Genomic DNA, 95,671 nt, shown 5'->3' with positions numbered 1-95,671 from the left:
CCACCGCCGGGTGCAGACGGCGCCGGCCGCCGCCGCGGCGGCAGCGCCCGCGGGCACCGCAGCGGCGCCCGGCACGGCCGGCGCGGCGCCGCGCGCGCTGGGGCGGCTGTCCACGGAGAAGCTGATCTTCATCGGCGCCTCCACCGGCGGCACCGAGGCCACGCGCGAGGTGCTGATGAGCCTGCCGCCGGACTCGCCGGCGGTGCTGATCACGCAGCACATGCCCCCGGGCTTCACGCGCAGCTATGCCGCGCGGCTGGACTCGCTGAGCCGGCTGACGGTGCGCGAGGCCACCGACGGCGAGCGGCTGCTGCCCGGCCATGCCTACCTGGCCCCGGGCGGGCTGCACCTGAGCGTGGAGCGCAGCGGCGCCAACTACATCGCGCGGGTGCGCGACGGCGAGCCGGTCAACCGCCACAAGCCCTCGGTGGAAGTGCTGTTCGAGTCGGCCGCGCGCGTGGCCGGGCCGAATGCCTTCGGCGTGATGCTCACCGGCATGGGCGGCGACGGCGCGCGCGCCATGAAGCTCATGCGCGACGCCGGCGCCTACAACATCTGCCAGGACGAGGCCACCTGCGTCGTCTTCGGCATGCCGCGCGAGGCCATCGCGCAGGGCGCGGCGCACGAGGTGCTGCCGCTGCAGCGCATCGGGCCGCACCTGATGGAGCGGCTGCACGCGACTTCCGGCGGCACGACGCACCGGGTCTGAGCCCGGTGGCCGGCCGCCTGTTTCAGGCCGCCGGCAGGAACAGCCCTTGTAAATCGCTGAGGAAGTCGAAGCCGCGCGCGGTCGGGCGCACCACGTCACCGTCGCGCTCGAGCAGGCCACGGCGTTCGCCTTCCGACAGTGCACGCTGGATCGCCTGCAGCGGCTGCCCGGTGCGCTCGCTGAAGCGCGCGAGCTCGAAGCCGTCGCGCAGGCGCAGCGCATTGAGCATGTACTCGAAGGGCAATTCCTTGGGCGTCACGGCCTGCTCGTTGGACACCGCCTCGCCGGCCAGCGCCTTGGCCATGTAGGTCGCCGGCTCGCGCCAGCGCTGCTGGCGCAGGATGCGGTCGGGAAAGCTGATCTTGCCGTGCGCGCCGGCGCCCAGCCCGAGGTAGTCGCCGAACTCCCAGTAATTGCGGTTGTGCACGCACTGGTGCCCCGCGCGCGCGAAGGCTGAGACCTCGTAGCGCCGCAACCCGGCCTCGGCGGTGCGCACCGCCAGCAGGTCCAGCATGTCGGAGGCCAGGTCGTCATCCGGCAGCCCCTCGGGCGGCCGCGTGGCGAAACGCGTGTTGGGCTCCATGGTCAGGTGGTAGATGGACAGGTGCGGCGGCTGGAAAACCAGCGCCTGCTCCAGGTCGCGCGCGAGCATCTCCAGGCTCTGGCCGGGCAGCGCGTACATCAGGTCGATGTTGAAGGTGTCGAAGGCGGCCGCCGCCTCGGCCACCGCGGCGCGGGCCTGATCGGCGTCGTGCACGCGGCCCACGGCCCGCAGCATGGCGTCGTCGAAGCTCTGCACCCCCACCGACAGCCGCGTCACGCCGGCGGCGCGGTAGCCGCGGAAGCGGTCCTTCTCGAAGGTGCCGGGATTGGCCTCCAGCGTGACCTCGCAGCCCGGCTCCAGCGGCAGCCGCGCGCGGATGTCGGCCAGCAGCCGGTCGATGGACGCGGGCTCGAACAGGCTGGGCGTGCCGCCGCCGATGAAGATGCTGTGCACGCGCCGGCCCCAGATCAGCGGCAGCGACGCCTCCAGGTCGGCCACGAGCGCGTCGAGGTAGGCGTGCTGCGTCTGCAGCGCCAGGCCCTCGCCGCTGCGCACCTCGTGCGAGTTGAAGTCGCAGTAGGGGCACTTGCGCAGGCACCACGGCAGGTGCAGGTACAGCGACAGCGGCGGCAGCGCCTGCAGCGCGACGGCGCCGGGGCGCAGCAGCCGGATGGGTACAGCGTCAGCCAAGGTGCCAGGCCTCCCGCAGCATCGCCGCCATCTGGCGCGCGGCCAGCGCGCGGTGGCTGTGCGCGTTCTTCACCGCGGCGTCGAGCTGCGCCACGGCCTTGCCGAGTGAAGGGATGAACAGCAGCGGGTCGTAGCCGAAGCCGCCCTCGCCCGCGGGCTGCTGCAGGATTTCGCCCTCCCAGCGCCCGAAGGCGATCAGCGGCTCTGGGTCCTGCGCATGGCGCAGCGCCACCAGCGTGCAGACAAAGCGCGCGCGGCGGTCCGGCTGGCCGGCCAGGCGCTGCAGCAGCAGCGCGTTGTTGGCGGCGTCCTGGCGCTCGCGGTGGGACTCGCGCGGCAGCCACGACGGCAGTTCCACAGGGGCGTAGTGCGCCGAGATCACGCCGGGCGCGCCGCCCAGGGCCTCGACGCACAGGCCGGAGTCGTCGGCGATGGCCGGCCCGCCGGCGGCCTGCGCCGCGTGGCGCGCCTTGGCCAGCGCGTTCTCGACGAAGGTGCCGTGCGGCTCCTCGGCCTCGGCGATGCCCAGCGACCCTTGCGTCACCAGCGCCACCGGCAGGCCGCCGAAGAGGCTGCCCAGCTCGCCCAGCTTCTTGGCGTTGTTGGAGGCCAGCACCAGGCGCAGCGGCGTGGCCGTCACGGCAGCACCTCGGCCAGCGCCCGGCGCTGCAGCTCGACCAGCTCGGCGATGCCCTTGGCGCCCAGCGCCAGCAGCGCGTCGAGCTGGGCGCGGCTGAAGGGCGCGCCCTCGGCCGTGCCCTGCACCTCGACGATGCCGCCGCTGCCGGTCATGACGATGTTCATGTCGGTGTCGCAGGCCGAGTCCTCGACGTATTCCAGGTCCAGCAGCGGCGTGCCCTCGACGATGCCCACCGACACGGCGGCCACCGCGTCGCGCAGCGGCGAGCGCTGGATCAGCCCCTGTGCCAGCAGGAAGCCCACGGCGTCGTGCGCCGCCACGTAGGCGCCGGTGATGGCCGCGGTGCGGGTGCCGCCGTCGGCCTGCAGCACGTCGCAGTCGATGAGGATGCTGCGCTCGCCCAGGGCGGCGAGGTCGAAGACGCAGCGCAGCGAGCGGCCGATGAGGCGCTGGATCTCCTGCGTGCGCCCGCTTTGCTTGCCCTTGGCGGCCTCGCGCGCGCCGCGGGTGTGGGTGGCGCGCGGCAGCATGCCGTACTCGGCCGTGACCCAGCCCTCGCCGCTGCCCTTCTTGTGCGGCGGCACGCGCTCCTCGACGGAGGCGGTGCACAGCACCTGCGTGTCGCCGAAGGCCACGAGCACGGAGCCCTCGGCGTGGCGGGTGAAGCGGCGGACGATGCGCACCGGGCGCAGGGCGTCCGCGGCACGGTCTTGCGTGCGTTGGAAAACGGTCATGGGACTCCAGGGGAAAGTTGTCAGGGGGTTCACTTGCCGCCGCGGCGCTGGGCGGAGCGGCGGATGGCTTCGTTGATCTCGCGGATGGAGCGCTCGATCTCCGCGTCGTCGAAATCGTCGTCGGCGCCGGCCGGGCCTTCGGCCGACTGGATGGTGGAGGCAAAGGAGACGGTGGACACCGGCTGCGCCGCCTGGTGCGCATCCTCCACCGCATCCCATTGCAGCGCCAGCGCCGTGACGTTGTCGCTGCGCGCGCCGGCCGTGGCCAGCGCCTGCTCCACCAGCGCCGGCACGGCCTCGGACAGCACCTGGTGCGGCGCCAGCGCCAGCGCGATGGCCTCGTCGGCCACGCTGCTCCACAGCCCGTCGGAGCACAGCAGCAGCCGGTCGCCCTGCTGCAGCCGCTGCGGCCCGCCGCCGTCGACCACCGGCTTGCCCGGGCTGCCCAGGCAGGTGAAGAGCACGTTGCGGTTGCGCCGCGCGCCGGCGCTGGGGTCGAGCGCGCGTGCCAGCTCGGCATAGGAATGGTCACGCGTGCGCGCCAGCAGCCGGCCGTCGCGCAGCAGGTACAGCCGCGAGTCGCCGCAATGCGCCCAGTAGGCATGGCGGCCCTGCAGCACGCAGGCTACGACGGTGGTGCGCGGCGTGTCGGGCAGCGCGCGCTCGCCGGCGTAGCGCAGCAGCGCCTGGTGCGCGGCCACCAGGGCGTCCTGCAGGAAACGCTGCGGATCGGGCAGCCGCGGCTGGGCGTCACGCTGGAACAGCCCGGCCAGGGTCTGCAGCGCCAGCTGCGCCGCGACCTCGCCCTCGGGGTGGCCGCCCATGCCGTCGGCCAGGGCGAAGAGGCCCGCGTCGCGCGTGTAGCAGTAGCCCATGCGGTCCTCGTTGCGGGCGCGGCCGCCCTTGCGGCTGAGCTGGTAGACGCTGAACCTCATGGCCGCGCCGCCCGCCGGTGGTGGCCTTCGGAGGCGGCCATCGTCAGACCTTGCTCCCGGTCTTGAGGTTCTCGATCTGCAGCTTGAGCCGCTCGCTGAAGGAGAGCTTGGTGTAGCGGCGCTCGGTCTCGCGGCCCAGCTCCTTCTGCAGCGCGAACACGCTTTGCGGGCGCGACAGCGGGTCGAGTGACATGCACCACTCGGTGACCTCGATGAGGTTGTCGGAGTAGATGTTGCGCAGCCGCGAGAGCGAGAGCGCGAGACGGTCCTTCTCGATGCGCTGCGGCGCGTCGTTGGGCGGATAGCCCTGCATGCAGGCGTAGATGCACGCGCCGATGGCGTAGATGTCGGTCCAGGGGCCGAGCGTGCCGTCGCGGCGGTACATCTCCGGGGCGGCGAAGCCGGGGGTGTACATCGGGCGGATGAAGTCGCCCTCCTTGGCCAGCACCTCGCGCGCGGCGCCGAAGTCCAGCAGCACGGCGCGGTTGTCGTCGGTGATGAAGACGTTGGCCGGCTTGATGTCGAGGTGCAGCATCTTGTGCTGGTGCACGATGCGCAGGCCGCGCAGCACCTCGTCGAAGAGGCTGCGGATGGTGGACTCGCGGAACACCTTGTCGCGCTTGAGGTCGCGCGCGGTGACGATGAAGTCCTGCAGCGTGTCGCCCTGCAGGTAGTTCATCACCATGTAGACGGTCTCGTTCTCGCGGAAGAAGTTGAGCACCGAGACCACGCTGGGGTGGCAGATCTGCGCCAGCGAGCGCCCTTCCTCGAAGAAGCTCTTGAGGCCGAGACGGTAGAGGGCCTGCTTGTCCTGGCGCACGCGCGGGGCGAGCTCGCCGGGTGCGCGCTCGGCCAGGGAGGAAGGCAGGTACTCCTTGAGCGCGACCAGGTGGCGCTGCGCATCCTCGGCCAGGTACACCACCCCGAAGCCCCCGGCGGCCAGCCGCTTGACGATCTGGTAGCCGCCCACCACGGTGCCGGCTGGCAACGGGGCCGGCTTGGGCTTTGACATAATCGGATTTTGCAATGCGATAAACGCGATGCCAGTTTACAGCATGACCGGTTACGCCAGCGCCAGCGCCGGCGGCACCACGAACCCGGAATCGGGCGCGGTCGGCGGCAGTGCCAGCGTCGAGCTGCGCTCGGTCAACGGCCGGTTCCTCGACCTGAGCCTGCGCCTGCCCGACGAGATGCGCGCGCTGGAGCCGGCGCTGCGCGAGCTGGTCAGCGCGGCATTCAAGCGCGGCAAGATCGAGCTGCGCGTCTCCACCGGGCGCGAGGCCGACGGCGGCTGGCCGCGGCCCACGCCGGAGCAGCTCTCGACGCTGTCACGGCTGGAGAGCACCGTGCAGGGCTGGCTGTCCAAGGCGGCGCCGCTGTCGGTGCACGAGATCCTGCAGTGGTGCCGCAGCGGCGGCAGCAGCCAGCAACCCGACGAGGCCGTGCTGGAAGCGGCGCGCGCCGCGGTCGAGGGATTGCGCGAGGCGCGCGAGCGCGAGGGCGCGCGGCTGGTGGCGATCCTGATGGAGCGCGTGCAGCGGCTGCGCGAGCTCGCCGCGCAGGCCGAGCCGCTGGTGCCCCAGGTGGTGCAACGCCAGCAGCAGCGCTTCCTGGAGCGCTGGCGCGAGGCGCTGGCCTCGGCCGGCGCGAACGCGTCGGTCAGCGCCGAGGCGCAGGCCGAGCGCGCGCTGGCCGAGGCCGCGGCCTACGCCATCCGCATCGACGTGGCCGAGGAGCTGTCGCGGCTCAAGGCGCATCTCGACGAGATCGAGCGCCTGCTGGCCAAGGGCGGCGAGCTGGGCAAGCGGCTGGACTTCCTGATCCAGGAGCTGCACCGCGAGGCCAACACGCTGGGCTCGAAGTCCGCGGCACTGGAGCTCACCGCGGTATCGGTGGAGATGAAGGTCGCCATCGAGCAGATGCGCGAGCAGGTTCAGAACATCGAGTGAGTCATTAGCCGGCCCGCCACGGCGCGCGGGCGGCACAGCAGCACAGGAAGCCACAGGCATGGAAACCCCGGGCAATCTTTTCGTCGTCGCCGCGCCCAGCGGCGCGGGCAAGTCCAGCCTCGTCAAGGCCTTGCTGGAGCTCGACTCGCACCTGGCGGTGTCGGTGTCGCACACCACGCGCGCGCCGCGCGGCCAGGAGCAGGACGGGCGCGAGTACCACTTCATCAGCAACGCCGAGTTCGACGCCATGATCGAGCACGGCGACTTCTTCGAGTGGGCCGAGGTGCACGGCAACCGCTACGGCACCTCGCGCAACGCCATCGAGCGTCGGCTGCAGGCCGGCGAGGACGTGGTGCTGGAGATCGACTACCAGGGCGCGCTGCAGATCAAGCAGATCTTCAGCCACGCGGTACTGATCTTCATCCTGCCGCCGAGCTGGGAGGAGCTGCGCCAGCGGCTGCAGCGCCGCGGCGAGGACCACCCGGAAGTGATCGCGCAGCGCATGGTCAACGCCCGGCACGAAGTCGCCCAGGCCCGCCATTTCGACTACGTTATAATCAACGCCCTCTTCGAGACGGCGCTGTTTGATTTGAAAACCGTCGTCCACTCCCAGCGCCTGAAGTACGCGTCGCAGCGGCGCAGCAAGTCGCAGGTGTTCGCCGCGCTGGACCTGATCTGAACTCCACACACGTCATCCTCTGAAGGGAAAGCCGCATGGCCCGCATCACCGTCGAAGACTGCCTCCAGAAGATCCCGAACCGCTTCCAGCTGGTGCTGGCGGCCACGTACCGCGCGCGCATGCTCAGCCAGGGCCACGCCGCCAAGATCGAGAGCAAGAACAAGCCCGGCGTGACGGCGCTGCGCGAGATTGCCGCCGGCGAAGTCGGCCTGGAGATGCTGCGCAAGGTGCCGGTCTGAGCGGCTGAAGCACCCTTCCCGTGACGGGCGCCTTCGGGCGCCCGTTCTCATTTGGGCCTGCCGCGAATGCGGGGGGCGATGACAGGCTAAATTCGCTCCATGGGCATCCGATCCTTCGCCGCCGACCTCCTGCCTTCGGCCCTCCAACTCGGCCCGCGCCAGCCGTCGCTGCCGCCGGCCGCCGCCGCGCGCGCCGCCGACGTCGCATCCTTCGCCGAGCTCACCGACAAGCTGGGCTACCTGGGCAAGGCCGACATCAAGAAGGTGCGCGAGGCCTACAAGTTCGCCGACGAGGCGCACCTGGGCCAGTTCCGCGCCAGCGGCGAGCCCTACATCACGCACCCCATCGCCGTGGCCGGGCTGTGCGCCGACTGGCGGCTCGACGCGCAAGCCATCATGGCCGCGCTCATGCACGACGCGATGGAGGACTGCGGCATCACCAAGCCCGAGCTCATCGAACGCTTCGGCCCCGCCACGGCCGACCTCGTGGACGGGCTGACCAAGCTCGACAAGCTGCAGTTCAACACGCGCGAGGAGTCGCAGGCCGAGTCGTTCCGCAAGATGCTGCTGGCCATGGCGCGCGACGTGCGCGTCATCCTCATCAAGCTCGCCGACCGGCTGCACAACATGCGCACCATGGCGGCGATGGCGGCGCACAAGCGCGGGCGCATCGCGCGCGAGACGCTCGACATCTACGCCCCGATCGCGCACCGCCTGGGCCTGAACCAGGCCTACCGCGAGCTGCAGGAACTCAGCTTCCAGTACCTGCACCCGTGGCGCCACGCGGCGCTGTCCAAGGCCGTGCAGCGCGCGCGCGGCTACCGGCGCGACATCGTGGACCGCATTCGCGGCGACGTGGAAAAGGCCTTCGGCCACGCCAAGCTCAAGGTGCAGATCACCGGGCGCGAGAAGACCGTCTACTCGATCTACATGAAGATGCGCGAGAAGCACACCGGCTTCGCGCAGGTCAACGACATCTTCGGCTTCCGGGTCGTGGTGCCCGAGCTCTTCGACTGCTACCAGGCGCTGGGCGTGCTGCACCAGCTCTACAAGCCGGTGCCCGGGCGCTTCAAGGACTACATCGCCATTCCGAAGGCCAACGGCTACCAGTCGCTGCACACCACGCTGGTGAACCCGCTGGGCACGGCGGTGGAGTTCCAGATCCGCACCGAGCCCATGCACGCCGTGGCCGAGGCCGGCATTGCCGCGCACTGGATGTACAAGGTCAAGGACGCCAACGGACTGGGCGAAGCGCAGCGCCTGGGCTCGATGTGGCTGCAGTCGCTGGTGGACATCCAGGACGAGACGCGCGACGCCGGCGAGTTCCTGGAGCACGTCAAGATCGACCTGTTCCCCGACGCGGTCTACGTCTTCACGCCCAAGAGCAAGATCCTGGCGCTGCCGCGCGGGGCCACGCCGGTGGACTTCGCCTACACCATCCACACCAACGTCGGCGATCACACGGTGGCCGCCACCGTCAACGGCGAGCCCGTGGCGCTGCGCACCGAGCTCAAGAGCGGCGACGTGGTGGAGATCGTCACGGCACCCGGCGCGCGACCCAACCCGGCGTGGCTGAACTTCGTGCGCACCGGCCGGGCGCGCTCCAAGATCCGCCACTACCTCAAGAACATGGAGCTGGAGGAGTCGCGCGCGCTGGGCGAGAAGCTGCTGGCGCAGGCGCTGCGTGCCGAAGGGCTGCAGCTGCCGCCGGTGGAGGAGCCCGACGCGCCAGCCGCGGCGCTGTGGCAGTCGCTCACGCGCTGGAGCGGCAACCGCGGCCCGGCCGAGCTGCTCACCGACATCGGCCTGGGCAAGAAGATCGCCACCATCGTGGCCAAGCGGCTGGCGCAGCTCATGGCCGAGCAGGGCCAGCGCCCGGACGCGGTCACGCTGACCATGGGCCGTTTCGCCGCGCGCGAGGAGGCCGGTGTCCAGGGCATGGTGACCATCGACGGCAACGAGGGCACCTCGGTACAGCTGGCGCGCTGCTGCCGGCCGATCCCGGGTGACTCCATCGTCGGCTACCTGGGCCGCGGCGAAGGCCTGACGGTGCACACCGCCGAATGCGCCGTGGCGCGGCGCCTGCACGAGCGTGACACCGAGCACTGGATTCCCGTGGAATGGGCCGAGGACATCGCCCGCCCCTTCGAGGCCGCGGTGCTGGTGCTGGTGCAGAACGGCAAGGGCGTGCTCGCGCGCGTGGCCTCGGCCGTGAGCGCCGCCGAGGCCGACATCACCCACATCGACATGGGCGACGAGCATGCCGGCGAGAGCGTGGAGATGCGGCTGCTGTTGAGCGTGCGCGACCGGCTGCACCTGGCCGACGTGCTGCGCACGCTCAAGCGCGCGCCCTCGGTGCTGCGCGCGCAGCGGGTCAAGCCCTGAGAAAAGCCTGGCTGCGCCCGGTGCTCAGTGCGCCGGGCCCGGCTGCGGGTAGCGCACCTCCAGCACTTCCAGCACCTGCAGCCCCCCCGGGGACATGAACTGCACCTCGTCGCCCTCGCGCGCCTTGAGCAGCGCGCGGGCGATGGGCGCGATCCAGCTGACCTCGCCCTGGAGGTTGTCGGCCTCGTCGATGCCCTTGATGGTGATGGTGTGCTCCTGCCCCTGCGCGTCGGCGTAGGTGACGGTGGCACCGAAGAATACCTGGTCGGAGCCGTGGTGCGCCGACGGGTCGGCGACCTCGGCGATGTCGAGCCGCTTGGTCAGGAAGCGGATGCGGCGGTCGATCTCGCGCAGCCGTTTCTTGCCGTAGAGGTAGTCGCCGTTCTCGGAGCGGTCGCCGTTCTTGGCCGCCCAGGACACAACCTCCACCGTCTTGGGCCGCTCCTCGTCGATGAGCCGCATCAACTCCGCGCGCAGTCGCGCGTAGCCTTGCGGCGTCATGTAGTTGCGTCCGCCCGGGGGCAGCGGCGGCAGCGCCAGGTCGTCGTCCTCGTCGCTGTCGCTTTCCTTCGTGAAAGCCTTGCTCATGGCTCGATTGTGCGGCGGCCGCGGCGGGCTTTCACCGCCGCTGGCCCCGCGCCGTCCAGGCCCCGGCGCGCGGGGCGGCAAATGCGCTCAATGCTTGACGTGCGTCTTGTTGAAGCCGGGATTGGGCGCCAGGTGGTGCAGCCCGCCGGCGCTGGCATCCGGAGCAACACCGCAAGGCGCCTGCCACTCGCGCAGCTCCTGTTCCAGGATCTGCTCGCCGTCGCGCGCAGCCAACTCGATGAGCGCACCGACGTTGTCGTCATTGACCAACTCGCGGCCCAGTCCCTTCTTGAGCTGGCGGTAAATGCCCTGGATCTGGTCCTGGCCGCCGTTGTCCTGAATCTCTTTCATGAGGCTCTCTCCATAGGTTGAGCAGATGCCTCTGGGCAGCAAGGCCAGTGCCCGAGCGGATCAAGCCCGGCGGCCCCGGGGCCAGGCCCGGAAGGTTCATGAAGAAATTTGGAGCGCCCTGGCGCTGCGATGGCCAGGCCCAAAAAGCAAAAGGGCCAGCACTTTCGTGCTGGCCCTGAGCTGTTTGGTGCGGCTGGCAGGATTCGAACCCACGACCCCTTGGTTCGTAGCCAAGTACTCTATCCAACTGAGCTACAGCCGCTGAAGCTTGCCAGTATAACCTGCTTTTTAGTATTTAAAACACCTAAAGCCGATCATTTTTGTCAGATTGCTGCGCTTCAGAAGAAGCTTTGGCACTGACACGACACCCGGCGGGGCATCTTCAAAAGCGTCGCCCCTCGCAGGACTCCACTGGTTCACGCTTTGCGTGTGTCCCATTGCTCTTTCTCCTTGCGGATTCAGGCAACGGGCTTCTTATTGTTGGTGCGGCTGGCAGGATTCGAACCCACGACCCCTTGGTTCGTAGCCAAGTACTCTATCCAACTGAGCTACAGCCGCGAAGCCTTGAATTCTATACCAAGTTTTGCGGGTCAATCAAGGGCTGCCGCCAATTCATTGCATTGATGCGCACGCGGCTCGTCGCCCTCCTCGCGCGCGAGCTGCGCCAGCGTGCGCCAGGCACGGCGCCGGGCGGCCGGCGCCAGCCGCGCGTCGCGCGCCGACTGCTCCAGCGGCCGCCGCGCCTTGCCCCAGAGCTGGCGCTCGGCAAAGGCCGCGCCGGCGGCGGCCACCACGGCCGGCTCCTGCGCATAGGCCTGCAGCGCCGACTCCAGCCGTGGCAGCCAGTCCGCGCCCAGCCCGGGCAGGGCATGCAGCAGCGCCAGCGCGATCTGCTCGCGCTCGTCGGCCGACAGCTCGCTCATCTGCTCCCACAGCGGACGCAGCCAGCCGCGGGCGTCGCCGTGCGCACCCAGTGCCGCGGCATGCTGCGCCGCGCGCGCGGCCACGAAGGGGTCGCGCCGGTCGGCCGGGTCGAAGCTCTGCCAGACCTGCTCCAGCTGGTCCATGTCATGCGCCTGTTCCAGCGCCTGGAAGGCCAGCGAGCGCAGCAGCCCCTGCGCCGCGAGCTTGGAAAAGCCCTGGTGCTTGGCCAGCAGCCGCGCCGTGGGCAGCGCCTGCAGCGGTTGATTCGCCAGGCGCTGGGCCTGCAGCCGCAAGCGCAGCGCCTGCGTGCGCCGCGCCGTGCCCGGCGGCAGCTCCGACAGCAGCGCCAGCGCCTGCGCCGCGTCGCGGTCGTCCAGCGCCCATTCCGCGGACAGCAGCAGCGCGGCGTCGTCGCCCGGGCGCGGCACGCCGGTGCCGCGGCGCAGCGCCAGCGCCTGGCGCAGCTGCTCGTCGCGCTCGGCGCGGTTCTGCAGCCGGTGCGCGCTGGCCGCGGCCAGCAGGTGCGACAGCTGCGCCAGCTCCAGCTCGCCACCTTCGGGCGTGGAGTCGCGCAGCGCCAGCGCGCGCTGCGCGGCCTTCTGCGCGCGGGTGTAGCGCGCGGCCAGGAACTCGGCCAGCGCCTGGCGCAGCGCCGCCTGCACGGCGCGCTCGCGGCGCAGCGCGCGCCACTCGCGCGCGCGCTGCGGCAGCCGGGTGAGCGCGCGCAGCGCCTGCAGCGCCGACACCACCACCGCGCCGCCGGCCAACAGCGCCAGCAGGAACAGGTTGAGCGACAGGTCCATGCGCCAGCCGCGCCAGTACAGTGAAACCAGCCCGTCGTTGGCGCCCAGCGTGATGGCGGCCACCACCGCCGCCACGAACAGCAGCACCAGCCAGATGACGGCGCGCATCGTCAGCGACCCGCCGCCGCCGCGGCCAGCGCCGCCAGCGTCTCGTCCGGCCGCGGCAGCGATACCTGGCGCGCCTGCGCCGTCACCTGCTTGAGCAGGTCGGACGCCACCTGCACGCGCCGCGAGCCCGGATCGAAGTAGCGCTCCAGCGCGCCCTGCGCGTCGCGCAGGTCCGACTGCGCCGTGGCGTACTGGCGCGACAGCAGCGCCAGCCGCGCATTGAGCAGCCGCAGCTTGAGGTTCTCGCGCAGGAAGTACATCTGCTCCGGCGCCAGCAGCAGCGCCTCGGGCTGCTGCACGCGCGCCACCCGCACCAGCGAGCGCACTTCTTCCCACACCCGCACCGGCCAGGCCTGCCACCAGGCGTGGAGATGGTCGTTCCAGGACGCGCCCGAGGCGCTGGGCGCCGCGGCCACGGCGCCGGCCGGCGCGGCCGACGGCGCGCGGCGCGACTCGGTGGCCGCCATCAGCGGCAGCTCGTCGACCAGGCGCACCATTTCGTCGAGCTTGAGCGTGAGCGTGGACAGGTCGCTCACGCCCACGGCCTTGACGCGGTCCAGGTCGCGCGCCAGCGCCCGGCGCACGCGCTCCAGGCGCGGCTGGTTGTAGCGCGCCAGCCGCTCGTCGGCCTGCTGCAGCGCCTGCAGCAGCGGTTCGGTGCTGCCGGTGATGGCGCTTTGCTGCAGCGCCACGCGCAGCCCGGCGTCCACGTCGGCGACCACGTTCTCGTCGCGCGAGCGCGCCAGCGACTGGATCAGCTCCTCGATCTGCGAGCGCTGCATCGAGGCCTCGGACACGCGCGCGTCCAGCAGCGCGGCACGCGCTCCGGCCTCGCGCGCCGCGTCCTGCGCCTGCTTGGCCAGCAGCAGCGCCTGCGCGGCCTCGCCCTGGCTGCTTTCCTGGCGCTTGACCAGCTCCTTCTCCAGCGCGCGCAGGCGCTGCTGGGTGCTCCAGGCGAGGCCCAGCGCGGCCACGGCCACGACGCTGGCCACGATCAGCGGCGCATGGCGCAGCGCGGCGGAGCGGCGGGAAGTCAGGGGTGCCGGATTCGGCGGCACGTCGGCGGAAGGAGCAGTGGAATTCACGATCGCGGGGATTGTAGGCAGCGGTTTCAGGCTTCCCGGGCCCGGGTCTCGAGCGCGGCGCAGACGGCGTCGAAAGCCGGCGACACCGCCTCGACCCGCGCAAAGCCGATGTCGCGCGCCGCCTGTGCGATGCGCGGATGCGAGGCCAGCGCGCGAGCGCGCGACCAGTCCGCGCCCGCGCCGGCGAGTCCCGGCAGATGACCCACGGCCTCCGAGCTGCTGAACAGCCACACGAAGTGCTCAGGTTGCGCCACCGCCTCGCGCAGCAGCGCCGCTTCGGCCGGGCCGGGCCGCGGCGCGCCGCGGCCGTAGGCCTGCACGAACTCGACCCGGGCGCCCTGCTCCTGCAGCCGCTGCGCCAGCCAGTCGCGCCCGCCCTCGCCGCGCAGCACCAGCACGCGGGCGCCCGCCCAGGGCAGCGCGCCCATGCGCTCCCACAGCGACTCGGAATCGAAGCGCTCGGCATCCGCCGCCGGCTGCAGCACGCTTTCGGCCGGCACGCCCGCCTCGATGAGCGCCTGGGCCGTGCCCGGCCCCGGCGCGGCGGCCAGCACGCGCGCCGGCCAGGCGCTGCCTTCGGGCCGCGCCGCGAAGAAGTGCGTCACGGCATTGGGGCTGACGAAGACCAGCGCATCGGCCGCCGCGCGCGCCACGTCTTCCCACGCGGCGTGCAGCGGCGCGGGGTCAGCCACCGCGGCGATGTGCAGCAGCGGCAGCGCTTCGGCCGCGAAGCCCGCGCCGCGCAGCCGCGCCACCCACTCGTCGGCCTGCGGCTGCGGGCGCGTCACCAGCACGCGCGGCGCGGACGCGGCGGCGCTCAGTGCGCCGCTCCCAGGTAGCCATCCGCGCCCTGCTGGCGCAGTGCCTGCGCGGCCTGCGCGCCCAGCGCCTCGGCCTGCGCCTCGTCGGTCACGGCGGCCTGCAGTTGCGCGCGCAGCGGCTGGCGCGCGCCGCCGTCGGCCACGTCCTCGCCGATGAGCACGTCGATGTGCAGCTCCGCCCCTTGCCAGCTCGCGTGCGCGGCCAGCGGCATGCTGCAGCTGCCGCCCAGCGCGCGCGAGACGGCGCGCTCGGCGATGGTGGCCAGCCACGTCGGCCGATCGATGAAGCCCGCGAGCTGCCCGATCAGCGCCGCGTTGTCGCTGCGCACCTCGATGCCCAGCGCGCCCTGGCCGGCGGCCGGGATCATCTGCTTCTCGTCGAAGACCGAGCGGATGCGCTGACCCAGCCCCAGGCGCTTCAGGCCCGCGGCGGCCAGCACGATGGCGTCGAACTGGCCCTCGTCGAGCTTGCGCAGCCGCGTGTCGAGGTTGCCGCGCAGCGGCTCGATGCGCAGGTCCGGGCGCAGCGCGCGCAGCTGCACCACGCGGCGCAGGCTGGAGGTGCCCACGAGCGCGCCCTGCGGCAGCGTGTCGAGGTTGTCGTATTGATTGGAGACGAAGGCGTCGCGCGGGTCCTCGCGCTCCAGGATCGCGGCCAGCGTGAAGCCTTCGGGCAGGACCATCGGCACGTCCTTGAGCGAGTGCACCGCCAGGTGGGCGCGGCCCTCTTCCAGTGCCGTTTCCAATTCCTTGACAAACAGCCCCTTGCCGCCGACCTTGGACAGCGTGCGGTCCAGGATCTGGTCGCCGCGCGTGGTCATGCCCAGCAGGTGCACCTCGGCGCCCAGGCGCTGCTGCAGCAGCGTGCGCACGTGCTCGGCCTGCCACAGGGCCAGGCGGCTCTCGCGCGTGGCGATGATCAGTGAATTGCTCATGGGGCGGGATTATCGGCGCCCTGCCGGGCCCCTTTTGCCGGCCCGGGCGCCGCCGTGAAAAGGTCACGGCCTTCGCAACCCTTAGAGTCGATGCTTTTGTTCACTGCGAGCCACTGCCCATGCCCCGCCGCCCTGCACCCGCTGACGACGCCGCTGAAAAGAACCGCCCGCTGGTCGAAGACATTCGCCTGCTGGGCCGGCTGCTGGGAGACGTGATTCGCGAACACGAGGGCTCGGCAGCCTACGAGCTGGTCGAGCGCGTGCGCCAGCTCTCCGTGGCCTACCGCCTCAAGAACGACGCCAGCGCCGGCAAGAGCCTGGACAGGCTGCTCAAGAACCTGTCGTCGGACCAGACGGTGAGCGTCATCCGCGCCTTCAGCTACTTCTCGCACCTGGCCAACATCGCCGAGGACCGGCACCACGTGCGCCGGCGCGAGTTCCACGAGCGCCAGGCCGCGCACGACGGCCACCCGGCGCACGAAGGCTCGCTGGCCGCGAGCTTCGAGAAGCTCTCCGGCGCCGACGTGCGCGCCGGCGACATCGCCCGCATGCTGCAGAGCGCCTACGTCTCGCCTGTGCTCACCGCGCACCCGACCGAGGTGCAGCGCAAGAGCATCCTCGACGCCGAGCGCGCCATCGCCGACCTCGTGGCCGCGCGCGACCACCTGCACACCCCGCGCGAGCTCGCCGAGAACGAGGCGCTGCTGCGCGGGCGCATCACGCAGCTGTGGCAGACGCGCATGCTGCGCTACACCAAGCTCACGGTGGCCGACGAGATCGACAACGCGCTGTCCTACTACCGCACCACGTTCCTGCGCCAGATCCCGCGCCTCTACGGCGAGATCGAGCACATGCTGCCCGGCCACCCGGTGGGCAACTTCCTGCGCATGGGCAACTGGATCGGCGGCGACCGCGACGGCAACCCCAACGTCACGGCCGAGACGCTGAAGCTCGCGCTGGCGCGCCAGTCCGAGGTGGCGCTGCGCCACTATCTCACCGAGGTGCACGAGCTCGGCGCCGAACTCTCCATCTCGCAGATGCTCGCGCCCGTGACGCCGGAGATGCGCTCGCTGGCCGAGCGCTCGCCCGACCACAACCCGCACCGCGAGGACGAGCCCTACCGCCGCGCCCTCACCGGCATGTACGCGCGGCTGGCCGCCACGCTGCACGAGCTCACCGGCACCGAGGCGCTGCGCCACGCCGTGGCGCCGCAGAACGCCTACGCCAGCGCGCAGGAATTCCTGCTCGACCTGCGCGTGATCGAGGCCTCGCTGAAAAGCCACCACGCCGACGCGCTGATCGCCCCGCGCCTGGCGCCGCTGATGCGCGCGGTGCAGGTCTTCGGCTTCCACCTGGCCACCGTGGACCTGCGGCAAAGCTCGGATCAGCACGAAGCCGTCATTGCCGAGCTGCTGCAGGTGGCACGGCTGGAGCAGAACTACTCCGGGCTCGACGAGGCCGCGCGCCGCGACCTGCTGCTCAAGCTGCTCAACGACGCGCGCCCGCTGCGCGTCATGGGCCATGCCTACTCGGCCTGGGCGCAGAGCGAGCTGGGGGTGTTCGAGACGGCGCGCGCCATGCGCCAGGCCTTCGGCCCGCAGGCGCTGCGCCACTACATCATCAGCCACACCGAGGAAGTCAGCGACCTGCTGGAGGTGCTGCTGCTGCAGAAGGAAACGGGCCTGCTGCGCGGGCTGCTCGCGGAGGACGCGGTGGCCGACCTGATCGTCAGCCCCCTCTTCGAGACCATCGGCGACCTGCGCCGCGCCGCGCCCATCATGGGCGAGTACCTGGGCCTGCCCGGCGTGCTGGACATGATCAAGCGCTCCGGCGCCGAGCAGGACGTGATGCTCGGCTACAGCGACTCCAACAAGGACGGCGGCTTCTTCACCAGCAACTGGGAGCTCTACCAGGCCGAGACGGCGCTGGTCGAGCTGTTCGAGCCGCTGCGGGAGAAGCACGGCCTGACGCTGCGCCTCTTCCACGGCCGCGGCGGCACGGTGGGCCGCGGCGGCGGCCCAAGCTACCAGGCCATCCTGGCGCAGCCCCCGGGCACGGTGAACGGGCAGATCCGCCTGACCGAGCAGGGCGAGGTCATCGCCTCCAAGTACGCCAACCCCGAGATCGGCCGGCGCAACCTGGAGACGCTCGTCGCCGCCACGCTGGAAGCCACGCTGCTGCACCCGACCAAAGGGGCAAGCAAAGCCTTCCTTCAGGCCGCCGGCGAGCTCAGCCAGGCCAGCTTCGAGGCCTACCGGCGCCTGGTCTATGACACCCCGGGCTTCGTCGATTACTTCTTCTCGGCCACGCCGATCCGCGAGATCGCCGAGCTCAACATCGGCTCGCGCCCGGCTTCGCGCAAGGCCACGCGCGCCATCGAGGATTTACGGGCCATTCCCTGGGGCTTCAGCTGGGGCCAGTGCCGCGTGGCGCTGCCCGGCTGGGCCGGCTTCGGCTCCGCCGTCGAAACCTTCCTCGGCAGCGACGAGGCCGAGCGAAACAAACGCCTGGCGCTGCTGCGGCGCATGCACAAGCAGTGGCCCTTCTTCAGCACGCTGCTGTCCAACCTGGACATGGTGCTGGCCAAGACCGACCTGGGCATCGCGCGGCGCTACGTGGACCTGGTGGAGGACAAGCGCCTGGGCAAGAAGATCTTCGCCGCCATCGAGGCCGAGTGGCAGCGCACCTACGACGCCTTGAACCTGATCACCGGGCAGCAGCAGCGCCTGGCCTCCAACCCGGCGCTGGCGCGCTCCATCGAGCATCGCTTCCCGTACCTGGACCCGCTCAACCACCTGCAGGTCGAGCTGATGCGGCGCTGGCGCAGCGAGAAGGAGCACAACGACGAGAAACTCAAGCGCGGCATCCACATCTCGATCAACGGGGTGGCGGCGGGCTTGCGCAACACCGGCTGACCGGGCCGGCAGCGGGTCCGCGCCGGGAGGTCACGGACCCGCTCGCTAAAATCTCGGGTTCGCCTCACGCACCCCGAAGGTTGTTTTCCATGTCCTCGAACCAACTCGACAAGAAGGCGCAAGCCTGGTCCGCCCTCTTCTCCGAGCCGATGAGCGAGCTGGTCAAGCGCTACACGGCCAGCGTCGATTTCGACAAGCGGCTGTGGCAGGCCGACATCGAGGGCAGCCTCGCGCACGCGGCCATGCTGCAGGCCGTGGGCATCATCTCCGCGCAGGACCTGGCCGACATCCAGCGCGGCATGGCGCAGATCCGCGCCGAGATCGAGTCCGGCGCCTTCGAGTGGAAGCTCGACCTGGAGGACGTGCACCTCAACGTCGAGGCGCGGCTGACGCAGCTCGTGGGCGACGCCGGCAAGCGGCTGCACACCGGTCGCAGCCGCAACGACCAGGTCGCCACCGACGTGCGGCTGTGGCTGCGCGGCGAGATCGACCAGCTCCAGCCGCTGCTGGCCGCCATGCAGCGCGCGCTGGTGAGCGTGGCCGAGAAGAACGTGGACACCATCCTGCCCGGCTTCACGCACATGCAGGTGGCGCAGCCGGTGAGCTTTGCGCACCACATGCTGGCCTACGTCGAGATGTTCGCGCGCGACGCCGAGCGCCTGGCCGACCTGCGCAAGCGCGTCAACCGCCTGCCGCTGGGCTCGGCCGCGCTGGCCGGCACCAGCTACCCGCTGGACCGCGAGATGGTGGCGCGCCTCCTGGGCTTCGACGCCGTGACGCAGAACAGCCTGGACGCCGTGAGCGACCGCGACTTCGCCATCGAGTTCACGGCCTTCGCCTCCATCACGATGATGCACGTCTCGCGCATGGCCGAGGAAATCGTGCTGTGGATGAGCCAGAACTTCGCGTTCATCGACCTGGCCGACCGCTACTGCACGGGCAGTTCGATCATGCCGCAGAAGCGCAACCCGGACGTGGCGGAACTGGCCCGGGGCAAGACGGGACGGGTGTACGGCCACCTCACTGCGCTGCTGACGCTGATGAAGGGCCAGCCGCTTACCTACAACAAGGACAACCAGGAAGACAAGGAGCCCCTGTTCGACGCCGTGGACACGCTGCGCGACACGCTGCGCATCATGGCCGAGATGGTCGAGGGCATCATCGTCAAGCCCGAGGCGATGGAGAGCGCCGCGCGCCGCGGCTACGCCACCGCCACCGACCTGGCCGACTACCTGGTCAAGAAGGGCCTGCCCTTCCGCGACGCGCACGAGGTCGTTGCGCACGCAGTCAAGGTGGGCCTGCAGCGCGGCGTCGATCTCTCCGAGCTGCCGCTGGACGTGCTGCAGCAGTTCAACCCCGCCATTGGCGAGGACGTGTACGAGGTGCTGACGCTGCGCGGCTCGCTGCAGGCGCGCCAGGTGCTCGGCGGCACGGCGCCGGTGCAGGTGCGCGCGCAGATTGAGCGGCACAGGCAGCGGCTGGGCTGAAGCCAGCCCTGCTCCGGCTCCTCTTAACGAAGCCCGGCACCCTGCTGGGCTTTTTCATGCACCGCCGCACGAGCACGCAGCGCCACGCGTCGTACCCTTGTCCGCAACAACCGACGGAGGCATCCATGCCCGTGCAGCGGATCGAGACGGTGGTCATCGGCGCCGGCCAGGCCGGCCTGGCCATGAGCTGGCACCTGGCACGGCGCGGCATCGAGCACGTCGTGCTGGAGCGCGGCCAGGTCGCGCAGCGCTGGCGCAGCGAGCGCTGGGACTCGCTGCACTTCCAGTCGCCGAACTGGAACATGAACCTTCCCGGCTGGGGCCGCATGGAGGCCGACCCGCATGCCGACCCCGACGCCTTCTCGCCGCTGCGCGAAGTCGTCGGCTACCTGGAGCGCTACGCGGCGCATGCGCAGGTGCCGCTGCGCACCGGCACCCCGGTGCTGTCGCTGCGGCGCTGGCCCGGCGCCGCGGACTTCCTCGTGCAAACCCCGGACATCGCGTACGCGGCGCGCCACGTCGTCGTCGCCACCGGCCCCTATCAGGCGCCCGCGCCCACGCCGGCGCTGGGCTGGGACGGGCTGGAGCTGCATTCCACGCAGTACCGCAACCCGGCGCAGCTGCCCGATGGCGCGGTGCTGGTGGTGGGCTCGGGCAACTCCGGCGTGCAGATCGCCGAGGAGCTGAACCAGGCCGGGCGGCGCGTGTTCCTGTCGGTGAGCGCGCACGAGCGCGTGCGCCGTCGCTATCGCGGCCGCGACTGCATCTGGTGGCTGATCGCCACCGGCTCCGCCGACTCGACGCTGGCGACCTGGCGCGGCGCGCGGCTGTCGCGCCTGATGACGGGCGTGGACGGTGGTCGCGACATCGACCTGCGCCGCCTCGCCGCCGACGGCGTGACGCTGCTGGGCCACCTCGACGCCGCCCGCGATGGCCAACTGCACTTCGGCGACGGCCTGATCCGCCACCTGGCGCACGGCGACGCCGCGCTGGCCGAGTTCGACCGCCGCTGCGATGAAACCGCCCTGGCGCAGGGGCTGGAGTTGCCGCCGGCCGAAGACGCCGCGCCGCCGTTGCCCGACGCGGCCTGCGTGTCAGCACCGCTGGAGACGCTGGACCTGGCGCGCGAGGGCATCGCCACCGTGATCTGGGCCAACGGCGCGCGGCCCGACTTCGCCTGGGTGGACCTGCCCGTGTTCGGCGACACGCCGGGGCCGAAGCGGATGCCGCAGCACCAGCGCGGCGTCACGGCCGAGCCGGGGCTCTACTTCCTCGGCTTGCCGTGGCTGCACAAGTGGAAGTCGGCGTTCCTGTTTGGCGCGGATGAGGATGCGGGGTATCTGGCGAAGTGGATCAAGGCGGCGCGTGCTTCTACGCAGCGCTGACGCCAGTAGGAGGTCCGGCCAACTGCCCGTTGTTTCACCGGCGGGCGCGAATTGGAATAGGACGCCTGATTCACGGCCGCAACGAAAAAGCCCGGCATGCCGGGCTTTCCTGTTCATGTCGTGCCAAACCCTTCAGCTCGACCTCACCACCCGCGCCACCGGCGCCGCCGGCTCCGGCTCGGCGTCAAACCGCTCGAAGCCCGAGTAGCACAGGAAGTGCCGGTTGGCCGCGCGCCCGAACAGCGTCATGCCCAGCTTCACCGCCAGCTCGTGCCCCATCTGCGTCACGCCGTTGCGGCTGACCACGATGGGCACGCCCATCTGCGCCGCCTTCATCACCATCTCGCTGGTGAGCCGGCCCGTCGTGTAGAAGCATTTGTCTGCCCCGTCCACGCCGTGCATCCACATCCAGCCGGCGATGGCGTCGATGGCGTTGTGGCGGCCCACGTCCTCCACGAACCACAGCAGCTCGGCGCCGCGGAACAGCGCGCAGCCGTGCACCGAGCCCGCCTTGCGATGAATGCTCTCGGTCTGCAGCTGGCGCATGCGCTCCAGCTGCGCCGCCAGCGTGGACTGGCGGATGCGGGCCTGCGCCGCCGAGGGCAGTCGCACGTCGTCGAGCTGCGTGAGCACGTCGCCGAAGAGCGTGCCCTGCCCGCAGCCGGTGGTGACCACGCGCTTGGCCGTCTTGCGCTCGAAGTCGGCCACGCCGCGGCGCGTCTTCACGGCCGCGGCGTTGACCTCCCAGTCCACCGTGATCGACTCGATCTCCTCCACCGAGGCCACCAGGCGCTGGTTGCGCAGATAGCCCAGCACCAGCAGCTCCGGCGCCGCGCCCAGCGTCATGAGCGTGACGAGCTCGCGCTTGTCCACGAACACGGTCAGCGGCCGCTCATTGGGCATGTGAAGCACGCGGCGCTGGCCGTATTCGTCCAGCACTTCGACTTCACGCGTGAGCGCCGCGCCCGTGTCGGTCAGGCGCGGCAGCAGGGGCAGGTTGGAGACGGGTTGCACGGCAGCCATGCTACGGGCCTTCGTGCCTCAGGGCTTCTTCGTGGCGGCAGCGGCAGGCGCGGCGGCGGTGGCCGTGGCCGGCGCGGCAGGTGCCGCGGCCGTCGCAGCCGCCTCGGGCAGCGGATAGACGAAGGGCCCCGGGTCGGCGCAGGCCGGCGTGGCCACGACCTCGCCCACCGGCTTGCCGGCCTTCTTCTGCTCGGCCAGCGTGCGCGCGGCCACGCGGTCGGACGCCTTGCACAGCTGGTAGGCGGCGACCTTGTCGTTCCAGGCCGTCTTGGCCTTGGCCTCGTCGGCCTTGGCCTTGGCCTCGTCGGACAGCGGCGGCAGCTTCGCCAGCGCCGCGCCGGCGGCCAGGCTCAGCACCAGGGCGGGAATGAATGCTTTCTTCATGCTCGGGATTCCTGAACTTTGCGGATGCGGCCTCACGCGCGCGGCGTGGCGACGGAAGGGGCCGCGGGCGGCACGCCCTCGGCCGAGCGCTGCGCCGGGATCTTGCCGGCCTTGACGTCGTTGAACCACAGCTCGTGGTGCTCGCGCGCCCACTCCTCGGTGACGTAGCCGGTGCGCATGGCGCGGTACGCGCCCTTCACGCCGATCGAGCCCATGTAGATGTGGCCCATGAACAGGCACATGATCAGGATGGTCGAGACGGCGTGCACCAGGTGCGCCCACTGCATCAGGCCGCGGGTGTACTCCAGGTTCGGGATGAGCTTGTCCAGCACCAGCCCCGAGCCCACCACCATCGTGCCCAGCCAGAACATGCCGACCCAGAACAGCGTCTTCTCGCCGGCATTGAAGCGGTGCGAGGCCACGTGCTTGCCGGTGAAGAGGCCGCCGCCCTTGAGCGCCCACTCCCAGTCCCAGGACTTGGGCCAGTTGTCGCGGGCGAACATGACCAGCATCACCACCATCGACACGGCGAAGGCCGGGCCGGCGAAGTTGTGCGCGGTCTTGAGCGCGTAGGTCAGCCAGCCGAAGAGCTGCGTGCCGATGATGGGCAGCAGGAAGAACTTGCCGAAGGCGATCACGATGCCCGAGACCGCCAGCAGCAGGAACGCCCCGGCGTTGACCCAGTGCGTGGCGCGCTCCAGCGGCGTGAAGCGCTCGATGGTGGCGGGCCGGTGGTCGTCGTGGCCCATGGGGCCGCGCTTCCAGTAGAACAAGCCGATGGCCAGCCCCACGATCAGCAGCAGCGAGCCGCCCATGGGGATGATCCAGCGGTTGCGCACCTGGCGCCAGGCCTCGCCGGCAGTGGTCAGGCTCGATCCCGGGTACTGCGTGAAGCGCTGGATCAGCACCCCCTGCTCCGCGCCGGGCAGCGAGGAATAGCCCTCGACCACGCCGCTGTCGCGCACGCTGCGCCACAGCGGCGCGTTGTTGCCCGGCTGGCTCTTGCCGCGCTCGGCATTGGTCTCGTCGGCGCGCGGCTCGGCCGGCGCGGTGAAGCCCGCCGGCGCCTGGACCGCGGGCACGGGGGCCGCCGGCTGCGCCAGCGCCGGGGCGGCGGCAGCGCCGCCCAGCAGCGCCGCGGCCAGCAGCAGTCGTTGCATCAAGGCTTGCATGGCCTCTCCTTGGTGAACCGCGTCACTGCTGCGGCGCCGCGGCCGGCGAACGCGCGTACTCGTTCTGGCCCTGGCCGCGGGTGCGGATCTGCTGTTCCCAGCTGGCGCGGTCGCCGGCGTTCCAGCCCGGGGCGCTGTAGGCCGCCTGGGCGCCGCTGTGGGCCGGCTTGTCGGACTTCACGTGCTTGACGCCCACTTCCTGCGGGCTCTCGCCGCAGGCCGCCAGGCCGCAGAGCGCCGCCGCGGCGGCCACGATCATGATCAGGCGCGCGTTCTTCACGACTTCACCTCCGCCTTCACCGGCTCGGCCTTGACGCCGCCGTTGCCCTGCTGCGGCTGGCTGGGCTTGCCGTAGGCCGTGCCCCAGCCCCAGACCTCGCTGCCCTTGCCGCGCTGCACCACGCGCTGGCGGAAGATGTCCGCCACCACGTCGCCGTCGCCGCCCAGCAGCGCCTTGGTCGAGCACATCTCGGCGCAGATCGGCAGCTTCCCCTCGGCCAGGCGGTTGCGCCCGTACTTCTCGAACTCCGCTTCCGAGCCGTTGGCCTCGGGGCCGCCGGCGCAGAAGGTGCACTTGTCCATCTTGCCGCGCAGGCCGAAGGTGCCGTTGGTCGGGAACTGCGGCGCGCCGAACGGGCAGGCGTACGAGCAGTAGCCGCAGCCGATGCACACGTCCTTGTCGTGCAGCACCACGCCCTCGTCGGTGCGGTAGAAGCAGTCGACCGGGCACACCGCCATGCAGGGCGCGTCGGAGCAGTGCATGCACGCCACGGAGATGCTCTTCTCGCCGGGCACGCCGTCGTTGAGCGTGACCACGCGGCGGCGGTTCACGCCCCAGGGCACTTCATTCTCGGCCTTGCAGGCGGTGGCGCAGCTGTTGCACTCGATGCAACGCTCGGCGTCGCACAAAAACTTCATTCGGGCCATGTCAGGTCCTCAATGTCTGGTCTCTTGATGCCGGGAAACTCAGGCGCGCTCGATCTGGCAGAGCGTCGTCTTGGTCTCCTGCATCATGGTCACGCTGTCGTAGCCGTAGGTCGTTGCGGTGTTGACGGCCTCGCCGCGCACGATGGGCATCGCGCCCTGCGGGTAGTGCGCCGCCATGTCGATGCCGCCCCAGCGCCCGGAGAAGTGGAAGGGCAGGAACACCGTCTCGGCGTTCACGCGCTCCGTCACCAGCGCCTTGACCTTGATGCCCTTGAAGCCCGGCACCGCCTCCATCGGCGGCGTCTTCACCCACACGTACTCGCCGTTGCGGATGCCGCGGTCGTTGGCGGCCTTGGGGTTGAGCTCGACGAACATCTCCTGCTGCAGCTCGGCCAGGTACGGGTTGGAGCGCGTCTCCTCGCCGCCGCCCTCGTACTCGACCAGGCGGCCGCTGGTCATGATCAGCGGGTAGCGCTGGCCGATGTCCTTGTTCTTCTCCTGCACGCTCTTGTAGAGCGTGGGCAGGCGCCAGAACGCCTTCTTGTCGTCGTGCGTCGGGTACTTGGCGATCAGGTCCGGACGGTTCGAGTAGATCGGCTCGCGGTGCTGCGGGATCGGGTCCGGGAAGTTCCAGACCACGGCGCGCGCCTTGGCGTTGCCGAAGGGGTGGCAGCCGTGGTTCTTCATGACCACGCGCTGGATGCCGCCGGAGAGGTCGGTCTTCCAGTTCTTGCCCTCGGCCGCCTTCTGCTCGGCCTCGGTCAGCTCGCCCCACCAGCCCAGCTTCTTGAGCAGCACGTGGTCGAACTCGGGGTAGCCGGTGGTGATGTCGGCGCCCTTCGAGTGCGAGCCGTCCTCGGCCAGCAGGCTCGTGCCCTCGCGCTCCACGCCGAAGTTGGCGCGGAAGTTGCCGCCGCCGTCCATGACGTGCTTGCTCGTGTCATAGAGGTTGGGCGAGCCCGGGTGCTTGAGCTCGGGCGTGCCGTAGCAGGGCCAGGGCAGGCCGAAGTAGTCGCCGTCGAGGCTGTAGCCGGATTCCTTGTCGATGCCGCCCTTGGCGCGCAGCGTCTTCACGTCGAAGACGTGCATGTTGCGCATGTGGGCCTTCAGCCGCTCGGGGCTCTGGCCGGTGTAGCCGATGGTCCACAGCGCCTTGTTGATCTCGCGCAGCACCGACTCGGTCTCGATCTCGGCCATGCCGCCCTTGCCCGGGACCATCTTGTAGCCCTGGACGAACTCCTTGCCGAAGCCGAGCTTGTCGGCCATCTGCGCCATGATCATGTGGTCGGTGCGGCTCTCCCACAGCGGCTCGATGACCTTCTCGCGCCACTGGATGGAGCGGTTCGACGCGGTGCAGGAGCCGCTGGTCTCGAACTGCGTGCACGCGGGCAGCAGGTACACGGCGCGGTTGGGGTTGGCGTCCTCGGCCTGGCCGGGCATGGCCGCCATGGCCGCGGTGGCGCTGGGGAAGGGATCGATCACGACCAGCAGGTCGAGCTTGTCCATCGCCTTCTTCATCTCCAGGCCGCGGGTCTGGGAGTTCGGGGCATGGCCCCAGAACAGCAGGCCGCGCAGGTTGGAGTCCTGGTCGATGAGCTCGTTCTTCTCCAGCACGCCGTCGATCCAGCGCGACACGGTCATGCCGGGCTTGGTCATCATGCCCGGGGCATAGCGCTTCTTGAGGTCCTCGAAGTCCAGGCCCCAGACCTTGGCGAAGTGCTTCCACGAGCCTTCGGCCAGGCCGTAGTAGCCGGGCAGCGAGTCGGGGTTGGGGCCGACGTCGGTGGCGCCCTGCACGTTGTCGTGGCCACGGAAGATGTTGGTGCCGCCGCCGCTCTTGCCCACGTTGCCCAGCGAGAGCTGCAGCAGGCACGAGGCGCGCACGATGGCGTTGCCGATGCTGTGCTGGGTCTGGCCCATGCACCACACGATGGTGCCGGGGCGGTTCTCGGCCAGGATCTTGGCGACCTTGAAGGTGGTCTCGCCGTTGACGCCGCAGACCTCCTCGACCTTGTCGGGCGTCCACTTCAAGAGGACTTCCTCGCGCACCTTGTCCATGCCCCAGACGCGGTCGGCGAGGTACTGCTTGTCCTCCCAGCCGTTCTTGAAGATGTGGTGCATCACGCCGAACAGGAACGCGATGTCGGTGCCGGAGCGGATGCGCACGTACTCGTCGGCCCGGGCCGCGGTGCGGGTGAAGCGCGGGTCCACCACGATGACCTTGCAACCGTTCTCCTTGGCATGCAGCAGGTGCAGCATCGACACCGGGTGCGCTTCCGCCGCGTTGGAGCCGATGTAGATCGCCGCCTTGGCGTTCTGCATGTCGTTGTAGGAGTTCGTCATCGCGCCGTAGCCCCACGTGTTCGCGACGCCGGCGACGGTGGTGGAGTGGCAGATGCGGGCCTGGTGGTCGCAGTTGTTGCTGCCCCACAGGCTCATCCACTTGCGCAGCAGGTAGGCCTGCTCGTTGTTGTGCTTGGAGGAGCCGACCACGAAGATCGAGTCCGGGCCGCTTTGCTTGCGCAGCTCCAGCATCTTCGCGCTGATCTCGTTGAGGGCCTGGTCCCAGCCGATGCGCTGGTACTTGCCGTCCACGAGCTTCATCGGGTACTTCAGCCGGTACTCGCCGTGGCCGTGCTCGCGCAGCGCCGCACCCTTGGCGCAGTGGGCGCCGAGGTTGATGGGCGAGTCGAACACCGGCTCCTGGCGCACCCACACGCCGTTCTCGACGACGGCGTCCACGGCGCAGCCCACCGAGCAGTGGCCGCACACGGTGCGCTTGACTTCCACCTTGCGGCTGCCGTCGGCCGCGGCGGCAGTGGGCTTGTCGGCGGCCTGCGCGCGCTGCACCAGGCTGAGCTGCGAGGCGGCGATGCCCACGCCCACGCCCAGGCCCGAGCGGCGCAGGAAGGCGCGGCGGTCCAGCGTGCCGATGGCGCGGCGGTTGAAGGTGTCGATGCCGCGGGTCAGGCTGGAAACCAGCCCGGCGGACGGGGTGCCGGCGGCGGCGGCCGGCGCAGCGCTCTTGCGCGTGAGCAACATGGGAAGTCCTCGTCGTGAGGTCCGCGAATTGCCGCCGCCCGTGGGCCCCGGGCCGGGCTCAAGGCTCGGCCCGAAGCGGGCTTTCGGCGTTGCGGAACCTGGTGTTTCCGCGTCTTAGATGCGCGTGGTCTGGTAGTAGCGCAGCACGTGCGGCGTGACCTGGTAGCCGTCGCCCTTGGACGGCTCGGCCGCGGGCTGCGGCGTGGCGGCCACGGGCGCCGGGGCGCTCTGGCCCTTGTGCAGCACGACCGCGGCGGCGGCCAGCGCGCCGGCGGTGCCGGCGCCTGCCAGCGCACGGCGGCGCGACAGTTTGGATGGGGACTCGCTCATGACTTCTCCTCGGCGGGGTCTCGTTCCGGGCGCGGCCGGCAGCGCAAGGCCTGGGCCGTCTGGTGGGGTGTGGGCGCCTTGCGGACATTCACGCAAGGCGCGGCAGGATACGGGGGCTGTGCAGGGCCCGGCATACCGCGCCGGACCCGCGCCGCGACCTATTGCACGGCCCGTACCAATTGATGCGGGGCAAGGCAAGCCCTTGCGCATCAAGCACTTGCGGCAGGTCAAGATGACGGCCGCATGACAAGCGCGACAGCCTGTCGCGACAGGCCACGACAACTTGTCGCGATGGCCGGCGTGACGCGCCGGGACGGGGCGCGGCGGGCCGCTTCCTACAATCGACGCGCCGCCGCCCGGCCCTCCCGGCACGGCCCGCCCCCTCCTCCTTCCTTGCTGCTGCCCACCGTGACGCCTGACGCCCCTTCTCCCACCCCCGCCGAGCGCTGGCCGCTGGCCAGCGTGCTGGTGGTGGACGACGAGGAAGGCATGCGCAACTTCCTGACCAAGACGCTGGCCGCGCGCTGCGGCCAAGTGCTGGCCGCAGGCAGCGCCGAGGAGGCGGCCGCGCTGTGCGCGCAGCACCGGTTCGATTTGCTGATCCTGGACATCGCGCTGCCGGGCAAGAGCGGGCTGGAGCTGCTGCGCGAGCTGCGCGACCAGGGCCATTCCGGCGAGGTCATCCTCATCACCGCCTTCGCCGACCTGGACACGGCGATTGAAGCCCTGCGTGCCGGCGCGTCGGACTTCATCCTCAAGCCGTTTCGCATCGCGCAGATCCTCAACGCCATGGCGCAGTGCCTGGAGCGCTCGCGGCTGGCTCGCGAGAATTTCATATTGCGCCGCACCCTGTCGGAGCGGCGGCCCGCCTCGCCGCTGGACGGCTTCATCGGCGGCTCCGCGGCCATGGCCGAGCTGCAGCACGCGCTGCGCCGCGCCGCGGCCGTGCCCAGCACGGTGCTGCTGTCGGGCGAGTCCGGCACCGGCAAGGAGCTGGCGGCGCTGGCGCTGCACGCGCGCAGCCCGCGCGCAGCCGGCCCCTTCGTGCCGGTGAACTGCGCCACGCTGTCGCCCGAGCTGATCGACAGCGAGCTCTTCGGCCACGCGCGCGGCGCCTTCACCGGCGCGGCCAAGGCGCGCGACGGCCTCTTCTATTACGCGCAGGGCGGCACCCTGTTCCTCGACGAGATCGGCGAGCTGCCGCTGGCGCAGCAGGCCGCGCTGCTGCGGGTGCTGGAGGAGCGGCGCATCCGCCCCGTGGGCAGCGAGCAGCAGATCCCCATCGACGTGCGCATCGTCGCCGCCACCAACCGCGCGCTGGCCGAGGAAGCGCGCGCCGGGCGCTTCCGCAAGGACCTGTACTACCGGCTGCAGGTCATGGAGATCACGCTGCCGCCGCTGCGCGCGCACAAGGAGGACTTGCCGGCGCTGGTGTCGCACTTCATCGCCACGCTGGCGCCGCAGCTGGGGCTCGACCCGATCAGCGTCAGCGACGACCAGATGGCCTACCTGCTGCAGTACGACTGGCCGGGCAACGTGCGCGAGCTGCGCAACCTGGTCGAGCGCTCGCTGATCCTGGGCGCGCTCAACGTGCAGGCGCTCTACCCCGGGCTGGAGCCCGCGCCGCAGCCGCGCGCCGCGGCGGTTGAGCCGGCAAGCGCGGCCGCGGCGACCGACCTGCAGACGCTGGAGAAGCGCCACATCCTGTCGGTGCTGGAGAGCGTGGGCGGCGACAAGACGCGCGCCGCGGCGCTGCTGGGCATCTCGCGGCGCACGCTGGAGCGGCGCTGCGCGGAGTGGCAGTCCGGCGGCGGCGCGCCGTCCGCCTGAGCCGATGCGCCGCCCCGGCTCCATCCGCCGCCAGCTGCTGACCCTGGCGCTGCTGCCCGCGGGCGTGGCGCTGCCGCTGCTGGGCGTGGCGCTGGCGCTGGGCGGCGGCGGCGCGCTGGACGTGCTGCTCAAGACCAAGGTGCGCGCCGACCTGGCCGTGGCGCACGGCTACTTCGAGCGCGTGCGCGCCGAGATGGGCGCCAGCGCCGCGGCGCTGGCCGACTCGCAGGCGCTGCAGTCGGCCCTGGCGCGCAGCGCCTCGCCGGCCGAGCTCAGCGCGCTGCTGCAGCGCTTCAAGGCGCGCGAGCGGCTCGATTTCGTCAACCTGCGCGACGCCGACGGGCGGCTGCTGGTGACCGACTTCAGCGCCGCGCCCGTGGACAGCCACGCCGGCTGGTTCGAGGGCCCGCAGGCGCGCTCGGCCGTGGAGGTGCTGGCGCCGCAGGATTTCGCGCTGCTCGCCCCGGCGCTGCAGTCGCGCGTGACGGTACCGCTGCTGCCCACGCCGCATGCCGCGCCCACCACGCGCGCCACCGAGGACCGCGCCCTGGTGCTGGTGGCGCGCGCCCCGGTGCCCGGCGCCGCCGGCCGGCCCCAGGCCTACCTGCAGGCCGGGCTGCTGCTCAACCGCAACCTGGACTTCATCGACCACCTCAACGGCATCGTCTATCCCGAGGGCACATTGCCCTTCGGCAGCCGCGGCACGGCCACGCTGTTCCTGGACGACCTGCGCATCACGACCAACGTGCGGCTCTTCGACGCCGAAGGCGCGCGCCGCGCCATCGGCACGCGCGTGTCGCAGCAGGTGCGCGAGGCGGTGCTGGGCCGCGGCGGCACCTGGCTGGACCGCGCCTTCGTGGTGGACGACTGGTACGTCTCGGCCTACGAGCCGCTCACCGACGGCAGCGGCCGGCGCGTGGGCATGCTCTACGTCGGCTTCCTGGAGCGGCCCTTCACGCTGCTGAAGTACGGCGTGCTGGCGGGCATCGGCGTGCTGTCCTTCGCCGTGATGGGCCTGGCGGCGTGGCTGTCGCTGCGCCGGGCGCGCGCGCTGTACCAGCCCCTGGAGCGCATGACGCACACCATGGACGAGGTGCGATCCGGGCGCCGCGCGCGCGTCGGCCCCATTCAAGGCAGCGCCGAGCTCGACGCCCTGGGCGCGCACCTCGATCAGCTGCTCGACACCGAGGAGGCGCAGACGCGCGCGCTGCGCGCCGCCAACGCCGAGCTCGACGCCAAGGTGGAAGCGCGCACGCAGGAACTGCGCGCCGCGCAGCAGCAGCTCCTGCGCAGCGAGAAGATGGCCGCCATCGGCCAGCTCACGGCCAGCATCGCGCACGAGGTCAACAACCCCATTGCCGTGCTGCAGGGCAACCTGGACCTGATGCGCGAGCTGCTGGGCGAGCACGTCGATAGCGTGCGCGACGAGCTGAAGCTGGCCGACGAGCAGGTTGAGCGCATGCGGCTGATCGTGGCGCAGCTGCTGCAGTTCTCGCGCCCGACCGAGTACGCCGGCTACGTGCAGGCGGTGGACCCGGCGCAGGCGCTGCAGGACTGCCTGCGGCTGGTCGGCCCGCAGCTCGCGCGCAGCGGCGTGCGGGTGTCGAAGAACTTCACCCACACCCGCACCGCTGCCATCAACCGCCAGGAGTTGCAGCAGGTGCTGGTGAACCTGCTGCTCAACGCGCTGCAGGCGATGTCCCAGGGCGGCGAGCTGGGGCTCTCGACCCGCGACGAGCGCGGCGGCGTGCTCATCGCCGTCACGGACAGCGGCCCCGGGCTGGCGCCGGAGGTGCTGTGCGACCTCTTCAAACCCTTCATGACCACCAAGCACGACGGCACGGGTTTAGGACTGTGGATCAGCCACGGACTGATCGAGCGCTATGGCGGGGCGCTGCGGGCAAGGAACCGGGAGGATGGGGTCAGCGGGGCGATGTTCGAGGTTTGGGTGCCGGGGGAAACCAATGCCTGAAGCTTGATTCCTTAAATCCATAAGCCGAAGGCCGGCACACCGCACCGAATACCCTCGTCATTCCCGCGAAGGCGGGAACCCAGGCGGTCCCCAAGCAGCCGGAGGCTGATCAGTCGGAATGCCGTGGTCTGAAAGAACGCATGAAACGGCGGCGTTCGCCACCCTGCAGCCCGAAGAAACAGACATCGTCATGCCCGCGCACGCGGGCATCCATTTTCGTGCCGGCCGGCAGGCCGGCTTTCAGTGCGCGGCAGTATCCAGCGGCGATTTGAAACGTCGCGTCAGCTCAATGCCGATGACGCGAATATCATCAACATTAGGGAATTGAGGCGAAATCGTTTCCCAATAATCCTGCAACGCTTGCACCAGGTTTCAAGGCTTCAACGCGCCATCAAATCCAGTACGCAAACAGCCAGCAGCATTGATTCCCGTCCCGCGCCCAAAATCAATTCATCGTCAGGCCGGCGCCGTTTGAATGGGCATACCCGAAAAATCCGCCATCCTGTCGGACGGCCAAAAATGGATACCCGCGTACGCGGGCATGACGACTACTTTTCTCTGAAATATTTCCATTTGCACGGCAGGCGCCGTGCGCCCGCCGATTCCGCCCCTCGATACTTCAGGGCGAAGGGAATTTCATTGCCAGCGGAGTGGAAGCGATATCACTTCATCCCATAAAACACGTAATCCGCCTGGTACGACACCATCTGCTCCGCCCCCGCGCGGCGGGCGTCGCAGGGCGCGCTGGGCGCCACGCCGCCCATGGTGTTGACGCGCTGGATGTAGCTCACGCCCTTCATGGCGCCCTCGCCCATCGCCGGGGCCGCCTCCACCAGCTGCAGCGGGATGCTGCCGGCCGCCGCCGGCGCCACCGCCAGTTGCTTGCCCGTGACCTTCGAGCCGTCGGCCGCCTCCCAGACCGGGCCGCCGTAGTACTTGCCGATGGCCTTCATGTCCTTGTCGTAGAGCGTGGCCATCGGCGCCACGAAGGTCCAGGCATAGCTGCCGGCCTGGTCGGCCTTCTCGCGGCAGGCGTACTTGATCTCGCCCTTGCCTACCGTCCACAGCTTCATGGCGTGCCCGGCAGGGACCTGCACCGGCGCGGGCAGCGCGGCGTTGTCCACGTTGGCGAGCACCGGGCCGGCGGCCGCGGTGGCGACGAGCAGGCAGGACAGGGCGAAGTGGCGGGCAATGGCGGTCATGGCGTGGCTCCTGGGACAGAGGTTGCGCGGGTGCGTCACGTGCGGCGGCGCTTCGGCCGCCGGCACGCCCCTCCATACGCAGCCGCTCACCGCCTGGATGCACGCCCCGCGTCGCGCCCTCACCTCGGCCCGTAGAACACGTAGTCCGCCTCGTACGCCACCGCCATCTCCCGCCCGGCGCGCCGGGCGTCGCAGCGCTCGGCCGGCGCCGCGCCGCCGCGGGTGTTCAGGCGCTGGATGTAGCTCACGCCGCGCATCATCCCGCGCCCGCTGGCGCCGGCGGCGCGCAGCAGCTGCAGCGGCAGCTGCCCTTCGCCGGCCGGTGCCGGGGCCACGGCCAGCGAGCGGCCAATGACGCGCGAGCCGTCCACCGACTTCCAAGTCGGCCCCTCGAAGGACCAGCCGATCTCGCGCCGGTACAGGTCGTAGAGCCGCGCCACCGGCGTGCCCGGCACCCAGGCGAAGCCGCCCGCGGCCGTGGCCTGCTTGCGGCAGGCCCAGCGCACCTCGCCCTGGGCCAGCGACCACAGCCGCAGGTCGTGCCCCGGCGGCACCCGCACCGAGGCGGGCAGCGCGGCGTTGTCGATGGTGGCGCCGGCGGCGGCGCACAGGCCGGCCAGGCCGGCGGCAGCGAGAAGGGCTGAGCGGAACGAGGGCACGGCGTGTCTCCCGGGCAATGTCCGGCAGCGGACACCGCCGGCAGCCGCCCCGGGCAGGACTTGCGCCCACGGGCTCGGCCCTCCACCGCGGTGCGGTGGGTCCGCGATCCCCAATCCGACCCCGGGAAAACACCACCAGTGCGGCTGCGTAGTTTCCACAAGCCCCCATGCATGGGGGGCCGGATACTCCAGTCCTCTATAGGACTAGATCAATCCACGCATGAGCCGCCCGCACGGCGTACAGGCCGAACCCGGACAAAGCCGCTATGCCGCGCTGGCCGCGGCGCTGCGCACGCGCATCGTGGCCGGCGACTGGCCGCCGGGCACGGCGCTGCCGGCGGAGCAGCAGCTGGCCGCCGAGCAAGGCGTGGCGCTGGGCACGATGCGCCGCGCGCTGGAGTTGCTCACCGGCCAGGGCTTCATCGAGCGCGTCCACGGCCGCGGCACCTTCGTGAAGCCGGGCCTGAGCGGCGCCTCGCCGCTGCGCTTCTTCCGCTTCGGCGACGGCGCCGCGGCGCCGGCCTCACGCATCCTGGCGCGCGACACGCTGCCCGTGCCGGCCGGTGCCGCGCAGCAGCTCGGCATCGCGCCCGGCACCCCGGCGCTGCGGCTGCACCGGCTGCGGCTGCTGGCGCAGCAGCCCCGGCTGTTCGAGGAGATCTGGCTGCCGCTGCCGCTCTTCTCCACGCTGGCGAGCGGCGACCCGGCCGATTGGGGCGACCTGCTCTACCCGCTCTTCGCCAGCCGCTGCGGCGTGCACGTGCACCGCGCGCAGGACGTCATCGGCTTCTGCACCCTGGACGGCGCGCCCGCGCAAGCCCTGGCCCTGCCCCCCGGGCACCCCTGCGCCCGCGTGCAGCGCCAGGCCTTCGACTTGGCCGGGCGCTGCATCGAGGCGCGCACCACGCTGGGCGACGCCCACGCCTTTCACTACACCGTCTCCATCACCTGAAGGACCGCCCATGACTTCCGACGGCCTCCTGACTCGCCGGCGCCTGCTGGCGTCCTCCGCGCTGCTGGCCGCGCCGGCCCTGGCGCGCGCCGCGCCCGCGGCCGAGCCCATTGCCGGCGGCAAGCCGATCACGCTGGTCGTGAGCTACCCGCCCGGCGGTGGCGCCGACGTGATGGCGCGCCTGGTCGGCCCGCGCCTGGCGCAGGCGCTGGGCCAGCCGGTGGTGGTCGAGAACAAGCCCGGCGCCAGCGGCACGCTCGCGGCGCAGCAGGTGGCGCGCGCCGCGCCCGACGGCACCACGCTGCTGCTCGACGCCTCCAGCTACGCCGTCAACCCGGCGCTCTTCGACGGCAAGCTGCCGTACGACCCGGCCACGGCCTTCGCGCCGCTGGCGGTGCTGGCCACCTTCCCGAACGTGCTGGTGTGCACGCCGGGCTTCGAGGCGCAGTCGGTGGCCGACGTCATCCGCCTGGCCCGCGCCAGGCCCGGCCGCCTCGCCTACGCCTCCTCGGGCAACGGTTCCGCGCAACACCTGGCCGGCGCGCTGTTCGAGCAGCGGGCGCAGGTCGAGCTGACGCACGTGCCCTACCGCGGCGGCGGCCCGGCCATGACCGACGTGATGGGCGGCCAGGTGCCCCTCTTCTTCGCCAACGTGGCCTCGGCGCTGGGACACATCCAGTCCAAGCGGCTGCGCCCGCTGGCCGTGACCTCGAAGCTGCGCACGCGCTCCCTGCCCGACATTCCGACGCTGGAGGAGTCCGGGCTCCAGGGCTACGAGGTGCTGGAGTGGAACCCGGTGCTCGCCCCCGCCGCCACGCCGGCCGCGGTGCGCGCGAAGCTCGCCGCGGCGCTGCGCGGCGCCATGGCCGACCCCGAGGTGCTGGGCCGCATCCGCGCCCTGGGCGGCGAGGTGTTCGGTGGCGACGAGAAGGCGGCCGCCGCCTTCCTGCAGCAGCAGCAGGCGCTGTGGGGCCGGGTGGTGCGCGAGCGCCGCATCTCGCGGGATTGACGCGGTGAGCGAAGCCCTCTCCCCCACGCCCGGCATGCCCGGCGCGACCGGCTGGGACTGCCACGTCCACGTCTTCGACGCCGCCGCGCCGGTGCAGCCCGGCCACTACCGGCCCGCGCACCGGCCGCTGGCCGACATCGAGGCGCTGGCCGGCGCCCACGGCGTGCGCCACCTGGTGCTGGTGCAGCCCAGCGTCTACGGCTGCGACAACGGCGTGATGCTGCGCGCGCTGCGCGAGGCATCCGGCCGGCACCGCGGCGTGGCGGTGGTCGAGGCCGATGTCGGCGACGCGGCGCTGGACGAGCTGCATGCCGCCGGCGTGCGCGGCATCCGCTTCAACCTGGTGTCGCCCGTGGGCCACCAGGGTGACGCCGGCGACGCGCTGCGCGCGCTGGCGCCGCGGCTGCGCGTGCGCGGCTGGCACGTGCAGTGGTACGCCCGAGCCGCTGACCTGGCGCGGCTGGCCGTGCTGCAGGACGAGGCCGGCGTGCCCTTCGTGCTGGACCACCTCGCCGGCCTGCACGCCGCGCTGCCCGCGACCGACCCGGCCTGGCGCGCGGCGGCCGCGCTGGCCGCGGGCGGGGCCTGGATCAAGCTCTCGGGCTGGTACCGGCTGCAGGCCGTGGCGCCCTACGCGGCGCTGGAGCCCGCCATCGCGCGTGCCGCCGAGCTCTTCGGCACGCGCACGCTGTGGGGCTCGGACTGGCCGCACACCAGCTTTTCCCCGGAGGCCCTGCCGGCCTACGAATCGACCCTGGCGCCCGTGCGCCGGGCGCTGGGCGACGCCGCTGCGGCGCGCCTCCTGCGGGACCACGCGCCCGCGCGCTACATGCAGGACTGCTTGCCATGAACAACGACCTTTCCCTGACCCGCCGCCGCTGGCTGGCCCTGTCCGGCGCCGCCGGCACGGCCGCGCTGTGGCCCGGACTCGCCGCCGCGCAGGCCTGGCCGAGCAAGGCGATCCGCTTCGTCGTGCCCTTCGCGCCGGGCGGCAGCTCGGAGATCGTGGCGCGCTCCAGCGCCGTGGAGATGAGCCGGCTGCTGGGCCAGTCGGTGTTCGTGGACAACAAGCCCGGCGCTGCGGGCAACGTCGCCATGGGCGAGGTCGCCCGCGCGGACGACCAGCACACGCTCATCCTCGGCCACATCGGCACGCTGGCCGTGAACCCCTACATCTTCCCGAAGCTGCCTTACGACCCGACCAGGGACTTCAAGCCCGTGAGCCTGCTGGCCAAGGTGCCCAGCCTGTACGTGGTGCACCCGGACCTGCCGGTGAAGAACCTCAAGGAGCTCATCGCGCTGGCCAAGAGCAAGCCGGGCCGCCTGAACTACGGCAGCGCCGGCAACGGCAGCGCCGGCCACCTGGCCATGGAGTACCTCAAGATGGCCAGTGACAGCTTCATGCTGCACGTGCCCTACCGCGGCACCGGCCCGATGCTCACCGACCTGATGGCGGGCCGGCTCGACGCCGCGTCGGTGGGCGCGCCGGCGATCCTGCAGTTCATCAAGGCCGGCAAGCTGCGCTGCATCGCCACCGGCACCGCGCAGCGCATCCCGCAGCTGCCCGACGTGCCCACCGTGGCCGAGCAGGGTTTCCCGGGCTTCGAGATGACGCAGTGGTACGGCCTGCTGGCGCCGGCGAACCTGTCCCAGGCGGCGGTGGAGCGGCTGGCCCCGGCCGCGGCGGCCTCCGTCAAGACGGCCACGGCGCAGGAGCATTTCAAGACCGAGGCCGCCCTCAGCGTGGGCAGCACCCCGGCCGAGTTCGCCGCCTTCATCGCCGCGGAGCAGAAGCGCTGGAAGCCGGTGATCGAGCGGGCGAAGATCAAGCCGGACTGAGCCGGCGCTTTCGCGAGGCTGAACGATTTGCGTCATGCCCGCGCAGGCGCATTGCTGTCCGGGGAAAGTGGAAAGCGATCAGCATCCCGACAGCACGGGCATGGCGCCTACTGCTTCGTCATTCCGGCGAAAGCCGGAATCCACGAATGCCGGGGTGCCTCGCTGGCCGGCGCCGGCACGTGCCCACGTCAGCCGTTCCGCCGCCACGGTGCGCGTGGATTCCGGCTTTCGCCGGAATGACGGATCAGGGTGCGAAGCGTCGTGGCTGCCGGGATGCCATGGGTCGAAGTTCCCCGGACCGCAGTGCGCGAAGGCGGCGTGGCTCAATCCATCGAAATCCCCACCCGCTTGCCCAGCGCCGCGTAGGCCGCCGTCTCGGCCTGCACCTTGGCGGCGAAGGCGGCGGCGTCGGAGAACTGCGGCTCCAGGCCGGCCGCCAGCAGCTTCTCCTTCACTTCGGGCAGCACCAGCACGGCGGCCAGCTCGCGTGCGAGCGCCTGCTGCACCGCCGCGGGCGTGGCGCCGGGCGCGGCCACGCCGTACCAGGCCTCGAAAGTCGCCTTGGGGTATTTCAGCTCCGCCAGCGTGGGCACGTCGGGCAGCAGGCTGGAGCGGGCCGAGTCCACCACCGCCAGCGCGCGCAGCTTGCCCGCCTTGATGTGCGGCGCCGCCGAGGCGATGGTGTCGAAGGCCATGGCGATCTCGCCGCCCACCACCGCCAGCGCCGCCGCGGCGCTGCCCTTGTAGGGAATGGGCAGCAGCTTCACCCCCGCCTCGGCCGAGAAGCGCTCGCCGGCCAGGTGCGGCGCCGAGCCCGGGCCGAAGGTCGGATAGGTCACCTCGCCCGGCTTCGCCTTTGCCAGCGCGATCAGCTCGGCCAGCGACTTCACCGGCGTGGCCGGCCCGGCCACCAGCACCAGCGGCGCGCGCGCCACCATGGCCACCAGCGCCAGGTCCTTCTTCGGGTCGTAGGGCAGCTGGCTCTTGAGCGCCGGCACCACGCTGTAGGTGCTCGAGCCGGACAGCAGCAGCACGTGGCCGTCGCCCGGCGCCTTGGCCACGGCGTCGGCGCCGATGAGCGTGCTGGCGCCGGGCTTGTTGTCGATCACCACCGGCTGGCCCAGCCGCGCGTGCAGCCGCTCTCCCAGGGCACGCGCCACCACGTCGGTGGCGCCCCCGGGCGGGAACGGCACCACCAGCCGGATCGGCTTCGAGGGCCAGGACTGCGCCCGCGCGGGCAGCGCGCCCAGCACGCCGAGCGCGAAGGCACCCGGCAGGCCCAGGCTCAGGGCACGGCGCGCGCGGGAGAAGGAGTCGTCGTGGGACATGGGAAGGCAGGCTTGACCAGGGACAATTCCCGGATTGTCGGCTCTGCCAGGGCCCTGCCTCGCCGCCACGGCGGCCCGCCCGGCGCCCGGCCCGCACCGCCACGCCGCCGCGTCGTGTGAAAATACGTAACCTCAAGTTACACACTTCCTGAAGTCCGAGGCGGCGCGCCCTGCCGCCTTCGGCCCGGCGCGACGATGAACAAGGTTTACTTCCTGGTGCTGCCGCAGGCGCACCTGCTCGACCTGGCGGGCCCGCTGCAGGTCATGGGCACGCTGGCCGAGCTGGGCATCGCGGGCGTGGACATCGAGTGCATCGGACCCGAGCCGCGCCTGCGCAGCTTCCAGGGCGTCGTGCTGGAACGCATTGCGCCCCTGCCCGCGCGGCTGGACGCGCAGGACGTGGTGTTCGTCATCGGCGCCAAGCTCAGCCCCGAGGCCATGGCCGCACCGGCCTGGCAGGCCGCTGCGGCGTGGCTGCGCGAGCGGGCCGCGCCGCCGCACCCGCTGCCCACGGTGGCGGGCGTGTGCACCGGCGCCTTCCTGCTGGGCGACGCCGGGCTGCTCGACGGCCGCGCCTGCACCACGCACCACGAGTTCGTGGCGCAGCTGCGCCGCCGCCATCCGGCGGCGCAGGTGCTGGAGAACCGGCTGTGCGTGCAGGACGGCCGGCTCTGGACCTCGGCCGGCGTGGCCGCGGGCATCGACCTGGCGCTGAGGCTGATCGCGCAGCACTTCGGCGACCACGTCGCGCTGCGCGTGGCGCGCGAGAACGTGGTGCCGCTGCGCCGCTTCAGCGGCGACCCGGCGCTGAGCCCGCGCTTTCGCTGGCGCGAGCACGGCAACCCGCTCGTCCACGCCATGCAGGACGAGATCGCCAACGACCTCTCCCGCCCCTGGACCGGCGAGGCGCTGGCGCGCAGGGCCGGCTTCAGCACCCGGCACCTGGCGCGGCTGTTCAAGACCGAGACCGGCGTGACCATGAAGCGCTACCAGACCGAGCTGCGCATGGACCTGGCGCGCCGGCTGGTCCAGGGCTCGGCGCTGTCGCTGGAGCACATCGCCGAGCGCTGCGGCTTCGGCAGCATGCAGGCCTTCCGCGCCACCTGGAACAAGTTCGAAGGCGAGCCGCCGTCACGCCGGCGCCGCTTGGCGGCGCGGGAAGACGGCGAGGACTGACGCGGCCGCGCCGCGGCGCCGGCTTTGACGGTCACGTAACAACCGCGCGGCGGCCCGGCCGAACAATCGCGGCGCTTTCGAGAACAACCGCACGCCGCCGCCATGTCCGCCTCCACCGACTTCGCCAGCCACGTCCAGTCGGGCGTCGCCGCGCGCCGCCATCCGCGCGCGCGCTTCGCCAGCACGGTGCACCTGCGCCTGCCCGGCGGTCGGCTGGTGGAGGCGCGCACCCAGGACATCAGCCTGGGCGGGCTGCAGCTGGTCGTGCCCGGCAGCATCGCGCCCGGCACGCCGTGCGACGTGCGGCTGCTCGTTCCCGCCATTCCTTTCGGCGTGCGCACCGTCACGGCGCAAGTCGAGGTCGTGAGCCTGGTGTTCAGCGGCAAGGCCGGCGGCTTCGTCATCGGGCTGCGCTTCACCTCGATCCCGGAGGCCTCGACCGCCGCCCTCCAGGCCTATCTGCAGGAGCGCAGCGCCCACAAGGCCTTCGGTGGCGGCAGCGGCGCGGCCGTCCGGCCGCCGGCCCCGGCGCTGCAGCCGGCGCAGCCCGCGGCCGAGCCCCCGTCCGGGGTCGAAACCGGGTCCGGCGACGAAAGCGTCAACGAGACCAGCCACGACAGCGGCCCCGGGACGGCGCCCGCGGCCCAGGCTGCCGCCTGAGCCGGGTGACGGCCCGCCGCGGTGGCCGGCGCGTCGTGCCAACCGGCCCGGAAGCCAACTGCGTCACGGACCACAAAACCTTGACGGGAAACTGAAAGTAACGGGCGGTATAAACACGCCCTCCTGGTTTCCTTTGGCCGGGTGCCGCGCGATGCGGTATCCAGCGGCCGCCCTCCCCTGCCGCCGACATGCCCGCCTCACGTCCCTTCACCGACGTCCGGAACTCGTCCAGCGAGTGCCGGGCGCATGAGCGTGGGCTGATCGCCAGCACGACCCACCTGCTGCTGCACGGGCACCGCATCGTCGAGGCGCGCACGCTGGACCTGAGCGCCGGCGGGCTGCGGGTGGTGGCGCCGGTCAACCTGCCGCTGTACCTGGTGTGCGGCGTGCGGCTGGTGGTGCCGGCCATCCCGAGCGGCGCGCACACCGTCATGGCGCGCACGCAGGTCATGAACATCGTGTTCAGCGGCAAGCAGAACGGCTTCGTGATGGGGCTGCGCTTCACCAGCATCCCGCGCCAGGCACTGGCGGCCATCGAGGCCTACCTGCACGAGAAGTTCACCTACACCAGCTACCTGGCGCGCCGGCGCCGCCCGGCCGGCGCGCCGCCTTCGGCCGCCGACGCCGTGCCGGCGCTGGCGGCGGCTACTCGATCAGGTCAAAGCCCTGTGTTTCCACCTGCATGAAGGCGGCCGTGAAGCTGGCCAGCGCGGCGTAGAGCCGCGCGCGCGGCTGCGCCAGCACGGCGTCGCACAGCTTCTCGACCCAGGGCTGCACGTGGGCGCGGAAAAAGCGGCGCTGCTGCTCCAGGTTGCACACGGCCACGTCGTCGCCGGCGATGAGGAAGCGCATGACCTCGAACACGCAGGCGACGTGGTCCTCGGTCTCGCCGCGCGCGGGGTCGCGCTCCAGGCCCAGGCGCGCCAGGTCGTCGCGCAGCGCCACCAGCGGGCGCTCGTTGAGGAAGCCCGCCACATGGTACGAGCCGTAGGGGAAGACCTCGGGCTTGCCCGTGCCCTCGAACAGCGCCGCGAACTCCTGCGCCGCGCCTTCGGCGCTGCTGGCGCGCATGGCCGCCACCAGCGCCTGCCACGGCGCCTCCAGGAAGCTGCCCGGCTGCGGTGCCTCGGTCACCGCGACGGCGAACTGCTTGAGCAGCGCCTCGTCCGGCGGCGCCCACCACAGCCGCGCCAGCAGCCCGTAAACCTCGGCCCGCGCCAGCTCCTCGGCGTCGTCCATGGTGGCCAGGCTCAGGGCCTGGAGGTCGTCTTGCTTGTTCACAGGTCCGTGATCCGCGTTTCGTTGGGATTGCTGTAGATGTCGATGACGCGGCAGTCGCCGCACATCCTCAGCCGCTGCAGCGCGTCGCCCTGGAACATCGGGTGGCCGGCGAGGCGGCCGAGCATGGCCTCCACCGCCTGCAGCGTGCCGAAGGGTTTCCCGCAGCGGATGCAGCCGTAGGGCTGCGCCTCGTTCAACACGCGCGCCTGCTTGCGCGCCTTGCCCTCGTCGGCCAGCCACAGCCGCGGCTGCAGCGTGATGGCGTCTTCCGGGCAGGTGGTGGCGCACAGCCCGCACTGCACGCAGTTCTTCTCGATGAAGCGCAGCTGCGGCTTGTCGGGGTTGTCGGCCAGTGCCGCCGCCGGGCAGGCGCCCACGCAGCTCAGGCACAGCGTGCAGCGGCCGGTGTCCACCTCGATCGTGCCCAGCGGGCTGGCCGCGGGCAGCGCGATGGCTTCGGGCAGCGCCTGCGGCGCCTGCGCCAGCAGGTGCTCCAGCGCCAGCTCCAGCGTCGCGCGCTTGTCGCTTTGCGCCGCAAACGTCGCGGCCAAGCGCACGCCGGCCGCCGGCGGCGCGCTGCGCAGCGCGGCGTCGAGAGCGGCCAGGTCGCGCGCGTCGCGGGCTTCGAGCAGCTGCACGTGCAACCCGGCATAGCCCAGGCCCTGCAGCAGCGTGTTGGCGATCTCGGCCTGCTCGGCCAAAGCGGTGCGGTACTCGGGCGCCTCCTCGTCGGTGAGCAGCACGAACACCTGCGACGCGCCCTGCGCCTTGGCCGCGAGCCACAGCTCCAGCCCGACGCTGGCCGTGTGCCACAGCTCCACCGGCAGCACGCGCGCCGGCAGGCCGTGAATGCTGGCGTCGGTGCGCGCCGCGCGCCCCAGCTCGCCCAGCAGCTTCGAGCCCGCCCCCTGGCTGTGCAGCAGCAGCGCCGCGTCGCGCCCGCCCGCGCGGGCATAGGTGGTCAGCAGCGTGCGCAGCCGCTTGGCGGTGGTGGGCGCGTCCGGGTAGCTGTAGGCCAGCGCGCCGGTGGGGCAGACCGTGGTGCAGGCGCCGCAGCCCACGCACAGGTGCGGCTCGACGCGGATGCCGCCCGTGGTGCCCAGCTCGCTGGAGACGGCGCGCGCCGAGCAGATCTGCACGCAGGCGTCGCAGCCCACGCGCTCGTTGCGGCTGTGGGCGCAGAGCTTCTGCTTGTACTGGAAGAACTTGGGCTTCTCGAACTCGCCGGTGAGCTCGCGCAGCTTCAGCACGGCGTCGAACAGCTTGGCCGTGTCGGCGCCGGCGTGGAAATAGCCCTGCGGCAAGGCGTGCTGCGTGAAAGCCGGGCTGCTGCGCAGGTCCAGCACCAAATCAAAAGTGTCCGACAGGCTTTCCGGCTGGCGGCTGAAGTCGATCGCGCCGGCCACGGCGCAGGCCTTCACGCAGGCGCGGTGCGAGGTGCAGCGCGACAGGTCCACCTGGTAGTCGAAGCCGATGGCGCCTTCCGGGCACGCATCGACGCAGGCATTGCAGCGCGTGCACAGGTCCAGGTCGATCGGGTTGCCCGCCTCCCAGCGCACCTGGAACGCGCCGAGCCAGCCGCTGAGCTGCGTCACGCGCCCGGCGTGCACCAGGCGCTCGCGCGCCTGCGGCAGCGCGCTGCCCGGCTCGCTCAGCAGCAGGCTCACGTCGAGCTTGTCCGAGAGCATCGCCGCGGCGCGCTCGGCCGCCTCGCCCGCGCCGATGACCAGCAGCCGCCCAGCGCTGCGGTAGCTCACGGTGGGCACCGGGTCGGGGTCGGGCAGCTGCGCGGCGGCGATGAGCGCAGCCATCTTCGGCGTGGCCGCGCGCGCGTCCCTGGACCAGCCGCCGCTCTCGCGCAGGTTGACGAAGCGGATGGGCTGCTCGTCGGCAGGCAGCGCGCCCTCGGTCTGGGCATTGAGCTCCAGGAACAGCCGCTTCTCCTGGGTGCAGGCCACGAGCAGCTGCTCGCCGGCGGACGCGGCCGACTTGGCCGCGCGCTGGAACTGCACCGCCTCGTGGCGGCACAGCAGGTTGTGGACGGTCTGCAGCCCCTCAGCCTGCGGCAGGGCCCGGGCCAGGGCCGGGCCGTCCAGCGGCATGGTGCGGTTGCAGTTGCAGATCAGCGTCTTCATCGGGTGCGGTGGTGTTCAGCAAGGGCGGCTCGGCCGCCGGGTCGGGCCGTGCCGGCGCGGCGGCATCCGCGGCCGCGCCTGGAGGCGGCTCGGACGCGGCGGCAGCGTCGGCCGGCTCGGTCGCGGCGGGCGCGGCCGCCGCGGGGTCGTCGTTCGGTTTCTTGTCCTTGTCCTCTTCGTCGTCGAAGAGGCCCAGCATCTTCGACTGCGCCAGCTGGCGCAGCATCGAAGGCGGGATGGGGTCGGGCTTGCCGTAGTCGTCGATGTAGATGTCGAGACCATCCATCACGTTGAAGTGTGGATCGGAAAACAGCTTGCGCAGCGCGGCGTTCTTCACGTCCGGCGCCACGTCGCGCGCGACGAAGCGTGAGTAATCCGACTCCCGGCCGAGTTCGGCCACGTCGGCCAGCGTAGGCGGGGGTTCCGTATTCCGTTCGCCCTGAGGTATCGAAGGGTGAACGGCCCCTGCCGGAGCGCTGCCATCGCTGCCTGGCGGATTCGCACTTCGGTACCTCAGTGCGAACGGGTCAGGTGCGGCGCCGTCACCCGGGCGGCGCACCAGCCTGTCGGATTCGTCCTTCGATCCGGCCTCAGGCCGGACCCTGCCCTGAGGTATCGAAGGGTCAGGACGAACGGACTGATCTACAGCCGGCGCCGGCTCGGCCGGCTCCACGCCGCGCGCCACCTGCGTCTTGCGCCGCGACCAGCGCGAGAAGAAGCCGTCTTCGGCCATGCGCGTTACTCCTGCTGCGAAGGACGGAAAAAGGGTCCGGAAAGGTCCGGGTGATTCCGGGCAAGGGGCCCGAATGAAGGCGCGTGCGCCGGCTCAGCCGTGACCGCCGCCGCGCCCGCGGTCCTCGGGCCGCTGGAACGAGGCCGGGCGCTGGCGCTTCTTGGGCTCGGGGCGGTAGTGCTCGTCCACCCAGGCCTGCAGCCAGTCGCGCAGTTCGGCCGGCAGCGGCACGTTGTCCACGCGCTCCTGCGCGTCGAGCCAGCGGCCGGCCTCGTTGTAGGACACGCTTACGATCTCGGGCCGCGCCTTCGACGGGTCCTCGTCATCGACGCGCCACATCACGAACCACACCGGCGCGCCGGAGCTGAGGTTGAGGTAGTAGCCCTCGCACTCGTCCTTGAACAGCTCCAGCTCGAAGCCGGGAAAGAGGAAGCGCGCCGTCTTGCCGTCGTCGCGCAGCAGGCGCGGCTCCGGGCCGAAGGCGCCCTCGTCGGGCACGACCTCGGCGATGCGGTGCCGCCAGTCCTCCCAGCGGTTGGGCTGGTGCTCGCGCTCCATCAGGACCGCGACCCGGACCGACGGCCTGTCGCTCATGGCGCCCTCGCCTCAGCTGTTCTTCGAGATGGTGATGGTGGGGAACTTGCTGCTGAAGTCCTTGGCCTTGGCGGCGATCTTGATCGCCACTTGGCGCGCCACGGCCTTGTAGATGCCGGCGATCTCGCCGTCGGGGTCGTTCACCACCGTCGGGCGGCCGCTGTCGGCCTGCTCGCGGATGCCCATGGACAGCGGCAGCGCGCCCAGGTAGTCCACGTTGTACTCGGCGGCCATCTTCTTGCCCCCTTCGGCGCCGAAGATGTGCTCGGCATGGCCGCAGTTGGAGCACACGTGCACGGCCATGTTCTCCACCACGCCCAGGATGGGCACGCCCACCTTCTCGAACATCTTCAGGCCCTTGCGCGCGTCCAGCAGCGCGATGTCCTGCGGCGTGGTCACGATCACGGCGCCGGTCAGCGGCACTTTCTGGCTCAGCGTGAGCTGGATGTCGCCGGTGCCCGGGGGCATGTCCACGATCAGGTAGTCGAGGTCGGTCCAGTTGGTCTGGCGCAGCAGCTGCTCCAGCGCCTGCGTGGCCATCGGGCCGCGCCAGATCATGGGGTTGTCGGCATCGACCAGGAAGCCGATCGACATGACCTGCACGCCGTAGTTCTCCAGCGGCTCCATGGTCTGGCCGTCGGCGCTCTCGGGGCGGCCCTCGATGCCCATCATCATCGGCTGGCTGGGGCCGTAGATGTCGGCGTCCAGGATGCCCACGCGGGCCCCTTCCGCGGCCAGCGCCAGCGCCAGGTTCACGGTGGTGGTGCTCTTGCCCACGCCGCCCTTGCCGGAGGCCACGGCCACGATGTTCTTGACCTTGGGCAGCAGCTGCACGCCGCGCTGCACCGCGTGCGCCGTGATCTCGACGCTGAGGTTGGCACTGACGTTGTCCACGCCGGGCACCGTGCGCGCGGCATTGATCAGCGCGCGGCGCAGCGCCTGCAGCTGGCTCTTGGCCGGGTAGCCCAGCACCACGTCGAAGCTGACGTCGCCGTCTTCCACGCGCAGGTTCTTGAGCTGGCGGGTGGTGACGAAGTCACGGCCCGTGTTGGGGTCGGTGACGGTCTTGAGCGCGTCCAGCAGCGCGGCTTCGGTTACGGCCATGAAAGTGAGTCTCGGGCAGGGGGTTTTTGGAACGGCGCGCAGTCTAGCCCAGGGGGGGTGACCTTGACGGGCGGCCTAGAATCTGGATTTGCCACGCGCGCGAGCCAGAGACCCTGATGACACGCCCCCGCCAGCTCTTCGTCACCACCGCCCTGCCCTACGCCAACGGCGCCTTCCACATCGGCCACATCATGGAGTACATCCAGGCCGACATCTGGGTGCGCTATCAGCGCATGCGCGGCCAGCAGGTGCATTTCGTGGGCGCCGACGACGCCCACGGCGCGCCGATCATGATCGCCGCCGAGAAGGTCGGCAAAACCCCGCAGCAGTTCGTCGCCGAGATCGCCGCCGGGCGCAAGCAGTACCTCGACGGCTTCCACATCGCCTTCGACCACTGGCACTCCACCGACGCGCCGGAGAACCACGAGCTCGCGCAGGACATCTACCGCGCGCTGCGCCGCGAGGGCCTGATCGCCATCCGCAACATCGAGCAGTTCTTCGACCCCGTGAAGTCGATGTTCCTGCCCGACCGCTACATCAAGGGCGAGTGTCCGCGCTGCGCTGCCAAGGACCAGTACGGCGACTCCTGCGAGGTCTGCGGCGCGGTCTACGCCCCCACCGAGCTCAAGAACCCGTACTCCACGCTCACCGGCGCCACGCCGGTGATGAAAAGCTCCGAGCACCACTTCTTCCAGCTCTCCTCGCCGCGCTGCCTGGACTTCCTGCAGCAGTGGACGCAGGCCTCGGGACGGCTGCAACCCGAGGTGCTCAACAAGATCAAGGAATGGTTCGCGGCCGACGACGAGGGCCACGTGGGCCTGTCGGACTGGGACATCAGCCGCGACGCGCCCTACTTCGGCATCGAGATCCCCGACGCCCCGGGCAAGTATTTCTACGTCTGGCTCGACGCTCCTGTCGGCTACCTGGCCTCGCTCAAGGCCTGGTTCGACCGCGGCGGGCCGAAGGCGCGCTACGGCGAGGAGCGCAGCTTCGAGGAGTTCATGACCGACCCGGCGGTGGAGCAGTACCACTTCATCGGCAAGGACATCACGTACTTCCACACCCTGTTCTGGCCGGCGATGCTGCATTTCAGCGGCCGCAAGGTGCCGGACAACGTGTTCGTGCACGGCTTCATCACCGTCAGCGGCGAGAAGATGAGCAAGTCGCGCGGCACCGGCATCAGCCCGCTGAAGTACCTCGAGATCGGCATGAATGCCGAGTGGCTGCGCTACTACATCGCCGCCAAGCTCAACGCCAGGGTCGAGGACGTGGACTTCAACCCCGAGGACTTCGTCGCCCGGGTGAACTCCGACCTGGTGGGCAAGTACGTCAACATCGCCAGCCGCGCCGCGGGCTTCATCGCCAAGCGCTTCGACGGGCTGCTCAGCGCCGACCTGGGCGTCGAAGGCAGCGCGCTGCTGGAGGGCCTGCGCGCCGGCTGCGCCGACATCGAGCGCCTCTACGAGGAGCGCGAGTTCGGCAAGGCGGTGCGCGAGATCATGGCGCTGGCCGACCGCGTCAACGCCTACGTGGACCAGCACAAGCCCTGGGACCTGGCCAAGAAGCCCGAGATGGCCGCCGCGCTGCACGACGTGTGCAGCACCTGCATCGAGGCGTTCCGGCTGCTGACCATCTACCTCAAGCCCGTGCTGCCGGCGCTCGCCGCCCAGGTGGAAGAGTTCCTGCAGGTCGAGCCGCTGACCTTCGCCGACGCGCAGCGCGCCCTGGGCGCACACCGCATCGGTGCCTACAAGCACCTGATGCAGCGCGTCGATCCGAAGCTGCTGGACACGCTGTTCGAGCCGCCCGCGGCGGCCGCCGCGCCGGCCGCCGAGGACAAGCCCGAGCTGCCCGGCGGCGAGGCCATCGCGCCGACCATCGGCATCGAGGACTTCACCAAGATCGACCTGCGCATCGCCCGCATCGTCGAGGCGCGCCGGGTCGAGGGCAGCACCAAGCTGCTGCAGCTCACGCTGGACGTGGGCGAAGGCCGCACCCGTAACGTCTTCAGCGGCATCCAGTCGGCCTACGCGCCGGAGCAGCTGGTGGGCAAGCTCACCGTGATGGTCGCCAACCTGGCGCCGCGCAAGATGAAGTTCGGCGTGAGCGAGGGCATGGTGCTGGCGGCCAGCCATGGCGACGAGAAGGCGCAGCCCGGCATCCACATCCTGGAACCCTGGCCCGGCGCGCAGCCCGGCATGCGGGTGCGCTGACATGGCGCGGCGCGCTGCGACGAAACAGCCCAGCCTGCTCAACCAGGTCTCGGGCCCGTCGCGGCGGCGCCGCTTCATCGCCCTGCGGCACCACTGCGGACCTCCGGTGGCGCGCTCTCCCCGCGCCCGCCCGCCCAGCATCACGGAGGTCCCATGCCCGCCCTGCACCCGTTCAAGCCGCGCCTCTTCCAGGCCCTGCGCGGCTACTCCCGGCAGCAACTCGTCGCCGACCTCGGCGCCGGCCTGACCGTCGGCATCGTCGCCCTGCCCCTGGCCATGGCCTTTGCCATCGCCAGCGGGCTGAAGCCCGAGCAGGGCATCTTCACCGCCGTCATCGCCGGCTTCCTGATCGCGGCGCTGGGCGGCTCGAACGTGCAGATCGGCGGGCCGGCCGGCGCCTTCATCGTCATCGTCTACGGCATCCAGGCGCAGTACGGGCTGGCCAACCTGATCATCGCCACCATGCTCGCCGGCGTGCTGCTGTTCCTGCTGGGGCTGCTGCGGCTGGGTGCCCTGGTGCGCTACATCCCGGTGGGCATCGTCATCGGCTTCACCAACGGCATCGCGGTGCTGATCGGGCTGTCGCAGCTCAAGGATTTCCTGGGCCTGCGCATCGAGAAGATGCCGGCCGACTTCTTCGCCCAGCTCGCCACGCTCTGGGCGCACATCGGCACCATCAACCTCGCGGCGCTGGCCCTGGGCCTGGGCAGCCTGGCGCTGGTGGTGGTGTGGCCCAAGTCCTACGCCATGCCCGCCGCGCCGGTGGGGCTGGCGCAGAAGGCCAGGCGGCTGGCGGCGCAGGTGCCGGGCACCGTCATCGCCCTGGTGCTGGCAACGCTGACGGCGCGCATCGTCGGGCTGGACGTGGAGACCATCGGCTCTCGCTTCGGCGGCATTCCGCAGTCGCTGCCCGACTTCGCGCTGCCCGCCTTCGACTGGGCCGGCGCCAAGCAGCTGCTGATGCCGACGCTGACCATCGCGCTGCTGGGCGCCATCGAGTCGCTGCTGTGCGCGCGCGTGGCCGACAACATGAGCGACCTGCCGCGCCACGACCCCAACCAGGAGCTGATGGCGCAGGGCGTCGCCAACTTCGTGACGCCGCTCTTCGGCGGCATGCCCGCCACCGGCACCATCGCGCGCACCTCGACCAACGTGCGCTCCGGCGCGCGCACGCCCGTGGCCGGCATGGTGCATGCGATCACGCTGCTGGCCATCGTGCTGGTGGCGGCGCCCCTGGCGGTGCACGTGCCGCTGTCGGCGCTGGCCGGCATCCTGCTGTTCGTGGCCTGGAACATGGGCGAGTGGCACGAGTTCGCGCGGCTGCGCCAGTTCAAGCTGCCCTACCGCACGGTGGTGCTGGGCAGCTTCGTGCTCACGGTGGTGTTCGACCTGACCGTGGCGGTGGAGGCGGGCCTGCTGATGGCCTGCGTGTTCTTCATCCTGCGCATGAGCGACCTGTTCCGCATCGAGCCGCTGGCCGTGCCGCAGGCGCCGCCGGGGGTGCAGGTGATGCAGGTCTACGGCGCGCTGTTCTTCGGCGCCGTGGGCAAGCTGGAGCCGCTGCCGGCGCAGCTGCCGCCGGGCACGCGCGCGCTGGTGCTGGAGATGCACCGCCTGGTGTCGCTGGACACCACCGGCGTGGACGCGCTGCTGCAGCTGGCGCGCGCGCTGCGCCGCCGCGGCATCGCGCTGGTGCTGGCCGACCTCAACGAGCAGCCGCTGTCGCTGATGCAGCGCGCGGGGCTGGAGGAGATCCTGGGGCCGGACTGCATCGTGCCGACGCTGGAGCGGGCGCTTGGGCGCTATGCCGACGAAGAGGCCGACAGCCACCTGCCCTCGGCCGTGGCGCCGGCCTGAACCGGCGCCTCAGCCCTGCGCCACCCCGATCAGCTCCAGCGCCAGCCGGTTGAAGCCCGGCGCGCGCACCAGCGCGCCGGCCCCGGACAGCGCCTGGGCCTCCTCGTGCGCCGCCACGGCGTCGAGCTGGGCCTGCAGCGACTGCAGCGCCGTGGCCTGGGGCAGCAGCGCGGCGGCGCGCAGCGCGTCCTGCACGCCGTCCCTCAGGGCCTGCAGGTGCTCGGCGTCGCCCAGGCCTTCGGCCAGCTCGCAGGCGTTGGCCAGCACCTGGCGCAGCGCCGAAGACAGCGTGTCGGGCTCCAGCCGCAGCGCCGGCACGCGCTGCAGGCCCCGCGCCAGGCGCTCGCCGCGCTCGGCCTTGCTGCGCACGTCCAGCCACAGGCCGTGGCGCAGCACGCCCTGCCCGGCCAGCGCCAGCAGCGCGTCCACCGGGCCCCTGACCAGTTCGTACTCCAGCTCGCACAGCGGCGCCTCGGCGCCGCCGGCGCTCAGCAGCCCCTCGTCGAGCGCCAGCTCGATCACGGCGTCGGCCTGGTCCAGCGCCAGCACGGTGCGGCGCACGTCGGTCTCGAAGGTGCAGCGCAGCTCGCCTAGTGCCGCCTCCAGCGCGCGGCGCAGCGCGGCGCCGGCGGGCGTGCCGTCGTGGCGCGCGGGCTCCAGCCGCGGCTCGGCGGCCACGAGGTCGGTCAGCGCCACCTCGTGCTCCAGGCGCTGCATCACGCCGTCGCCGCGGCCCTTGAGGGTCTGCACCCAGACGGCACCTTCGCGGCGCAGGCGCAGCGCCATGCCGGCGGCGGCCAGGGCGCGGTCGGGCGTGTCGAAGTAGCGCGCCTGCAGCCGCAGCGCCCGGCCGCCCGCGCCGGCCACCTCGGCGCGCACGGCGGCGCGGGCCTCGGACGGGATCTGGAACTTCAGCTCGGTCTCGGTGCTGCTCATGGCGCGGTCCTCGCGGGAAAGGCGTCCGGGGAGGGATCGGTCAGGGCCGGTCGCCGGGCAGCTCGTCGGTGCTGCCGGCGGACTGCACCCGCCCGTCCTGGTCGAAGGTGACGTTGAAGATCTTTTCCTGCTGGCCGTCGAGCCAGCGCCAGCTCCAGACCTCGGTCTGGCTCAGCCGGTAGGGCACGCGCTTGGCCGGGCGGCCCAGCAGGTCGCGCACCTCCTGCTGCGTCATGCCCGGCTGCACCTGCTGCAGGTAGCGCGGCGACAGCACCTGGCGCAGCGCGCTCATGCGCCCGTCGGGGCCGATGGTGATGAGGTAGTTCTGCCGCCCGGCGGGCTGGCGCGAGTACTCCAGCGTGCGCGAGCCGTCGCCGTCCTCGCGCACACGCTCGGGCTCGCCGAACTCGCGGCGCACGTCGGCCTCGGTCGCCAGGCCCTCTTCGAGCTTTGCGATGCGCTGCCCGTCGCATCCCGCCAACAACCACCCGATCATCGCCAGCATCGCTGCCTTCATCCACCGCAAGTCGGGACTCCTCGAAAGTTAAAATGCAGGGTTCCCACCATTGTCCCGCCGCGCCATGCCTCTCTTCTGGAAGCCCTACAAGTCCGAATTCACCCAGTTCCTGGACGAGCTCAAGGCCAAGAACCCGCAGATGGAAGCGCAGCAGCGCGCCGGCCGCGCCCTGCTGTGGGACCGCCCGCAGGACCGCGAGGCCACCGCGCAGTGGCGCGAGGCGCGCGTGCCGCAGCAACCCTACGTCTACCAGAACAAGGGCAAGTGAGCCCGGCGGCGACGGCCGCCGCCAGCAGCACCATCGATGGCCGAACCCGCCTCCCTCCTGACCCCCGACGCCCCCGCCGCCGCGCCTGCCGCCGCGGCGCCCGGGCATCCGTCTCCCCACGTTCCCGACCTTCCCGACGCGCCGCCGCCTGACGGCGTGGACGCCGCCGGCGCCGCCGCCGCCGATGCCGCGGTGGCCTCGGCCGTGGCGCGCCTCTACGGCGAGCCGCTGTTCAAGTTGCCGCAGGACCTCTACATCCCGCCCGACGCGCTGGAGGTGGTGCTGGAGGCCTTCGAAGGCCCGCTGGACCTGCTGCTCTACCTGATCCGGCGCCAGAACTTCAACATCCTCGACATCCCGCTGGCCGAGGTCACGCGCCAGTACCTGGGCTACGTCGAGGAGATCCGCCGCCGCAACCTGGAGCTCGCCAGCGAGTATTTGCTCATGGCGGCGATGCTCATCGAGATCAAGAGCCGGCTGCTGCTGCCGCCGCCCAGGAGCGAGGACGGCAGCGAGCCCGAGGACCCGCGCGCCGAGCTCGTGCGCCGGCTGCTGGAATACGAGCAGATGAAGGCCGCGGCGGCGCGCATCGACGCGCTGCCCACGCTTGGGCGCGACTTCATGGCGGCGCAGGTGGCCATCGAGGAGGCGCTGGAGCGGCCGCTGCCGCAGGTGCGCCCGGAGGACCTGCGCGACGCCTGGCTGGCCATCGTGCGCCGCGCCAGGCTCAACCAGAGCCACACCATCACGCGCGAGCAGCTCTCGGTGCGCGAGCACATGAGCATCGTGCTGCGCCGGCTGCGCGAGCGGCGCTACCTGGAGTTCGAGGCGCTGTTCGACGTCAAGCGCGGCATGCCGGTGCTGGTGGTGACCTTCGTCGCCATGCTGGAGCTCGCGCGCGAGCGGCTGCTGGAGATCACGCAGGCCGAGGCCTTCGCGCCGATCTACGTGCGCCTGGCCGCGCCCAGGCCGGCCGGCGACACGGCCGACGGCGCGGCCGAGGCGCCGGACGCCGAATAGCGGCCGGGCGGCGTCCTGGCCAGGGGCCGCACCCGGGCCGGGGGTGCCTCGACACAGGGGCGCGCCCGGCTTGTCCTCCCCCCGATGGGCGACTTAAGCTCCCCTCGAACGGGGGGTAGCGGCACTGCGGCACGGTGGTGGACGCATACCCTTCCCGGGCCATGTCGAGCGATGTGGCGAGGGACGCCGACCGGCGGCGACTGGAGCCCGGGCCGTGGGGCAAGACCCGGCCGGGAGGGACTTGCCAATCATGCCCACTGCACCATCCGCATCCTGGGTGGCCGAATGCGCCGCCTGCCATCACAGCAACCCGGCGCGGGCCCATTTCTGCAGTGTCTGCGGCGCGCCGCTGCACTCGCCGGCCGCGGCGGCCGCCAAGGCCACGTCGCAGGCCGGCGCCGCGGCGCCGGAGACCGGCACCGGCGAGATGGCCGAGCCCAAGGGCTTCATGCTGCATTTCAACGACGACAACACCCTGGCCATCGCGCCGCGCTACACCGCGCGCGACCCCGGCGATGCCGAGCTGGACGCGCCGCCTGCCGCGGGCCATGGGTCCCGCGCCGGCATGGAGCAGGCCTCGCCCCCCCACGCCCGCCACGAAGCGCGCCCGGCCGCGGGCGCCACCGCCCCGCAGGCGCATGCCGAGTTCCATTTCAGCCTGCCCGGGCCGCAATCCCAGGGCGGCGCGCCGGCCGCGCTGCCCGTGCCGGCGGCGCGCGGCGGCAGCAGCACCTGGTCCACGGCCACCGTGGCCGGCGCCATGCTGGCGCTGACGGCGCTGGTGGGCTCGGGCGCCTACCTGCTCGGCCGCAGCAGCGCCAACGCGCCGGTGGCCATCGGTGGCGAGGCCGCGCAGCCGGCGCTGGCGACCGCCGCGGCGCTGGGCAGCGTGTCCGGCACGGGCGTGGTGCCGCTGGTGCCGCGGCTGCCGGTCACGGCCACGCCGCCCGCGGGCGACAGCCTGGCGCAGGCGCAGCAGGCGCTGGCGCTGGCCGATGCCGCCACCGGCCGCGGCGCGGTCGCGCCGCTGGCGCCGGCCCTGCAGCCGCGCACGCCGGCCCCGGCCCCGGCCGCGCCCGCGCAGCGGGCCGCCACGGCCACAGCCATCGCCCCGGCCGCGCCGGCGGCGCGCGCCCCGGGCTCCACGCCCTGCAACGCCACCGTGGCGGCCCTGGGGCTGTGCGAGCCCTGAGCCGCTGATCGATTCCGGACACAGAGATCACAACGGGAGGAAGCACTCATGCGCATCGTCCGCATCGCCGTCGCCCTGGCCTGCACCTGGGCCGCGCTGGCCGCCCAGGCGGCGGCCGTGGAATACAAGATCGTCACCGCCTCGGAGCGCGGCACCTACATCCAGATCGGCCGCGACCTGGCGCGCTTCGTCGCGCCGGAAGCCGATATCGCGCTGGAGGCGCTGCCCTCGGCCGGGTCGTCGGAGAACGTGATGCGGCTGCGCAGCGAGCCCGGCGTGAAGCTGGCGCTGGTGCAGTCCGACGTCTACCAAGCCTTCCTCGACAAGGCCACGGCCGGCAACCCCCAGGCCGCCGAGACCATCCGTCCGCTGCGCGTGGTCATGCCGCTCTACAACGAGGAGATCTACTTCATCACCCGCGCCGACTCGCCGCTGCAAAGCGTGCACGAGATCCGCGACGCCCGCATCAACGTCGGCCCGCTGCTCAGCGGCACGGCGCTGTCGGCCACCACGCTGTACAAGCAGATGTTCGGCAAGCCGCTGCCCGACGGCCAGGCCAGCTACCTCAGCAACGAGGACGCGCTGGTCAAGCTCACCGTGGACAAGAGCATCGACGTGGTCGTGGCCGTGGCCGGGCAGCCGGCCAAGCTGCTGGTGGACATGAAGCCCGAGGCGCGCCAGCTCATCCGGCTACTCAAGTTCGACGCCAGCCATCCCGCCAGCAAGGCCGCGCTGCAGACCTACTTCCCCTCCGTCATCAAGGCCAGCAACTACCCCAACCTGCTGCCCGAGGACGTGCCCGGCGTGGCCGTGAAGGCCTTCCTCGTCACTTACAACTTCGCGCCCTCGGCCACCAGCAGCTTCTATCTCAACCGCTTCGCGCGCTCGCTGTGCCGCAACTTCCCCACGCTGCAGGCCGAGGGGCATCCGAAGTGGAAGGAGGTCACGCTGGCGCTGCCGCCGCTGGGCAAGGGCTGGAGCTACTACGCGCCCATGGCGCGCGAGATGAGCGCCTGCATGGGCGAGCAGCAGCAGGCCGCCGCGCCCCGCCCCGTCACGCCGGTGAACGCGCAGTGCGCGCAGCAGGACCGCATCCTGGGGCTGTGCAAGTAGCGCCGGCCGGCCGCCTGGACCTCCGGTGAAGCAGTGAAAAGGCCGCCCCTTCGGGCGGCCTTCGTCCTTGCGGCTTGAGCCGGTTTCAGCGCTGGTTGAGCTTGAAGCCGATCATGGCGCGCAGCTTGTTGGGCAGCACCGGCTTGATGAGCAGGTGGAAGTCGTGCGTGTCGGCCTCCTTCTCGTGGCCGCTGAGGCTGCTGCCGGTGATGACGATGGCCGGCAGCCGCTCGCTGGGCCAGCGCCGGCGGATGGCGTCCAGCGCCTCCAGCCCGGTGCGCGCCTCGGGCAGCCGGTAGTCCACGATCAGCAGGTCCGGGCGCGGCGGCGCGACACTGGCGGCCCAGGCCTCGGCCGTGCCCACGCTGTCGAAGTCGAGCACGTCGGCGCCCCAGGCCTTGAGCAGCACGGTGAGGCCCTCGCGCACCGCGGGCTCGTCCTCCACCACCACCACCAGCCGGCCCTGCAGGCTCAGGCCCAGCGGCATCTTCGGGCTGACCTCCACCGGCGTGGCCGTGGGCGCGGGCACCACGCCGGGATCGACCTCCAGGCTGAAGACGGTGCCGTGGCCCACGCGCGAGCGCACCGTCAGCGGCGCGCCCATCAGGTCGGCCAGCCGCTTGACGATGGCCAGGCCCAGCCCCAGGCCCTTGCGCTGGTGCGGCTCCAGCGGGCGCTGGCTGCTGTGCACCTGGAAGAACTCGTCGAAGATGCGCGGCAGGCTCTGCTCGCTGATGCCGATGCCGCTGTCCCAGACCTGCAGCAGCAGCCGGTTGCCGCGGCGGCGGCAGCTCACCAGCACGCCGCCGTCCTCGGTGTAGCGGATGGCGTTGCTCACCAGGTTGCGCAGGATGCGCTCCAGCACCACCGGGTCGGCATGCAGCACGTGCTGCTCGCCGCGGAAGGTCAGCGCCAGGCCCTTCTCGAAGGCGGTGGGCTCGAAGTGCAGGCGCAGCCGCGCGAACACCTCGCGCAGCCGCACCGGCGCGGGCTTGACCTCCACGCCGCCGGTGTCGATGCGGGTGATGTCGAGCAGCTCGCCGAAGAGGCCCTCCAGCGCATCCACGCTCTCGTTGATGCTGTTGACCAGCGCGGCCACGTCGGGGTCGTGGCAGCGCTGGCGCAGCGTCTCGGCAAAGAGCCCCATGGCGTGCAGCGGCTGGCGCAGGTCGTGGCTGGCGGCGGCGAAGAACTGCGTCTTGGCGCGGCTGGCGGCCTCGGCGGCGCGGCGCGCGTCCTCGGCGGCGGCCTTTTCCACGCGCAGCTGCGCGGCGAGCTGGTCGGTGCGCAGCTTGAGCTCGATGGCCTGCGCCAGCGCGCTGCGGTAGGTGCGGGCCATGAGCCACACCGCGCCGAACAGGATGCACATGATCAACGCCAGCTGCAGCCGGAACGGGTGGCCCATGTCCGTGGCCACGCGCGCCACGGTGGGCAGCAGCACCAGGCACAGGAAGGCCACGAACAGCCGCGGCTGCCCGGCGAGCATCTGCACCGAGCCGACGCAGTAGCTGTAGATGATCAGCAGCAGCGCCACCTGGTGCGGCGGCGAGGTGGGAATCCAGAACATCCATGCCGCCAGGCCCCAGCAGCTGCCCAGCAGCAGCGCCAGCACGCGCCAGCTCTGGCGCCAGGCCAGCAGCGTCGCGTCGTCGGCGTCGGGCTGGCGCAGGAAGCGCAGGTAGTGCGCCAGCCGCGTGCTCCACAGCACCGCCATGACGGCGACCCAGCCGTAGAGCCGCAGCGGCTCGGCCACGCCGCTGAAGAAGCTCACCACCAGCACCACGCCCACCAGGTTGCCTGCCAGCGTGGCCGGCGTCTGGGTGTAGAGCGCGCGCGCGTGCTCCAGTTGCCGCGCCTGCGGCGAGGGCGCGGTGGCGGCGGCGGCAGGCGGCGCCGCGGCAAGGGCGCGCGTGGGCAGCACGGTGCTCACCAGCGCGGCCTGCTCAGTAGCGCGTAGGCGGCGTGGTGGCCGCGGCGCTCTGCTGCATGCGGCTCACGGCCAGCACGGCCTGCGTGCGCGTGCTCACGTCGAGCACGCGCAGCACCGCCGCCACGTGGTCCTTGACGGTTTCCACCGACAGGTTGAGCTCGCGCGCGATGAGCTTGTTGGGCAGGCCCTGCAGCAGCTTGCCCAGCACCTCGTTCTGCCGCGGCGTGAGGCCGGCGACGTTGGGCACGGCGGGCAGCCCGCCGGAGGTCCCCGGCGCGCCGGCCGACGGCTGCAGCCGCGGCTGCAGCAGCGGCGCGGGCTCATGCGCGGCCGGCGCCGGGCCGCCCAGGCCCGCGGACACCGGCGGCACGAAGATGCCGCCCGACATCACCAGGCGCAGCGCCTCGAACAGCAGCTCGTTGGAGGCGCGCTTGGGCACGAAGCCCATGGCGCCCAGGTCGATGGCGCGCAGCACGTCGGCGGCGCGGTCGGTGCCCGACACCACCACCACCGGCAACGCCGGGTGGTCGCGGCGCATCTCGGTCAGCACCTCGAAGCCGTCGGCGTCGCCGAGCTGCAGGTCCAGCAGCATCAGGTCGTAATCGGCATCCTCGGACAGCCGCTGCCGCAACTCGCGCGCGCTGGCCGCGGTGGTCACGCTCACGTCGCTGCCGAGCCCCTTGATGACGCCCTGCAAGGCCGAAAGGATCAACGGATGGTCATCCACGAGCAGCACTTTCATCACCGGTCTCCGCAGCAAGAACAAGCCACAGCGTAGCGCTGCGTTGCGAGAGTAACAGTCACAACCGGTTACCGGCAGTGCCTGGGCTATCGTGGCGGCTTGCCCTTGTTGAGGTTGCCCGACGATGTATCGACCGCCGCTGCCCGCCGTCCTCCCCCTTCCTGTCGGGAGCCCGTGATGGCGGCGGTGGAACATGCCGCGAGCTCCGGCGGCTGGCTGCTGTCGAGCCTGGTGTACCTGGGCGCGGCGGTGGTGGCGGTGCCGCTGGCGCGGCGCCTGGGGCTGGGCTCGATCCTAGGCTACCTGGGCGCGGGCATCGCCGTCGGGCCCTGGGGGCTGGACGTGGCCGGCGACGCGCAGGCGATCCTGCACTTCTCCGAGTTCGGTGTGGTGCTGATGCTGTTCCTGGTCGGCTTGGAGCTGGAGCCGCGGCGGCTGTGGGCGCTGCGCCGACCGATCTTCGGCTGGGGCAGCGTGCAGCTGGTGGGCTCGGCGGCGCTGATCGCCGCGGCGGCCATGCTGCTGGCCGGCGTGCCCGGACGCATGGCGCTCATTGCCGCGCTGGGGCTGGCGCTGTCGTCCACCGCCATCGGGCTGACCGAGCTGGCCGAGCGCAACCTCAAGGACACCGCCGCAGGCCAGGGCGTGCTGGGCGTGGCGCTGCTGCAGGACATCGCCGCCATCCCGATCCTGGCACTGATCCCGCTGCTGGCCGGCACGCCGCACCAGGAGGTGCATGCCGAGGGCTGGGCCGGCTGGCCCGCGGCGCTGCGCGCGGCGCTCGTCATCGCCGGCGTGGTGCTGGGCGGGCGGCTGCTGCTGCGCCCGCTGCTGCGCTGGACCGCGCGCAGCCGCACGCCGGAGGTGTTCACCGCCGCGTCGCTGCTGCTGGTGGTGGCCACCGCGGCGCTGATGCAGGCCGCGGGGCTGTCGATGGCGCTGGGCGCCTTCCTCGCCGGCGTGCTGCTGGCCGACAGCGAGTACCGGCGCCAGCTCGAGACCGACCTGGAGCCCTTCAAGGGGCTGCTGCTGGGCCTGTTCTTCATGGCCGTGGGCATGGGCGTGGACTTCGCCGTGGTGATGGCGCGCCCGCTGGCGCTGGCCGCGGTGGTGCTGGCCTTCGTGGCGCTCAAGGCGCTGCTGCTCACCGCCATGACGCTGCCGATGCGGCTGCCGCCGGCCGAGCGCCCGGTGTTCGTGCTGCTGCTGGCGCAGGGCGGCGAGTTCGGCTTCGTGGTGTTCCAGGCCGCGGCGCAGCGCGGGGTGATGGACGCGGGCACGGCCTCGCTGCTGGTGGCGGCGGTGGCGCTGTCGATGGCGCTGACGCCGCTGCTGCTCAAGGCCAGCGACCGCTGGCTGTGCCCGCGCCTGGCGCGAGGGCGCGACACCGCGGCGCTGCCGCAGCTCGAGGAACCGCAGCAGGCGCCGGTGATCATCGCGGGCTTCGGCCGCTACGGCCAGGTGGTGGGCCGGCTGCTGGCGGCGCAGGGCCTCTCGGCCACGGTGCTGGAGCATGACGCCGACCAGGTCGAGACGGTGCGGCGCTTCGGCTGGCGCGTGTTCTTCGGCGACGCGACGCGGCTGGACCTGCTGCGCACCGCCGGCGCGGCCCAGGCGCGCGTGATCGTGGTGGCCATCGACGACGTGGCGCAGAGCCTGGCGGTGGTGGACCTGGTGCGTCAGAACTTCCCGCAGTTGCAGGTCGTTGCCCGTGCACGCAACGTCACCCACTACTACGGGCTGCGCGCCCGCGGCGTGACGCTCATCGAGCGCGAGACCTTCGACGCCGCGCTCGCGAGCGCGCGCAGCGTGCTGGAGCTCATGGGCTACGACCCGGCCCACGCCGGCGAGCAGGCCCGGCGCTTTCGCGAGCACAGCATCGAGCTGCTGGAGCAGATGGCGCCGCACTTCGGCGACGAGCAGCGCCTCATCGCCATGGCGCGCCAGGGCCGCGAGCAGCTGGAGGCGCTGTGGGCACGCGAGCGCGCCGAGCGCGCCGAGGCCGCGGCGGCGGCGCTCAAGCCAGCGCGTCCCACACCAGCTTCACCCCCGTGAGCAGCATCCCGATCGAGAACAGCGCGTAGAACACGCGCTGCGAGATGCGCCGCACCACGTGCACGCCCAGCCACACGCCCACGGGCGCCAGCGGCATGAGCACCAGCGAGGTGGCCAGGTTGCGCAGGTCGATCAGGCCGAGCCAGGCGTAGGGAATCCACTTCGAGGCGTTGACCGCGGCGAAGAACACCGCCGCAGTGGCCGTGAACTGCACGGGCGTGAGGCGCAGCGGCAGCAGGTAGAAGGCCACCGGCGGCCCGCCCGCGTGCGCCACGAAGCTGGTGAAGCCCGAGGTCAGGCCGAGCACGAAGCCCAGCCAGCGCGGTGGCGGCGGCGCGTCGGCGCGCGGCGGGAAGAACCAGCGGATGGCCAGGAACGCCAGCGTAATGGCACCCACCAGCCCGGCCACCACCTTGGCCGACAGCAGGTTGAACAGCAGCGTGCCCAGCACCGTGCCGAGCAGCCCCGCGGGCAGCAGCAGCCGGATCAGGCTGCGGTCGAACTCGCGCAGGAACACCGCCAGCCCCAGCGCGTCCATCACCGCCAGCAGCGGCAGCATGATCGCCGCGGCCTGCGGCACCGGCACGGCCAGCGCCATCAGCGGCACCGCCAACGCGCCGAAGCCCGCGCCGAAGCCACTCTTGGCCAGGCCCATGAGCAGCACCGCCGGCACCGCCACGGCGTAGAAGGCCGGGTCGTCGATCACCGGGGGCAGCGGCGGCATGGCGAGTCCGGTTCGATGGCCCCAAAGGCGGGGCGAACGCCGCGGCGACAATGCGCGCCGCGGCGTGGAGGCTGAAACGACATGGGGAAACTTCCGGACTGGTGGGGCGCATTGTCCACGGCGCAACTGGCCATCGAGATCGTGGCGACGCTGGCCTTCGCGCTGTCCGGCCTGGTCGAGGCCGCGCGCAAGCGGCTCGACGTGGTGGGCATGTGCGTGGTGGCCGGGCTCACGGCGTTTGGCGGCGGCACGCTGCGCGACGTGCTGCTGGACCGCCGGCCCTTCTTCTGGGTGCAGCACGCGGGCTGGGTCTGGGTGCTGCTGGCGCTGGCCGTGGGCGCGATGTTCTTCATGCGCGCGCACCACCTGCGCCCCACCGAGCGCGCCATGCTGTGGCCCGACGCGCTGGGGCTGGGCCTGTTCGCCGCCAGCGGCACGCAGATCGCGCTGCAGGCGCAGGTGCCCGCCCTCATCGCCGTGGTCATGGGCGTGATGACGGCCACCTTCGGCGGCGTGCTGCGCGACATCGTGTGCAACCAGATCCCGGCCGCCTTCAGCGACCACCGCCCCTATGCCGTGCTGGCCTTCGCCGGCGGCTGGGCGGTGGTGGCGGTGCAGGCCACGGGCGGCACCGACGAGGCCGCGCTGGCCGCCGGCGCGATCACGGCCAGCAGCCTGCGGCTGCTGGCGCTGCAGCGCGACTGGCGCGTGCCGGCCTGGCGCAGCGACGACGACGGCCCGGCCTGACTGCGAAGCCTGCGGCCCGGCCCGGGGCATGCGCGGGCGCGACAATCGCGGGATGTTCCAACCTTCCCAACACGACGTGCGCCGCTTCTTCTGCGAGGTCTGGCGCAAGCACCGCGAAGGCAGCGTGCTCACCCCGATGGAAGCCGTGGCCGCGCCCTGGGTGGCCGAGCACCCGGAGTACCACGCCGAGCTCGGCGACGTGGACGCGGCGCTGGCCGCCGACTACAAGGTCGAGGACGGGCGCGTGAACCCCTTCCTGCACCTGTCCATGCACCTGTCCATCACCGAGCAGGTCGCCATCGACCAGCCCAGCGGCATCAAGCAGGCTTTCGGGCTGCTCGCGGCCAAGCTGGGCTCGGCCCACGAGGCGCACCACGAGATGATGGAATGCCTGGGCGAAATGATCTGGGCCTCGCAGCGCTCCGGGCTGCCGCCGGACGGGCAGGCTTACCTGGAGTGCGTGCGCAAGAGGGCGACGACGCGCTGAAAGCCAGGCCGAAGACCCTGTTTGCTGCATTGCAGCAAAAAATGCCGGTCGCGGCACGGCGACCGGCGTGCGCCGGGCTGGTCAGCTGTTGACGGCCACCGCCGAGGCCACCAGCGCCGGCTTCGGGCCGAAGCGCTTGAGCACCGACTGCTCGATGCCCGCGGCGTCCAGGCCGACCAGGGACAGCAGCCTGGCCGGGTCGCCATGCTCGATGAACCGGTCGGGCAGGCCCAGCGCCAGAACCGGCGTGTCCAGCCCCGCGGCCTGCAACGCCTCCATCACGGCCGCGCCGGCGCCGCCCATCACGCACCCCTCCTCCACCGTCACGAGAGCGTCGTGGGTGCATGCCAGCTCGGCCACGAGCGCGGCATCCAGCGGCTTGACGAAGCGCATGTTCGCCACCGTGGCGTCGAGCTTCTCGGCGGCTTCGAGCGCCGGGTACAGCAGCGTGCCGAAGGCCAGGATGGCGATGCGCTGGCCGCGGCGGCGCACCTCGCCCCGGCCCCACTCCCACTGCGCGAAGCCCGGCTGCACGGCGCGGCCCACGCCGGCGCCGCGCGGGTAACGCACGGCCACGGGGTGGTCCTGCGCGAAGGCGGTGGACAGCGCGGTGCGGCACTCGTCCTCGTCGGCAGGCGCCAGCAGGCTGACGTTGGGAATGCAGCGCAGGTAGGCGATGTCGTAGGCGCCGGCGTGCGTGGCGCCGTCGGCGCCCACCAGCCCGGCGCGGTCGAGCGCGAGCACCATCGGCAGCTTCTGCAGCGCCACGTCGTGGATGAGCTGGTCGTAGCCGCGCTGCAGGAAGGTGGAATAGATCGCCACCACCGGCTTCAATCCCTCGCAGGCCAGGCCGGCGGCGAAGGTCACGGCATGCTGCTCGGCGATGCCGACGTCGAAGTAGCGCGCAGGGAAGCGCTGGTGGAACTCGACCATGCCGGAGCCCTCGCGCATGGCCGGGGTGATGGCCACGAGCTTGGGATCGGCCTCGGCCATGTCGCACAGCCACTGGCCGAAGACCTGGGTGAAGGTCGGCTTCGGCGGCGTGGCCGGCTTGACCAGGCCCAGCGCCGGGTCGAACTTGCCGGGGCCGTGGTAAGCGATCGGGTCGGCCTCGGCGAGCTTGTAGCCATAGCCCTTCTTCGTGACCACGTGCAGGAACTGCGGGCCCTTCTTGTCGCGCAGGTTCTCCAGCGTGGGGATCAGCGCGTCGAGGTCGTGGCCGTCGATGGGGCCGACGTAGTTGAAGCCGAACTCCTCGAAGATCGTGCCGGGGATCACCATGCCCTTGGCATGCTCCTCCAGCCGGCGCGCGAGCTCCAGCAGCGGCGGCGCATTCTTGAGCACGCTCTTGGCGCCCTCGCGCGCCACGGCGTAGAACTTGCCGCTCATCAGCCGCGCCAGGTACTTGTTGAGCGCGCCCACGGGCGGGCTGATCGACATGTCGTTGTCGTTGAGCACCACCAGCATGTTGGCCGGCACGCCCGCGTGCGGCACGCCGGCGTTGTTCAGCGCCTCGAAGGCCATGCCCGCGGTCATGGCGCCGTCGCCGATGATGGCCACGGCATGGCGGTGCTCGCCCTTGAGCTGCGCGGCCAGCGCCATGCCCAGCGCCGCGGAGATCGAGGTGGAGCTGTGCGCGGTGCCGAAGGTGTCGTACTCGCTCTCGTCGCGGCGCGGGAAGCCGCTGATGCCGCCGAGCTGGCGCAGCGTGGCCATGGCCTCGCGCCGCCCGGTGAGGATCTTGTGCGGGTAGGTCTGGTGGCCCACGTCCCACACCAGGCGGTCGCGCGGGGTGTCGAACACGGCGTGCAGCGCGATGGTGAGCTCGACCGTGCCGAGGTTGCTGGACAGGTGCCCGCCGGTGCGGCTGACGCTCTGCAGCAGGAAGTCGCGCAACTCGTGCGCCAGCAGCTTGAGCTCCGCGCGCGAGAGGCGGCGCAGGTCGGCCGGGGCGTTGATGGTTTCGAGCAGGGGATGGGCGTTCATCGATGCGGAAGGGGGCTCAGCTGTCGCGGTCCACGACCTTGTCGGCCAGCGCCGCGAGCCGCGCGGTGTTGGCCAGTCCCGAGCGCGCCAGCGCCGCCTGGGCCTGGTCGCGCAGCTCGGCGGCATGGCGCCGGGCCGCGTCCAGGCCCAGCACCGAGACGTAGGTCGGCTTGTTGTCGTGCAGGTCCTTGCCGGCGGTCTTGCCCAGGGTGTGCGACTCCTGCGTCACGTCGAGGATGTCGTCCACCACCTGGAAGGCCAGGCCCAGCGCCGCGCCGTAGTCGGCCAGCGCCGCCAGCGCCGCGGGGGCTGCGTCGCCGCAGGCCGCGCCCATGAGCACGCTGACCTGCAGCAGCGCGCCGGTCTTGCGCCGGTGCATGTCGCGCAGGGCGGCCTCGTCGAGCGGGCGGCCCACGCTGGCCAGGTCGATGGCCTGGCCGCCGGCCATGCCGGCGTGGCCCGCGGCGCGCGCCAGCAGCGCGCACAGCCGCGCCTGCAGCGCCGGCTCGACGCTGCCGTCCTGCGGCGTGAGCACCTCGAAGGCCAGCGCCTGCATCGCGTCGCCGGCCAGCATGGCCTGGGCCTCGCCGTAGCGCACGTGCACCGTGGGCTTGCCGCGGCGCAGCACGTCGTTGTCCATGCAGGGCAGGTCGTCGTGCACCAGCGAGTAGGCGTGGATCAGCTCCACCGCCACGGCCGCGCGCAGCGCCGCGGCGCGCGCGCCGCCCACGGCCTCGCAGGCCGCCAGCACCAGCAGCGGGCGCAGCCGCTTGCCGCCGTCGAGCACGCCGTAGCGCATGGCCTCGCCCAGCCCCGCCGGGGCGTCCATGGGCACCCAGGCCTGCAGCGCGGACTCGACCTCGTCGAGCACCGACTGCACCCAGTCGTTCAATGTCACGGTGTCCTTCATGCGCCCGTCCAGGGCTTGAGCTGCCCGTCTTCGAGCAGCTTGACCTGCTCCTCCACGGCCTGCAGCCGGCCGCGGCACAGCGCCAGCAGCTCGGCGCCACGCTTGTAGCTGTCGAGCAGCCGGTCCAGCGGCAGCTGGCCGTCTTCCATGGCTTGCACCAGGCGCTCCAGCTCGGCCAGCGCGTCCTCGTAGCTGGCGGGCGCGGCGGATGTGTTGTCGGGGGCAGGCGGGCGCGGCATTTCGTAAAGCGAAAAAAGCGAGGGTTGATTGTAGTCAGGGCGCCTTGCGCAGCCCTGGCACGGGGCGTCCAACCCTGTCGCGAGAGCCAGCGCAAGCGCACCGGCCCGCATCGGGGCAAACGGACTGCCGAGTTTCGTGAAGGACTTTGCACCCCCTGGGCCCCCCCTCCCCCCCCCTGGCTACAATCCGCCCCTTGCCTTCCGCCCGGAAGGCATATTTCCATCCCACTCACAAGCCGTGAACTGGGCGGGTTGACATTGGTTTTTGGAGATCCTGGGGATCATGTCCGACCTGAGCATCAGCCTTGAAGCTCTTGAGCGCAGCCGCTCACAACTGTCCGTTTCCACCTACTTCGACGAGGCGTTGTTCCGCAATGAACAGCGATTGATCTTCCAGCCTGGCCCGCGCTACCTCGGGCACGAGCTGGCGGTGCCGGAGGTGGGCGACTTTTATGCGCTGCCGCAGGAAGGCGAAGGCCGGGCCCTGGTGCGCACGCCCAAGGGGCTGGAGCTGATCTCCAACGTCTGCCGCCACCGCCAGGCCGTGATGCTGCGCGGGCGCGGCAACACGAAGCAGTCGGTGGTGTGCCCGCTGCACCGCTGGACCTACGACCTGCACGGCCAGCTGCTGGGCGCGCCGCACTTCGCGAGCGACCCCTGCCTGAACCTCAACAACTACAAGGTCCGCACCTGGAACGGCCTGGTGTTCGAGGACAACGGCCGCGACATCGCCGCCGACCTCGCCGGCATGGGCCCGCGCGCGGCGCTGGACTTCAGCGGCTACGTGCTCGACAAGGTCCAGGTCCACGAGTGCAACTACAACTGGAAGACCTTCATCGAGGTCTACCTGGAGGACTACCACGTAGGGCCCTTCCACCCGGGCCTCAGCGGCTTCGTCACCTGCGACGACCTGCGCTGGGAATTCGCCCGCGAGTACTCGGTGCAGACCGTCGGCGTCAACGGCGCCCTGGGCAAGCCGGGTTCGGACGTCTACAGGAAGTGGCACGACCAGGTGCTGCAGTTCGGCCAGGGCCGCACGCCGCGCCAGGGCGCGATCTGGCTGACCTACTACCCGAACATCATGGTCGAGTGGTATCCGAACGTGCTGGTCGTCTCCACGCTGTTCCCGCAGGGCGTGCACAAGACGCTCAACCTTGTCGAGTTCTACTACCCCGAGGAGATCGCCGCCTTCGAGCGCGAATTCGTCGAGGCGCAGCAGGCCGCCTACATGGAGACCTGCATCGAGGACGACGAGATCGGCGAGCGCATGGACGCCGGCCGCCTGGCGCTGCTCAAGCGCGGCGACGACGAGGTCGGCCCCTACCAGAGCCCGATGGAAGACGGCATGCAGCACTTCCACGAGTGGTACCGCCGCGTCATGGGCGAGGCGCTCACCGCCCGGTGACACGCCCATGCACGAGCGCGTGACCGCGCGCGACACGGCCGGTGCGGCGCAAGCCGCCCGGCCTTTTTCGTTTCAGAAGGTGTACCGCTGATGGCCGCGCGCTGGCTGCTGCTGTTCCTGCCGCTGGCCGCGGCGGCGCTGCTGCTGTGGGCCGCGCCGCGCCTGGGCGGCTGGCGGCGCTGGCAGGCGCTGGAGCGGCGCGTGGCCGCCGTCGTCGCCGCGCGCTGCCGGCATCCGCGCGTGGTGGCGGCGGCGCAGGACATCTCCGCGCTGGGCTCGGCGACGCTGGTGGCGCTGCTGGGCCTGGTGGCCGCGCCGGCACTGTGGGCCGCCGGCGGCACCGATGCCGCGCTGGCCCTGGCGCTGGCCACCGCACTGCCCGGGCCGCTGGGCCGCTGGCTCAAGCACCGCACCGACCTGGTGCGGCCCGCGGCGGCGGTGAACAGCATCACCTTCGGCAGCTCGTTTCCGAGCAACCACACCCTCATGGCCAGCGCCTGGTGGCTCACGGCCGCGGCCATCACCGCGCCGCTGCTGCCCACCGACGCGCTGCGCACCGGCGCCTGGATGCTGGGCGTGCTGCTGCCGCTGGCCGTGGGCGCGGCGCGCGTGGCGCTGGGTGCGCACCACGTGGCCGACGTGGTGGCCGGCTGGCTCCTTGGTTTCGGGCTGGCGGCAGCCCTTTCGGTGCCCACCGTTTGAGGGTCTGGCACACCGCTTGCCTGGGCTGAGAATCCCCCTTTGGGAGGTACCTCACCCATGCAGGCGCTGTGCAACACGGTTCGCGACGATCACCAGACGATCCGCATCTACCTCGACAAGATCAACGGCCTCCGGCGCGAGCGCCCGATGCTGCGTTGTGCCGCGCTGCGCGAGCTGCTGGCCTTCGTGGCGGCGCGCGACGCGGCGCTGGCGGAGGTGCTGCCGCTGGCCGGCGCGCCCGAGCATGCCGCGCTGGCGCTGCAGGCGCGACGACGGGCCTGCCGCCACGCCCTGTTCCAGGGCCTGCGCATGGAGCCCGACAGCGCCGCCTGGTGGAGCTTCTTCGCCGACGGCCGGCGCCGCCTGCTTGCCGGCATGCGCTGGGAAGAGATGCTGCTGCGGCGCATGCCCCCGCCGCGCGACCCCGAGGCGCTGCTCGACGCCTACGTCGACCGCCGCGAGCGGCTGCTGCCCCATGCCCGCGCCCAGCTGCAGCGGCTGCAGGCGCGTCCGCAGGACGAGCTGCCGCTGGCCGCCTGACGCCTGACGCTTTCCCCTTCACCGCTTCACCGCTTCCTGCAGTTCCCGCACGCGGCCGCCTCCGGGCGGCCGCCGCATTTGCGGCGCCGACAATCGCGCGATGTCCGCGCCGCTGTTGATCCTTTGCGCCTCGCTGCTCTTTGCCACCATGGGGCTGTGCATCAAGCTGGCCTCGGCGCAGTACGCCACGCCCGAGATCGTGTTCTACCGGGGCCTGGTCGGCGCGGTCTTCATCGCCGTGCTGGCGCCGCTGCGCGGCGGCACGCTGCGCACGCGGCTGGTGCGCCAGCACGGCCAGCGCAGCCTCACCGGCGTGTGCGCGCTGACGCTGTGGTTCCACTCCCTGGCCGGGCTGCCGCTGGCCACGGCCATGACGCTGAACTACATGTCCTCGGTGTGGATGGCGGCCTTCCTGGTGGGCGCGGCGCTGCTGGGCCGCGGGCAGCGCGTGGACGCGCGGCTGGTGGCGGCCGTGCTGGCCGGCTTCGCCGGCGTGGTGCTGGTGCTGCGCCCGACCTTCAACCCGGACCAGCTCGGCTACGGCCTGGCCGGGCTGGCCTCGGGTCTGCTCGCCGCCTCGGCCTACCTGCAGGTGCAGGCGCTGGGCCAGGCCGGCGAGCCCGAGTACCGCATCGTCTTCTACTTCTCGCTGGGCGGCATGGCCGCCGGGGCGCTGGGCATGGCCTTCACGGGCATGCATGCGCACAGCGGGCGCGGCCTGGCGCTGCTGCTGGCCATCGGCGTGCTGGCCACGCTGGGCCAGATGCTCATGACGCGCGCCTACGCCATCGGCCGCACGCTCAGCAATGCCAGCCTGCAGTACAGCGGCATCGTGTTCTCCTTTGCGCTGGGCGCGCTGGTGTTCGGCGACCCGCTCACGCTGGGCGCGCTGGCGGGCATCGGGCTGATCGTCGCGGCGGGCCTGGCCGCCACCTGGCTGCGCAGCCGCGGCGTGGGGGCCTGACACGCCCACAATCGCAGTCCCCGCGACCCATTCACTCCCGCCATGCCCTACCGCACCCTGATCACCGTGGCCGAGCTGCAGGCGCTGCAGCGCGAAGGCGCCCCGCTGCTGCTGCTGGACTGCGGCTTCGACCTGGCCGACCCCGATGTCGGCGCGCGCGCCTACGCCGAGGGCCACCTGCCCGGCGCGCACTACCTGCACCTGGAGCGCGACCTCAGCGCCCCGGCCGCGCGCGACGCCGACGGCCGCTTCCCCGGCCGGCACCCGCTGCCCGCGCGCGAGGCGGCCGCGGCGCTGATGGCCTCGCTCGGCCTGCGCCCGGGCGTGCAGGCGGTGGCCTACGACGCGCAGGGCGGCATGTACGCCGCGCGTGCCTGGTGGCTGCTGCGCTGGCTGGGCCACGACGCGGTGGCGGTGCTCGACGGCGGGCGCCAGGCCTGGGTCGAGGCCGGCGGCGCGCTCGACACCGGCGCGCCCGCACGCGAGGCCGCCGCGCCCGCCTACGCCGCGGCGCCGTCCCCGGCCGCCACCATGCCCACGCTGCAGGCCGATGCGTTGCTCGCGCAACTGGGCCGGCTGCGCGTGCTGGACGCCCGCGCCCCCGAGCGCTACCGCGGCGACGTGGAGCCGCTCGACGCCGTGGCCGGCCACATCCCCGGCGCGCTGAACCGCTTCTTCAAGCTCAACCTGCGGCCCGACGGCCGCTTCAAGGCGCCCGATGAACTGCGCGCCGAGCTCGCGCCGCTGCTCGCCGGCACCGAAGCGGCCGCGGTGGTGCAGCAGTGCGGCTCGGGCGTGACGGCCTGTCACAACGTGCTGGCCTTCGAGCACGCCGGGCTGGGAACCACGGTGCTCTACCCCGGCTCATGGAGCGAGTGGTGCGCCGACCCATCCCGCCCCGTGGCGCGGGCTTGACGCGGCTCAAGACGCAACCCGTCGCCGGCGCGACACTCCTTACACCGCCCTTGCGGGCGCATTCACAAACCCGGCAGAAGGAGTTCCTCATGTACCAGCGCATCCTCGTCCCCACCGACGGTTCCGAGATCACCGCCAAGGCCGCGCGCCAGGCGATCGACCTGGCCAAGCTGTGCGGCGCGGAACTCGTCACCCTGAGCGCCAAGGAGCCCTTCCCCTACGGCGCCATCTCCGAGATGCAGCCCACGCCGCCGCAGGAGTTCTTCGACGCGCAGGAGCGCATCGCCAGCCAGCGCGTGCAGAGCGTGCTGCAGGCCGCGGCCGCCTCCGGCGTGCCGTGCAAGGCGCTCACCGTCGAGGCGCTGCACCCCTGGGAAGCCATCTGCGACCAGGCGAAGGAGCAGGGTTGCGACCTCATCGTCATGGCCTCTCACGGCCGCCGCGGCGTGGCCGCGCTGCTGCTGGGCAGCGAGACGCAGAAGGTGCTCACGCACGCCAGCATCCCGGTGCTGGTGGTGCGGTGATCGTGGACAGGGAGTAGTCGCCGGACGCCTCCTTTCCCGTTCGCCCTGAGGTATCGAAGGGCGAATCCGGGAGGCTGACATGCAGCCCGGAAACCGCTGACTGTCCGAACCGTTCGGACTGATGCTTCGATACCTCAGCACAGGGTGCGCTACGCGCATCGAAGGCCGAATCCGACAGGCTCTGACGCCCGCACACCGTGCGGGCCGTTCATCCTTCGATACCTCAGGACGAACGGAAAACAGACCGACTCGACTCGTGAAGTTGGGAAGTTGTGTCAGTGATGCAGCGCCCGCGTCGCCACCAGCACCACGCCCAGCCCCGCCGCCAGCCAGCCCAGCTGCGCCAGCGTGTCGCGCAGGCCCAGCCGGCGCTGCAGCTGCGGCAGCAGGTCCGCCACCGCGACGTAGATGAAACTGCTGGAAGCCACCACCAGCAGGTACGGGAACAGCGGCTTCCACGGCTCGACCACCAGGTAGCCCACCACGCCGCCCACCACCGCGGCCAGCCCCGACAGCGCGTTGTAGGCGAGCGCGCGCCGGCGCGAGAAGCCGGCGTTGAGCAGCACGATGTAGTCGCCCACCTCCTGCGGGATCTCGTGCACGATCACCGCCAGCGCCGTGGCGATGCCCAGCGAGGTGTCCGCCAGGAAGGCCGCGGCGATGATGATGCCGTCGCAAAAGTTGTGGATGCTGTCGCCCAGCAGCACGCTCCAGCCGCCCTTGCCGGCCTGCTCCGCGTCGAAGCCGTGATGGTGGTGGTGGTGCGGGTCGTCCCCTTCGTGGTGGTGGCCGTGGCGGTAGAGCTCGGCCTTCTCCAGCAGAAAGAAGAACAGCAACCCGCCCAGCAGTGTCAGGAACAGCCCGTGCGCGTCGTCCGAGTCCTCGAAGGCCTCGGGCAGCACGTTGAGCAGCGCCGTGCCCAGCAGCACGCCGGCCGACAGGCTCACCAGGTTCTTGACCAGCCGTCCCAGCACCGACAGCGTGAGCTGCGCGGCGATCAGCACCGAAAGCAGCCCGCCCAGCAGCGTGGCGGCGACGATGTACGCAAGGGTCATGGAAGGAAGCGGACGGCCGCGCCGGGACGGGGCCTGCGAAGGGGGAGCGCCGCGCCGCGGTGAAGGGCGCGGCGGGCAAGGGGCGCGCATCTTAGCAACGCCCCGCGCACAGAAATTCCGTTCGGGCTGAGCCTGTCGAAGCCCCGCTGCGCGCGGCATACGGAACCGACTCGTTCGCCGGAAGTGCCTTTCCCCGTTCGCCCTGAGCCTGTCGAAGGGCAGGCGCACGGAACGCCACCAGGGGCTTCGACAGGCTCAGCCCGAACGGGTTCTTTTCAGTGCCTCCAATGAACGGGGCTCAATGCGCCTCGTCCCAGTTGCGCCCCACCCCGACCTCGGCCAGCAGCGGCACCTTCAGCTCGGCCACGCCGGCCATGAGCTTCGGGACTTCCACCTTCACCCAGTCCAGCTCGGCCTCGGGCACCTCGAACACCAGTTCGTCGTGCACCTGCAGCACGATGCGCGTGAGCTTGCCTTGCTCGTCGAGCGCGCGCTGCACCGCCAGCATCGCCAGCTTGATCAGGTCCGCCGCCGTGCCCTGCATCGGCGCATTGACGGCCTGGCGCTCGGCCTCGGCGCGGCGCGGTCCGCTGCCGCCGCGGATCTCGGGCAGGTACAGCCGCCGCCCGAACACCGTCTCCACGTAGCCCTGTTCCGCGGCCCGCGCGCGCGTCTCGTCCATGTAGCGCTTCACGCCGGGATAGCGCGCGAAGTAGCGCTCGATGTAGGTGCGCGCCGCCTTGGTCTCGATGCCCAGGCGCCGTGCCAGCCCGAACTCGCCCATGCCGTAGATGAGCCCGAAGTTGATGGTCTTGGCATAGCGGCGCTGCTCGCTGTTCACGTCCGCCGCGGCCACGCCGAAGACTTCCGCCGCGGTGGCCCGGTGCACGTCGTCGCCGCTGGTGAAGGCGCCGAGCAGCCCTTCGTCGCCGCTGATGTGGGCCATGATGCGCAGCTCGATCTGCGAGTAGTCGGCGCTGGCGATCACGCAGCCTTCGGGCGCGATGAAGGCCTCGCGCACGCGCCGGCCTTCGGGCGTGCGGATGGGGATGTTCTGCAGGTTGGGCTCGTTGCTCGACAGCCGCCCCGTCACCGCCACCGCCTGCGCGTAGGTGGTGTGCACCCGGCCCGTGTCCGGGTTCACCATCTGCGGCAATTTATCTGTGTAAGTGCTCTTGAGCTTCGAGAGGCCGCGGTGCTCCAGCAGCCGCGCCGGCAGCGGATGGTCCAGCGCCAGCTTCTCCAGCACCTCCTCGTCGGTGGACGGCGCGCCGCTGGCCGTCTTCTTCACCGGGTTGAGCCCCAGCTTGTTGAACAGGATCTCGCCCAGCTGCTTCGGGCTGCCCAGGTTGAAGGGCTGGCCCGCGAGCGTGTGCACCTCCTGCTCCAGCGCCAGCAGCCGCTGCCCGATCTCGTGGCTCTGCTTCGCCAGCACGGCGGCGTCGATCAGCACCCCCGTGCGCTCCATGCGCGCCAGCAGCGCGGAGACGGGCATCTCGATCTCGCGGTACACGCGCAGCAGCCCGGCGTCGGCCTCCACGCGCGGCCACAGCGTGCGGTGCACCTGCACGCACATCTCGGCGTCCTCGCAGGCGTATTCGCTCGCGCGCTCGATGTCCACCTGCGCGAACGGGATCTTGTTCGCCCCCTTCCCGCACAGGTCCTCGTAGCTCAGGCCGCGGCGGTTCAGGTGCCGGTCCGCCAGGCTCTCCAGCGAGTGCGGCTTGTGGGCTTCGAGCACGTAGCTTTCCAGCAGCGTGTCGTGCACGTAGCCGCGCACGGTGACGCCGGCGTTCTCGAACACGTGCAGGTCGTACTTGGCGTGCTGGCCGAGCTTCGGCTTGCCTTCGTCCTCCAGCCAGGGCCGCAGCTTCTCCAGCACGGTTTCCAGCGGCAGCTGCTCGGGCGCGCCGGCGTAGTCGTGGCGCAGCGGCACGTAGCAGGCCTCGCCCGGCTCGACCGACAGCGACAGCCCCACGATGCGCGCCCGCAGCGAGTCGAGCGAGTCGGTCTCGGTGTCCAGCGCGGTCAGCGGCGCGGCGTCGATCTTTTCGATCCAGCGCTCCAGCGCCTCCAGGGTGAGCACCGTCTCGTAGCGCTTTTCCACCGGCGTGCTGGCCGTCTCCATCAGCGTGACCAGGTCGCCTTCCGCATCGGCGCGGCCGGCCATGGCGATCTGCTCCTCCAGCTCGCGCTTGAGCGTCTTGAAGCCGTAGCGCGTGTAGAAGGCCAACAAGTCGTCGCGCTGCACCGGGCGCTGCGCCAGCGCATCGATCGCCGGCCAGCCCGGGACGTGTTTCGCCAGGTCGCAGTCGCAGCGCACGGTGACGAGCTGCCGGCCCGTGGGCAGCCAGTCCAGCGCCTTGCGCAGGTTCTCGCCGGCCACGCCCTTGATCTTGTCGGCCGCGGCGATCACGCCGTCGAGCGAGCCGTGCTCGGCGATCCACTTGGCGGCGGTCTTCGGGCCGACCTTCTCGACGCCGGGAATGTTGTCCGAGGTGTCGCCCACCAGCGTCAGGTAATCGACGATGCGCTCCGGCGGCACGCCGAATTTCGCCTGCACGCCGGCCTCGTCGAGCCACTCGTTCTTCATCGTGTCGATGAGTTTTATCTGCGGCGTGACCAGCTGCGCCAGGTCCTTGTCGCCGGTGGAGACGACCACCTCGTGCCCGGCTTCGGCGGCGGTGCGCGCGAGGGTGCCGATCACGTCGTCGGCCTCCACGCCCTCGACCTGCAGCACCGGCCAGCCCAGCAGCTTGACCACCTCGTGGATCGGCTCGATCTGCTCGGCCAGCGCCTCGGGCATGGGCGCGCGCTGCGCCTTGTAGTCGGCGTACATGTCGTCGCGGAAGGTGCGGCCCGGGGCGTCGAAGACGCACACCGCGTGCGCCGCGGGCACCTGCTCGCGCAGCCTTTGCATCATGGCCACCATGCCGTGCAGCGCGCCGGTGGGCACGCCGCCGGGGCCGCGCAGGTCGGGCAGCGCGTGGTAGGCGCGGTACAGGTAGCTGGAGCCGTCCACCAGCAGGAGGGTCTTGTTCTCGCTCATCCGGCGGATTGTCAATCAGGCCGCATGCCGTTCACGGCGGCCCGGAGTCGCAAGGCCGCGCTCCTACAATGCCTCACATGAATGCCCTCCTCCGCCCTGCCGTGGCGCTGGCCGCGCTGAGCGCGGTGCTGCCGCTGGCCGCCCAGACCGACCCCGCCCCGACGCAGCGCCAGCCCGTGCCCGAACCCAAGGTCCAGCAGATCGTGATCCAGGACGAGGGCAACCGCATCGAGGAGCTGCGCGTGCGCGGCCAGACCCAGCGCATCCACGTGCAGCCGCGCAACGGCGCGGCCTACGAGGTGATCCCGGACAGCGGCGCCACCGACATCGGCTCCGATCCCAGCAGCCGCCGCGGCGCCGCCGGGCGCCGGGTGTGGAACGTCTTCAATTTCTGACCCAGCGATGGCCGTCTTCACCGAAGTGAGCCTGGACGAGGCTTCCGCCTTCGTCGCCACGCTGGACGTGGGCACCGTCACCGCGCTGCGCGGCATCGGCGCCGGCATCGAGAACACCAACTACTTCGTCAGCACCACGCAGGGCGAATGGGTGCTGACGCTGTTCGAGCGCCTGACCTTCGAGCAGCTGCCCTTCTACCTGCACCTGATGCGCCACCTGGCGCAGCGCGGCATCCCCGTGCCCGAGCCGCGCTCCGACGACAACGACCAGATCCTGCACCAGCTCAAGGGCAAGCCCGCGGCGCTGGTCAACAAGCTCGCCGGCGGCCACCAGCTCGCGCCCGACCAGCACCACTGCGAGCAGGTCGGCGAGATGCTGGCGCGCATGCACCTGGCCGGCGCCGACTTCCCGCTGATGCAGCCCAACCTGCGCGGCCTGCCCTGGTGGCGCGAGACGGTGCCCGTCGTGCTGCCCTTCCTGACCGCCGAGCAGCGCGAGCTCATCACCGGGGAGCTGGCCTTCCAGGAGACGCTGGCCGCGTCCGCCGCGTTCCAGGAGCTGCCGCGCGGCCCGGTGCATGCCGACCTGTTCCGCGACAACGTCATGTTCGAGGGCCTGCCCGGGCGCGAGCGCCTGACCGGCTTCTTCGACTTCTACTTCGCCGGGGTCGATACCTTCCTGTTCGACATCGCGGTGTGCCTGAACGACTGGTGCATCGACCTCGACAGCGGCCGCGGCGTGGACGAGCGCGCGGCGGCCTTCGTGGCGGCGTACGAGCGCGTGCGCCCCTTGAGCGGCGCCGAGCGCCGGCTGCTGCCCGCGCTGCTGCGCGCGGGGGCGCTGCGCTTCTGGATCTCGCGGCTGTGGGACCTGCACCTGCCGCGCGACGCCAGCATGCTCAAGCCGCACGACCCCCTGCATTTCGAGCGCGTGCTGCGCGCGCGAGTCGCCACGCCGTGGCATCCCCAGGAAGAACGCGACGCATGACGATCCCGCTGCCCCCGCCGCCCCTGCAGCTGCAGAGCCTGCCGCCGCGCCAGGGCGTGGCCTGGGTGCGGCGCGGCTTCGCGCTGTTCCTGCGCCGGCCCATGGGCTTCACGCTGCTGTTCGTGTCGTTCCTGTTCGTGGCGCTGTTCGTGATGTCGCTGCCGGTGCTGGGGCCCATCGTGGTGATGATGGCGCTGCCGCTGCTGTCGCTGGCCTTCATGGTGTCCACGCGCGGCGCCTTGGGCGGCAAGCCGGTGCACCCGGGGCAGTACGTGGAGCTGATGCAGGGCCGGCAGAAGTCGCGCCGCAAGTCGCTGCTGATGCTGTGCGCGGTGTACGGGGTGGCGACGGCGCTGATCGCCGCCTTCAGCGACTGGGTGGATGGCGGCCGCTTCGAGCAGCTGCACCTGGAGATGATGACCGAGGGCGGCGACCCGGCGCTGCTGATGAAGGACGCGCGGCTGCAGTTCGGCCTGGTGCTGCGCACGGTGCTGACCACGCTGCTGGCGCTGCCCTTCTGGCACGCGCCGGCCCTGGTGTGGTGGGGCGAGCAGGGCGCGGCGCAATCGCTGTTCAGCAGCTGGATCGCCTGCTGGCGCAACCGCGGCGCGCTGGTGGTCTACGGGCTGACCTGGATCGCGCTGGTGATGGGTTTCACGCTGGTGCTGGGCACGCTGTTCGCGCTGCTGGGCGCGCGCGAGCTGGCCGGCGTGGCGGCGCTGCCGGCGGGGCTGATGTTCAGCTGCGCCTTCTACGTCTCGCTCTACTTCACCTTCAGCGACAGCTTTGGCTGGAGCGAGCCGGCGACGAGCGACGAGGCGCCGAAGGACCAGGCGCCGACCAACGGGGCGGCATGAGCTTGGCCTCGGCGGCGAAGTGGCGCCGCACGGCGGCACGGTAGTCGTCGGCCTCTTCCTGCTCGACGGGCTGCTTCGTCGCCGCCGGCGGCGCCGGCGGCAGTCCCAGGGCCAGCCGGGAGGCGGCCAGGAATTTTTCGCTCAGGTGGGGCATGTCAGGGATTCCGGTAGGGCGGGCTGCGCTTCGGCAGCGATGCCGCGCAGTGTCGGAGCCCGCCATGACGGGCACATGTCACGGCCGTGAAGCTTTGGTGAAACCCGCGTGCAACCACGCGCCTTGAGAATCGACGCCATGAAATACCAACGCCCGCTCCTCCTGGCTGCGCTGACGGCGCTGCTGCTCTCGACGCTGTCCGGCTGCGCCGTGGTCACGGTGGCCGGGGCTGCGGCGGGGGCGGCGATTTCCGTGACCGGGGCTGTCGTGAGCACCGGGATATCGGTCACCGGGAAGGTGATTGAGAAGACGGTGGATGTGGTGGCGGGGGGAGAGGAAGAAAAACCCTGAAAACCGATCAGGATGCCCACTTTGGTTGCAGCAGGCTTCCCAGCCAAATTTTGGAGATCCGGCAGCCCCGAACGTCCTGCCTGAGCCCAGGCGAGTCTTTATTTCTTCGCTGGTGAATTTCGATTCCTGCTCACCCACCCCATCCCGGACAAACCCATAATGAACATCAGGTACGCAGCCGGCTCGGGAACCACGTTCACATACTCTATACCTCGAATATCAGCATAACTGCCGGCGCTGACTTGAGACAATGCGCCAGTCTCGAGGTCGATCTTGTACAACGCTTCGCGCGCACCATAAAGCGCACCATCCGGCGCGAATGTCAAACCCTGTATATCCAGGGCGCTGCCACCGATTCCCGGATTTACATCCGTGATGTCCCCAGTCAAGGGATTCACGGTGACAAGCCCCTGCCCCACGCCGACCGGACCGACGTCCCAGCCGTACAAAATACCTGACGGCGTGAATGCCAGCCCTTGAAGGCTACTGGGCGGACCACCGTTGGAGCCAATGAGCGTAACGGCACCCGAGAGAATATCGATTGAGACCAGCTGACTGGGGTCCTCTCCGAACTCATTCCCTGCCCGGATGCCGTAGAGCACGTTGTCCCTGGAAAAGGAAAGTGCCCGGATGTCGTCGAGCACTTCGGAGACTGGCGTTATTTTGCCGTTGCGGGGATTGATCTTGACCAGGCCCGTGAAGGCATACGAATCAAATTGCCCGATGGAATAGAGGTTGCCAGCGGCATCCTGCGCCAGTGAGTTCATTCGACTGACCGGCGACTCATAAACAGCCTTGACGGCACCTGTTTTCTCGTCAATTCTCAGCAATCCTCCGATAGGCGACGAAAACCAGGAGACACCGATAATATCCGCCTGCGCCGACACTGAGGCAAGCATTGATGCCGCGGCAAATACCAACGATCCTGCCTTGACGCGAGGAAAATCAACCATGCCAATCTCCATCAAGAGTTACACCAAACACATTCGGCAAAACTCAAGATAGGCGACATATTGCCGTAATCAACCATGGATTCGCGGGGTGGCAAGAAACAATACATGTCAGCCGCATCCAGCACACTCAAAATTCAGCACTGCGCAACCCGCAACAATTCGCCTATTCATGACAAATTGAGATGACTGCAAACCGGAATTTCTTTTGAGCATGAAATGCAACGGCTCTCGCAAGCGTCGCGCAGCTTGGCAAAAAGCTTGTCAATTCCTGCGCGAACACAGCGGAACTGGCTGCCAAGTCCCGCGGCTGGCAGCCTCATTTCTGCTCAATCAATCGGCGTCAATTTCGCCACCGACAACGCCAGCCATTTCCGCCCATGCCGCCCGAAATTCACCTCGGCGCGGGTGTCTTCCCCGGTGCCTTCGAGCGTCACCACGACGCCTTCACCGAACTTGTTGTGGAACACCGCCTTGCCCACCGTCAGCCCGTGTGACGGCACGGCCTTCGGAATCAGCGGTTTCGGCGCCGGCTCCTTGCGCGCCTGGGATTGGAACGGGGAAGAAGCCGCCTGCTGCCACGCCTGCCGCGGCGTGAAGCTGGTGGCGCTCTGGAAGCCGGTGCGCGGCGTGATCCATTTCAGCGCGCCCTCCGGCAGCTCGTCGAAGAAGCGGCTCTTGACGTTGTAGCGGGTCTGCCCGTGCAGCAGCCGCGTCTGGCTGAAGCTCAGGTACAGGCGTTTCCGGGCGCGTGTGATGGCCACGTACATCAGCCGCCGCTCCTCCTCCAGCCCGTCGGCGTCGGAGAGCGAGTTCTCGTGCGGAAACAGCCCCTCCTCCAGCCCGGTGATGAACACCGCATCGAACTCCAGGCCCTTGGCCGAGTGCACGGTCATGAGCTGGATGGCGTCGGAGCCGGCGTTGGCCTGGTTGTCGCCCGCCTCCAGCGAGGCGTGCGTCAGGAACGCGGAGAGCGGGCTGACGATCTCACCCGTCTCGGCGTCGGGAATCAACTCGGCCGGCCCGGCGGGCGGCTCGCCCTCGGGGCGCAGCTCGTCCAGCGGCAGCGCCACGGCCTCCTTGCCGAAGCCCTCCTGCGTCACGAAGGCCTCGGCGGCGTTGACGAGTTCCTCCAGGTTCTCGATGCGGTCCTGCCCGTCCTTCTCGGCGCGGTAGAAGTCCAGCAGCCCGCTGGCCTGCAGCATGCGGCCGATGATCTCGCGCAGCGTCAGCCCCCGGGTCTCCTCGCGCAGCCGCAGGATCAGGTTGTTGAACGCCGCCAGGTTGGCCCCGGCCCGGCCCGTGACCGCGCCCACGCTCTGGTGCAGGCTGCGGCCGCTGGCGCGCGCGGCGTCGGTGAGCTGCTCGATGCTGCGCGCGCCGATGCCCCGGGTCGGGAAGTTCACGACGCGCAGGAAGCTGGTGTCGTCGTGCGGGTTCTCGACCAGCCGCAGGTAGGCCAGCGCGTGCTTGACCTCCGCGCGCTCGAAGAAGCGCAGGCCGCCATAGACGCGGTACGGGATGCCGGCGTTGAACAGCCCGCTTTCCAGCACCCGGCTCTGCGCGTTGGAGCGGTAGAGGATGGCGATCTCGCTGCGCGGCAGCCCGCCGCGGTGCAGCAGCTGCGCCTCCTCGATCAGCCACTGCGCCTCGGCGTAGTCGCTCACGCTCTCGTGCACCCGCACCGGCTCGCCCGGGCCGGCCTCGGTGCGCAGGTTCTTGCCCAGGCGGCGGCTGTTGCGCGCGATCAGGCCGTTGGCGGCGTCGAGGATGTTCCCGTAGCTGCGGTAGTTGTGCTCCAGCTTCACCACGCGCCGCACGCGGTACTCGCGCTCGAAGTCGGCCATGTTGCCCACGCGCGCGCCGCGGAAGCCGTAGATCGACTGGTCGTCGTCGCCCACGGCGAACACGCCCTGCCCGCCCCCCGGCGGCGCCAGCATCTTCAGCCACGCGTACTGCAGCCGGTTGGTGTCCTGGAACTCGTCCACCAGCAGGTGGCGGAAGCGGTGCCGGTAGTGCGCGGCCAGCGCCTCGTTGTCGCGCAGCAGCTCGTAGCTGCGCAGCATCAGCTCGGCGAAATCGACCACGCCCTCGCGCTGGCACTGGTCTTCATAGGCGGCGTAGATGGCCACGAGCTGGCGCGTGTGCGGGTCCAGCGCTTCCACGTTGCCCGGCCGCTTGCCGTCTTCCTTGCAGGCGGCGATGAACCAGCTCACCTGCTTCGGCACGAAGCGCTCCTCGTCGAGCTTCATGGTCTTGATGACGCGCTTGACGGCAGAGACGGAGTCGGCCGAGTCCAGGATCTGGAAGCCCTGCGGCAGCCCGGCCTGCTTCCAGTGCGCGCGCAGCAGCCGGTTGCACAGGCCGTGGAAGGTGCCGATCCACATGCCGCGCACGCTCACGGGCAGCAGCGCGGTGAGGCGGGCCATCATTTCCTTGGCCGCCTTGTTGGTGAAGGTTACGGCCAGGATGCCGCCGGGCGAGACCTGCCCGGTCTGCAGCAGCCAGGCGATGCGCGTGGTCAGCACGCGGGTCTTGCCCGAGCCGGCGCCGGCCAGGATCAGCGCCGGCTCCGCCGGCTGCGTCACGGCGGCGAGCTGTTCGGGGTTGAGGTGGCGCAGCAGCGCGTTCGGCACGGCCGGCGTGCCCTCGGCGGCAGTGGCAGCGGCGGCGGCTTGTTCGGAAGTGATCGACGGGGAACCCATGGGGCATTTTAAGGAGCCCACCTCACCCCAAGGGGGGGTTGCGTCCGGGCATTGCGTTCGCTCCGCGCGACGCATGGCTTCCCCACTGCTCATCGGCATCTCCTCGCGCATCTACTACCCGCAAGCCCCGTTCATGGAGTCGGGCGGCGTCTTCACGCGCACGCTGCACTACCTGGAACAGTCGGTGGCGCACTGGCTGCTGCGCCCGCAGGTGCTGGCGCTGATGATCCCGGCCATCGAGCGCGAGGGACTGCTGCTGCCCGGCGAGGTGAACCTGGCCGACTACGCCCGGCAGCTCGACGGTCTCGTGTTGCAGGGCGGCAACGACGTCTCCCCACTGAGCTACGGCGAGCAGGCGCTGCACGACGATTGGCACGGCGACCGCATCCGCGACCGCTACGAGATCGAGCTGTTCCGCGCCTTCGTGTCCGAAGGCAAGCCCGTGATCGGCATCTGCCGCGGCTGCCAGTTGATCAACGTGGCGCTGGGCGGCACGCTCTACCAGGACATTCCCACCCAACTGCCCGAGGCCCTCGGCCACCGCGACCTCATGCGCTACGACCAGCAGTTCCACGACATCGAGATCCTGCCCGGCACCCGGCTGGCGCAGGTCTACGGCGGCGCCCGCCAGGGCGAAGTCAACTCCATCCACCACCAGGCGGTGAAGGACCTGGGCGACGGCCTCGTGGTCGAGGCCCGCGGCGTTCCCGACGGCGTGGTCGAGGCCGTGCGCTGGCAGGGGCCCAGCTACGTCTTCGGCATGCAGTGGCACCCGGAGTTCATGGCCGGCGCCGCGCCGCACCCGCGCCGCCTGGGTGGCGAGCCGCTGCTGCACGACTTCCTCGGCGCCGTGGCCGAACGCAAGGAGCGGCGGCGTTGAGGCCGGGCCTGTGGCCCTGGCTGCGCGGCGGTCCGGCGCAGCGCCCGGTGGCGCTGGCGCTGCAGGGCGGCGGCGCGCACGGCGCCTTCACCTGGGGCGTGCTCGACGAGCTGCTGCAGCAGGAGGACCTGCGCATCGACGCCCTCAGCGGCACCAGCGCCGGCGCCATGAACGCCATCGTGCTGGCGCACGGGCTGCTCGACGGCGGCCCCGAGGGCGCGCGCGAGGCGCTGTGGCGCTTCTGGCACGCCGTGAGCGAGCAGATGCCCGCCGGGGCGGTGCGCACCCCGCGCGACGGCGACCCCTGGCCCACGCTGCACCCCGCGGCGCAGGCGATGCTGCAGTGGACGCGGCTGCTCTCGCCCTACGCCCTGAATCCGCTCAACCTGAACCCGCTGCGCCAGCTGCTGCAGTCGCAGGTGGACTTCGAGCGGCTGCGCGAGACGCGCGGGCCGCAGATCTTCATTGCCGCCACCAATGCCAACACCGGGCAGCTGCGCCTGTTCAGGCGCGAGGAGCTGACGGTGGAGGTGGGGCTGGCCTCGGCCTGCCTGCCGATGCTGATGCAGGCGGTGGAGATCGACGGCCAGCCCTACTGGGACGGCGGCTACGCCGCCAACCCGGCCCTGCTGCCGCTGGTGTGCGAGACGGACGCGCCGGACCTGCTGATCCTCACGCTCAATCCGCGCGTCTTCGGCGAGCTGCCGCGCTCGCAGGCGCAGATCCAGCAGCGCGCGCTGGAGATCGGCTTCAACGCCTGCTTCCTGCACGAGCTGCGCTGGCTGCAGCAGCTGCAGGCGCTGGCGCGCCAGGGCGCGTGGCGCGGCTGGGGCTGGCGCCGGCGCGTGGCCTCGCTGCGGGTGCACGTGATCGAGGCCGACGACCACCTCGCCGGCCTGCCGGTGCACACCAAGCTGATCCCGCACCGCCCGTTCCTGGAGCAGCTGCGCGAGCGCGGCAGCGCCCATGCGCAGGAATGGCTGGCGCGCCAGGGCCACGCCATCGGCCAGCACTCCAGCGCCGACCTCGCGGCCCTGCTCGGTGCCGGGGCATTCCCCCCTGACCAGGGGACCGCGCCTGCGTAGAATGCGCCACCGGGCCCAAATTTTTGGAGCCCGGTTTTTTGTGCCCGCACCGTCCGTTGCCGACGGCTTCGCGGGACACGGCCGGGCTCCAGGTCAAGTGCTCAGCAGCCATTGGGCCGCGCACTGCTTCAACGCGCCGCCTCTGGACCCACTTCTGGAGCCTTCTCTTGGACATCTTCGACTACGACAACGTCCTGTTGCTGCCGCGCCGCTGCCGCGTGGAAAGCCGTGCCGAGTGCGACACCTCGATGCCCTTCGGCCCGCACCGCTTCAAGCTGCCGGTGGTGCCGGCCAACATGAAGACCGTCATCGACGAGAACATCGCCGAGCGCCTGGCGCGCGACGGGTACTTCTACGTCATGCACCGCTTCGACCTGGACAACGTCGCCTTCGCGCGGCGCATGCGCGAGCAGGGCCTGCTCGTGTCCATCAGCTCGGGCGTGAAGGAGGCGGACCGCGCCGCCATCGACCGGCTCGCCGCCGACGGCGTGGGCGCCGACTACATCACCATCGACATCGCCCACGGCCATGCCGACAGCGTGCAGCGCATGATCGGCTACATCAAGGAGCGGCTGCCGCAGGCCTTCGTGATCGCCGGCAACGTGGGCACGCCCGAGGCCGTGATCGACCTGGAGAACTGGGGCGCCGACGCGACCAAGGTCGGCATCGGCCCGGGCAAGGTGTGCATCACGCGCCTGAAGACCGGCTTCGGCACCGGCGGCTGGCAGCTGTCGGCGCTGAAGTGGTGCGCGCGCGTGGCGACCAAGCCCATCATTGCCGACGGCGGCATCCGCCATCACGGCGACATCGCCAAGAGCGTGCGCTTCGGCGCCGCGATGGTGATGGTGGGCTCGCTCTTCGCCGGCCACGAGGAAAGCCCGGGCCGCACGGTGGAAGTGGACGGGCAGCTGTTCAAGGAGTACTACGGCTCGGCCTCGGACTTCAACAAGGGCGAGTACAAGCACGTCGAGGGCAAGCGCATCCTGGAGCCGGTCAAGGGCAAGCTCGCCGACACGCTGCGCGAGATGCGCGAGGACCTGCAGAGCTCCATCTCCTACGCCGGCGGACGCGAGCTGCGCGACCTGCGCAAGGTCAACTACGTGATCCTGGGTGGGGAGAACGCGGGGGAGCACCTGCTGATGTGACCCCCTTGCCCGTCTTCACTCCGCCTCGCCCTCGCGCGACGACGTGGCGAAGACGTACGCCAGCGCAATGCCTGCCGACCAGTGCTGGCGCTGGCGCACCAGCGGGCTGTCGTCGAAGCTGGCGCCGCGCAGCGTGTCCCAGCGTGTGAAGCCGGCCAGCCACCAGCGCCCGATGCGCCGCGTGGCCGAGGCCTGCAGGTAGCCGCCAGCCATGCCGCCGCCGGGCTGGTAGGCCGGGCGGTCCGGCAGCGCCTCGTCGGCCGACACCTTGTAGAACACCTCGTTGTAGCGCCGGTCCTGTGCCGTCAGCGCCGCCGTCAGCCCCACGCGCCAGCCGCCGGCCTCGGGCAGCGACAGCCGCAGCTGTGGCGTCGCCACCCAGCCCTTGAAGCCGCCCTCGGAGCCCAGCCCCAGCGCCGCGCGCACGGGCAGGCGCAGGTCCAGCTTCCAGTCGTCGCCGCGCGCGGCGGTCCAGCTCACCAGCGGGCCCAGCTCGACGATGGTGGGCAGGTCCGCCATGCCGCGGCGCGCGGTGTTGTCGCTGCTGCGCGTGGGCGGCGTGCCGGCCAGGCTCAGGTCCACGTCCAGGCGGTCGGTCTGCAGCAGCACCGCGCGCGCGCCCTCGCGGTCGGCGCGCAGCACGTGGCCGCGGTAGACGGCGTAGGGCAGGGGCAGCGTCCAGGTGTGCGTCTGGTCGGAGCCGCGGTAGTGCGGCAGGTGCAGCACCGTGGCGCCCGCGCCCAGCTCCCAAAGCGGCGGCGCGGCCAGCGCGGCCGGGGTGGCAGCCGCCAGGACGGTGGCCGCCAGCAGGGGCAGGGGCGACGGGAAACGGGACGGTTTCAGAAGGCTCATCAGGCTGGTGGTCCGGAAAGCGGCGCGCCGCAATGGACGCATCTTCGCCCAGGCCGGCGCCGCGGCGCGGCGGGGCATCGGCGGGGCATCGGCGGGCCCGCCGGACGGCGGAAAGCGCCACCCTACAATCCCGCACCCCCATGATTCCCGTGTGCCGGCGCCCCCTCGTGCGCGCGCCGGCGCGCCATTGCTCCCCTGCCCGCCATGACCGAACTCGCCAAATCCTTCGAGCCCGCCGCCATCGAGGCCCACTGGGGCCCGCTGTGGGAAAAGAGCGGCGCCTATGCGCCGACGCTGGACCCCGCGAAGCCCTCGTTCAGCATCCAGCTGCCCCCGCCCAACGTCACGGGCACGCTGCACATGGGCCATGCGTTCAACCAGACGATCATGGACTCGCTCACGCGCTACCACCGCATGCGCGGCTTCAACACGCTGTGGGTGCCGGGCACGGACCACGCCGGCATCGCCACGCAGATCGTGGTGGAGCGCCAGCTGCAGGAGCAGGGCCAGGACCGCCACGCGCTGGGCCGCAAGAACTTCGTGGCCAAGGTCTGGGAGTGGAAGGAAAAGAGCGGCTCGACCATCACGCGCCAGATGCGCCGCATGGGCGACAGCGTGAGCTGGCAGCACGAGTACTTCACCATGGACGAGAAGCTGTCCAAGGTGGTCACCGAGACCTTCGTGCGCCTGTTTGATGAGGGCCTGATCTACCGCGGCAAGCGCCTGGTGAATTGGGACCCGGTGCTCAAGTCCGCCGTCTCCGACCTGGAGGTCGAGAGCGAGGAGGAGGACGGCTCGCTGTGGCACATCCGCTACCCCCTGGCCGACGGGTCGGGCGAGCTGGTCGTGGCCACCACCCGCCCCGAGACCATGCTCGGCGACGTGGCCGTGATGGTGCACCCGGAAGACGAGCGCTACGCCGGCCTCATCGGCCGGCAGGTGACGCTGCCGCTGACCGGCCGCACCATTCCGGTGATTGCCGACGACTACGTGGACCGCGAGTTCGGCACCGGTGTGGTCAAGGTCACGCCCGCGCATGACTACAACGACTACGCGGTGGGCCAGCGCCACGGGCTGCCCATGATCAGCATCTTCACGCTCGATGCCACGCTCAACGAGCAGGCACCCGAGGCGTACCGCGGCCTGGACCGCTTCGTGGCGCGCAAGCGCATCGTGGCCGACCTGGAGGCGCAGGGGCTGCTGGCCGAGACCCGGAAGCACAAGCTGATGGTGCCGCGTTGCGCGCGCACCGGGCAGGTGGTCGAGCCCATGCTCACCGACCAGTGGTTCGTGGCCATGACCAAGCCCGGCGCCGACGGCAAGTCGATCGCCGAAAAGGCCATCCAGGTCGTCGATGACGGCTCGGTGAAGTTCGTGCCCGAGCAGTGGATCAACACCTACCACCAGTGGATGAAGAACATCCAGGACTGGTGCATCAGCCGCCAGCTGTGGTGGGGCCACCAGATCCCGGCCTGGTACGGCAGCGAGGGGCAGATCTTCGTGGCGCGCAGCGAGGAGGAGGCCCGGGCCAAGGCGCAGGCCGCGGGCTACGCCGGCGCGCTCACGCGCGACGAGGACGTGCTCGACACCTGGTACTCGTCGGCGCTGGTGCCCTTCTCCAGCCTGGGCTGGCCCGAGAAGACGCCGGAGCTGGACCTGTTCCTGCCCTCCAGCGTGCTCGTCACCGGTTTCGACATCATCTTCTTCTGGGTCGCCCGGATGATCATGATGACGGTGCACTTCACCGGCCAGGTGCCCTTCCGCCACGTCTACATCCACGGCCTGGTGCGCGACGCGCAGGGCAAGAAGATGAGCAAGTCCGAGGGCAACGTGCTCGACCCGGTGGACCTCATCGACGGCATCGACCTGCCCGCACTGCTCGACAAGCGCAGCCAGGGCCTGCGCAAGCCCGAGACCGCGCCGCGCGTGCGCAAGGACACGCAGAAGGAATTCCCCGAGGGCATTCCGGGCTACGGCGCCGACGCGCTGCGCTTCACCTTCGCGGCGCTGGCCAGCCTGGGCCGCAACATCAACTTCGACGCCAAGCGCTGCGAGGGCTACCGCAACTTCTGCAACAAGCTCTGGAACGCCACGCGCTTCGTGCTCATGAACTGCGAAGGCCAGGACTGCGGCCTGGCCGAGCATGGCGCGCAGGAGTGCGTGCCCGGCGGCTACCTGGACTTCTCCCAGGCCGACCGCTGGATCACGAGCGAGCTGCAGCGCGTGGAAGCCGCGGTGGAACAGGGCTTCGCCGAGTACCGGCTCGACAACGTCGCCAACGCCATCTACTCCTTCGTCTGGGACGAGTACTGCGACTGGTACCTGGAGATCGCCAAGGTGCAGATCCAGGTCGGCACGGCCGAGCAGCAGCGCGCCACGCGGCGCACGCTCATCCGCGTGCTGGAGACGGTGCTGCGGCTGCTGCACCCGATCACGCCCTTCATCACCGCCGAGCTGTGGGAGCGCGTGGCGCCGGTGGCCGGGCGCAAGGCGGCCGGCGACGCGCAGAGCCTCGTCACCGCCGCCTACCCGCGGCCGCAGCTGGAGCGCGTGGACGCGCAGGCCGACGCCTGGGTGGCGCGGCTCAAGGCGCTGGTGGGCAGCTGCCGCAACCTGCGCGGCGAGATGAACCTCTCGCCCGCGGAGCGCGTGCCGCTCTACACCTTCGGCGACGAGGGCTTCGTCACGGCCGCGGCGCCGCTGCTCAAGGCGCTGGCCAAGGTCTCGGAAGTGAAGACCTTTGCCGACGAGGCAGCCTTCGCGCAGGCCACGGCCATGGCGCCGGTGGCGGTACAGGGCGAGCTGCGGCTGGCGCTGCACGTGGAGATCGACGTCGCCGCCGAGCGCGCGCGGCTGTCCAAGGAAGTGGCGCGGCTCGAAGGCGAGATCGCCAAGGCGCAGGCCAAGCTCGGCAACGAGAGCTTCGTGGCGCGCGCACCCGCGGCCGTGGTCGAGCAGGAGCGCCAGCGCGTGGCCGACTTCGGCCAGACCCTGCAGCGGCTGCAGCAGCAACTGGCGCGGCTGCCCGCGGCCTGAGCGCCGGGGTCCCCGGGCCGGTCCCGGGGACCTTCCGGGGTTCGGCTTACAGGTGCCTGCGGATGTTGCGCGGCCCCGTCTCCGGGCGGGACGGATGCTTGCTGCGTGCATGCAGAATGGGCCATTCGCAAAGCCTCATTTGGAGCACTGAACCCCATGATGCAAGTCAAGAAGGCCGTCTTCCCGGTTGCCGGCCTGGGCACGCGTTTCCTGCCCGCCACCAAGGCGCAGCCCAAGGAAATGATGCCGGTGGTGGACAAGCCGCTGATCCAGTACGCGGTCGAGGAGGCCTACGCCGCCGGCGTGCGCGAGATGATCTTCGTCACCGGGCGCCACAAGCGCCCGATCGAGGACCACTTCGACATGAGCTTCGAGCTCGAAGCCATGCTGGAGCAGGCGCACAAGGACGAGCTGCTGCAGGTGGTGCGCAGCGTTAAGCCGTCCGACATGGAATGCATCTACGTGCGCCAGGCCCAGTCGCTGGGCCTGGGCCACGCGGTGCTGTGCGCCGAGCGCCTGGTGGGCAACGAGCCCTTCGCCGTGCTGCTGGCCGACGACCTGATGGTGGGCGAGAAGCCCATCCTGGCGCAGATGGTGGAGCAGTTCGCCGAGTGGCGCACGTCGATCCTGGCGGTGCAGGAAGTGCCGCAGGCCTACGTCAAGCGCTACGGCATCGTCGCGGGCACGCCGGTGGACGACCGCATGACGGAGATCCACCGCATCGTCGAGAAGCCGTCGCCCGAGGAAGCGCCCTCGCGCCTGGCCGTGGCCGGGCGCTACATCCTCACGCCGGGCGTGTTCCACGAGATCCGCACCCAGCCCGCGGGCGCGGGCGGCGAGATCCAGCTCACCGACGGCATCGCCGGGCTGCTGCGCCGCGAAAAGGTGTTCGCCTACAACTACCAGGGCAAGCGCTACGACTGCGGCAGCAAGGAGGGCTTCCTCAAGGCCAACGTGGAACTGGCGCTGGAGCACCCGGAAGTCGGCACCTGGTTCCGCGGCTACCTCAAGCAGCTGACGCTGTAAGCGCAACGGATCGACCTGCCGCGCCGGCGGCACCCACGAAAACACCCGCGCCGCAAGGCGCGGGTGTTTTTTTCGTCTGGCGTTGCCGCCGTCTTCAGCGCTTGCGCAGGCAGTGCACGAACTCGTCGCCGCTGCTGGTCTGCTCCACCAGCTCGTGGCCGGTCTGGCGCGCGAAGGCCTGGAAGTCGCGCACCGAGCCCGGGTCGGTGGCCACCACCTTGAGCACCTGGCCGCTGTCGATCTCGGCCAGCGCCTTCTTGGCCTTGAGGATGGGCAGCGGGCAGTTGAGCCCGCGCGTGTCGATTTCCTTGTCCACTTGCATGGGTACAGCTCCTGCCGCGGCTCAGGCCGGGAACACGCCGGTGGAGAGGTAGCGGTCGCCGCGGTCGCAGACGATGAAGACGATGGTGGCGTCGCGCACGGTGCGCGCGATCTGCAGCGCCACCCAGCACGCGCCGGCGGCCGAGATGCCGCCGAACAGGCCCTCCTCGCGCGCCAGGCGCCGCGCCATGTCCTCGGCGTCGGCCTGGCTCACGTACACCATCTCGTCCACGGCCGCGGGGTCGTAGATGCGCGGCAGGTAGGCCTCGGGCCACTTGCGGATGCCGGGGATGCGCGACCCTTCGGAGGGCTGCGCGCCGACGATGCGCACGCCCGGGTTCTGCTCCTTGAGGTAGCGGCTCACGCCGGTGATGGTGCCGGTGGTGCCCATGGCGCTGACGAAGTGCGTGACGCGCCCCTCGGTGTCGCGCCAGATCTCCGGGCCGGTGGTCTCGTAGTGGATGCGCGGGTTGTCGGCGTTGGCGAACTGGTCGAGCACCAGGCCCTTGCCGTCGCGCTGCATCTGCTCGGCCAGGTCGCGCGCGTACTCCATGCCCCCGCTGCGCGGCGTGAGGATGAGCTCCGCGCCGAAGGCCTTCATGGTCTGCGCGCGCTCCACGGAGAGGTCCTCCGGCATGATCAGCAGCATGCGGTAGCCGCGCACGGCCGCGGCCATGGCCAGCGCGATGCCGGTGTTGCCCGAGGTGGCCTCGATGAGCGTGTCGCCGGGCTTGATCTGCCCGCGCTCCTCGGCGCGGCGGATCATGCTGATGGCCGGGCGGTCCTTGACGGAGCCCGCCGGGTTGTTGCCTTCGAGCTTGCCGAGCAGCACGTTGTTGCGCTCGGCCAGCATCGCGCCCTCCAGGCGCTGCAGCCGCACCAGCGGCGTTTCGCCGATGAGCTCTTCGAGGGTCTTGTACGTGGGCATGGGCTGTGGCGATGTGCAGGTGTTCGTTGCGGGACATTGTCGCAGCCGCTCCCGGGGCCTGCCGGCGCCCATGACATAATCCCGATCGAAGATACGCGAGCGCTGCTGCGCACCCACGGCCCGGGTGGCGAAATCGGTAGACGCAGGGGATTCAAAATCCCCCGCCGCAAGGCGTGCCGGTTCGAGTCCGGCCCCGGGCACCACGCATGGTTGCGCCAGCAACGCTGCTTCGCCGCGCTGCCGGCGCGGCCCCTTCCCTTCGCGGAAGGCGGCGGCAGTCGGCATCCCTTCTGCTTTGACGCCCGGCACCTCGCGCTGCCGCACCGCCGCCATGCCTTCGATGCCTCCCATCACCAAAGCGTTCATGCTGGCCTGCGTGGTGATGTTCTGTCTCGAACAGCTGCTGCGCCTGCCGTTTGGCTGGCTGGCGTTGTGGCCCCTGGGCGGCGGCAACTTCTGGCCCTGGCAGCCGCTGACCTATGCCTTCCTGCATGGCAGCGTCATGCACCTGTTCTTCAACATGCTGGGCCTGTGGATGTTCGGCAGCGAGATCGAGCGGCTGTGGGGCGGCCGGCGCTACCTGCACTTCCTCCTCGCCAGCGTGCTGGCCGCGGCCGCGGTGCAGCTGGTGTTCACGGCGCTCATCGGCTCCCCCTATCCCACCGTGGGCGCCTCGGGCGCGCTGTTCGGGCTGCTGCTGGCTTTCGGGATGATGTTTCCCAACCGCACCATCATCCCGCTGTTCCCGCCCATTCCGATGAAGGCCAAGGTGTTCGTGGCCGTGTTCGGCGGGCTGGAGCTGCTGATGGGCCTGACCGGCGGCAGCGGCATCGCCCACTTTGCCCACCTGGGCGGCATGCTCGGCGGCTTCCTGATGATCCGCTACTGGCGCGGCCAGTCCCCCTTCGGCCGCCGCCGCTGACACGCCCCCCTGCGCCACGGCCCGCGCGCCGTGGCCTGTGGCTGGTCGGCCGGCCGGCCCCTTCCGTGGCCGCGCCGTCGCACGCCCTGTGCGGGCTTTCCGGGCTTGGCATGTGACTTGCCAAACTCCGTTCAGTCCGCCTTCGGGAGTGCGCCATGCCTACCGTCCTGTCCGCCCGGCCCCGCGGCCGCCCGCGCCATCCCTGGTTCACGCCGCGCCTGCGATTGTGGGTGACGCTGGTACTGGCCCTGGCCAGCGCCGGGTTCTGGACCACGGCGCCGGCCCAGCAGGTCCAGCAGGCCCCGCCGGCGGCTGAGGCCGCAGCCGCCCAGGCGCAGGACGGCCTGTCCGAGCAGGCGCGCATGCAGGCCCTGCGCCGTGCCAGCGACGCAGTGCTGGGCGTGCAGGTGCTGGCGCTGCCCGACGCGCGCTCCAACGCTTCCGTCGGCCGCGAGCGCCAGGGCTCGGGCATCGTGATCGGCAACGACGGCCTGGTGCTGACCATCGGCTACCTCATCGTCGAGGCCGACCAGGTGCAGCTGGTGCTCGACGACCAGCGCCACCTGCCCGCGCGCGTGGTGGCCTACGACGTGGCCACCGGCTTCGGCCTGGTGCAGGCGCTCACGCCGCTGCCGCTGACCCCGGTGCCGCTGGGCGACAGCGCGGCGTTGCGCCAGGGCGAGCCGGCCATGGTGGTCAGCGGCGGCGACAGCGGTGCCGTGAGCTTGGCGCAGGTGGTGTCGCGCCGACCCTTCGCCGGCTACTGGGAATACCAGCTCGACCAGGCCGTCTTCACCGCCCCGCCGCGCGCTGACCACAGCGGCGCGGCGCTGTTCAACGCCGAGGGCGAGCTGGTGGGCGTGGGCTCGCTGCTGGTGGCCGACGCGCTGGGCGATGGCGTCGAAGGGCGCCACCCCGGCAACATGTTCGTGCCGGTGGAACTGCTCAAGCCGATCCTCGCCGAGCTGCGCCGCAACGGCACCACCGCCGCCAGCCGCCGTGCCTGGCTGGGCGTGAACTGCGTGGAGCGCAACGGCGAGGTGCGGGTGCTGCGCGTCAGCGACGACAGCCCCGCCGCCCAGGCCGGGCTGCAGCCCGGCGACCGCATCGAGCGCATCGACGGCGCCGGCGTCGCCTCGCTGGAACAGCTCTGGAAGCACCTGTGGAGCGGCGGCCAGGCCGAGCGCGAGGTCCGGCTCGACGTCCGCCGCGGCGGCGAGCTCCAGACCGTCACCGTGCACAGCGTGGACCGCATGACCACGCTGAGCAAGGCCGAGGGGATCTGACCGTCGCCTTCAGTGCTGCGGCGGTGGCGCCTGCAGCAGCCCCTCGCGCACCGTGGGGTAGCGCAGCGCCAGCCGCAGCTCGCGCTTCAGGCGCCCGTTGACCAGCCGCCGCGACTCGCCCATGAAGCTCAGCTGCATCGGCGAGAGCTGCCGCTGCGCCTCCTCCCGGGAGATGCGCGGCGGCCGCGGCAGGCCGCACAGGTCGGCCGCGAGGTCGAAGTAGTCGCCCATGCGCAGCTCGGTGTCGTCGCTGGCGTGCAGCACGCGCTGCGGCAACCCGCGGTGCAGCGCCGCGGCGCAGGCGCGCGCCAGGTCGTCGGCATGGATGTGGTTGGTGTGGACGTCGTCCTCGACGCGCAGCACCGGCGCGCCGCGGCGCAGCCGCTCGGCCGGGTGGCCGCCGGGGCGGTCGGCCGCGTAGATGCCGGGAATGCGCAGGATCGTCACCGCCACGCCGCTGCGCCGGCCCCAGGCACGCAGCTGCGCCTCGGCATGCACGCGCCGCCGCGCGCGCGCGGTGGCCGGCCGCACCGCCCGCGTCTCGTCGAAGCGCTCCCCGCCGCAATCGCCGTAGACGCCGGTGGTGCTGCCGTACACCAGGCGCCGCACCCGGCCCGCGCGCCGCGACAGCGCCTGCAGCAGGTGCGCCGTGCGCGGATCGCCCTCGCCCTCGCCGGGCGGCGGCGCCAGGTGCAGCACCGCGTCGGCCAGGCCCGCCAGGCGCGACAGCGTGGCGGCGTCGTCCAGGTCGCCCAGCAGCGGCAGCACGTCGGCGGCGCGCAGGGTGTCGAACTGGGCCGGCGAGCGGCTGAGCCCCAGCACCCGCCAGCGCCCGGCCAGCAGCCGCGCCACGCGCAGCCCCACGTCGCCGCAGCCCACGATCAACAGGACGGGTCGGCGAAAGGCGGCGGGCAGGTTCATGGCGGGACGGCGGCTGCAATGCGCAGCCGCGCGGCGGTTCGGAAGGAGGGACGGGCGACAGGCAATGGCGCCGGCTGCCGGGAGGGGAAGCCGGCAGGCGACAATCGCGCCTTTGTTCCCCAGCCGCAGCCGCGGCGGCGCGCCAGTGTACGGGCCGTGCGGCCTACAACCATGAGCTACAAGATCGACGTCCAGCCCGCGGGGCTGAGTTTCGAGGTCCAGGACGAGACCATCCTCGCCGCCGCCATCCGCCAGGGTGTCGGGCTGCCCTACGGGTGCAAGGACGGCGCCTGCGGCTCCTGCAAGAGCCGCCTGCTCCAAGGCAAGGTCGTGCATGGCCACCACCAGCACAAGGCGCTGTCCGAGGCCGAGGAGGCCGCCGGCCTGGTGCTGACCTGCTGCGCCAAGCCGCAGAGCGACTGCGTCATCGAGGCGCGCAGCGTGCCCGGCGCGGGCGAGTTCCCGGTGCGCAAGCTGCCCGTGCGCGTCATCAGCATCGACAAGCCCGCCGCCGACGTGGCGGTGCTCAAGCTGCAGCTGCCGGCCAACATGCCCTTCGATTACCACGCCGGGCAGTACGTCGAGTTCCTGCTGCGCGACGGCGCGCGGCGCAGCTACAGCATGGCCAACATGCCGCAGGCCGGTGCCAGCGAGACCGCCGCGGCGCCGCCCTCCATCGAGCTGCACATCCGCCACATGCCCGGCGGGCTGTTCACCGACCAGGTCTTCAGCACCCTCAAGCCGCGCGACATCCTGCGCATCGAAGGTCCTTTCGGCAGTTTTTTCCTGCGCGAGGACAGCGACAAGCCCATGGTGCTGCTGGCCAGCGGCACCGGCTTCGCCCCGGTGAAGGCCATCATCGAGCAGATGCATGCCAAGGGCATCACGCGACCCGCCGTGCTGTACTGGGGCTGCCGCCGCAAGGCCGACCTGTACCAGCATGACTGGGCACTGCAGGCCGCCGCCGAGATGCCCTGGCTGCGCTACGTGCCCGTGCTCAGCGAGCCGCTGGCCGAGGACGGCTGGACCGGGCGCACCGGCTTCGTGCACGAGGCCGTGATGGCCGATTTCCCCGACCTCTCCGGCCACCAGGTCTACGCCTGCGGCGCGCCCATCATGGTGGAGTCCGCGCAGCGCGACTTCGTGAGCCGCTGCGGCCTGCCCGACGAGGAGTTCTACGCCGACGCCTTCACCAGCGAAAAGGACAAGCACGAGGATGACTGACAAGGCCCTGCCGCTGCCGCGGCGCCGTGCCCTGCTGGGCGCCGCGCTGGCCGCCGCCGCGCTGCCGTTGCGGGCACAACAGCCCGGCGCGGCCGCGCGGCCGATCCGGCTGGTGGTGCCCTACCCGCCCGGCGGGCCGCTGGACACCGTGGCGCGCGCACTGGCCGAGCGCGTGCGCGACGGCCTCGGTCTCGTCGTGGTGGAGAACCGGCCCGGCGCCGGCGGCAACATCGGCGCTGACCAGGTTGCCAAGGCCGCGCCCGACGGCCACACGCTCGTCATGGGCGCGGTGGCCACGCATGCCATCAACCCCTGGCTCTACCGCCAGCTGCCCTACGACCCGCTGCGCGACTTCACGCCCGTCACGCTGGTGGCACAGGTGCCCAACGTGCTGGTGATGAACGCCGACACGGCGGCGCGGCTCAGGATCGCCTCGGTGCGCGACCTCGTGGCCTATGCCAGGGCCAATCCGGGCAAGCTCAACTACGGCTCGGGCGGCAACGGCAGCGCCGGGCACCTGGCCGGCGAGATGTTCAAGTCGCAGGCCGGCGTGTTCATGGTCCACATCCCGTACGCAGGCGGCAGCGCGGCGCAGCTGGCGCTGCTGTCGGGCCAGGTCGATCTCACCTTCGACAACCTCGCCTCGGCCGCGGCCAACATCCGAAGCGGCCGGCTGCGCGCGCTGGCCGTGACCACCGCGAAACGCAGCAGCGCCATGCCGGACCTGCCCGCCATCGCCGAGGGCGGCGCAGCGCTGGGCCTGGCCCGCTTCGACGTGGGCACCTGGTTCGGCCTGTTCGGCCCGGCCAGGCTGCCGCTGGATACCACGCAGCGGCTGAACAAGGCCTTCGTGGACGCGCTGAACTCGCCGGAGCTGCGCGGCCGCATGGCCACGCTCATGGCCGAGCCCGTGCCGACCACGCCCGAAGCTTTCGCCAGCTTCGTGCAGGCGGAGCTGCGCAAGTACGAGAGCGTCGTGAAGGCGTCGGGGGCGCAGGTGGATTGATCTCCGCCCGTCCGCCCTGCGTTATCGAAGGGTCGGACGAACGGGGGTCGTTCCACGAGCCAACGAAAAAGGGCCGCTCGCGCGGCCCTTCGCTCTTGGTGGCGCCCGCGGCGCCGAAGGCGACTTACTCGCCCAGGTACGCCGCGCGCACCTTCGGGTCGTCAAGCAGCTGCTTCGCCGGCCCGGTCATCGTGATCTCGCCGGAGTCCATGACGTAGCCGCGGTTGGCCAGGCCCAGCGCCCGGCTGGCGTTCTGCTCCACCAGCAGCACCGTCATGCCGCGCTGGTGCA

General features: G+C 71.3%; 88 protein-coding genes, 3 tRNA genes and 1 pseudogene. 46 read left to right on the top strand and 46 right to left on the bottom strand.

Features of this window, described 5'->3' with window-relative positions:
* Window positions 1-709, top strand: a 709-nt coding sequence (locus tag FJ694_RS15615) for a chemotaxis protein CheB (protein WP_310735047.1), incomplete at its 5' end; no start/stop codon positions are given.
* A gap of 22 nt (window positions 710-731) precedes the next feature.
* On the opposite strand, the gene hemW is transcribed toward FJ694_RS15615, so the two are convergent.
* Genes hemW through FJ694_RS15590 form a run of 5 tightly spaced genes read right to left on the bottom strand, consistent with a single transcriptional unit; the run spans window position 732 to window position 5,264 of the window.
* Window positions 732-1,943, bottom strand: coding sequence for a radical SAM family heme chaperone HemW (gene hemW, locus FJ694_RS15610; protein ID WP_232540055.1), 1,212 nt, complete (start codon window positions 1,941-1,943; stop codon window positions 732-734).
* Window positions 1,936-2,568 (bottom strand): non-canonical purine NTP pyrophosphatase, encoded by a 633-nt coding sequence (locus tag FJ694_RS15605; RefSeq protein ID WP_157268174.1) that lies wholly within the window; start codon window positions 2,566-2,568, stop codon window positions 1,936-1,938. Before FJ694_RS15605 ends, hemW begins: the two co-directional genes overlap by 8 nt.
* A gap of 11 nt (window positions 2,569-2,579) precedes the next feature.
* On the bottom strand, window positions 2,580-3,317 hold the full coding sequence (rph, locus tag FJ694_RS15600; RefSeq protein ID WP_157268161.1) for a ribonuclease PH: 738 nt from the start codon (window positions 3,315-3,317) through the stop codon (window positions 2,580-2,582).
* 29 nt (window positions 3,318-3,346) lie between these two features.
* A complete protein-coding gene (locus FJ694_RS15595; RefSeq protein ID WP_157268160.1) occupies window positions 3,347-4,252 on the bottom strand; it encodes a PP2C family protein-serine/threonine phosphatase in 906 nt (301 codons plus the stop codon).
* Window positions 4,253-4,295: 43 nt separating this feature from the next.
* Window positions 4,296-5,264: a serine/threonine protein kinase gene (locus FJ694_RS15590; RefSeq protein ID WP_157268159.1), complete on the bottom strand. Its 969-nt coding sequence runs from the start codon at window positions 5,262-5,264 to the stop codon at window positions 4,296-4,298.
* A gap of 43 nt (window positions 5,265-5,307) precedes the next feature.
* Here FJ694_RS15590 and FJ694_RS15585 point away from each other — a divergent pair, with 43 nt between their 5' ends.
* From FJ694_RS15585 to FJ694_RS15570, 4 genes are all read left to right on the top strand, one after another.
* Window positions 5,308-6,201 (top strand): YicC/YloC family endoribonuclease, encoded by an 894-nt coding sequence (locus FJ694_RS15585; RefSeq protein WP_310735046.1) that lies wholly within the window; start codon window positions 5,308-5,310, stop codon window positions 6,199-6,201.
* A 58-nt stretch (window positions 6,202-6,259) separates the two neighbouring features.
* Window positions 6,260-6,880, top strand: coding sequence for a guanylate kinase (gene gmk, locus FJ694_RS15580; protein WP_157268157.1), 621 nt, complete (start codon window positions 6,260-6,262; stop codon window positions 6,878-6,880).
* A 35-nt stretch (window positions 6,881-6,915) separates the two neighbouring features.
* Window positions 6,916-7,119: a DNA-directed RNA polymerase subunit omega gene (gene rpoZ, locus FJ694_RS15575; protein WP_157268156.1), complete on the top strand. Its 204-nt coding sequence runs from the start codon at window positions 6,916-6,918 to the stop codon at window positions 7,117-7,119.
* A gap of 99 nt (window positions 7,120-7,218) precedes the next feature.
* On the top strand, window positions 7,219-9,504 hold the full coding sequence (locus tag FJ694_RS15570) for a RelA/SpoT family protein (RefSeq protein ID WP_157268155.1): 2,286 nt from the start codon (window positions 7,219-7,221) through the stop codon (window positions 9,502-9,504).
* A gap of 24 nt (window positions 9,505-9,528) precedes the next feature.
* Here the strand turns inward: FJ694_RS15570 and greB are convergent, their stop codons facing one another.
* The 8 genes from greB to hemC all read right to left on the bottom strand — a co-directional run bounded on the left by greB (window position 9,529) and on the right by hemC (window position 15,119).
* Complete coding sequence (greB, locus tag FJ694_RS15565) at window positions 9,529-10,092, bottom strand: transcription elongation factor GreB (RefSeq protein WP_157268154.1); 564 nt, start codon at window positions 10,090-10,092, stop codon at window positions 9,529-9,531.
* A gap of 87 nt (window positions 10,093-10,179) precedes the next feature.
* Complete coding sequence (locus tag FJ694_RS15560; protein WP_157268153.1) at window positions 10,180-10,443, bottom strand: hypothetical protein; 264 nt, start codon at window positions 10,441-10,443, stop codon at window positions 10,180-10,182.
* Between the two features lie 185 nt (window positions 10,444-10,628).
* Window positions 10,629-10,705, bottom strand: a tRNA-Arg gene (locus FJ694_RS15555).
* Between the two features lie 219 nt (window positions 10,706-10,924).
* Window positions 10,925-11,001: transfer RNA gene (locus FJ694_RS15550), tRNA-Arg, on the bottom strand.
* Window positions 11,002-11,033: 32 nt separating this feature from the next.
* A complete protein-coding gene (locus FJ694_RS15545) occupies window positions 11,034-12,278 on the bottom strand; it encodes a heme biosynthesis HemY N-terminal domain-containing protein (protein ID WP_157268152.1) in 1,245 nt (414 codons plus the stop codon).
* Between the two features lie 2 nt (window positions 12,279-12,280).
* Window positions 12,281-13,363 carry a uroporphyrinogen-III C-methyltransferase gene (locus tag FJ694_RS15540; RefSeq protein WP_232540054.1) on the bottom strand — a complete coding sequence of 361 codons (1,083 nt, stop codon included), beginning with the start codon at window positions 13,361-13,363 and terminating at the stop codon, window positions 12,281-12,283.
* Window positions 13,364-13,389: 26 nt separating this feature from the next.
* Window positions 13,390-14,157, bottom strand: coding sequence for a uroporphyrinogen-III synthase (locus FJ694_RS15535; protein WP_232540053.1), 768 nt, complete (start codon window positions 14,155-14,157; stop codon window positions 13,390-13,392).
* Between the two features lie 23 nt (window positions 14,158-14,180).
* Complete coding sequence (gene hemC, locus FJ694_RS15530) at window positions 14,181-15,119, bottom strand: hydroxymethylbilane synthase (RefSeq protein ID WP_157268151.1); 939 nt, start codon at window positions 15,117-15,119, stop codon at window positions 14,181-14,183.
* A gap of 119 nt (window positions 15,120-15,238) precedes the next feature.
* Here hemC and ppc point away from each other — a divergent pair, with 119 nt between their 5' ends.
* The 3 genes from ppc (at window position 15,239) to FJ694_RS15515 (ending at window position 20,906) form a co-directional block, all read left to right on the top strand.
* Window positions 15,239-18,034, top strand: a complete 2,796-nt coding sequence (gene ppc / locus FJ694_RS15525; protein WP_157268150.1) for a phosphoenolpyruvate carboxylase — start codon at window positions 15,239-15,241, stop codon at window positions 18,032-18,034.
* Window positions 18,035-18,123: 89 nt separating this feature from the next.
* Window positions 18,124-19,521 carry an argininosuccinate lyase gene (gene argH / locus FJ694_RS15520; RefSeq protein WP_157268149.1) on the top strand — a complete coding sequence of 466 codons (1,398 nt, stop codon included), beginning with the start codon at window positions 18,124-18,126 and terminating at the stop codon, window positions 19,519-19,521.
* A gap of 125 nt (window positions 19,522-19,646) precedes the next feature.
* A complete protein-coding gene (locus tag FJ694_RS15515) occupies window positions 19,647-20,906 on the top strand; it encodes an NAD(P)-binding domain-containing protein (RefSeq protein ID WP_157268148.1) in 1,260 nt (419 codons plus the stop codon).
* 132 nt (window positions 20,907-21,038) lie between these two features.
* Here the strand turns inward: FJ694_RS15515 and FJ694_RS15510 are convergent, their stop codons facing one another.
* The 7 genes from FJ694_RS15510 to FJ694_RS15480 form a co-directional block, all read right to left on the bottom strand.
* Window positions 21,039-21,929 carry a formate dehydrogenase accessory sulfurtransferase FdhD gene (locus FJ694_RS15510; RefSeq protein WP_157268147.1) on the bottom strand — a complete coding sequence of 297 codons (891 nt, stop codon included), beginning with the start codon at window positions 21,927-21,929 and terminating at the stop codon, window positions 21,039-21,041.
* 18 nt (window positions 21,930-21,947) lie between these two features.
* Window positions 21,948-22,313, bottom strand: a complete 366-nt coding sequence (locus FJ694_RS15505) for a hypothetical protein (protein WP_157268146.1) — start codon at window positions 22,311-22,313, stop codon at window positions 21,948-21,950.
* A 32-nt stretch (window positions 22,314-22,345) separates the two neighbouring features.
* Complete coding sequence (locus FJ694_RS15500; protein ID WP_375140221.1) at window positions 22,346-23,485, bottom strand: formate dehydrogenase subunit gamma; 1,140 nt, start codon at window positions 23,483-23,485, stop codon at window positions 22,346-22,348.
* A gap of 22 nt (window positions 23,486-23,507) precedes the next feature.
* A complete protein-coding gene (locus FJ694_RS15495) occupies window positions 23,508-23,765 on the bottom strand; it encodes a hypothetical protein (protein WP_232540052.1) in 258 nt (85 codons plus the stop codon).
* Entirely contained in the window at window positions 23,762-24,412 is a 651-nt protein-coding gene (fdh3B, locus tag FJ694_RS15490; protein WP_157268145.1) for a formate dehydrogenase FDH3 subunit beta, read from the bottom strand. The genes FJ694_RS15495 and fdh3B overlap by 4 nt, the downstream gene beginning before the upstream one ends.
* 39 nt (window positions 24,413-24,451) lie before the next feature.
* Complete coding sequence (locus FJ694_RS15485) at window positions 24,452-27,454, bottom strand: formate dehydrogenase subunit alpha (protein WP_157268144.1); 3,003 nt, start codon at window positions 27,452-27,454, stop codon at window positions 24,452-24,454.
* Between the two features lie 114 nt (window positions 27,455-27,568).
* Window positions 27,569-27,784, bottom strand: a complete 216-nt coding sequence (locus FJ694_RS15480) for a formate dehydrogenase (RefSeq protein WP_157268143.1) — start codon at window positions 27,782-27,784, stop codon at window positions 27,569-27,571.
* Window positions 27,785-28,192: 408 nt separating this feature from the next.
* Between FJ694_RS15480 and FJ694_RS15475 the strand changes: the two genes are divergently transcribed.
* Window positions 28,193-29,614, top strand: coding sequence for a sigma-54-dependent transcriptional regulator (locus tag FJ694_RS15475; RefSeq protein ID WP_310735045.1), 1,422 nt, complete (start codon window positions 28,193-28,195; stop codon window positions 29,612-29,614).
* 4 nt (window positions 29,615-29,618) lie between these two features.
* Window positions 29,619-31,586, top strand: a complete 1,968-nt coding sequence (locus FJ694_RS15470) for a sensor histidine kinase (protein WP_157268141.1) — start codon at window positions 29,619-29,621, stop codon at window positions 31,584-31,586.
* 240 nt (window positions 31,587-31,826) lie between these two features.
* Here the strand turns inward: FJ694_RS15470 and FJ694_RS37615 are convergent, their stop codons facing one another.
* From FJ694_RS37615 to FJ694_RS15460, 3 genes are all read right to left on the bottom strand, one after another.
* The gene (locus FJ694_RS37615) at window positions 31,827-31,952 is read right to left on the bottom strand and encodes a hypothetical protein (RefSeq protein WP_259373168.1); all 126 of its coding nucleotides are present in this window, start codon (window positions 31,950-31,952) and stop codon (window positions 31,827-31,829) included.
* A 296-nt stretch (window positions 31,953-32,248) separates the two neighbouring features.
* Window positions 32,249-32,788 (bottom strand): DUF3455 domain-containing protein, encoded by a 540-nt coding sequence (locus tag FJ694_RS15465; RefSeq protein ID WP_157268140.1) that lies wholly within the window; start codon window positions 32,786-32,788, stop codon window positions 32,249-32,251.
* A 119-nt stretch (window positions 32,789-32,907) separates the two neighbouring features.
* Entirely contained in the window at window positions 32,908-33,447 is a 540-nt protein-coding gene (locus FJ694_RS15460; protein WP_157268139.1) for a DUF3455 domain-containing protein, read from the bottom strand.
* 220 nt (window positions 33,448-33,667) lie between these two features.
* On the opposite strand from FJ694_RS15460, the gene FJ694_RS15455 reads away from it, so the two are divergent.
* Genes FJ694_RS15455 through FJ694_RS15440 form a run of 4 tightly spaced genes read left to right on the top strand, consistent with a single transcriptional unit; the run spans window position 33,668 to window position 37,247 of the window.
* Complete coding sequence (locus FJ694_RS15455; protein WP_157268138.1) at window positions 33,668-34,399, top strand: GntR family transcriptional regulator; 732 nt, start codon at window positions 33,668-33,670, stop codon at window positions 34,397-34,399.
* A 10-nt stretch (window positions 34,400-34,409) separates the two neighbouring features.
* On the top strand, window positions 34,410-35,408 hold the full coding sequence (locus tag FJ694_RS15450) for a tripartite tricarboxylate transporter substrate binding protein (protein ID WP_157268137.1): 999 nt from the start codon (window positions 34,410-34,412) through the stop codon (window positions 35,406-35,408).
* A gap of 4 nt (window positions 35,409-35,412) precedes the next feature.
* Window positions 35,413-36,258 (top strand): amidohydrolase family protein, encoded by an 846-nt coding sequence (locus tag FJ694_RS15445; RefSeq protein WP_375140220.1) that lies wholly within the window; start codon window positions 35,413-35,415, stop codon window positions 36,256-36,258.
* Entirely contained in the window at window positions 36,255-37,247 is a 993-nt protein-coding gene (locus tag FJ694_RS15440) for a Bug family tripartite tricarboxylate transporter substrate binding protein (protein WP_157268136.1), read from the top strand. The genes FJ694_RS15445 and FJ694_RS15440 overlap by 4 nt, the downstream gene beginning before the upstream one ends.
* 323 nt (window positions 37,248-37,570) lie before the next feature.
* Here the strand turns inward: FJ694_RS15440 and FJ694_RS15435 are convergent, their stop codons facing one another.
* Window positions 37,571-38,575, bottom strand: coding sequence for a Bug family tripartite tricarboxylate transporter substrate binding protein (locus tag FJ694_RS15435; protein WP_157268135.1), 1,005 nt, complete (start codon window positions 38,573-38,575; stop codon window positions 37,571-37,573).
* A 195-nt stretch (window positions 38,576-38,770) separates the two neighbouring features.
* Between FJ694_RS15435 and FJ694_RS15430 the strand changes: the two genes are divergently transcribed.
* The 3 genes from FJ694_RS15430 to FJ694_RS15420 all read left to right on the top strand — a co-directional run bounded on the left by FJ694_RS15430 (window position 38,771) and on the right by FJ694_RS15420 (window position 41,097).
* Window positions 38,771-39,751 carry a GlxA family transcriptional regulator gene (locus FJ694_RS15430; protein WP_157268134.1) on the top strand — a complete coding sequence of 327 codons (981 nt, stop codon included), beginning with the start codon at window positions 38,771-38,773 and terminating at the stop codon, window positions 39,749-39,751.
* Window positions 39,752-39,853: 102 nt separating this feature from the next.
* A complete protein-coding gene (locus FJ694_RS15425) occupies window positions 39,854-40,411 on the top strand; it encodes a PilZ domain-containing protein (RefSeq protein WP_157268133.1) in 558 nt (185 codons plus the stop codon).
* A 188-nt stretch (window positions 40,412-40,599) separates the two neighbouring features.
* Window positions 40,600-41,097 carry a PilZ domain-containing protein gene (locus FJ694_RS15420; protein ID WP_157268132.1) on the top strand — a complete coding sequence of 166 codons (498 nt, stop codon included), beginning with the start codon at window positions 40,600-40,602 and terminating at the stop codon, window positions 41,095-41,097.
* On the opposite strand, the gene FJ694_RS15415 is transcribed toward FJ694_RS15420, so the two are convergent.
* The 5 genes from FJ694_RS15415 to apbC form a co-directional block, all read right to left on the bottom strand.
* Window positions 41,057-41,650, bottom strand: coding sequence for a TorD/DmsD family molecular chaperone (locus FJ694_RS15415; RefSeq protein WP_157268167.1), 594 nt, complete (start codon window positions 41,648-41,650; stop codon window positions 41,057-41,059). The two genes, FJ694_RS15420 and FJ694_RS15415, sit on opposite strands and share 41 nt — an antisense overlap.
* A 38-nt stretch (window positions 41,651-41,688) precedes the next feature.
* A complete protein-coding gene (locus tag FJ694_RS15410) occupies window positions 41,689-43,827 on the bottom strand; it encodes a 4Fe-4S binding protein (protein ID WP_232540051.1) in 2,139 nt (712 codons plus the stop codon).
* Window positions 43,748-44,560, bottom strand: coding sequence for a DUF3306 domain-containing protein (locus tag FJ694_RS15405; RefSeq protein ID WP_157268131.1), 813 nt, complete (start codon window positions 44,558-44,560; stop codon window positions 43,748-43,750). Before FJ694_RS15405 ends, FJ694_RS15410 begins: the two co-directional genes overlap by 80 nt.
* A 93-nt stretch (window positions 44,561-44,653) precedes the next feature.
* Window positions 44,654-45,154, bottom strand: a complete 501-nt coding sequence (locus tag FJ694_RS15400) for a DUF3305 domain-containing protein (protein WP_157268130.1) — start codon at window positions 45,152-45,154, stop codon at window positions 44,654-44,656.
* 12 nt (window positions 45,155-45,166) lie between these two features.
* Entirely contained in the window at window positions 45,167-46,258 is a 1,092-nt protein-coding gene (gene apbC, locus FJ694_RS15395) for an iron-sulfur cluster carrier protein ApbC (RefSeq protein WP_157268129.1), read from the bottom strand.
* A 116-nt stretch (window positions 46,259-46,374) separates the two neighbouring features.
* Here apbC and metG point away from each other — a divergent pair, with 116 nt between their 5' ends.
* Window positions 46,375-48,471, top strand: coding sequence for a methionine--tRNA ligase (metG, locus tag FJ694_RS15390; protein ID WP_157268128.1), 2,097 nt, complete (start codon window positions 46,375-46,377; stop codon window positions 48,469-48,471).
* Window positions 48,472-48,624: 153 nt separating this feature from the next.
* Window positions 48,625-50,328 (top strand): SulP family inorganic anion transporter, encoded by a 1,704-nt coding sequence (locus FJ694_RS15385; RefSeq protein ID WP_157268127.1) that lies wholly within the window; start codon window positions 48,625-48,627, stop codon window positions 50,326-50,328.
* Window positions 50,329-50,337: 9 nt separating this feature from the next.
* On the opposite strand, the gene FJ694_RS15380 is transcribed toward FJ694_RS15385, so the two are convergent.
* Window positions 50,338-51,264, bottom strand: a complete 927-nt coding sequence (locus tag FJ694_RS15380) for a CYTH domain-containing protein (protein ID WP_157268126.1) — start codon at window positions 51,262-51,264, stop codon at window positions 50,338-50,340.
* 40 nt (window positions 51,265-51,304) lie between these two features.
* Window positions 51,305-51,781, bottom strand: coding sequence for an outer membrane protein assembly factor BamE domain-containing protein (bamE, locus tag FJ694_RS15375; RefSeq protein ID WP_157268165.1), 477 nt, complete (start codon window positions 51,779-51,781; stop codon window positions 51,305-51,307).
* A gap of 64 nt (window positions 51,782-51,845) precedes the next feature.
* Between bamE and FJ694_RS15370 the strand changes: the two genes are divergently transcribed.
* From FJ694_RS15370 to FJ694_RS15355, 4 genes are all read left to right on the top strand, one after another.
* Window positions 51,846-52,049, top strand: coding sequence for a DUF3460 family protein (locus FJ694_RS15370; protein ID WP_157268125.1), 204 nt, complete (start codon window positions 51,846-51,848; stop codon window positions 52,047-52,049).
* A 36-nt stretch (window positions 52,050-52,085) separates the two neighbouring features.
* Window positions 52,086-53,069 carry a segregation and condensation protein A gene (locus tag FJ694_RS15365; protein WP_157268124.1) on the top strand — a complete coding sequence of 328 codons (984 nt, stop codon included), beginning with the start codon at window positions 52,086-52,088 and terminating at the stop codon, window positions 53,067-53,069.
* A gap of 250 nt (window positions 53,070-53,319) precedes the next feature.
* Entirely contained in the window at window positions 53,320-54,261 is a 942-nt protein-coding gene (locus tag FJ694_RS15360; RefSeq protein WP_157268123.1) for a zinc ribbon domain-containing protein, read from the top strand.
* 48 nt (window positions 54,262-54,309) lie between these two features.
* Complete coding sequence (locus tag FJ694_RS15355) at window positions 54,310-55,374, top strand: TAXI family TRAP transporter solute-binding subunit (protein WP_157268122.1); 1,065 nt, start codon at window positions 54,310-54,312, stop codon at window positions 55,372-55,374.
* Between the two features lie 85 nt (window positions 55,375-55,459).
* Here FJ694_RS15355 and FJ694_RS15350 read toward each other — a convergent pair whose 3' ends face one another.
* Together FJ694_RS15350 and FJ694_RS15345 are read right to left on the bottom strand one after the other, a co-directional pair.
* On the bottom strand, window positions 55,460-57,304 hold the full coding sequence (locus tag FJ694_RS15350; RefSeq protein WP_232540050.1) for an ATP-binding protein: 1,845 nt from the start codon (window positions 57,302-57,304) through the stop codon (window positions 55,460-55,462).
* A 13-nt stretch (window positions 57,305-57,317) separates the two neighbouring features.
* Window positions 57,318-58,046: a response regulator gene (locus FJ694_RS15345; RefSeq protein ID WP_157268121.1), complete on the bottom strand. Its 729-nt coding sequence runs from the start codon at window positions 58,044-58,046 to the stop codon at window positions 57,318-57,320.
* Window positions 58,047-58,223: 177 nt separating this feature from the next.
* On the opposite strand from FJ694_RS15345, the gene kefC reads away from it, so the two are divergent.
* The gene (gene kefC / locus FJ694_RS15340) at window positions 58,224-60,101 is read left to right on the top strand and encodes a glutathione-regulated potassium-efflux system protein KefC (protein WP_157268120.1); all 1,878 of its coding nucleotides are present in this window, start codon (window positions 58,224-58,226) and stop codon (window positions 60,099-60,101) included.
* Here kefC and FJ694_RS15335 read toward each other — a convergent pair.
* Complete coding sequence (locus tag FJ694_RS15335; RefSeq protein ID WP_157268119.1) at window positions 60,064-60,825, bottom strand: sulfite exporter TauE/SafE family protein; 762 nt, start codon at window positions 60,823-60,825, stop codon at window positions 60,064-60,066. The genes kefC and FJ694_RS15335 overlap by 38 nt on opposite strands.
* An 81-nt stretch (window positions 60,826-60,906) precedes the next feature.
* Between FJ694_RS15335 and FJ694_RS15330 the strand changes: the two genes are divergently transcribed.
* Together FJ694_RS15330 and FJ694_RS15325 are read left to right on the top strand one after the other, a co-directional pair.
* A complete protein-coding gene (locus FJ694_RS15330; RefSeq protein ID WP_157268118.1) occupies window positions 60,907-61,572 on the top strand; it encodes a trimeric intracellular cation channel family protein in 666 nt (221 codons plus the stop codon).
* Between the two features lie 52 nt (window positions 61,573-61,624).
* Window positions 61,625-62,059: a DUF1841 family protein gene (locus FJ694_RS15325; RefSeq protein ID WP_157268117.1), complete on the top strand. Its 435-nt coding sequence runs from the start codon at window positions 61,625-61,627 to the stop codon at window positions 62,057-62,059.
* Window positions 62,060-62,140: 81 nt separating this feature from the next.
* Here the strand turns inward: FJ694_RS15325 and dxs are convergent, their stop codons facing one another.
* From dxs to xseB, 3 genes are read right to left on the bottom strand one after another with little or no spacing between them, the layout of a single operon-like run.
* Window positions 62,141-64,045 carry a 1-deoxy-D-xylulose-5-phosphate synthase gene (gene dxs / locus FJ694_RS15320; RefSeq protein ID WP_157268116.1) on the bottom strand — a complete coding sequence of 635 codons (1,905 nt, stop codon included), beginning with the start codon at window positions 64,043-64,045 and terminating at the stop codon, window positions 62,141-62,143.
* 16 nt (window positions 64,046-64,061) lie between these two features.
* A complete protein-coding gene (locus tag FJ694_RS15315) occupies window positions 64,062-64,955 on the bottom strand; it encodes a polyprenyl synthetase family protein (RefSeq protein ID WP_157268115.1) in 894 nt (297 codons plus the stop codon).
* Window positions 64,952-65,194 carry an exodeoxyribonuclease VII small subunit gene (gene xseB, locus FJ694_RS15310; RefSeq protein ID WP_157268114.1) on the bottom strand — a complete coding sequence of 81 codons (243 nt, stop codon included), beginning with the start codon at window positions 65,192-65,194 and terminating at the stop codon, window positions 64,952-64,954. Before xseB ends, FJ694_RS15315 begins: the two co-directional genes overlap by 4 nt.
* Before the next feature lie 283 nt (window positions 65,195-65,477).
* On the opposite strand from xseB, the gene FJ694_RS15305 reads away from it, so the two are divergent.
* The 6 genes from FJ694_RS15305 (at window position 65,478) to FJ694_RS15280 (ending at window position 70,244) form a co-directional block, all read left to right on the top strand.
* On the top strand, window positions 65,478-66,599 hold the full coding sequence (locus tag FJ694_RS15305) for an aromatic ring-hydroxylating oxygenase subunit alpha (protein WP_157268113.1): 1,122 nt from the start codon (window positions 65,478-65,480) through the stop codon (window positions 66,597-66,599).
* Window positions 66,600-66,689: 90 nt separating this feature from the next.
* Window positions 66,690-67,301 carry a phosphatase PAP2 family protein gene (locus tag FJ694_RS15300; RefSeq protein WP_157268112.1) on the top strand — a complete coding sequence of 204 codons (612 nt, stop codon included), beginning with the start codon at window positions 66,690-66,692 and terminating at the stop codon, window positions 67,299-67,301.
* 57 nt (window positions 67,302-67,358) lie between these two features.
* Window positions 67,359-67,841: a hypothetical protein gene (locus tag FJ694_RS15295; protein WP_157268111.1), complete on the top strand. Its 483-nt coding sequence runs from the start codon at window positions 67,359-67,361 to the stop codon at window positions 67,839-67,841.
* A 100-nt stretch (window positions 67,842-67,941) separates the two neighbouring features.
* Window positions 67,942-68,805, top strand: a complete 864-nt coding sequence (locus FJ694_RS15290; RefSeq protein WP_157268110.1) for a DMT family transporter — start codon at window positions 67,942-67,944, stop codon at window positions 68,803-68,805.
* Between the two features lie 42 nt (window positions 68,806-68,847).
* A complete protein-coding gene (locus FJ694_RS15285) occupies window positions 68,848-69,720 on the top strand; it encodes a sulfurtransferase (protein WP_157268109.1) in 873 nt (290 codons plus the stop codon).
* Between the two features lie 89 nt (window positions 69,721-69,809).
* Complete coding sequence (locus FJ694_RS15280) at window positions 69,810-70,244, top strand: universal stress protein (RefSeq protein ID WP_157268108.1); 435 nt, start codon at window positions 69,810-69,812, stop codon at window positions 70,242-70,244.
* Window positions 70,245-70,519: 275 nt separating this feature from the next.
* On the opposite strand, the gene FJ694_RS15275 is transcribed toward FJ694_RS15280, so the two are convergent.
* Both FJ694_RS15275 and polA read right to left on the bottom strand, forming a co-directional pair.
* The gene (locus FJ694_RS15275; protein WP_157268107.1) at window positions 70,520-71,299 is read right to left on the bottom strand and encodes a ZIP family metal transporter; all 780 of its coding nucleotides are present in this window, start codon (window positions 71,297-71,299) and stop codon (window positions 70,520-70,522) included.
* 298 nt (window positions 71,300-71,597) lie between these two features.
* Entirely contained in the window at window positions 71,598-74,348 is a 2,751-nt protein-coding gene (gene polA / locus FJ694_RS15270) for a DNA polymerase I (RefSeq protein ID WP_157268106.1), read from the bottom strand.
* Between the two features lie 77 nt (window positions 74,349-74,425).
* Here polA and FJ694_RS15265 point away from each other — a divergent pair, with 77 nt between their 5' ends.
* The 4 genes from FJ694_RS15265 (at window position 74,426) to FJ694_RS15250 (ending at window position 77,093) form a co-directional block, all read left to right on the top strand.
* Window positions 74,426-74,743, top strand: coding sequence for a DUF2782 domain-containing protein (locus FJ694_RS15265; protein ID WP_232540049.1), 318 nt, complete (start codon window positions 74,426-74,428; stop codon window positions 74,741-74,743).
* A gap of 7 nt (window positions 74,744-74,750) precedes the next feature.
* Entirely contained in the window at window positions 74,751-75,731 is a 981-nt protein-coding gene (locus FJ694_RS15260) for a homoserine kinase (RefSeq protein WP_157268104.1), read from the top strand.
* The gene (locus FJ694_RS15255; protein ID WP_157268103.1) at window positions 75,728-76,588 is read left to right on the top strand and encodes a BPSS1780 family membrane protein; all 861 of its coding nucleotides are present in this window, start codon (window positions 75,728-75,730) and stop codon (window positions 76,586-76,588) included. Before FJ694_RS15260 ends, FJ694_RS15255 begins: the two co-directional genes overlap by 4 nt.
* A gap of 292 nt (window positions 76,589-76,880) precedes the next feature.
* Window positions 76,881-77,093: a hypothetical protein gene (locus FJ694_RS15250; protein ID WP_157268102.1), complete on the top strand. Its 213-nt coding sequence runs from the start codon at window positions 76,881-76,883 to the stop codon at window positions 77,091-77,093.
* A 98-nt stretch (window positions 77,094-77,191) separates the two neighbouring features.
* On the opposite strand, the gene FJ694_RS15245 is transcribed toward FJ694_RS15250, so the two are convergent.
* A complete protein-coding gene (locus FJ694_RS15245) occupies window positions 77,192-78,046 on the bottom strand; it encodes a PEP-CTERM sorting domain-containing protein (protein ID WP_157268101.1) in 855 nt (284 codons plus the stop codon).
* Window positions 78,047-78,372: 326 nt separating this feature from the next.
* The gene (locus tag FJ694_RS15240) at window positions 78,373-80,748 is read right to left on the bottom strand and encodes a UvrD-helicase domain-containing protein (RefSeq protein ID WP_157268100.1); all 2,376 of its coding nucleotides are present in this window, start codon (window positions 80,746-80,748) and stop codon (window positions 78,373-78,375) included.
* Window positions 80,749-80,821: 73 nt separating this feature from the next.
* Here FJ694_RS15240 and FJ694_RS15235 point away from each other — a divergent pair, with 73 nt between their 5' ends.
* The 3 genes from FJ694_RS15235 to FJ694_RS15225 all read left to right on the top strand — a co-directional run bounded on the left by FJ694_RS15235 (window position 80,822) and on the right by FJ694_RS15225 (window position 83,858).
* Window positions 80,822-81,628, top strand: coding sequence for a gamma-glutamyl-gamma-aminobutyrate hydrolase family protein (locus FJ694_RS15235; protein WP_157268099.1), 807 nt, complete (start codon window positions 80,822-80,824; stop codon window positions 81,626-81,628).
* A complete protein-coding gene (locus tag FJ694_RS15230; RefSeq protein ID WP_232540048.1) occupies window positions 81,625-82,713 on the top strand; it encodes a patatin-like phospholipase family protein in 1,089 nt (362 codons plus the stop codon). Before FJ694_RS15235 ends, FJ694_RS15230 begins: the two co-directional genes overlap by 4 nt.
* Window positions 82,714-82,880: 167 nt before the next feature.
* Complete coding sequence (locus tag FJ694_RS15225; RefSeq protein WP_157268098.1) at window positions 82,881-83,858, top strand: GMP reductase; 978 nt, start codon at window positions 82,881-82,883, stop codon at window positions 83,856-83,858.
* Between the two features lie 15 nt (window positions 83,859-83,873).
* Here FJ694_RS15225 and FJ694_RS15220 read toward each other — a convergent pair whose 3' ends face one another.
* Window positions 83,874-84,710, bottom strand: coding sequence for a MipA/OmpV family protein (locus FJ694_RS15220; protein ID WP_157268097.1), 837 nt, complete (start codon window positions 84,708-84,710; stop codon window positions 83,874-83,876).
* Between the two features lie 204 nt (window positions 84,711-84,914).
* Here FJ694_RS15220 and FJ694_RS15215 point away from each other — a divergent pair, with 204 nt between their 5' ends.
* Window positions 84,915-87,746 carry a valine--tRNA ligase gene (locus FJ694_RS15215; RefSeq protein ID WP_157268096.1) on the top strand — a complete coding sequence of 944 codons (2,832 nt, stop codon included), beginning with the start codon at window positions 84,915-84,917 and terminating at the stop codon, window positions 87,744-87,746.
* A 159-nt stretch (window positions 87,747-87,905) separates the two neighbouring features.
* Entirely contained in the window at window positions 87,906-88,772 is an 867-nt protein-coding gene (galU, locus tag FJ694_RS15210) for a UTP--glucose-1-phosphate uridylyltransferase GalU (protein WP_157268162.1), read from the top strand.
* Window positions 88,773-88,866: 94 nt separating this feature from the next.
* On the opposite strand, the gene FJ694_RS15205 is transcribed toward galU, so the two are convergent.
* On the bottom strand, window positions 88,867-89,094 hold the full coding sequence (locus FJ694_RS15205) for a sulfurtransferase TusA family protein (RefSeq protein ID WP_157268095.1): 228 nt from the start codon (window positions 89,092-89,094) through the stop codon (window positions 88,867-88,869).
* A 21-nt stretch (window positions 89,095-89,115) separates the two neighbouring features.
* Entirely contained in the window at window positions 89,116-90,021 is a 906-nt protein-coding gene (cysM, locus tag FJ694_RS15200) for a cysteine synthase CysM (RefSeq protein ID WP_157268094.1), read from the bottom strand.
* A gap of 118 nt (window positions 90,022-90,139) precedes the next feature.
* Here cysM and FJ694_RS15195 point away from each other — a divergent pair.
* From FJ694_RS15195 to FJ694_RS15185, 3 genes are all read left to right on the top strand, one after another.
* Window positions 90,140-90,224, top strand: a tRNA-Leu gene (locus FJ694_RS15195).
* A 128-nt stretch (window positions 90,225-90,352) separates the two neighbouring features.
* The gene (locus FJ694_RS15190; protein WP_157268093.1) at window positions 90,353-90,943 is read left to right on the top strand and encodes a rhomboid family intramembrane serine protease; all 591 of its coding nucleotides are present in this window, start codon (window positions 90,353-90,355) and stop codon (window positions 90,941-90,943) included.
* Window positions 90,944-91,098: 155 nt separating this feature from the next.
* Window positions 91,099-92,229 (top strand): S1C family serine protease, encoded by a 1,131-nt coding sequence (locus tag FJ694_RS15185; RefSeq protein ID WP_157268092.1) that lies wholly within the window; start codon window positions 91,099-91,101, stop codon window positions 92,227-92,229.
* A 9-nt stretch (window positions 92,230-92,238) separates the two neighbouring features.
* On the opposite strand, the gene FJ694_RS15180 is transcribed toward FJ694_RS15185, so the two are convergent.
* The gene (locus tag FJ694_RS15180; RefSeq protein ID WP_157268091.1) at window positions 92,239-93,150 is read right to left on the bottom strand and encodes an NAD-dependent epimerase/dehydratase family protein; all 912 of its coding nucleotides are present in this window, start codon (window positions 93,148-93,150) and stop codon (window positions 92,239-92,241) included.
* Window positions 93,151-93,321: 171 nt separating this feature from the next.
* On the opposite strand from FJ694_RS15180, the gene FJ694_RS15175 reads away from it, so the two are divergent.
* Both FJ694_RS15175 and FJ694_RS15170 read left to right on the top strand, forming a co-directional pair.
* A complete protein-coding gene (locus FJ694_RS15175; RefSeq protein ID WP_157268090.1) occupies window positions 93,322-94,374 on the top strand; it encodes a CDP-6-deoxy-delta-3,4-glucoseen reductase in 1,053 nt (350 codons plus the stop codon).
* The gene (locus tag FJ694_RS15170; protein ID WP_157268089.1) at window positions 94,367-95,380 is read left to right on the top strand and encodes a Bug family tripartite tricarboxylate transporter substrate binding protein; all 1,014 of its coding nucleotides are present in this window, start codon (window positions 94,367-94,369) and stop codon (window positions 95,378-95,380) included. Before FJ694_RS15175 ends, FJ694_RS15170 begins: the two co-directional genes overlap by 8 nt.
* 124 nt (window positions 95,381-95,504) lie before the next feature.
* Here the strand turns inward: FJ694_RS15170 and FJ694_RS15165 are convergent.
* Window positions 95,505-95,671, bottom strand: a pseudogene (locus tag FJ694_RS15165) (ABC transporter ATP-binding protein); the annotation flags it as partial.

Source organism: Azohydromonas aeria, from assembly GCF_009760915.1.
GTDB classification, from domain to species: Bacteria; Pseudomonadota; Gammaproteobacteria; order Burkholderiales; family Burkholderiaceae_C; genus Azohydromonas; species Azohydromonas aeria.
The sequence above is the reverse complement of the archived record's forward strand: the minus strand, read 5'-3'. Positions and strand labels throughout refer to the sequence as shown.

Bases quoted from the DNA above. Each gene is read 5' to 3' on its own strand.
- FJ694_RS15425 (WP_157268133.1), top strand. From the start codon at position 39,854: ATGTCCGCCTCCACCGACTTCGCCAGCCACGTCCAGTCGGGCGTCGCC.
- FJ694_RS15265 (WP_232540049.1), top strand. From the start codon at position 74,426: ATGAATGCCCTCCTCCGCCCTGCCGTGGCGCTGGCCGCGCTGAGCGCG.
- FJ694_RS15315 (WP_157268115.1), bottom strand. From the start codon at position 64,955: ATGAAGGACACCGTGACATTGAACGACTGGGTGCAGTCGGTGCTCGAC.
- FJ694_RS15440 (WP_157268136.1), top strand. From the start codon at position 36,255: ATGAACAACGACCTTTCCCTGACCCGCCGCCGCTGGCTGGCCCTGTCC.
- FJ694_RS15485 (WP_157268144.1), bottom strand. From the start codon at position 27,454: ATGTTGCTCACGCGCAAGAGCGCTGCGCCGGCCGCCGCCGCCGGCACC.
- FJ694_RS15500 (WP_375140221.1), bottom strand. From the start codon at position 23,485: ATGCAAGCCTTGATGCAACGACTGCTGCTGGCCGCGGCGCTGCTGGGC.
- FJ694_RS15570 (WP_157268155.1), top strand. From the start codon at position 7,219: ATGGGCATCCGATCCTTCGCCGCCGACCTCCTGCCTTCGGCCCTCCAA.
- apbC (WP_157268129.1), bottom strand. From the start codon at position 46,258: ATGGCCGTAACCGAAGCCGCGCTGCTGGACGCGCTCAAGACCGTCACC.
- FJ694_RS15190 (WP_157268093.1), top strand. From the start codon at position 90,353: ATGCCTTCGATGCCTCCCATCACCAAAGCGTTCATGCTGGCCTGCGTG.
- hemC (WP_157268151.1), bottom strand. From the start codon at position 15,119: ATGAGCAATTCACTGATCATCGCCACGCGCGAGAGCCGCCTGGCCCTG.
- FJ694_RS15300 (WP_157268112.1), top strand. From the start codon at position 66,690: ATGGCCGCGCGCTGGCTGCTGCTGTTCCTGCCGCTGGCCGCGGCGGCG.
- FJ694_RS15400 (WP_157268130.1), bottom strand. From the start codon at position 45,154: ATGAGCGACAGGCCGTCGGTCCGGGTCGCGGTCCTGATGGAGCGCGAG.
- FJ694_RS15465 (WP_157268140.1), bottom strand. From the start codon at position 32,788: ATGACCGCCATTGCCCGCCACTTCGCCCTGTCCTGCCTGCTCGTCGCC.
- FJ694_RS15215 (WP_157268096.1), top strand. From the start codon at position 84,915: ATGACCGAACTCGCCAAATCCTTCGAGCCCGCCGCCATCGAGGCCCAC.
- FJ694_RS15405 (WP_157268131.1), bottom strand. From the start codon at position 44,560: ATGGCCGAAGACGGCTTCTTCTCGCGCTGGTCGCGGCGCAAGACGCAG.
- FJ694_RS15305 (WP_157268113.1), top strand. From the start codon at position 65,478: ATGTCCGACCTGAGCATCAGCCTTGAAGCTCTTGAGCGCAGCCGCTCA.
- FJ694_RS15180 (WP_157268091.1), bottom strand. From the start codon at position 93,150: ATGAACCTGCCCGCCGCCTTTCGCCGACCCGTCCTGTTGATCGTGGGC.
- FJ694_RS15285 (WP_157268109.1), top strand. From the start codon at position 68,848: ATGCCCTACCGCACCCTGATCACCGTGGCCGAGCTGCAGGCGCTGCAG.
- FJ694_RS15585 (WP_310735046.1), top strand. From the start codon at position 5,308: ATGACCGGTTACGCCAGCGCCAGCGCCGGCGGCACCACGAACCCGGAA.
- FJ694_RS15185 (WP_157268092.1), top strand. From the start codon at position 91,099: ATGCCTACCGTCCTGTCCGCCCGGCCCCGCGGCCGCCCGCGCCATCCC.
- FJ694_RS15420 (WP_157268132.1), top strand. From the start codon at position 40,600: ATGCCCGCCTCACGTCCCTTCACCGACGTCCGGAACTCGTCCAGCGAG.
- FJ694_RS15290 (WP_157268110.1), top strand. From the start codon at position 67,942: ATGTCCGCGCCGCTGTTGATCCTTTGCGCCTCGCTGCTCTTTGCCACC.
- FJ694_RS15545 (WP_157268152.1), bottom strand. From the start codon at position 12,278: ATGCGCGCCGTCATCTGGCTGGTGCTGCTGTTCGTGGCGGCGGTGGTG.
- polA (WP_157268106.1), bottom strand. From the start codon at position 74,348: ATGAGCGAGAACAAGACCCTCCTGCTGGTGGACGGCTCCAGCTACCTG.
- FJ694_RS15415 (WP_157268167.1), bottom strand. From the start codon at position 41,650: ATGGACGACGCCGAGGAGCTGGCGCGGGCCGAGGTTTACGGGCTGCTG.
- FJ694_RS15255 (WP_157268103.1), top strand. From the start codon at position 75,728: ATGACGATCCCGCTGCCCCCGCCGCCCCTGCAGCTGCAGAGCCTGCCG.
- FJ694_RS15275 (WP_157268107.1), bottom strand. From the start codon at position 71,299: ATGACCCTTGCGTACATCGTCGCCGCCACGCTGCTGGGCGGGCTGCTT.
- FJ694_RS15235 (WP_157268099.1), top strand. From the start codon at position 80,822: ATGGCTTCCCCACTGCTCATCGGCATCTCCTCGCGCATCTACTACCCG.
- FJ694_RS15330 (WP_157268118.1), top strand. From the start codon at position 60,907: ATGGGGAAACTTCCGGACTGGTGGGGCGCATTGTCCACGGCGCAACTG.
- FJ694_RS15335 (WP_157268119.1), bottom strand. From the start codon at position 60,825: ATGCCGCCGCTGCCCCCGGTGATCGACGACCCGGCCTTCTACGCCGTG.
- argH (WP_157268149.1), top strand. From the start codon at position 18,124: ATGTCCTCGAACCAACTCGACAAGAAGGCGCAAGCCTGGTCCGCCCTC.
- FJ694_RS15345 (WP_157268121.1), bottom strand. From the start codon at position 58,046: ATGAAAGTGCTGCTCGTGGATGACCATCCGTTGATCCTTTCGGCCTTG.
- FJ694_RS15380 (WP_157268126.1), bottom strand. From the start codon at position 51,264: ATGAGCAGCACCGAGACCGAGCTGAAGTTCCAGATCCCGTCCGAGGCC.
- kefC (WP_157268120.1), top strand. From the start codon at position 58,224: ATGGCGGCGGTGGAACATGCCGCGAGCTCCGGCGGCTGGCTGCTGTCG.
- FJ694_RS15175 (WP_157268090.1), top strand. From the start codon at position 93,322: ATGAGCTACAAGATCGACGTCCAGCCCGCGGGGCTGAGTTTCGAGGTC.
- bamE (WP_157268165.1), bottom strand. From the start codon at position 51,781: ATGAAGGCAGCGATGCTGGCGATGATCGGGTGGTTGTTGGCGGGATGC.
- rph (WP_157268161.1), bottom strand. From the start codon at position 3,317: ATGACCGTTTTCCAACGCACGCAAGACCGTGCCGCGGACGCCCTGCGC.
- FJ694_RS15355 (WP_157268122.1), top strand. From the start codon at position 54,310: ATGCGCATCGTCCGCATCGCCGTCGCCCTGGCCTGCACCTGGGCCGCG.
- FJ694_RS15370 (WP_157268125.1), top strand. From the start codon at position 51,846: ATGCCTCTCTTCTGGAAGCCCTACAAGTCCGAATTCACCCAGTTCCTG.
- FJ694_RS15245 (WP_157268101.1), bottom strand. From the start codon at position 78,046: ATGGTTGATTTTCCTCGCGTCAAGGCAGGATCGTTGGTATTTGCCGCG.
- FJ694_RS15240 (WP_157268100.1), bottom strand. From the start codon at position 80,748: ATGGGTTCCCCGTCGATCACTTCCGAACAAGCCGCCGCCGCTGCCACT.
- FJ694_RS15365 (WP_157268124.1), top strand. From the start codon at position 52,086: ATGGCCGAACCCGCCTCCCTCCTGACCCCCGACGCCCCCGCCGCCGCG.
- FJ694_RS15510 (WP_157268147.1), bottom strand. From the start codon at position 21,929: ATGGCTGCCGTGCAACCCGTCTCCAACCTGCCCCTGCTGCCGCGCCTG.
- FJ694_RS15325 (WP_157268117.1), top strand. From the start codon at position 61,625: ATGTTCCAACCTTCCCAACACGACGTGCGCCGCTTCTTCTGCGAGGTC.
- metG (WP_157268128.1), top strand. From the start codon at position 46,375: ATGACACGCCCCCGCCAGCTCTTCGTCACCACCGCCCTGCCCTACGCC.
- fdh3B (WP_157268145.1), bottom strand. From the start codon at position 24,412: ATGGCCCGAATGAAGTTTTTGTGCGACGCCGAGCGTTGCATCGAGTGC.
- FJ694_RS15450 (WP_157268137.1), top strand. From the start codon at position 34,410: ATGACTTCCGACGGCCTCCTGACTCGCCGGCGCCTGCTGGCGTCCTCC.
- rpoZ (WP_157268156.1), top strand. From the start codon at position 6,916: ATGGCCCGCATCACCGTCGAAGACTGCCTCCAGAAGATCCCGAACCGC.
- FJ694_RS15385 (WP_157268127.1), top strand. From the start codon at position 48,625: ATGCCCGCCCTGCACCCGTTCAAGCCGCGCCTCTTCCAGGCCCTGCGC.
- FJ694_RS15220 (WP_157268097.1), bottom strand. From the start codon at position 84,710: ATGAGCCTTCTGAAACCGTCCCGTTTCCCGTCGCCCCTGCCCCTGCTG.
- FJ694_RS15515 (WP_157268148.1), top strand. From the start codon at position 19,647: ATGCCCGTGCAGCGGATCGAGACGGTGGTCATCGGCGCCGGCCAGGCC.
- FJ694_RS15170 (WP_157268089.1), top strand. From the start codon at position 94,367: ATGACTGACAAGGCCCTGCCGCTGCCGCGGCGCCGTGCCCTGCTGGGC.
- xseB (WP_157268114.1), bottom strand. From the start codon at position 65,194: ATGCCGCGCCCGCCTGCCCCCGACAACACATCCGCCGCGCCCGCCAGC.
- FJ694_RS15435 (WP_157268135.1), bottom strand. From the start codon at position 38,575: ATGTCCCACGACGACTCCTTCTCCCGCGCGCGCCGTGCCCTGAGCCTG.
- gmk (WP_157268157.1), top strand. From the start codon at position 6,260: ATGGAAACCCCGGGCAATCTTTTCGTCGTCGCCGCGCCCAGCGGCGCG.
- FJ694_RS15480 (WP_157268143.1), bottom strand. From the start codon at position 27,784: ATGAGCGAGTCCCCATCCAAACTGTCGCGCCGCCGTGCGCTGGCAGGC.
- FJ694_RS15455 (WP_157268138.1), top strand. From the start codon at position 33,668: ATGAGCCGCCCGCACGGCGTACAGGCCGAACCCGGACAAAGCCGCTAT.
- FJ694_RS15430 (WP_157268134.1), top strand. From the start codon at position 38,771: ATGAACAAGGTTTACTTCCTGGTGCTGCCGCAGGCGCACCTGCTCGAC.
- FJ694_RS15410 (WP_232540051.1), bottom strand. From the start codon at position 43,827: ATGAAGACGCTGATCTGCAACTGCAACCGCACCATGCCGCTGGACGGC.
- FJ694_RS15595 (WP_157268160.1), bottom strand. From the start codon at position 4,252: ATGAGGTTCAGCGTCTACCAGCTCAGCCGCAAGGGCGGCCGCGCCCGC.
- FJ694_RS15505 (WP_157268146.1), bottom strand. From the start codon at position 22,313: ATGAAGAAAGCATTCATTCCCGCCCTGGTGCTGAGCCTGGCCGCCGGC.
- dxs (WP_157268116.1), bottom strand. From the start codon at position 64,045: ATGAACGCCCATCCCCTGCTCGAAACCATCAACGCCCCGGCCGACCTG.
- FJ694_RS15205 (WP_157268095.1), bottom strand. From the start codon at position 89,094: ATGCAAGTGGACAAGGAAATCGACACGCGCGGGCTCAACTGCCCGCTG.
- FJ694_RS15250 (WP_157268102.1), top strand. From the start codon at position 76,881: ATGAAATACCAACGCCCGCTCCTCCTGGCTGCGCTGACGGCGCTGCTG.
- ppc (WP_157268150.1), top strand. From the start codon at position 15,239: ATGCCCCGCCGCCCTGCACCCGCTGACGACGCCGCTGAAAAGAACCGC.
- galU (WP_157268162.1), top strand. From the start codon at position 87,906: ATGCAAGTCAAGAAGGCCGTCTTCCCGGTTGCCGGCCTGGGCACGCGT.
- FJ694_RS15590 (WP_157268159.1), bottom strand. From the start codon at position 5,264: ATGTCAAAGCCCAAGCCGGCCCCGTTGCCAGCCGGCACCGTGGTGGGC.
- FJ694_RS15360 (WP_157268123.1), top strand. From the start codon at position 53,320: ATGCCCACTGCACCATCCGCATCCTGGGTGGCCGAATGCGCCGCCTGC.
- FJ694_RS15280 (WP_157268108.1), top strand. From the start codon at position 69,810: ATGTACCAGCGCATCCTCGTCCCCACCGACGGTTCCGAGATCACCGCC.
- FJ694_RS15295 (WP_157268111.1), top strand. From the start codon at position 67,359: ATGCAGGCGCTGTGCAACACGGTTCGCGACGATCACCAGACGATCCGC.
- FJ694_RS15470 (WP_157268141.1), top strand. From the start codon at position 29,619: ATGCGCCGCCCCGGCTCCATCCGCCGCCAGCTGCTGACCCTGGCGCTG.
- cysM (WP_157268094.1), bottom strand. From the start codon at position 90,021: ATGCCCACGTACAAGACCCTCGAAGAGCTCATCGGCGAAACGCCGCTG.
- FJ694_RS15260 (WP_157268104.1), top strand. From the start codon at position 74,751: ATGGCCGTCTTCACCGAAGTGAGCCTGGACGAGGCTTCCGCCTTCGTC.
- FJ694_RS15560 (WP_157268153.1), bottom strand. From the start codon at position 10,443: ATGAAAGAGATTCAGGACAACGGCGGCCAGGACCAGATCCAGGGCATT.
- greB (WP_157268154.1), bottom strand. From the start codon at position 10,092: ATGAGCAAGGCTTTCACGAAGGAAAGCGACAGCGACGAGGACGACGAC.